The organism is Butyrivibrio sp. FC2001, assembly GCF_000424125.1.
GTDB lineage: Bacteria > Bacillota > Clostridia > Lachnospirales > Lachnospiraceae > Butyrivibrio.
This window is the reverse complement of sequence record NZ_AUJH01000004.1, coordinates 173,015-288,357: the sequence shown is the minus strand read 5'-3', so window position 1 is coordinate 288,357 and position 115,343 is coordinate 173,015. Positions and strand designations below refer to the sequence as shown.

Genomic DNA, 115,343 nt, shown 5'->3' with positions numbered 1-115,343 from the left:
TGGTAATTACTGGTCAACTCAACCGTCAAAATGGTTGATGCAACCGCAGTGTGTGCATTCTGCATGGGACTGGCTGATATCTACATTTATATTCTTGTGGCAGCTCTGACAGGAAATTTCCATCATCTGAGCATGATCGGGGTCTGTTTCTCCATTACTGGTGAAACTGTTACCGGAAATAAGAAGTGCTGTCATCACCATTACTGATGCTATTTTAATCATGTTTCCCATACATCGTTCCTCGCTTTCGAGAATCAAATATCTTTCTATACTTTTATTGTAAATACCCCTGTCCAACAAATGTCTAACAAATCTTTTAGGCATACGATATTTTTATCAAAGAAATAATGAAAACACATGTGGGGAATAGTAATGGAAGATACTTCACAATATTTACACAAAGCGGATACTTTCTTTTACGATTTGGGAGTTATGATAATACTCAATTAAGAGAGTTACCTCTCTTACTCCCTCATAAGAATAAAAACTTTTCTTCAAACACATAGGCTGGCAACTCCCGTGACAAGGTGCCAGCCTTCCCTCATTAATCCGAATAAATGCATCACATAGAATATAAGAATTCACGCAGTTTTACTGAAACCTTCTTGCAATTAAAAAATCCCTTAACTGTCCTTTAAGTGAATCAGTTAAGGAATATATTCTTTCTTATGCTGGCGGAAGCTGCTTTCCAAACTCATCATTTAGAGTTTTTGCAATCTCCTGGCATGTGCCTGAACCAAGGCCTGCTTTGGCAAGTTCCATTCTTATATTCATCTCGAATGTTATCTGATTGGAATTCTTACACACTTCAAGTAAGGTCTTAGCATAACCGCTGTTTGCAGCTCCCAGCACTTTTTTTATCTGTGCAAGCGTCGGGATCTTTACGGCTGATTTCTTTGTTGCTGGAGCTTTAGGTGTTTTTTTCTCCTTCTTTTCAGGTGTGCTTTCCTGCTTTGGCGCAAAGTCTGTCATCTTATTTGTGATCATGGGTCTTTTCTTTGTTGGTGCTGACTTTGTTTCTTTCTCACCTGTTTCAGCCTTTGCTTCCTTATCCGAGGCTTTTACTGTCTGTTTCTCAGAAGCTGCTTTTTTCTTTTCTATCTGCTTCTTTGGAGCCTTCTCCCCAGCAGGTTCAGACTTCTTCTCTTTTACTTCAACTTCTATGCTCACTTTTTTGCGTGGCTGCTTTTTAGAAGAAGCTTTTGCTCCTGAAGAAGGAGCGAGTCCTTTCTTTAGAACATCATCATCTGTATATAATTCATATTCCTTCTCGGCTGCTGTGAGCTGACCTATGAGCATAGCCTGGGCAATGCGCAGAATATTCTTTCCTTCTGCAGAAGTATCCTTTATTTCAGGAAGGAGCTTAACCTCCATATTCCTTAACATCGCATTCTGATATGCAGACACCGGTATGGAATCGTTTGCTGAAGCTATTACAATTACCCTGTCCTTTGCAGTATCCTTTGTGCTTAATTTTTCAGGGAAATACCCCTTGCTGAGAACTATGATATGTAACATTTGTGCCTCCTAATATTGTTATATGTTGTGCTATTCAAAATAGAACAATTGATAAAATATGAAATAGATATTCTTAAGTAAATAGAATGTGTATGTAAATACAATAGCATATTTTCTCTATGTACTAAATCATAACACATGATATTTCATGGTGAGTCTACACCATAAATAATCAACAATATTTCTGAATATACTCACCGAAAAATGGCAATGTAATCTCCGCTACGCCATAAGACTCTGAGCTATCCAGAAGTAACCCCATTTTTTTCAGCGCAGTACTGTTTACCTGATAGCTCCCCTTACCATCCAGCTCCTCTAGAACTTCTTTTCTCTTTTTGGGACCTGAAGAAACTATTCTGAGAATTTCCCGTTCTCCTTCAGGGAGTTCTCTCCATATCTTCTCATAGCATTGAGCGAACAGCTCACTCTTTGCCTGCTTTAGCACATATTCTTCGCCCTTGTCTTTGTGTTCGAAGTATGCACTTCCAAACACCTGATAAGCATAGGCAAAGCCTTTAGTCATCTTGGCAAAAGAAATAGCTTTGTCTTCATCCATCTGTGCCATATCTTCATACTTGATTGCCATTGCAGGCATAGGAAATGGCTCTGTTCTCAGTTCGGCCGCCCTCTTAAAGAAAGTAAGATTTGGAACTTCGCCCAACTCATAGAAATTCTGATAAACCCCAGAGCAAATAAGATAAACAGGCCATGGCGCTGCTATTTCATCCTCCAAAGTATTTCTTATCAGCTTCGCATATACTGAGCAGAATTCAGTCATTGCGTCGGTCTTTGCTATATCATCGATACCAATCATAATCTTCTTTTTCGCCTTGACTAAAATGCCAATAAGTTTCTCAAGACGCACTTCATCATCATAATCCGTTTTTGTATCAACACCAGCATTTATTCCAATAAAAGGTATTGAAATGCTCAAATTAGTTTTTTCTGCCAGCAGCGCTTTTTTAACTTCCGGCTCAAGCAATAGATAAGATATCAATGTGCTTATCTGATTTCTTGCAGATGAGACATCGTAAACCAGCCATCCTTCAGCTTTCATGTCCACAGTTTTATAATGTCTAAGGATATTTCCAAAGATAACGGTTTTCCCTGATCCTCGTATTCCAGTTATCTTGTATACACTCTCAGATGGCTGTGGATACAAGAAGTTTTCATAGACTTTTTCTTCCAAAGTGGTGGTAATATTCGCATCACCAACTCTTCCAGGTGTATGTGTAAATGGATTTTTCATAATATCCTCCAATACAACTATTTACATGTTTGATACAATATTACACCTATTTACACCTCTATACAAGTATTTACAACGCAGATATAGAATTACAACTATTTACAGATTTTATATGAGTAGCTACAGCTGTACCGCCCATTTTAGCTGGTATGTATGTATACTTAACAAAAAGATGAATCTGTTACATATCATGTAGAGCAAAAAGTAATCTTATATTTTTCCTTCTGGGAGAAATATGGTTTTTAATATCCCATCAGCATCAGATCATTAGCAACACCAACGTAAAACTCCGTTATATCAGACACTCCTTCACCCTGCTTTCTTGTAAGCCTTATACGGCGCATGTCTACTTCGTCGCAGTGAGAAATTCCGCGCCTTGAATTACTTCGGACAATTCCCTTAAAGTTAGTCCACTTCACAGACTCAGGTGTAAGGAGTCCATCGTTTACTCCTTCAACGAGCCATACGACCAGACTTGGGAACCATAGAAAAATATCACTGAATGGACTTTTCATGGCAAATGCGTAGCTCTGGTAATAGGTTTCTGGAGCATCGGGATACTCAGCATTAAACTTTGCTGCCCCATCTGTAGTGAACGATTTGAATACGCTGTAGGAATCAGGCTGTTTGTCACCAAGAACTCTGAAAACAATATCCGTGCACTTTCCGGCTATACGGACAAGAAAATCCGGGAGCTTTAAAAGCTTATCAACCGTGACGGATCCGTTGTGCGGAGTACTCATGGTGGTTACTGATGCAACCTTATCTCCCAGTCCATACTTTGCTATTGCGCATCTGATATCAAGGCCTCCTTTAGAATGGGCTATGACGTTAACTTTATCAGCCCCGGTCTTTTCAAGAATTTCAAATATTTTGTCACGAAGTACCAGCGCATTTGTCTCAATAGAAGCGTTGCTGTCCTGATTTCCATAGAATATCTGACAGCCTGCTGATTCAAGGGCAGCTGGTATTCTGCCCCAGTAGTTTAGATATTTACGGTCCCTAAATCCCATCCCGTGAACCATGAGAATAGGATATTTTAATTGTTTCTCCATAATAATTCCCCCAAATGCTTTTGTTTCTACCACAATACACCTATCTCCATCCCATGACCATTCCCATTTATTGCAAATAGAAAAGAGTATTTTACAAAAAAAGAACCATAGATAATTCTGCCGCCGGTACTAATCAGGAGTTTTTCCTGCATTAGGAGTTTCCACCTACATTATCAAAACTTATAACCTCTGCACCTTCAAGCTCTGTAAAGAGCTCCTCGTAGCGGCTTTTCGCAGTCTGTGCGTCATAATCTTCGAACTGGCTGTTGCAGGTCTTGTAATAGTATATTTCGTTACCGTTCTCATCATATTCTTCATATGCTTCCTCAGTCTCGATAAGACAACCGCTGTCTATCAGGTATTTGAATATGAAGTGGTGTCCGGCAACATAAAGATTTCCATCCTTTATTTTCAGTGGATCTGCTGTGCCACTTGATGATACTGTAGCAAGATATGTAGGGACTCCGTCTTTATAAAAGAAAATCTCAGAATCTATTGCTGCATAAACTCCGGATTCCCATTCGTATGTTCCGCTTGATACCAGAAGTACATCGGAATCTCCGATGGTGGCATTTGCATAGCCCATGCCATCTTCAAGCTTATCAACAATCTGTGTGAATGTATCACATCCGGAAATATCTATGGAAGACTTCTCAGCTGTTGCCACATATATATCTGCAGGGTTAAAGTCCGCAGGAGCATATGAACCCTCTGCGCCGTCCTCTGAATCAGATTCACCATCTACTCCGGGCTCGTTCTCTTGGCTATACATCTGCTCAGCAACTGCCTGGATGTCAAATCCGTCAAGGTCAGAAGCTTCGACAGACAGGGAATACGCTATTCCAATTTCAATATCGTACCAGGTACAAAGATCGACCATGCCATCATCACCGACATAGCGGCTGACCTTGCCCTCCATATGCCCTTCACCCCAGTTAGCTAGGGTTACATCATCTGTAGCAGTCCATTCATAGTACATGCCGGAAATATCTGCATATTCATCGGCTCCATACTGGGCTCTTGCAGTAAAATCCATATCATCCATACTAAAATCCAGCTGTATCAGTGGACCCTGGGCTCCGGGATCATCGCTCTTTTCCCCCATCATGCTCCAGCCTGTTACCTTACTGCCCTCGGGCGCTTTAAACAGGCGTGGACAGGATGATTTTGCTTCATCCTCTGTGCAGTCTCTCCAAGGATTTGCCATGCCTGTATTTTCTTCATTAGTTGCTGATTCTTCACTGCTTTCAGAAGCTGTTTCGCTGCTCTCATCCTCTTTTTGCTCAGATTCAGTCTTGGAGAGGTCGCTTCCAGTATTAGTACTTACCTCTCCTTTGGTATTTGAACCGCACGCAACAAGCTGTGCTGCCATAAAGGATGCAATTATTAGGCTTACCAATCTCTTTTTCATCACATGTCTCCTCATGCTGTAAACTGACTATTATTACTATAAAATTCTACCATATTACGTCAACAAATATGGATAAAATTGCACAAATACAGTTGTTAATGTCTACTGCCCGTGGTACTTTAAAAGTGGTTGTTGAAAGCTGTATCAGCGCATTCATAACAAGGGGGATGATATGAAAAAAAGTGTGAGGGTTTGTTTCTTGAGCATTCTTTTAGCTATGGTCATGGTATTTTCCTTTAGCTGTGCTTCTATTGAGGCAAATGCATATACTTCCAAATGCATGAGTAAGACCGCGAAAAAGAACATCAATAAGTATGTTTTGCCAAGGTACTTCTTGTCATTTATGTCATCGAGATAGTATTTATGGTTATCGTAGCAGTCATTGCGATAATAGCATGTGCTACTATCCTGTCATCATGTTTTGGCGGATATAAAGGCTGTTTTAATATAGGGTGATAACTATGTACCGGATAATGATTCTTACATCCTTTATTATTGGAATAACAATGTCAGCATATCTTCTCAGAAGGAAAAAGGTTCCTTCCAGGATAATCGTGATGTCGCTTGCTTTGGAGCTTTTGCTCTGCGTTTATCTCTCTATTATTGCGACTTATCTTCTCTCCGGTATGGGCGGATATGGACTAAATAGTACGGGAGGAGCTGTGGGAATGCTCCTGGGGGCATTCATATTTTCGTTTATAACGCCGCAGTATAAGGAAGCTTTTTGGGATGCCTATACGCTGGTACTTCCCCTTATGTACGGACTTGGAAAAGTTGGCTGCGCATTTGCCGGATGCTGCGGGGGAATTTCATATAACGGAATATGCCATATACACACGCAGGAAGGCGACGTTTTTCCTGTCCAGATCTTAGAAGCATCTGTTTTCCTTCTTATATTTGTCATGTCAGCTTTTGTGTATTTTAGGAACCGTTTTGACCCGTTAAAGGCTGCCATCATATACAGCCTGGTTAAGATAATGCTTGATTTTTTGAGAGCTTCACATGCAGATAAGATTGTAAGTGAAAACCAGATCATGTGCGCGGTAGTTATAGTGCTGCTTCTGGTGGTAAGGTTTAGGGGAAACTATGGGATTAATAAAGAAACTGTTTAAAACAACCATAACCTTTACTTTCTCAAGGGCTTCTTTTGCAGCATTTTTAAAGACAAGATTGCTTCTATACGGGGGTGTGACATGACTTATGATTCTCCACCCACAGTCTGAAAACTAATCACATCAGCGCTTTCAAGTTCTGTAAAGAGCTCTTCGTAGCGGCTTTGTGCGGTTGCCTCATCCTAAAAGATTTCATAGTATGGTCCTAAAAGAAAACTTCTAATCTATTTACCGGAAGGTCTTCTTAACGATCTTGCTTTTTCTTTCACAGATGCTGTCCTTTACACGCCCTTCGGATTCGGCCCCCATTGGTTCTCGCCCGGCTGTGAATCCTTGAGGAACCACCAGAATTCACTTCTTCTTGCTCTTCCCTTGAAGTCTTTGAAATTTGTAAGAACTGATTTGATTGATTCGGTAAAAGACATATTGTTCCTCCTTGTCGCATATGATAATCGGTTTATGCCAATTATCGTATATAAACACTCAAAATTGTGGTTTTTCGACTATTGGGTATTTTTGAGCAAAATGCAGTCAGTGGGACTGTTTATACCTACCGGATACAGATAACGACTTCACTGTGAATCTGCTGATTAAGCCTTATTGGTTGGCTGGCAAGAGCGCTCCCTCAGTTCTGCCAGCCTGCCAGATTTGAAGGCCAGGGCAAAAGATACCAAGGCCAGTAATAATCCTATTATCAGCAATGATACTGCTCCTTCAATTCCAAAGGTAGTATCGTAAAAGAGCTTGCCAGAAGTATTTACAGCATCCAGCCCGAATACTGACACCACGGAAACAACACCGCTGTTTGGCAGGCCAAAGAAGAAGTTCTGCATAAAATTCCAACCGGTGTGAATACCAAATACCAGCCAGATGCTTCTGCTCTGCCATTTTGCCATGGCAAATGCCAATCCGATGACCATGATGTTGATAACTGCCAAAATGGAGACTCCATTATTAAACATATGTCCAAAACCAAAAATCAGACCGCTCATAATGATAGCAAGCCAGAGCGGATAGTTTGCATGGATGCGTTCATAAAGAAATCCGCGATACCACATTTCCTCTGATGCACTCTGAATAAACACACATACCAGCGCAAAAAGAATAATTGGAAGCTGTGATAAGGTAAATCCAAAGGACAGTTTTATATCACCATGAATTACCGCTGCAAGAACACATACTCCATTCATAAAAAATCCGATCAGCAATCCTAAAAACAGCGCCTTAAAACCATTATTTTCATAATTCATCGCAAATGAGTTGTAAATAAACCTGTTGCCTTTTACAAGTCCGGTAAAGAGGATTATCCCAATAAAAGGTATTATACGAACCAGATAGTTTTCTATTATAAAAATCAAAGCTTCACTGACGCCACCGCTAACAAGAAGGGGATCAATAAGCATAACCACAAGTTTTACCAGACTAGAACACACTCCAACATACAGGAGTATCATGATCACGATAATGAAAAAAATGCTGTCAGTGAATTTGACCTTTTTCCTGGTAGCTTTACGATTTTCTGCTTTCATTTCACTCATGGCATATTCCTCCTTCACAAAACGCCGGTTTATATCTGACTTAGTACGACCTCTTGCGGATACCGTAAGCTCCCAAAGTACGTGCGCTAACGGTAATCTTACCGCCATACAGCTCGTCAATTATCTTAGGATATCTTATTTACAGAAAAACTTTCACACACTCGCTTACTATGGTGCAAATGCCCTTCTGCTAACGTAGCTTAATCATTAATCGAGCATATCCAGAATTTCTTCTTTTTGATATTCACCATATATCTCTATATAAGAATATGAATTCAGCTCATCGATTCTATCTTTAAGCTCTTCGTCGGATAAAGCTTCATCAGTATAATTGATATATTTTGTCTCCGTAGATTCGTAGAAGCCTATCTCGTCATATAAAGTAGTAAGCATATTGTCTTTTACCGAATATATTGTATTGCCATACTCTTCCATACCGTGTCCGAAAGAGCGGAGTGTGCTCTTATATGGCGCATATTCATAATATACGCATCCTCCTACTCCATAAGCACAATCGATAAGCGGATGAGTTACTTTTCCATCAGAGAAACTGTAAATATTTAAATATCCGGCATCTTCAACCAGTTCCGGAATATCGTCATCGTCCAGATAGATCAGATTATATGTGTAATCCGTTTTACCAAGCTCATGTAGACGGATCAAAGCCTTATAAGCCTCAGCATAAGAACTGATCTTTCCTGTTTCAAGCCCTCCGGTAAGGAAGTTTTCAATCTTGTCTGCACTATACTCATCGCCTATTTCGTCCCGGACAGAGTCCCTGGTCTCATTATCAGCACTAAACAAAAAGCTACCCCTATCAGATTCAGGAGCCCTTCCTTCGTAAAGCCAAAAGGTCTCATTATTTCTACGGCCCTTCCCAACTATGATCAGATCAATAATTCCGTCAAATGTATAATCACAAGCCGTAACTTCCTTAATTGTGAGTGGCAAGGTATCATTGATAGTGCAAATGAGTTCTCCGTCCTTTCGGTATTCCATTTTGGCATCTTCTGAAATCTTAGGTACATACAGTTCATGCTTCCCATCTTCATAAGGGTAATCCAATTTTATTAAAACATCAGATTTTTCATAGGTGCTCCAAATGTATTCAGCCGGTAAAAATTTCTCTTTTTGAGGTTCTTCTTCAGCTATTTCATCTGTCTTTTCAGCTGGTGTTTCTACCGGGGCTTCTTCTTGTTTACTGCATCCTGCAATTATAAAAGTCATGAATAAAGTCAAGGTTATAATTCTTCTTTTCAATTCTCTAAACCCCTTTTTACTGGTTGTCATGCTTTTTTCTTTATGTGGTCATAATAGTAATACACCTTTTTAGCACCGCGGCGCTTCGCCTTGATAGCAAGATCCTTGGAAGCATCACTTAATGTGGATTGGATAGTCACCTTTTTGACATTTTTGAATGCATTTGCCTGAACATCTACGGGAGGTAATGTGTTTGAAATGTTATTCCAAACAATGGTGTGTAATTTCTTACAGTTTTTAAAGCAGTTTTTTCCTATAAAAACAGGCGTTGTATTCAGATCGATCTGAATCAGTTTCTTACATCCCTTAAAAGCATTTTTCCCTATACGAGTTTCAGATGAGGATGTCAGGTTTGTTCCCAATGTAACTTTAGTTAACCCCGTACATCCTGCAAAGCAGTTATTCGGGATATCTAACAGATATTTATCCTTTGAACCATAGCTAATGCGATCCGTTGAAAATGCAGGCACATCCACTGAAACAATTTTCTTGCAATTTTTAAATGCACCGGAGGTGAATCCTGTAATATGGAACTGCTCTCTTGTTCTATCGCAAGTTACATCTAAGGTGATACCTGCTTTATCCGTGCCAACAAGGAACGAGGATGATGACATCGCTATTTTCTTTGCCTTTTTATAAAATGTCGGATTAAAACCTGCGATCAAAACCTGTCCAAAATCACCGCTAGCAGTTTCGGGCTCTATGGTACATGCCTTCGTCACTACATACTTATACTTTTCAGAATAAAATGTAGCACCCTCCGGAAGATGCTCTGATGCACATACACTTATTTTTGCAACTGAAATTACGCACAAAGCGATTGCCAGCGCGTAGAGAGACTTAAAAACTTTTTTCATAATGATTCCCTTCTCCTTTTGATTTTTGTTGATTGAAAACAATTAGCTCCCCCATTAGTATTCTAATATTTCAATCTGCATAATTCCATCATATTTTCTATATTTATTTTTTTAATAGACTGTCCCACCTGGCAGCCAACACCTGTGTCAATCAAAAAACAAATACCAGCTAATGAATGCCAACCCATACGTGTGATAATTGTGTGATATTCCCTCTTATATGATTCATACATAAGTTTTGATGAAAAAAAGCTTTTCGAAGTAAATGAGACACGAGACGGTGCATACTTTGTATATACAGGTGACTGTGCAGGGACCTGCTATGTAGGCTTTAACGTAATTGATGGAAAATCTCCCACTGAAGTTCTTGGCAAAAAGTCAGAGAACTGGAACCCTGATGATACGATAAGAAGTGAAGGGTTTTTCTATGGAGATAACTGGTCATATATCAGACGTCTTAATCCCACAGAAGGAAAAGTACCTGTATATGAGATGTATGAAGCAGCAGAATATAATGGAAAGGTTTTCCTTGTTGAGATTTATCAGACCATGGGAAATAATGACCGTATGAATTCCCAAATCAGTTACAACTTATCAATGGTGTACGATACTCTGGACTTTGATCACTTCGCTCCCCAGACAGAGTTTTCCAACTATCTCGGAGCCTACCAACACGTGTATGACGAAGCAGTAGATGGGCAGGTTCAGTTAGTTACTGATACAATCACACTTAATCCTGATCACACAGGAAAATGGAAATGCAGGATGAAGTTGATTTCTATTGGGGCAGTTCCCAGTTTTTCATGGATTCCACCTGGAACAACCGCAGGGAATTCACAATTGAAGGTGACTACATTTATGTAAATATGGACGATAACAATTGGGTAGAATTCATCAGAGTTGAAGAGGAAGACTTAGAGTAAGAGGCTTTGAAACATTATATCCCGAAATTATTTCCATCTATAACTCTTTTGGGAAACATTCCCGGAAGGTCGATATTACTTGAAAAATTCTTACTTTCGACTATTTTCGCGTAGGATTTAGCAGCAATATTGTCTTTTCTACTTGTCCCAGCCTGGGTTTTAGTATTTATCAAGTAGTTTCTGCCTTAGTATTAACTCTTTCCTACGAGTCTTATCTATTCCTAAGCAATTTTCACGTAGTCGATTGCTTTTAGGTGGCCATTTCCTACGCGAGAAATCCCTGCTTAACCATTTTTCACGTAGTTATTGCCCGAATGGCAATTTAGGCTACTTGACCTTATTTGCTTTGTGGCGTTCGACGTGTAGTTACACTTTTCATCCCCACTAATTCATTAAACAGCAAGATAATGTCAGTTTGTATTATTAAGTATAACCCCCCTTAGTGGGGCTAAGCTGCAGATCGGTGGTGCTAAATAAAAAACAATAGTGCTGAACAAAGATCAGCAACGAACACAAAGTTCTGAAGACCACCAACATTAAGCTAAATATTGTAACAGATCATAACAGATAATTATTTTGGGTATAATTGTTTTTTATTCTAAAACTTCAAGATCAGACTCACTGTAGTAATACGGTGTGGGATTTTCGTGGTCTCCATCTATATCAACACCAATATTATGGTCCTCTCTATTGCGCAGAATACTTTCAACTACTCCTGTATAACCCGCATTAACCTCACAAGTCTCCTTAATCCTTACTTTCATTCCAAGTTCGATTTTCATATCAAAGCCTCCTTCTTTCTGCTATATTACTGCCATAATTATACTACTTCTCCACAACTAAACTACTGAATGCCGCAAACAACTCTGGTTGTTCCTGCTTCATTCTTATAGGTCGTCCTTCATGATTTAGAAATGCATGAGAAGATGTACCCTTGCATACCGTATTTTAATCCTCTTCTTTATATTTTTTAAGCGCATCTGTCATTTCATCTGCTTCTCCCTTTGACAGCATATACGAAATCACAGCTGAAATGATATAAACACCGGCCACGCTTAAGGTTACGGCAAGGCCGCCCTGCAACGTGAGCTCAAACCAGTTAAATCGTGTGCCAAGAGTCATTATGATCACGCACAGGATCAGGTAATGTGCGATGGTAAGTAATATTCTGACAGGCACGCTGATCGGCTTTCTGGGATTATATGAAAAATAAGCAGCCGTTACCAGTGATGTCAAAAAGCTTGCCCCGAAAATCTGCGGAATAATAGCTGTCCAGATAGTATCGTATTTAAAAATATTGATCCAGACTATGACCATTATGCCTGTATTTATGATCAAAAACCATTTTAAAAATTCAGATAAAAATGCTCTCATAATATATTAGTAGTCCTCCGTTTTATTTCCCGATACCGAGCTTTTTCTTAAGCTCGGGGACATAGCCCCTTGAAATGATGATATCTTCGCCGTTTTTTAAGCTGGCGATGAATCTTCCGTTAAATTCAGGGCTTAGATGATCGATGGATTTTATGTTAACGATGGCATTTTTGGATATTCTCAAAAATGAAGAATTTGCAAGAAGCTCTTCTATTTCAAAGAGCTTCTTCCTGGTTTCAAAGCAGTTATCCCTGGTGTAAGCAAATACGCGATTATCTGTTGCATCGAAATACAGGATATCCCTGATGGGAACCATAAGAATGCTCTCGTTTGCATAAACAGCCATAGTGTCCTTGCTTACGCCGTCCTTGAGACGACGGATTACTTTAAGAACCTCGTCGTCCAATTCTGCCATCTTTATGATGATTTCATCTTCTTCACCGGGTAACGGTGACTCAATAGTAATTTTCATTATCTGTCTTTCTTCTTGCTTATTGTTAGGAAAATAGTGGAAATGATGATAAAGACTACCCCTACAGCAATAAGTATACCCACTTTTCCCGGCTCAGACAATTGATTGTTGTTAATGAAAATGTCCATGCCCATAGTGCGGTCAACCTCCGTGCGTACTACTTCGGGCATTCCATCGAAGAAGGTGTTTTCAAGAGGAGCCATCATTACCTTTCTGAAAAGTGAAGTTCCGTAAATGAAGGGAAAAAGCTTAACAACATGCTGCATTGTGCTGCTCATGGACCCAATGGGGAAATAAATTCCGCCAAGGAAGCCTGAAAGTGTACCAAGAATAATTCCGATTCCGCTCCATGCACTCTGGCTCTTGATGATTGATGCAAGAAGGAACATTACAGCTGAATATACAAAGTTATTAAGCATTATCAAAAGAAGAAGCTTAACGTGTACCTCAAAAGGAAGAACTTCCATCCCCTTTACTACGCCTATAGCCTCTGTAAAAGCAAAGGTTATTATGCTCATGATGACACCGCTGATCCAGGCACCTGAAATATATCCAAGTACGAATACAGGTCTTTTAACAGGCATTACAAGCAGTGAATTCAAGCGGTTTCCTGTTCTGTCCTTAATCATATTTGAGAAAAATGCGTGAGTAACTGTTGATGCATTTATTGTCAGTATTCCTGCGCAGGTCCAGAGAAAACTGAACTGCTCTATTGTCTTGACATCGCTGTCTGTGCCTCTTCCCGGAACCAGCTTTATTGCATCAAGAAGCTCGCCGTTGTTGATATCTCCAAGAAAAAACACCATCAGAACTATAATGATTATCATTGAAAGAAGTGAAAAAAATACAGCTGAGTAATCTCTAAAATATAAACTTATGTTTCTCTTATTTATCGCAAAAAAGCTTCTCATTATACTGCCCTCCCATATTCATTAGTGACATTCAAAAATACGTCGTCCATCTTGCCCTGTATTATTTCAAATCCATCAACGATTCCCTTCAATTTGCCTGCTGTTTCCGCTGCAGCAAAGGGATTTTTCGATTCAACACATCCGCCATAGGATGTTGTGATAAGCCTGTCTTTTCCTATAATATCCAGGACCTTGTCTCTGTTATTCTCGCTGAAATACAGCTTTAAACTGTCTTTTGCAAATCTCTCCTTTAATTCAAAGGGAGTTCCTTCCGCTAGCTCTTTTCCCTTACTGATGATTATGATCTTGTCTGCTGACTGCGCTTCTTCCATGTAGTGAGTCGTCAGGAAAACTGTCATATCAGTATTGGCCCTAAGCTTCTCAACTGCGTCCCAGACATCAACACGGGTCGCAGGATCAAGGCCGGTTGTGGGTTCATCCAGGAAAAGAATCTTAGGCGAATGCATGAGAGCAAAAGCAATTTCACATCGCCTCTTTTGTCCTCCCGAGAGAACTCTGTATCGCTTATTCATAATATCTGAGAGTTTCAGGATATCTGAAAGATCTGAAAGACGCTTGTTTATTGTACTGTCGTCCAACCCAATCATTTTTGAGCGTGTGACAATGTTTTCTTTAACAGTAAACAAGTCATCTAAGACATTTGATTGATAGACAACTCCGATTGACTGGCGGATTTCCATATCTTCCTTGCCAAGCTTGTAGCCACAAAGATATGCATCTCCGCCATCCGGAGTAAGTATGGTTGAAAGCATGTTAACCGTCGTGGATTTTCCTGCTCCGTTTACGCCCAGAAATCCAACGAAATCGCCCTGCTTTATTTCAAAACTGAGATTATCAACCGCAAAGAATTTTCCGTATCTTTTTGTAAGATTTTTTATCTCTATTGAATTCATTTGTGCCTCCCCGATTTATCTGTGGTTATCTGTTAATCGGATAATACGGCACAAACTGAAATTGGAAAACGGATTATGAAGTAAGTTGTATTTTTTAAGGGGTAAGTTGCAAATTTGATAGTATCATCTCAATCACAGATCAGCATTTATAAGGTCCCTATAATACTCATTATCCTTACTTTTCCTGATTCTGTAGAATTTCCCCTCTGGACAGTCCTCTATAATATCAGCTCCGTCCTGATCAATTTCGATATTACATTTTTCACATGTTATCCCATGAATTTCAGCATCTATAAAATTAGCACAAACAAACACTGTAAAAGCATCCCAGGATGGCGTTCCATTTTCAGCGCCTCTGTTCTTCAATGCCCATGCAAGGTAGTCGGTTTCAGCCATGTCCTGAAGATTGCCGCCGCACATAAGCGGGCCGCCAAGGTCGTATGTATATATGAAAAGCGGCACAGCGCTGTCCCAGTTTTCAAATACATATCCGGCACTAACAGGTGCAAATGGCACATAGGCATAATTAAAATCCACGCCCGCGGGGTAAACACCGCCGGTCACGTGTAATTCCTTTACCTTTTCTCTTATAAGTTCCATCCCGCTAAGAGGGCTGTACTCATCTCCTTGTGAGATCATAAGCTCATAAATATTTGTAAGATAGCCTGTGGTGACAATAGATACCGGTGCTTCGGCTTCGGCAAGTGTCCTTCTTAGTAGCTTAACAGCATCTATCTTCTCATTACTTGATGCGGTTTCAGAAAGCTTATCCCAATATGCCGGGTGACTGGTATCGTTCGGGTACGGACTAACTCCTACAGGAACATCTCCAAAGCCTTCTTTTGTAAGCATCCCGGCGATTGCATCTTCATTACCCATTACATTACTTGTAACGGCTAGAAGCTTCACTTTATTCCGGGCATCATATACTTCAGCAAGGCGGATAGCCATAATATCATCCGCATCCTCGCACATATCCACATCAAGTATCATAAGTGTGGCATTATCGTCAGCTTTTGCATCAATACTAAAAAAACTGAGTCCTATCACGAATGACAGCAATAACGCCAGTCTGGTAACAACATACTTCAAACTCTATTCCTCCGGAATACTTCCGTAAGCAGCAACAGCCTCATCCACTGTCATCTCGCCATTTCCAACAGCATAAATAGCAGCTCTGAATTGTCTGACCGCAGGATCCAAAAGACCGGTTTCCTTGTCGCTAAAGCTCCTGTCAGCAGGTATATCAGCCAGGGCAGAATAGATTTCATCAGACGAAAAATCGTCAACAGGTGGAATCAGTCTCTTTAAGCCTGCCATGTTGCCAAGCTCCTTCTTGCTGATAAGAAAGCGCATAAATTCATTGGCCATGTCTATATTTCTGCTGTTTTTATTAACGGAAAAACAAATACTGATTGAGTTGATAAAATAACCGCCGTCGTCACCTGCAGGTGCGGTAAAGAATTTATATTTAAAGGGATTCGCGGTAAAGGCATCAGACTTGCTCTCTCTCTTGGCTGTGCCCGAAACCACATCGCCTGTAGCAAACATCATCGGAACGTCACCCTCGAAAAATCTCATGATTACCGAGTCGTATTCGTCCACGATCTCCTCCTGGCATTTTGCAACATCAATGCAGTCAGAGTTCACAAATTCGTTAAGCCTCTCCAGAGCAGGACGCATCAGCTCTCCCGATGACGGCTCGAAGTTATTGAGGGCGTCGATTTTATCGCTGTTCTTTGTGACATTATATGCAAACATCGGATAAACGAAGCAGTTAAACAGACCGGATCCGCTGAACCTGTCCGCACCCATCATAGGAGATTCATAGCCTGCATTTTTTAGCTTTGTGCAGACCTCCATAAGCTCTTTGAAATTTGTCGGAACCTTTAAGCCTTCTTTTTCAAAGATATCCATGTTCACAAGCATTCCATATGAGGTTGTAAAAATCGGAAGCATTACAACATCTCCTGAATCCGTAGTCCTTATCAGTGACTCCCTGATGCAGGAATAATCGATACCGGAAGAAGAATCGGACAAAACCTCGCAGGCATCAAACATAGCATCATACATTTCATTGCCGACCATCCAGCTGCTAGTCGTAAAGATATCCGGCGGCTCGTTATTTACAAGGGCGCTTGAGATGACGTTATTGTAATCATCCATGGTTACATACTCTAAATTGGCATTGGGATAATACTCATAAAAGCGCTCAAACTCTGCTTCAAGCGATTCAAAGTTACCGTAACTGCCCGCAACAGTTAAAGAAAACTCCGTATCCTTGTCATACTTTGGAACAAAGGCAGCTTCCTCTTTTTTTCCATTGCCACAGCCCGGCAAAAGAAGCATAGTAGCCATACCTAAAGACAATAGCGTTTTAAAGGATTTCCTCATAAGAATTACCTCCAGTCATTATCTGCTAAGACTATCCTATTTATCCGATTCCTCCAGGTCCTTTAGTGGTTCAAGATCCTTCGCAAGCTGTCTGTACCTGGAAATTAGTTCGCCAAGTTCTTTTTCCAGTATTTCCTGATCACCGCTGTTTCCGGCCTTCTCAAGCCTTGCGGCGAATTCTCCCAGCTCCAGTGCGCCTATCGATCGTGAAGTGCTCTTAAGCGCATGTACCTTTATTGTTGTATTTTTTATATCTCTTTCGGCCCAGTATTTCTCGATTTCTTCCGCCTTCTTCTCCGCACTGCCAAGGTATGTCTCAAGAGCCATCAAATAATCCTCGCAGTCGCCGCAATAATCCAGCCCTGAGTCTATATCAAGCTCCTTAATATCACGCAGAAAATCCGGAAGCACATACTCGTCAGTGTCATTGTTATCGGATGTGGTGTCCTCCTTATCGGATACAATAGTCACCTTATCCTCAGGAAGATACTGTAATAACATCATCTCAAGACGTTCTGCATCGATCGGCTTGGTGAGATAGTCATCAAATCCGGCTTTCGTATACATCTCACGCATACCCGATATCGCATTGGCGGTAAGACAGATTACCGGTGTCTCTTTATTCGGAGTATCCGTTATGTCCTTCATCTCATTAAGGGTCTCTATACCATCTTTATCCGGCATCATGTGATCCAGGAAAATGGCATCATAACTTTTCTTGGCAAAAAGCGATATGCATTCATCACCACTTTCCGCCGTATCGATCTGTAGTCCTGTTCTCTTAAGCAGATTTACAAACACCGTGAGATTAACAGGAGTATCATCAACCACAAGCACCCTTGCCTCAGGAGCTGTGAACTTCTCATGGTAGTTTGCCCTCTCACTTGTTGAACGTCTGAAGGCCTCCTCGAAATCTCCAATGGGATCCCATTTAACGACCTTCTGCTCAAGTTCAAAGGAAAATACCGAGCCCTTGCCATATTCGCTCTGGACCTCAAGATGACTGCCCATCATGTCAAGAAATCTCTGGACAATAGTCATACCAAGACCTGTGCCCTCGATGTTCCTGTTTCTTTTTTCCTCAATTCGCTCAAAGGCAACGAACAGCTTATCAAGATCCTCAGGTTTTATTCCTATCCCGGTGTCTGCAACACTTACTTTAAGCCTGACCCTATCCGGCTTATCCTGCATCTTATCTGCATGTATGGAAAAGGTTATGCCCCCCTGTTTGGTATATTTAACGGCGTTCGAGAGGATATTAATGATTACCTGCTTAATCCTGATCTCATCTCCGTTAAGGACCATGGGAATATTTTTGTCTATATTCAGGTTAAAAGAAAGCCCCTTATCCTCCGCTTTCTTTTGCACCATATTTACAAGATCATTGAGGAGGGAAGCAAAACTGTAATCAACGTTTATTATTTCCATTTTTCCGGCTTCTATCTTGGAGAAATCCAGAATATCGTTGATGATGCCAAGGAGCGTGCTTCCCGCCGTTTTTATGCTCTCCGAGTGCATTCTGATATTATCGTCCCTGGTCTCACGAAGTATCATCTCGTTCAAGCCCAGTATCGCGTTCATAGGCGTGCGGATATCATGGGACATGGTGGACAGAAAGCTGGATTTGGCCTCATTGGCCTGATTTGCCTGCTTCGCAGCCTCTGACAGCTCGCGATTGTAATTCATCATTACAATCGAATTAAATATCAGAAGAATCAAAAAGCCAACTGTAGCTATTCCAAGAAGCTGCCAGTCTATGGACCTGCTTGCCACCAGATCATTCACAGGTATATAGGCAAGCAGAAACCATGTCGTCATAGTCTCAAGAGGCGTGTAGGATAAAATACAGTCCTCTTTCTTGAAGTTTTTGATCGTCATGGTACCGGTCCCACCGGCTATCTCCTTGATCACGCGCTCATATTCCTCAGACGTAGCCGCATTATAGGACTTGTAGTACTCAAAAAAATTACTGTTCTTAAAGGACTTACCGTGGACAACGTAATTACCTTCCTTGTCCACGAGACTTATCTCGACATTCTCGTATTCACCTTTGAGGAAAACCAGCTTTTGCTCAAGACGGCTCAAAGGAACAACACGCATCAGAAGGCCCTTCTTTTGCTCACCACTTTCTTTGTCAAGCACAGTCACATTGTTTAAGAACGCAATGGACTGCACACCATTCATAGGATTTGTGTAGGCTCTGGTGAGATTAACGACATCGGACGTATCGCTTACACTAATATTGTCAAAAATTTTTAGATTCTTGTAAGAAACCGTATAAACACTGGGGTCAGACACCCTGGCTGTCGTGGAAATGCCTTCCCTGTCAGGACTGTCAAGAAAGATCAGATGTCCCTCAATCTCTGATGAAATCTTGGCCTTTCTGATAAAGGATACAGCGTCCTCTGCCGTCATCGGGGCGCCATCCTCCGCTGAACGATTGATATAGTTCGCCCAAATATCACAGAGATGCTGCTCATCCTCAAGGTAATTGCCGATGATCTGATTTGTAGTCATGGTCATCTTTTCAAAGGCGATGATCTCATTTTTATTGCTCTCTTCCGCCTTAGTATTCGCATACCTGATGATAAAGAACAGGATAACTCCCATTATTAAGAGATTTATTGTTATTATCAGCCCTCTTTTCACCCTCTGGCCTCCGGCTTCCGGTCAATGTTTCTTTAAATCGATAAAAGCGCATAGATGTTTCCCGCTCTTTTTGATTATTTTCTCCTTATATAGTTATTGCATTCAGTGATGAATGCCTGCATATCCTTATACATCTGATCTATGGTTTCCGGATTTCCACTACCCAGATATGAATCATCTTCAATAAGACTATTGTAAAATTCTACATTTCGACCGTTGAAGTAATAATCCTTGAGAGTGAAATAAGCCATATAGATGTAAGGGAAATTATTATTTAAATTGTTCCCTATGTCTGTTCCGAAATAAAACTCATATTTCCGGCCAATTGATTCTCCCTGCTCTTTTAAGCTGTCCGGCATATGATTTTTAATAGAGTCCTTCACCCAGTTTCCAAGCCTGCGTGCTTCCTCCTGGACGCCATTACCCTCTCTGTAGGGGTTGGATGCGCGGAACCTTTTAAGAATATCACCTCTCACAAGGCCTTTAAGAGGATCATTGTTCGGAATTTTATCGTCGTCAGAGTCTTTAGCCTGATCACTGTCCTGGTTATTAATATCAGGATTTTCACAGTGACTGATAATTACCTTATTACCTGTTTTTTCATCAAGACGGATAAACGACGTTTCCACTCTTTTATACGCATATCGTAGACCGTCATCATCCTTCTGAGCCCTGCGCTCTTTGTTTTGGATAACATAGATATAACCATCAACGGCTTCAACAGTCTCAACCGACAATCTGGTATCCTTCTCACCGGTTAACTCTGTTTCATATCCGGAAGCTACCTTTACAAATTCGGCATCATCATTATAAAAGCCAATGTTCCCATGAGGATCAAGTGATGCAGTATTGGGCCTTCCTTCAACATAAAGAAGCTTGCCATCCTTTACCATGACAGTACGGGAATATCGCTCTTCTCCATCTTTTTTCTTCGTTTCTTCAGGAATGATTTCTTCAAGGCTGCCTGCTTTACCCACTTTTACTTTTACACAATTTGAACCTTTATAGATATAGCTTGAGCCCTCGTAAAAGACAAGCTGTAAATAAACATATCCGTCTTCTTCCATACATCTGCTTACACTGCCGGGCGTTTTTTTAGTTCCCTGCAGCTCCGGAAGCTCCCCGTAAACTGTTTCTTCACCTGTTTCTAAGTCAAATCCTGAAAGACTACCGTAGCCTTCTTTTTCCTTTGTAATACAAAAAAGCTGTGTCTTACCTATTCCTGCATAATCATATAACTTACTTGATGTAACAGGTTCCTTGTAGCCACCATCCTCATCACAGATATATAAATGCAATTTATGGTCTTTTGAATTAAAGCCACCTGTAACAAAGTATTTTCCTGAAGGCTGTGTGCCATATATATTTGTTCCCGGAAGCTCCTTTGTATCAGATCCATCCAATGAAACTGAGCGAACGTTATTCTGCCCGGCAGGGCGGTTAGAGCTTAGTATTAAGCGACCACCGGATATAACAATACGCCCCTGCGACATATCCTCGAAAAGCGGCTCTGTTTCTAAGGTTTTGCAATCCATAGCAACAATCGTGCCTTTACTGTTTGGAATATCCGCATAATTACCCCAGATTGCAGATTTTTTCATGTCATCTTCACTTGGAATTCTGAAATAAACGTGTCCGTTATATTGGACAAAGTGTCTCCCATTACCCGGGATTGCATCTGCTTCACTTGTTGCTTTAGCTGAAACTGTCTTACCGGCAGATACTTTTTCCGAGAAGCCTGTAAGAATTGCTGCCGTGAGCATAAATACCCCGATGCTTCTGATAAATTTCTGATTCCTTTTATACATAGTACTCCCTCAACTTTTTTATTATATTATCTTTTTTATTATACTATATGTTAATATGTGCTTCTGTACGACTCTGCTCACCCTTAAAATTGGTGACATTTCATTTCTTGCTTTACAGCTCTATCCTGATCCGGTTCCTGTCGCCCTCTCTTTGACAACTTATGCTCTTAGCCATCTTTTTAAGAATTGTTACTCCAAGTCCATCATCCTCCTGCCCGAAGGGATCAAACTCTTTTCCTCCGGAGGTAATGGCCAGCTCCGTTGTACAATTTGCTTCCGAATACGAAATATCTATATTTATATCCACTTCATCGCTTTTCTCATAGCAGCCACCCAGCATTTCGTATATGAGCTCCTCTGAGCAAATCTGAAGTCTGTAAATCTGCTTCTGACTAAGACCGTATTTTTCTCCAAATGACTGTATTCCGCCCTGAAGTGCCATCAGATCAAACCCACGCTCTTTTATCTCATAGTTGAAATACTTGATCTTCTGGATGAATGCTATGGTCTTTTCACGCTTCGGGCTATCAAATATCTCTGTGGGCGTCCCCTGCTCATAAATACCACCATCCGCAAGGAACAGCACCCTGTTCGCAACCTCTCTGGCAAAATTCATTTCGTGGGTTACAATAAGCATGCTCATATCGCGCTTTGCAAGCATTCGTATAACCGCAAGAACCTCGCCCACCATCGGCGGATCAAGGGCACTTGTCGGTTCGTCGAATAACAGAACCTTGGGCTCCATCATCAGGCAACGGCATATCGCTATTCTCTGCTGCTGACCACCTGACAGCACCTCAGGCCATCTGTGTGCTCGAGAAGCTAAGCCCACCTGAGAAAGCAGCTCCATTGCCTTTTCTTCAGCATCCTTTCTGGACATGCCCTTTAGCTTCACAGGAGCAAGACAGAGGTTATCCATCACATCCATCTCTGAAAAAAGGTGGAATTTCTGGAATACCATTCCCATGCTCTGCCTGATTTCATCCACATTTGCCCCTTGTTCAGTGATCTCGCGGCCATCTATGAAAATCTGCCCGGCGCTTGGCTTTTCCAGCAGTGTCAGTGACCTTAGGAGCACGCTTTTTCCACATCCGGAGCCACCGATTATGGCGATTCTGTCACCACGTTCAACTGTCAGATCTATTCCCTTTAAAACCTCATTGGGGCCAAAGGATTTTCTTAATCCCTTAACTTCTATAAGACTCATACGGCAGGCCCCCTTTTCTTTTCACTTATCTTATCTGTCAGTGTGAAAAAGCCAAACACGACGTAAGAAAAGGCAAGGTATATCAGCATACCGATGGAAATCGTAAGAAGCGGCTGCATCGTTCTGGCCGCAGTATTGTTAATAACCCTTGTAAGATCAGTGATCGTAACGTATCCAACAACGCTGGTCCACTGAATGAGGTTAACTATCGTGGACTGATAGACGGGCTTTGCAATACGGAGAACCTGTGGAAGTGTCACAAGGCGGAAGGTCGCCCACGCTGAAAATCCCAATGTTCTCGCTGCCTCTGCCTGTCCCTTGTCAGCTGCAAGAAGCGCTGAGCGCAGGAGCTCTGCCACATGTGCCGACACATTAAGTGCAAAGGTGATGATAGCTACTGTGAGAGGCTTTAGCCCTGCTTTTGCAAAAACTCCATAATACAAAAGCAGCAAAAGCATCAGCACCGGCGTTCCTCTCAGGATTGCAATATATCCGGAGGCAATCCCTCTGATTATGGGATTTTTACGCGTTCTAAAAAGACATACCACAGCTCCCAGCACGGTTCCCAAAACCAGCGCAGCAAACGATATCTGCACAGTTACCAAAAGTCCGGCCAGTATGGTCTTCCACGAATCTCCCGCAATTAAAATTTTGTCTAATTTTTCATAAAGAGTCATTGTACAAGACCTCCACCTGTTTGGTGATGATCTCGCCATATATTTCCAGTATACTGTCCACAAAATGTCTGTCGCTAAAGCGTGCTGACATTTCCCTGGCATTTTCTCCCATTTCCAGGCGCATATCCTCATTTTCAAGAAGCTGCATTACATGTCTGCCAAACTCATCACCATTTTCGAAGGAATATCCATTTACTCCGTTTTCAAGGATGCCCTTAAGGCACGGATCAGTTCGGCAGATAATAGGAAGTCCGCAGGCCATGGCCTCAATATATGAGAGGCTGTTCACCTCGAAATCCGATGCCGAAACAAAGAGCGTCCCGATATTATAAAATCGATAAACCCGTTCAGGAGAAACTCTTCCCGTGAAGGTTACCGCATCCTTTATTTTTAATTTTTCAGCCTGTTTCTCCAGCTTTTGCCTATATAAACCATCGCCTACAATAACAAGCTGAATATCCGGATCCTTTTCCAGAAGCTTTTTCGTCCATTCCAGAATGTCTGTTATTTTCTTTTCCTTAGCAAGTCTTGCTACTACAAGAAGAATCTTCTTATTGTCCCGGATACCGTATTTTCTCATTAATTCCCTGCGCTCACCTGGCGGAACGCTCTTTTGAAGCTTATGCAAATTTATTCCATTATTTAAAACTGTAGCTTTGTCCTTTATGAATTTATGCTGATCGAATGTCAGCGCTTTTTCAGACGGCAGTATGACACGACTTGCGTGCTTATATGCAAAATATCCCCATACTATCGGGGCTATGGTTAATGGAAATGTATTATGAAATCTGCCAAAAACATATTTTGCATAATCTGTGTGAGATGTCATGACTAAGGGCGCACCACAAGCATCCGAGATCATATTTGCAATGATCCCGGTGGAGCCCTCTGTATGAGCATGAATAATATCAGGCTTCCATGCGACTATTTCATCGATAAATGCATGCTTTCGAACAAAGCTCTTTTTCCATTCCGGCCAAAAAGCTGATCTGTACGATTGCAGATAATAGTCATCGCCATTTTTATAGTTGAACTTCTTATCCGATAAAGTAAGGACCCTGACGTCGATTCTGCGTCTTCTCATCTCATCAGCACAGATGGCTGCGATCTGGGCAACGCCGTTTATCTCATCTCTGTACCCATCGGAAGTAATTAAGACCTTTAGACGGTTCATATGCAATCCCCCTCGAATTTCATTCCCATCTAAGATTGGTATTAAATAAGCTTCTTAACGTTTTTTGCGAAAATATCCCCTCATACTTAATGATACAACATTTCGTTATTCGATAATCTTAAATATGTATAAACAGAGCTAATATCCGTAAATGAACGGCAGTTGACAATTATCTCCGTTTATGCTACAAGTGTACTAGTTCATCTAGTACACGTAACACGCAATTAAGGAGATAGTTATGAAAAAAGAGAATTTGTTCAGAGTAATAGCCATATTCATGTGTTCCGCGGTCTTTTTATGTGCATGTGGAAAAAAGAATGACGCATCGGTTATCAGTACCAGTCCGGCAACTGCAGAAGCTGATAAAGAGCATATCTATAACCTTGAGAATATCGAGCTTCCTATCACCGGGAAATACAGCATAAACTACATGGACAGAGGAAAGGATTACCTCTTCCTTGTTGCCAACATGTATGAGACAGAGAACGTGGACAGACAGCTATTCAAGGTGTCACTGTCAACCGGAGAGGTCTCCGAGATTCCTTTTGTTCTTGGAGAAAATGAGGACATAGACAATTTAGCCGGTGATCAGAATGACAATGTCTATATTTTTAAAGTTGAAAATAGCGAAGAATCCGATGGTAAAAAGAAAGGTTCAATCGTAAAGCTTTCCTCTGAAGGGGAACCGATCTGGGAAGCTCCGCTGACAGAGGAGGACCTAAATAATTACGTCCAGTCAGTAGCTTACCTTAAGGATAAAGGAATAATGACCTGCGCCGAGGGTAACATTTCCCTCTATGACGAGAATACAGGTGAAGGCCGTGTTGTTATTAAGAAGGATAACGGCGAAGAATATTATTACGGATCACTTTTGGCCTCCAAGACTGGCGATGTATATCTGTCAGAGGATGATTCCAGTGACGATAATAGATATCGTGTTAAAAAATACAATCCGGAAAAAATGGAGTTTGATGAGGAGTTTTTGCTTCCTAATGGTGTTTATGGCAGCAATATATATCCCGGAGAATCCTACGATTTTTACTACGAGGACTATGCCAAAATCGTAGCCTTCAACTTGGGGGATGAGGAAACAACCCTTGTATGTGACTACACATCCTCTGATATCCTCTCCTGCTACATGAATTATATCTGTGAAGCGCCTGATGGAACCTTTTATATAGTTAATCGTGATGACAACGGCGACTCAGCCCTTGGATGCATGACCAAGGTTAACGCGTCTGATGTAAAGGACAAGGAAACACTGACTCTGGGCGTAGTCTATGTACCTGATTCTGTCAGAAGTCAGGTCGTGAAGTTCAATAAAAAGAGCGATAAATACAAGATTCAGATAATCGATTATGGTGAATCCTTAACTGAGGATACTGTAGCAGCATATGATGAGGTTTTAAAGCGCATAGGTCTCGATCTCACCCAGGGCTGCGGTCCGGACATGCTTGTCGTTGATTTCGATATGCCCCTCGAGAGCTATGTGGAAAAAGGTGCTATCGAGCCATTGGATTCATATTTTGATAACGATCCAGAGCTCAATACCCAGGACTTTTTACAGAATATACTGGACTCCACAAGGATTGATGGCAAGATGTACTCTATCCTTCCACTTTATGGAATCGACACCTGTGTTGTATCAAAGGATGTCGTAGGCGATCAGACAGTAACCCTCTCAAATTATGAGAACATTTGTAAGAGCAATGGCATGGATCCCCAGCTGGGAATGGGCTCTCAGACCAGAGAGATGGCTGTATCCCTGTACTCCACCATCGGCAATACCTTTGTCGATTACGCACAGGGCACCTGCAACTTCGATTCCGATGACTTCATAAGCTTTTTGCAGTTTGTAAAGCAGTTCCCTGCTACTTCCGAGGAAACAGGCTTTGAGTATGAAGATTTTGAAACCTTTTACAGAGAAAAGAAGTCGTTACTATATGAGTACTTCCTCACTTCCTTTGAAGATTATCAGGTCCTGAAAAAGGGATACTTTGGAACAGATGTGGAATTCAACGGCTTCCCCACTGCAGATGGCGGAAAGTCCTTCATCAGACCCTTTGTCAGACTGGCGATGAATCACGATTCCAAGAACAAAGAGGCTGCCTGGGAGTTCATGAGATCCTTTATACTGGATGATTATCAGAATAATGTTGAATGGGGCTTACCCATAAGACGAAGCGCGCTTGATGCACTTGCTGCCAAGGCTCAGGAAAAACCCTACTATATCGATGAAGATGGCAAAAAGGTAGAAGGTGGTAGTGTTTGGGGTATAGGTGATATTGAAGTTGAGATAACCGAGCTCTCCAAGGAAGAAACTCAGCAGGTTGTAGATTTTATTGAATCGGTTACAGATATCGAGAGCTATGAGTTGAAGGTAAACGACATTATTTCCGAAGAAGCCGGCGCCTTTTATGAAGACCAGAAATCAGCCCAGGAAGTTGCGGATGTAATCCAAAGCAGAGTTTCTTTATATCTTAGTGAGAATTTTTAAACAGAATATCCATTGCTTTTCCCATAATAACCAAATAGGACTGTGGCAATCATGCCACAGTCCTATATTTTTGCTCTCTATTTTACTTTGCCCAGTCCGCGTCAGATATTCTGCACATATCGGTATTAATAACCTTTTCGGTTTTTCCCGTTTGGGTATCATAGACATAAACCCATGAATTCTTCAGCATTTGTCTTAAGTAATACATAATATATCTGCCATCCTCTGAAACCTTCACATTATAATTTCCCTGGCCCCATAACTTATCAGGATTTGCCTCAGTTAAAAGCGCAGTATACCTTTTGGTTTCAAGATCATATTTCATGATTTTTCCATCTCCGATAAAGATGATGGACTTTTCATCAGGCGACAGCGCCAGATCATAAAACTTATTTATTGTTACATCGATGACTGTAGCCCTTCCCAAAGGAATATTAAACCAGTACAGATTTCTCCTTATTTTTCCATCATGATAACCCGTACCGAAAAAATAGGCATTCCTCTCATCAGCTGTAAAAACCATTTTGCTTAACAGTAAATCATTTGAACCCTCAGCATTTCCGACTTTTTTATAGGTGTCTTCATCGGGAATGTACTTATATATATTTCCTCCATTTGAATAATAGATAGCCGTTTTATCCGGGTTATAACAATACCTGGATACATGTATTTCTTCGCCGGTATCGGTATCAATGAACTTATAGGATTCATCCTGCGCATCCTCTTCACTGACTTCACTGATCTTCTCATAGGTATTACTGCTACTGTCCCAGCGACCGTTCACCACTTTGGTTTCTTTATTATTTACAGTCTTTGTTCCTGTGAAAACTATATCCGGATATCGTCCCAGAGCTTTCTGACGAGCGCTTTCCTTAAAATGATATATCCCAACAGAAGCCGCTATCACAAGCGCAATTCCCAGGAGAGTCCATTTCAAATATTTCCCCTTGAACCATTTGCTTCTTGCCAGCAAAATGATAATCCATGTAAGGATGGCAATACCGCCGGAAATCAACATTGCCGGAAGTAAAATCTGAAAGAAAAACGCTACAATATGGAAATCAATTAACATCATGACCCCGTTCCCCCTAACTTTTTTCTTGGATATTATATATAGTAACACCCCAGACCACGCTTTTAAAAGTGCAGGCTGGGGTGTTTAACAGTCAGTATTTTGTCTTATTTACTGAAACTTCGCAGTTACCTGAGAATTACAATGCTGCATGAGTGAAAGCAGCTTACTAGACTGTCGCATGCTTATATCTCCCGTAATATTTTTCAGTCTTTTTAATTCTTGTTAACGCTCTTCTTATTATACGCGATAACGTGGTAAAAATAGAAAACAAAAAATGCAAAGGCAGTAACTACTCCCGTATTATAACCAATAGCTGCGCTTAATCCGAGCCCCTCATCTGCCATAAATATGTAGGTTACGCTTACCGCTGTCATGAAGGTAGCAGGAAGCGCGGTAAGAAGGCTGGCTAATTTATTTTTGTTTTCTCTAAGCAGATATGCTGTTGCGACCCAGAGTGATATCATCGCCAGAGTCTGATTACTCCATGAAAAATATCTCCAGAGAACATTGAAATCAAGCTGGGTCAGGAAGCCTCCAAGTCCCAGCAAGGGTAAGGTGATGTCGAGACGGCATCTTATCTTCTTTTGATCCAGTTTGGTTATCTCAGCAAGAATAAGTCTGGCAGAGCGGAACGCAGTATCACCTGATGTAATAGGACATGCTACAACTCCTACAATCGCCAGTACTCCTCCAACCTTTCCAAGTAATCCGGTCGCAATATCATAAACCACTCCGGACTGCCCCATCTCTGAAATAGCAGCCTGAAGCCCACCGGTTGTTCCATAAAAGGCCACGCCGCCTGCAGCCCAGATAAGGGCAATTACAGCTTCTGAGAGCATGGCTCCATAGAACACTTTTCGTCCGTGCTTTTCAGAGGTTATGCACTTAGCCACCAGTGGCGACTGCGTTGAATGAAAGCCCGAAATAGCGCCACAGGCAACCGTTACAAACATAAACGGCCAGACCGGAAGCCCCTCCGGGTGCAGATTCTGAAATGTTATTTCCGGAATTTTATACCCACCTACGATAATTCCGCCCATGATGCCTACTGCCATGATAATGAGCATTACTCCAAAGACCGGATAGATTTTACCGATTATTTTATCAATAGGGAACATGGTCGCAAGAACATAATAACCAAGGATCACAATATACCAGAACGGATTGCCAAACATAGGCGGTGTCAGCTTTGTAAGGAGAGCCGCCGGGGAAGTGACAAATACCGTTCCTGTAAGAACAAGCAGAACAATAGAGAAAATACGCATACTCCACTTTGCGAAGGTTCCCAGATAAATACCGCTCAGATTAGCGATCGACGCACCATTATTTCTCTCGGAGATCATTCCGCTCATGTAATCATGAACTCCACCACCAAGAACTGATCCGAATATTATCCATAGGAAAACCACCGGCCCAAAGCACGCTCCCATAAGCGCACCGAAAATCGGCCCCGTGCCGGCAATATTAAGAAGCTGCACCAGAAATACCTTCCAGGTGGGCATCGGAATGAAATCCACACCATCCTTCTTCGCGTAAGCCGGTGTTTCCCTGTCATCAGGCTTAAATACTTTTTCTACTATATGTCCGTACACAAAATATCCAATAATGAGCACCACAAAAGACAAAAGTAAAGAAATCATATATCCCTCCTACAGGTGGGTGTCCCTGTTTTGCTGTTGCCTGCCTTTTCATGTGCATTGCGCACATCCTTTAGGTATTGCAGTATAGTATTATTTTATCATTTTGCGTTTATTTCTTTTGTAAAAAAAGTATAAAGACTATGCTGTGGGGAGAAGGATTTTGGAGACTAAATATTGTTTGGGGGCAAATTTTGATCAAATTATGTCTGGGGATTCCTGAATTCCTGCAGTGATGGTCTTTGGGCTTTGGGCTTTGGGCTTTACTAGATATTTTTATCAAATTATGAAAAGTCAAGTAGCCAAAAATGTCCTTCTGGTAGAATTTCCGCGACATTACTATCATCCATAGATTTTTCACGTAGAAAATGTCCCTACGGAGGCATCGATTAAGCGACTTTTGCTCAGATATAGAAAAGACACGTAGTGAAGGGCTTAAAATGAGCCAAAAACTACGTGTCATATATTGAAATTCAAAGCTGGGTCAAGTAGATACCAGCTTATACTGTCTCATCGGGATAACTCCAAAACTTACCCTTATAGAAGTTCTCGTTACCCAAAGGTTTAGCTGTCAGTTTGAACATTACGCAGCCATCGGGGCAGACTACAGTTTTGCTATACTTGCCGTCGCCACCCACATTTTCGAGGTCTCCCCCACTTCTAACAGCTTCCATCAGCGGAAAGAGCATCATCATGGTCTTGGAGCAGATGCCATAACCATCCTTATTAACGGGACAACCATAGGTGCATTTGTAAACATCACCGATTTCTTCACCGTTTCGGCAATAATGCTCAGTAGTGTCACCATGTAGGAATCCTGTCACTTCAACTGTGAATTCATATTCTTCGTCATACCACTTTTTCATATTCCTTATAACCTCCTTCATCAGGTTTTTTCTTTGAAAACCATCCGCGGAATATACCGCCCTTTATGATGGAAACAACTGTGAAAAACATATCTGCTCCAAGGATGAACAAGAATGAAGGAAGCATTATTCTTGTATAATGCTTTCCATATTCCTTTCTGCGATTGATGCAGGTTGCAATCCAAATATCAAACGTTATGATTCCACAACCAAAGAACAGGGCCTCTGCCACGTCTTTAAGCAGATTTGTAAGAATACCGTTGTCTAGAAAGTTCCCTGTTCTGATGCCTGTAAGCAGAAGATTCAATATCGCGAGTGCGAAAATCACAACAATCATGATACGCATCACGTTCATCATGACTCCACCGCCTATTCCCAGGCCGCCGCACCACTTTATTCCGCACCTTATGCAAAAGTTCTCCATGATCTGCATAAGCGGCTCATTTTGTCTGCCTTCAATGAAGCCGTTATTTGCGATAACATATACATTGATTTCAGGATTGAGATTTTTACACCAGGTCTCCATCTTTTTCAGAAAAGGAAGTACATGTGAAGGGACACCGTCTACGTATAACGGCATTGTAAATACTACTGCATCCGCGTCCTCAAGCTCCTTTAAAATATTGTCGTAGTCCGCTTTTGTGCGAAGCTTCATCATCTTTTTGCTTCCAAAAACGAAAAGACCTGTCATGGCAGCTACAAAACCTGATGCTGAAAGTCTTTTCTTAGGACTGCAATCTATAAAAACCGTCTTCATATCTTAGATACCTCCAGAGCAGTGATATCAGGCACAAATTCTAGCTCGGCAGACTGATATCCATGATTTAAACGGTTTCTCTCGACCATCAATTTCCACGTACTTTTCTCATTATCATTGATATCGCCGTAGACTATTACCTTAAAAACGCCCTTTTTGCCATACCTGAGAGCATGATGCATCTCCCATCCGCGATAGGTGCTCATAGGTGTCGAAGCTCCAATAGCCCTGTCCAGTATGTTCTTAACTGCTGTGCTGTAGCCGCCGTAATAATTCTCAGTTATCAGCACCAGATCATCTGTCTGTCCGATAACCCTGCATATCTGGTGCAGGGAGTCCTTCATACCGCAGGTCGCAGGATGTCTGGTCCAACAATCAAAGCATCCCTGACAGGGTGCATATTTCCCATCAGCCCATATAACATCTGAAAATCGAGCACTAACCCTATTATGGAAGTTCTCATCAAGATCGTGGATTACTATTTTCATGCTTCTCCTCTTTCCTCACCATTTTCCAAACAATTTTTGCCTTTATAATTCATTTTTCTATATTTATAGTATCACACAAAGAAAGCAGTTCCTTCTGTTTTCACAGATAATGAACTGCTTTACACTGAATTGGCCTCAGAACCAGTCGTATAAAAAACCTGTTTTCAATTTTTTAATTCCACACCTCTTCCGCTATTTCTTTTACCAGTCTGAGCTTCGCCCACTGCTCTTCTTCAGTAAGCTTATTGCCAATCTCACAGGATGCGAAGCCGCATTGCGGGCTTAAGCACAGTCTCTCAAGCGGAATATACTGCGCAGCCTCCCTGATTCTGGCAATGACGGCCTCTTTATCCTCAAGTTCCGGTGTCTTAGTTGTGATAAGTCCAAGCACAACCTTCTTATCCTCTGAAACCTTTCCAAGTGGAAGAAATCCCCCGGAGCGCTCGTCATCATATTCAAGGAAAAGGGCATCCACGTTCTCTTGCGCGAAAACATAGTCTGCCACCGTATCGTATGCTCCACTCGTAAAATACGCAGAGTTATAATTTCCCCTGCAGATATGGGATGTGATTATCATATCATCAGGTTTTGCTTCCAAAGCGAGATTATTTACCTTCAAAAGCTGCGCCTTAACTTCCTCAAGATCAATTCCCAATGCCTTATATCTCTGCTTTGCAGCATCTCCAACTATCGCACCCCATGTGCAGTCATCCAGCTGAAGATTCCTGCAGCCTGCATCATAGAACTGCTTTATGACATCCTGATATGCTTTACCTATATCCTCAATGAGCTCCTCATTTGTAGGATAGAATTTCCTTGTGGTTTCATAATTAGCAGGTATGATCATCTGCTGGAATGTCTGAGCAGGAGCCGGTATAGTGTATTTTGCAACCGTATTTTCATCCTCGAACTGTTTTAGGAATTTAAAATACTCAACAAAAGGATGCTTCTTTGCTTTAATCTTACCGACTAAATATGTATCATCAAGCACCGCAAGAACTCCGTTGAACTGCACTCCCTTGCCTGTGTGCTCATGCTCCACTCCTTCAAATCCCCACATAAAATCAAGATGCCAGAAGGTTCTCCTGAACTCTCCGTCTGTGATTACATGAAAACCAAGCTCCTTCTGCTTCGCTACGACTTTTGTGATTTCCTCATCGATAACCCTGTCCAGTTCTTCCTTGGTTATCTTTCCTGCCTGGAATGCCTCTTTGGCGTCCTTAAGTGCCTGCGGTCTTAAAAAGCTGCCCACAAAATCGTATCTATACGGTGTAATTATTCTGCTCATAAAAATATCCTCCATTCGTCTCTCATGAAGGGTATTCTATCAATCATTATTTATACCAGCTAATACTTTTAATGCTGGTTTCTCCATAGTTTCAACCTATGGAGAGATGCTTTTTAAGTGCTGCAATATATGAATCTGCGTATCTGCTTAGTATGGCATTCTTCTTTTTCAATATACCAATATGCATATCCCTATCGATATCAAGTGGTTGGGCTATGATACTACTGCCATTAAGCTTCCGATCGATAATTCCGCTGCTTACGGTAAAGCCATTTAAACCAATAACAAGGTTGAAAAGTGTTGCCCTGTCTCGAACCTGGATGATTTTCGGGAAATCCAGAACGCTGACAAACTCCTCTGCAAAATAGAAAGAATTACGATTCCCCTGCTCATATACAAGATAGGGATACGACTTAAGGTCATCCATTTTTATCATATTTTTCTTTGCCAGGGGATGGTCTTTACATATGAAAACATGCGGCCCGGAGACGAGTAGTTCTTCATATACAAGGTTATTCTTTTTTATGAGCTTGCTGAGAATCTCTTCGTTGTGCTGCGAAAGATAGATTACTCCAAGCTCGCTCTTCCCGCTTGCCACATCGTCTATGATCTCGCCGGTCTGAGTCTCCCTGATTATGAAGCTGTATTGATCTGCATCGTATGCCTTGATCAAATCCACAAATGCCTTTACTGCAAAGGAATAGTGCTGACAGGAAACAGAAAACTTAGGGCTCATTCCTCCGCCGGCTCCGAAATGCTCCTTCATATTGTCTGCCTGTTCCAGGAGCTGTCTTGCAAACGAAAGCAGCTCCTCACCCTCCCTTGTTGCAACAACGCCCTTATTAGAGCGCACAAAGGCTGTGATGCCCATCTCTTTTTCAAGATTGTGTATTGCTGTGCTAAGGCTGGGCTGTGAAATGAACAGTCTTTCAGCTGCCTCCGTAATATTCCCACATTCTGCCACCGTAGTAAGATATGTCAGTTGTTGTAATGTCATCAGTCTGTTCCTTTTCTATGCATTTTTTGTAGCATATATCAGTCTCAATGCCTGCTCCGCTGTATCTGCGATATTTTTCATCGCATTATCCTTATCCATTGCTTCCTCCAGTGAGCAAACTCTCCGAAGTGCCGGGAAAAACGCATCAATTCCCTGCTGGTTACACCTTCCTGCATCAGCTGTCACTGCACCGGCAATTGCTATGACCGGTTTTCCATACTTTTTGGCAAGCTTTGCGACACCAGCAGGAGCTTTGCCCATAGAGGTCTGGGCATCCAGCATGCCTTCACCGGTGACAACAAGGTCTGCATCTTTTATGTAATCCTCAAGGGCGGTTTCCCTGAGTATGATATCGATTCCGCTTTCGAGATTGGCTCCAAGAAATGTCCTAAGTGCAAATCCCATCCCGCCTGCAGCTCCGCTACCCGGTATGTCAGAATCAGCATCAGGAATTACCTCCTTCGCCAAGGCCGCATAGTTACCAAGCCACTTATCCATATCTTCTATCATCCTGCTGTCCGCACCCTTCTGTGGACCGAAAACTGCACTGCAGCCGTTATCGCCGCAAAGAGGATTGGTCACATCACAGGCTACCTGAAAATCGCACTCTGCAAGCGTGGGACATGCATTATCGCAGGAAATAGTCTTTAAATCCTTAAGTCCCGCTGCACCGTGGGCGATCCTTTTTCCCTCAGAATCAAGAAAATCAAAGCCAAGAGCGGTCAGCATCCCGACTCCTCCATCATTAGTAGCGCTACCGCCTATACCTATTATGAATTTCCTGCAGCCCTTATTTATCGCATCAAGAATGACTTCACCAACGCCATAGGTTGTTGTATTTAGCGGATTTCTCTGCTCATTAGAAACAAGTGTTATTCCTGCAGCGCCGCTCATCTCTATTACTGCGACATTCCCGGGGATAATCCCGTATCTGCAGCATACTTTTTCCATCAGTGGACCTGTGACAGATACATCTTCAAAATCCCCTCCTGTACCTGTAACAAGGGCATATACGGTACCCTCGCCCCCATCCGCCAGCGGACGAACTATGGTTTCGACGTCTCCGCTCACTCTCGAAAAGCCTTCTTTGGCTGCATTTCCAGCCTCAATTGAAGAAACACTCCCTTTAAAAGAATCAAAAGCCGTTACAATTTTCATAACTCCCCAACACCCTTCTTCTCACGTCAATATTAAGCTTAATATTATAAGTCCAACTCTTCTTTACTCCACTATCTGTCCGCAGAACAAAACTTCCGTATCGCCCTCTCCACCGCAAATATAGAACTTGAAAGGATGATCTGCTACAAATTCCTTAGGTTCCTTTTCTATCGGGCTGCATCCATCAACCATCATAATGGCTGTTGCAGCTGCAGCTTCAAGGCCGTCCTCATCAACCTTTATCTTTGTTTTCTGAATGATATCTGAAATCATCCACTGAGTGTCGGGACACATTACTGAAAAATCAGCATCCACATCAAATGCGAGCTTCACGCCTCTTCCCTTAAGGAAATCTATAAACTCATTCTGACTAAAGGAGCTTTCCGTCTCGAATTTAGGAAGCTTTACGATAACGTCCTCGTAAGAGGCCTTTTTCATAGCTTCCTGAACATTACCTACGTCTCCGAGTACGAACACTGCTTCCACGCCGCCATTTAGAGGAAGAACAACAAGCTTTCCCTTTGTATCCTCATAGAATCTGAATCTCTCCTGCTGATTCATGAATTCCTTTTCTACTTTTTCACCCTTTACAGTTGTAAATGTGTCGGAGCTGGTTGAATACTTATCAAAACTGCTCACCCATGAGCTCTTAAGGTAAAGAGTATTTATCAGTACCGCATTTACATTTGACAGATCATTGGAAATTGAAGGTATAAGTCCATTCGTTCCATCATTTACCCACTGATTTACCTTCTCTGTTATCTTTTTGGAGTTTACATCATAAGCCTTAGCACCATAGTTCTTCTCTACATACTTTACATACTCCTTACCGAACTTTCCGTTGCGGTCAGTATTGTGCCAGATGGAATTCAGCATAACGAGTGATCCTTCAGGCTTTTTCGCATCCTCAGGGAACCATTCCTGGTTCTGCTTGAATTCCTTAACGTCTGCAGCGATATCTGCATCAAAATCATCAATTATCTGTGAAACAGACGCATACCATGCATTTACTTCATCCATGTCGATAAAGCCCATCGCATGTATCAGTTCGTCCTTGGTTTTTGTGTCCGCGCCTGCTACAGCGAGCGCCAGAGCTGCCCTGAAGGACGTAGGCGAAACCATGTAGTTTTCTTCTGCAAAGCCTGCTGATTCAACAAATTCCATAAGAGCCTTGTCAAAGTCAGCTGTTGCCTCAGTGTTTACCATAACAGATGTATTCTTTTTATTTTCAGTATCATTCCCAGCTTCAGAAAGAGGTGTATCCTCTTCCTGAATGGAAACCTTCTGCACCATCTCATCTCCCGTATGCGCCAATAAGCTGGAATTACTCATAGCCGCACAACCTGTGAGCATTGAAGCTGTTAGTACAGAGCATATTGTCATGTTTTTTATGCTTATCATCTTTTTCATAATGTTCATCTCCCTTTATCACTAAAAGTGCCTTATACCTTATATACAGATGAACCTTGGATAATGTTGCAAAAATTTTAAACTTTTATCTCTGATTTCCTAAAAGCTCTCGTTCTTCATCCCCCGGCGTATACTCGCACCAGATATCATCCTTGAAGTGGAAGCTGTAAATTGAGAATTCATTCAAAGTAGAACCCTTGATAACATATGAAGCTTTGTCCTTTTTTAAATAATCCAGGTGTGCGGCAAGACTTGCATTTGTCACATCGGGATAGGACAGATATACGTAAATAATCTCGTTGTCAGCATCGTCAATAAGGGCGTATTCATAGACATTTTTATAACCGTCCGAAGTCACATACGCCGGAAAATTGTAACTGTCCGCATCGTATTTTACCTCACCGATATGGTAATCGCTGTCCTCAAAATCTGTATCAAAAACCGTGCAGGTTATCTCTGACAGTCGCTTTACTTCACTGTCAAAATCCTCATCTGAATAAATAGCTGTAAGAAAAATGCTTCCGTCCGTATCAAAAAGTCCTGTTTTCATGGAAGATTCGAACTCTGTAGTAAGAGCATTTTCCGTATCATCCGGAAAAACAAAAAGTCCGCTATCCAGGTCTCCGCTGTAGGTTTCAAGGAAATAGTTTTTATCATAGTTTTCTATTCCGGTTTTCTTATCAAAAGGCTTTGAGGAATCGTAAATACCAATCACCACAATAAGCGCACTCATGATCATATATCGCACGCTTATAATAATGAGGACAAGAACTACCACTTTTATAACAAAGCCTTTTTTCTTCACGAGATTACTTAATATACCGTTTGCATAGAGCGTCGTTATGGCTAGTGCCACAAGACCCAAAAATGTCAGTGCAATGGCAAAGCTTCTTGTTAGATTTGGCTCATAATTTATGCACTGAAGTACTATGGCTATAGTCAGCAGGATTGTTCCAATTAAACTGATCGCTCTTACCCATTTAAAAAGCTTGCCCTTTTCGGTGCCGGCATAATCCGCCATCTTTTCGGCAACCTCTTTTACTTCTTCATTCATCATCTCGCTTTTTCTCTCTCCTTCAATGAGTTCTCTAACATCTACATCATAGAAATCCGCAATCTCAACCAGAAGAGAAATATCCGGTAGATTGGTTCCGTTTTCCCATCTGGATATAGTTCTTGTGCTTACATTAAAAACGTTAGCAAGCTGTTCTTGTGTCATTTGTTTTTCGTGTCTTAATTGCTTAAAAAATAAGCCAGCTTTTTTCTGATCCAATCTTTAGTTTTTCCTCCTCTCTCAGGATAGTCAGAGTATAAAAAATCTGTCCTCTAAGTACCACGACACAAAGCGAGAAATGCCGTATTTACCTACCGGACACAATATGTCAGGTTCCATTTTTATATCCCCAACCTCCAAATAAAAGATTAAACAAAAATATCCCTAAGAACAATACTACCAAAAAATGAAATATGACATATCAAATATTGAGTAGGAATAGTCTCATATGACTGCTAAGATTTATTTATCATTCTTTTACATAAAACATGAATTATCTTAAGGAGGTACTTGATGGCTTATACAAGACTATCTGATGCAAATGAAATCACTGAAAGATACATGGATTCCATACTTATTGAAGAGAGGCTGATCGATTCAGTTAAAGCTGATATCAGCACAACTCTGTTTGGCGAGAGCTTTTCAATGCCCGTACTTACACCGGCATTTTCCCATCTGAAAAGCTTTAATGGCAGAGAATTAAGCGGTCTTGAGGAGTATTCCTTAGCAGCAAAAGAAAGTAACATCCTGAATTTCTGTGGAATGATGGAAAACGATATGTTCCAGAAAATAATAGATACCGGTGCAAAAACCGTAAGAATAGTAAAGCCCTATGCAGATAACGGAAAAGTTCGCGATCAGTTCCAGTTCGCAGAGGAAGCGGGCGCTTTCGGAATCGGCATGGATATCGACCATATCTTTGGTCCTGATGGTTATGATGTTGTTGTCGGCGAAGAAATGGCGCCTCAGACATCTGATATGCTGCGCTCTTATGTCGAATCTACAAAGCTTCCTTTCATCGTCAAAGGAGTGTTAAGCGTACAGGACGCCCTCAAATGCGCAGAAATCGGTGCAAAGGGTATTATCGTGAGTCACCATCACGGTCGTCTTCCCTATGCAGTTCCGCCGATGATGATTCTTCCTGACATCAAAGAAGCTTTGAAGGATAAAGATATCACCATAATTGTAGACTGCGGTATCGCAAGTGGCGCAGATGTATATAAAGCACTCGCTCTTGGCGCAGATGCTGCAGCTGTAGGCAGATCCATGATGCCATCCCTTGAAAAGGATGGTACTCCCGGCGTCGTAAAATTCCTTGAAGGAATCGGTAGTGAGCTCCGGTATATCATGAGTAACACAGGCTTTTCAAAGCTATCTGACATCGACGATTCTGCTTTATACGAATACTGATCAGTATACTATCGGGAATTCAAATTTATCTCCTGCTGCAACAATGCTGGTAGCGTCAGCCTCAGTAACTTCAAAGGTTGCACCGGCGTTGCTGCAGGTGATGATTCCTGTTACCAGACCATCTTCCGAGGTGAACTTGAGAGTTCCATCAGATTCTTCTGTTACGGGTCCTTTAAGATCTCCAAGTCTATACAGAGTTATAGCTGCCTCGCAGTCTGATTCCCATCCGCTTCGAACGGCAAGAATGCTGTATACTTCACCTGTTCCCTCATCATCAATATAGGAACCAAGGAATTCCTTCTCAGGATAGCTATATGATGAACCTGAGGCTTCTGCAAGAATAGATGCCAGATAATAGCATCTTCTCTTAGTAGCATCTTCCATATAACCATTGTAAAGAATAGGATAAATACTTCCGCCCTCTTCACTTGGCCCGTTAAACTGGGTAGCCGCGTCACCAAGCATAGCATCCCAGTTTTTCTGTTCAGTCTCTAAGCGGGTTTTGGTGTCCTCATCGACAGCATCACAGGTTCGAACCAGCAAATTAGCCAGTTCTGCCTGCCAAACCTGATAGTACCATTTTGATGCCACATTCATCTCATACTGTGTCTGGTCAGGATCTCTACGCTTCGTAATCACTTCATGGATATCGTCCATAGCTGCGAACTCTTCTTCAAGAGAACCTGCCTGGCGAACTGCATTATCTACAGCTGCTGCAATCTCTGCATAGTAGTCTTTATCATAGTCAAACTGTGTATCTTCATCGCAGATGCTAACAACACCGTCGGTACTGACTTCAGCCTCATCTGCCTTATCAACCTCTTCACCGGCTTCAGCTTCCTGAACTACTTCTTCTTTTACCTCTTCCTTTACTTCTTCAATCTCCTTATTCCAATTCTCAGTAGCTTCCGGAAGCTCTTCTACTATCTCCTCAGATTCAGGCACATTCTTCTGTGAAGAGCAGCCTGCAGCCGCCATCGTCATGATAAGCATCGCCCCAACAAATAAGTTCCCTTTTTTCATGTTTTTCAAGTATCCCATCCCGTTAATTCCTCTCCTTCTAAAGTAAGTATTATAGTTTGTCCCTCTTTTATTTCCTTCCACCATGACTCCTGAATATCATAAGTCACGGTTTTTTCCTTATCTTTCCCAAATGACCGGTAATGCAATACGCCACTCATTGTGTACTTAGTAGAGCGACCTGATTCCCTTTCCTTCTCACTCAGCTCCGGTTCTGGCCAGTATGGATTTTTATCCTTCCCGGAAGTGGTCTCTGACCGTTCATATTCCCATCTGTCTATATCGTAATAATATCGGGTGTCATATATCGGTTCCTGCCTGTAAACCGGCTCATCCTCCGTGTAATACTCAGTAGTATAATCCGGTACATAATTTTCATGCTCTGTAAATGTTCCATCTCCATTATCTGAGTAGCTGGTCTCATAATGGCCGCCCGACTCAACCTGCCTGGACTTTGTCACACTTTCATAATGATCCAGGACCGATTCATAGCTCCGGATCTCTGTAGCAGTATATGCCAGCCGGGCTCCATTCGGAAGATACCAGTCCGATTCCCGGAAGGTCTTGTATTCATCAATATCAATTGTGTTTTCCCAGGCCATCTCCTGGACATCAAAAGTGTATTCCCTCGGCTTATTGACATAAGATGAAATTAGATTCGAAATGATTATAGTAAGTACGATTCCTGCCGCAATCCATATCCATAAGGGAAGATGCCTTTTTTTATCCGAAAATGACTGGTTTTCAGCCTTATTCGTTTGTGCGCTTTGCCCTGTATTTACTGCAGGCTTTGGCTTAGGCTCTTTAAGAGAAAAATAATCATCCTTGCTTTCCGCTTTGGGCGCGCCACAGTTTTCGCAGCTTGTTCTACCTGCTGAGTTCAGCGCTCCGCAGTATTCGCAGTACCAGTCAGCTCCTACTACCTTGTGTCCGTGAACATACTTAACTTCTCCGGATTTCATATAGAATTTCGTTTCCTTACCACGCTGTCTTCCGCAGTTTGGACAATCGTATGTCGTTCCGGGAATGCCGGTACTCCCACAGGAAGGGCAGTCCCAATACCCCATTACTATCTTGTCTGCCATCAATATTTCTCCACAACTTTTACTTTTTCGAAACCTCCTCAAGAGCCTTCAGCGCCGCCCTCAGGGGATGATCCTCACCAAGCGGTTTTCCTGCATCCTCCTCAGCCTTGTCTATGAGCTTCTGCTTCCCATTTACCATATCCTTTATAATCGCAAGCTGAGCACTGGAAAATCCATTGTCTATATCAGACAGAATTATGTTTTCTATAAGCTCCAGCGGCTTTTCATCAATGCCAAAAGAGATAAGGACGCAACCATCGCCCTTACCTTAGATTTTGTAAAAAACGTAGACATGATTTGTTTTCCCCCTCAAAAAACGTCTTTGTTAATTATAATTCAATTTCTTCTTTAAATAAAACAGACATCCGAAGCACATGATTATCTGCATTACCGTTGAACAAGGCGTCGCAAGTCCTATGTAGAAAAGCGAAACCGGATCCTGCTTACTCATAATGTATGAAACCGGAATCCTCACAAGGAAAGCTCCGATTATACCCTGAACCATAACAAACTTCGTATATTCCATGCCATTGAAAAAGCCAATGAAGCAGAACAGGAAGCATGTAAACAGGCAGTCGATAGCATAGGCCTTCAGATAATCCCAGGAGGCTGCAATTACGTCCGTGTCGTTAGCAAAAATGCCTGACAACAGATCTCCATGGAAAAATCCCGCGTAGAACATAACTATTGCAACGATAAATGAAACACCTATGGCATATCTTAGGCCCTTGAAGGCTCTGTCGAATTTGCCCGCACCACGATTCTGTGATACGAATGCCGACATGGACTGCGCAAACGCTGACGGTATGAGCATTATGAAGCCGCATACCTTCTGGGCAACTCCCACTCCCGCTGACGCCACAAGTCCAAGTGAATTAACAATTGCCAGTATTACAAGGAAGGATATTCCAACCAGGAAATCCTGCAGCGCAATGGGTGTACCGATAAAGAGGATTTTAGCGATATGCTCCTTACGAAGCACAAAGCACTTCCTGCTTATGGTAAACGGAAGAGTTTTCCTTTTTATCATAACTAATGAAATCGCAACACTGATAAACTGCGCAGCTACTGTTGCTATCGCTGCACCCTTCGTGCCCATACCAAAACCGGCAACCAGAGCAAGGTCTCCCACAATATTGAAAATGCAGGCAATAAGCACGGTTATAAGCGGTGTCATGGAATCACCAAGTCCCCTGAAAATACTACCGATAAGGTTGTATGAGATGATTACGATGATGCCAAGTCCGCATATTCTGATGTATGAAACAGTAAGATCAAAGGCCTCTGCAGGCGCATTCATAAGGGATGCAAGCCCCGGCGCAAACACGGGAATAAGCAACGTTAATGCGATTCCTATGGTGAAAAACAGCATAATACCGTTAGCAACTATTTCGCCGCCCTCTTCTGCTTTTTTCTCACCTATCTTCTGGCCCAGGAATACTGTCATACCCATGGAAAGTGCACTCACAAAATTAGTGAGTGTCATCATGATCTGTGAACCCGTTGAAACACCGGAAACATCTGCAGCGGCAGCGAATTTTCCTACTATCATAAGGTCAACTGCACCGTACAGAGACTGCAGAAACAGTGCAAAAAGCACAGGTATGGCAAATTTTAAAAGCGGTCCAAGTATAGGACCTTCAGTGAAATTGTTTTGTTTACTCATTTTTCCCCATATTTCAGCTCCCCTATTATTTCCCCCATTTTTCTATAATACCACAACATTCAATAGGTATAGTTCTGTTATAATTATTTTCTCTATATATCTATATGAACTACCTTGCTATCATAACAATTGTAAAAGCGCTTTGACACGTAACAGAAACTTATTACTGGCAAAAAAGGGGTACATTATGAACAGGGATATTTTTATAAAGAATCTTACTAAGGATAAAATAAATTTAAGTCCTAAGGGACGTAATGCCAACGAACTGACACCGGAGGAGTTTGAAGGCTGCTATGAGAACTTTTTTGATATGATCTTCGAGATCGCCGGAACAGATATTTCTTCCGAAACTGGATATGGCGAGTTTAACGAGGACAACAACGCTCCTTTCGACACCATAGAGGCGTTCATCAAGGCAGAGCTGATTGAAGAGCCTACAGAGGGCTATTGGAAAAATTGGAAGCAGATGTTTGGCACAACCTTCCTTGAAGAGGATTATTACTATAAAATAGCAGAAAAAGCATTAAAGTATGCTCCATTCTGCGAGAGCAAACGTTTTCTTGTTAATAACAATACATTTTTCCGCAACATGATAGTAGATGAATCCGGAAAAACCTATTGTGCAGACTGGGGAAGAGCCGGAATCATGGATTTTATGATGGATTTTGCAATACTTGATCTGAACAAGCCATATCTTCTGGTGCCGGAAAAGCTTTACGAGTATGCTAAAAAGAGAAACATCCAGATAGAGAACTTCAAGGAGAGGTTCCTTTGCATGGCATATACAAAGGGAATCGCAACACTGAGATGGCATGCATCGATTGATGATCTGGAGTCCTGCAATTCAATCGTGAAGTCCATAAATGAACTGGAAGATCGCATGTCAAAACTAACATCGGAGACAGCTTAATGAAATATGAAAATGCAAAGGATATCCTGCCTGCAGCGCTATTGGCAGAGGTCCAGAAATATGCAGAAGGAAAACTGATATATATTCCCAAAAGTGAAAAGCCCAAGGGCTGGGGTGAAGCTTCGGGATACCGGAGCAGGCTCAGCAAGCGTAACACTCTGATTTGTAGCAGGTATTCTGCAGGAAAATCGATTATGGAGATAGCTGAAGAATTCTATTTGTCGCCAGAGACGATAAAAAAGCTTGTTTATGGTAAAAAAGTTAATCTGCCCATGTTTTCTCCCTCTGTTCAATCTGCTGAGGCTTATTCCTCCGCAGGTATGGGGGAGGAATGGGTTCGCATCTTCCTAAGCTCGCAGGACGAAGATATGCCTGATATTTCAGACTATTTTATGTCAGAGCTTGTGAAGATTCCTCTCAGATTTATCGAGGATGGAAATGAAGAAGAGGCTATTTCAGAAAAAAACACTTTTGATGTTCCGCTGATTGTTCTTTACGATAACAGGACGTTTTCAGCGCCCTATCAGCAGGATCAGTTAAGTTATCTTAAGCGGGAGAAAAGAAATTCTAATTACGCATTCATTTTCGCAAAAAATGATGAATATAACTATTTCTGGAATAATTATGGAAAGCATTTTCAAAGATAAAAAAGGCCAACGAGGATTTGTCATTCGTACATTTCCCGTTGGTCATTTTTATATATTGTTAGTTATTCAATTATTCATGCTGCTGCAAGTAACTGCGCATTTGAGCAGATTGTTCTGCTGTAATTAGTACCATCTGCTCTGTTTGCAGCTGCTGCGCTTCTCTCTCCCTGGTGCCAGCAATCAAGTGCAATATACATATTTCCATATTTTGCCATCCAGCCTGAAAGCATATATGCACAGATTCTTACATTCTGATATGCATCATTAGGATCTGCTCCAAGTGTAGCTATTGCTGCACCAAAATTACTGGGATTAAGCTGTGTAAGACCGATGTAACATCTATTCTTTGCTGCTGCATTACCTTTACTCTCTGTATATACAAGCGCCTTAAGAATATTACTGTCTATACCAAATTCTGCAGCGGCCTGCTCGCAATATGTGTGTACTTCTGCAGGAAGAGCGATGGGACAATTCTGTGCAGGTGCAGAAGCTTCTGCCTGTGCGGGTGCCTGAGCTTCCTCTGCAGGTGCCGGAGTCTCCTCCTCAGCTTCAGGTGCAGGCTCTTCTGCTTCTTCAGTTTCCTCTGCCTCTTCAGCAATTACCTCTTCACTTGATTCAACCGTTGTTTCAACAGCCTCCTCTGCCTGTACTGTCACCTCGTTGGTAAACATAATACCAACCACAATAGTTACCATGCATAACAATTTTTTAAACAAAATACATACTCCTTAATACTGTTACAATTGGCAAATAGCCAATTGTAGCTCTGATGTTTTGCGCATCTGAGTATGTATTTTATTACACGAAGTAACCTTTTGTCAACTTTTGTAATATTTATGTAATATTTTCAGATTGCCAGCTCGTAAATATAGCTGTCAAACTCAATATCCATATGATATTTCTTATAGGTTGTCTCGCTTTTTACCTTGAATCCGAGCTTGTCTAAAAGCCCGCAGGAGGGAATATTCTCCTTTGCCACCTCTGCTGTTACGGTTTTGATGGACTGCTCTTTTGCCCACTCTATAAGCTTTTGGATCGCTTCTGAAGCATAACCCTTACGCCAGTATTCTTTATTGATGCAATAGCCTATATCAATGTTGCTTCTGTCTTCATTTGGAAAAGCGCAGCAGGTTCCTATGCTTTTTCCTTCAGATTTATTCTCGATCACCAGATAATAGCCATCATCACTGTCTTCCATACTATCAATAGCGTTCTGATATACCTCATCAACATAATCCTTTGTAGGATCACTTAAATACTTTCCATTTTCTTCATCAAACCACATGCCGGTACAAAATTCCTGATCGGCTGTCTTGTAGTTCCTAATGGTAATTCTCTCGCAAGTCAAATTCTTTTCTAGTCTCATTCTTCCTCCCTGGAAATTTCATTTCCATCTTTGTCTATTACAATTCTGATTACATTACCCTTTACACTTCCTCTACAAATATTCCTGTGAGCTTTGGAACCTCGAATCTGCTTGTAAACAGTTCGCACTTACACAGGAAGGAATAAAAAATATGTCTGCCTTGTTTGCACAGGGATTCATAATTGCCCTGACCCTTAGCAAGGATTACATCTGAATTATCCAGAATGTCCTTTGCCTCGTCAGAAAGCATGCCATAAACAGTACCAGCGACCGGATTGCCATTGGAAATAACTCTGCCAAGCTTATCCATTCCTACATATTCTGCATCATGCATCGTTGCGTCATTTAGCACCTCGCCGCCTCTAACCAGGATATTTACATCAAGGTGTGAAAATCGCTTCTTAAGCTGCTCGATGAAAAGCTTATCAAGAACAATTTCACCGCAATTATCTGTAATAAGAAGAAATGTCTTAGCTTCTCCCAGCTGCTTTACAAAAGAATCGATAGTTTTTCTGTCTCTGTCGTGAACCTCGACATCCTCAATAAGTGAAAGGAAAGTACCCTCATCGACACTGTTCATCGCGCCAAAATCGATGTAATTTCCGACTCTTGCATACGCCAGTGCTGTTTCCAGCGGATTCTCCGACTCCTCGATTTTTCTTCTTATCTCATCCTCCAGAGAAAGCACCAGATCATTGTACTTTTTCTTTACATCCTTATAGGATGCCCTTTTTCCAAAGAACTTCTCATGCACCTGTCCAAAAAGATAGACAAGATAAGGCGACGTATCATCCTCACCCCTGTTATCAATCAGGTTCTTGATTTCTTTTAAATATTCCTCATTATCTGTCAGGTGCTTTTGTTTATCGTACAGGCACTCTGCACAGCTCTCAATTATTCTCATACTCCACCTACAATCTTTCCTTTTTCATAGTTTCATCCCTCAAACCCTTCTATAATAGCTTTTTTACGCATATTTTTCCACTTTTCCATACTAATAGCTTTTTAACATACTCAGTAAAAAGATTGCACAAAACGTAAAAAAGTGATAGAAAGGAATACTGTGCCCTAACATTGGATGCATTTTAAGGATGGTTTTAGAAATATCATGACAAAAGGCTCTATTACAAAGAATTTAATAATGTTTGCTGTTCCGCTGTTTCTCGGACAGCTTCTTCAGCAGTTATATAGTATCGTCGACTCCGTGGTTGTCGGAAACGTCCTCGGCAAGGAAGCTTTGGCTGCCGTCAGCACCACGGGAAGCCTTATCTTTTTGATGGTAGGCTTTATCAACGGTCTGTTCATGGGCAATAGCGTTATTATCGGCAAAAGCTATGGCGCCCAGGATAACAAGGAAGTCTCAAAGGCAACCCACACAGGAATTGCTTTTGCAATCCTCATGGGTATTGCAATGACTGTATTTGGCTACTTTTTCACACCCATTCTTCTTAGGTGGATGGGGACGCCGTCTGATGTAATGGACAATTCCGTGTTGTACTTCAAGATATATTTCCTTGGAGGCCTCGGCAATATTCTGTACAGCGCCTGCTGCGGCGTCTTTCAGGCCGTGGGTGACTCCAAAAGGCCCCTTTATTACCTTGTTGTCAGCACAGTGATAAACACAGTTCTTGATATTGCATTTGTAAAATACCTTGGTTTTGGAATCGGAGGCGCTGCACTTGCTACGATAATAGCGCAATTTATCAGTGCTCTTCTGGCCTTCGTGAAGCTGATGAAGGTTGACGGCCCCCACAGGATTTACTTAAACAAGCTCAGAATGGATATGAATCTTCTGGGAAAAGAGCTCAAGATAGGTATTCCGACCGGCATACAAAATAGTGTCATCGCAATAGGTAATGTCGTAGTTCAGTCCAACATAAATGCTTTTGGCTCAGAGGCCATGGCTGGCTGCGGAAGCTATTCCAAGCTTGAAGGCTTCGTTTTTCTGCCTATCACCTGCATCTGCATGGCTTTGACAACCTTTGTCAGTCAGAATCTTGGCGCCGGTGAAATAAAGAGAGTCAGAAAAGGCGCCGTTATCGGCAGTGCCATCGGTGTTGGAAGTGCTGAGCTTATTGGCGTAGCTGTTTTTGCCTATGCCCCGGTTTTCCTGAGGATGTTCTCAAGTGAACCTGCTGTCCTTGCAATCGGTACAACGCAGGCCAGAACTGAGAGTCTGTTCTTCTTCCTTCTGGCACTTAGCCACTGTCTCGCAGGAATATTCAGAGGCGCAGGAAAGACGACAGTTCCCATGATTGTCATGCTCTCCAGCTGGTGTCTCCTCAGAATAACCTACATAACAATAATTGTAAGACTCATCCCCGTAGTTAACGTGATTTTCTGGGCCTACCCTTTGACCTGGTCGGTCAGCGCGATCATTTTTGTGATTTACTACTTCAAGGGGAAATGGATCAGAGCCCTCTGATTTGATATGTATCATAAATAAGATAAATGTCCTCTTTACTGCACAGACCAGTAAAGAGGTTTTTTATTTATTCGATTACGTGTCCTTCATAGGTTTTTTGCCTTTTGTTCGGTAGCTCTTTCTCTTAGAAAGTCCCGAGCTACGGGACTTTCTAAAGATTTTCGTCTTGGGTCAAGTAGTTTTACCCTTTAAAAGGTCCCGGTCTACGGGACATGCAAAGATTTTTCAGTTTTTTCAAGTAATTGCACCTCTTGGATTGTCCAAAACTACGCGACATTGTAAAGATTCCGGCTCTTTTTCAAGTAGTGGCGCTTTTCATCTCCTCCCAGGCTACACGTCAAATTAGCATTTTGGCCCTAAAGCAAGTAATCCCCAGCTTCCAGTATGATTAAATTTGTTCGCGCCACCCAGTACATCAAACAGAAATGTACCTCCCGCGAGCAAAAAGCCAGTGCTCCTGCGATTTCCATGCCTGCCTATATCCCTCACTCTACCGTCCACTCTGTCCATTCTATGTGGTTGTACTGCATGACATCATCAGCGAACTTCATGCCCAGTTTCTTGTAAAAAGGCACTGCATTTTCATTCGCTATAAGGTACACCGCTATGTCCTTCTCACCACCTGCTATCTCATGAGCAGTCTTCATAAGCCTGCTTGCTATGCCCTGTCTCTCGTAGTCTCTGTCTACCCCCAGATCAGTGATATATAGCCAGTAACAAAAATCCGTGAGTCCAAAGAGCACTCCTACAACCAGCCCCTGCTCATTCCTTGCAACTAAGCTTATTGATACATTTTTTACAAGCCTTGCAATCCTTTCGGCAAACCGCTCCTTAGGGTACTGGGAACCAAGGTCGGTTCTTTTCAAAAACTCTATGTATTCCTCTGCTGATATACGCTCTTCAACAATTCTTATATTATCTTCCATACTTATCCTCGCACTTTCTATCTAAGATTTTCTATTTAAACAATAACTCCATGAAAAAGGCTGAAGCATTTTACACGCATTCAGCCTCTATTTTCACTGTATTCCATGAATAACATGGGATGGGCAGTACAAAAAGGTGTCTCTTTCATATACATCCCAAGGGTTTCATCGTTATCATCTATACATACAACGGATTTAGGAGAAATATCCGGAAAAAGCCTGCTAACCACGCCCTTCACTATCTGCGGCTTTTCGGAAGCATCCAAAGTATAGTAGCAATGATCTGCAGGAATCCCATAGAGCCTCTCTACCATCTCTGATTTCCAGTCCTCATGCCCGTGGGGCTCTCTTGAAATGCAGAATATCCTGTCCATATCATGCCCCTTTATGAAGTTATAGATTGGTTCAAGCCTTCTGCAGTCAGCATAAATGTTGACTTCCCTGAATTCCGGTGTGAAATCCAACTCATGATGGGCATGGTATTCTCCGTAATTGTAGCTGGTCAGAGTTCCGTCGATATCAAAAAATATTACCGTGTCGTTCTTATGAATTAATTCCCAGATTTTATTTATCATTCTATATTACCGTCCACTATATTCTTCACCTGTATATTTTACTAAGGAATCACGCAGAATTACAGTACAATGTTCAAACACAAAGAAAACCACAGCACTTTGGCTGTGGGATTCAACATCATCAAATAATTTATTCCTTAATATGTTGTGTAAGCTGAATTGAGAAGCCAGACGGAGCAATCATCAGGCAGGATTTTGCTGTAGCAGATTCAACCGTACTGTCCGCTCCTCTGACATTTTTAAAACCATGATTCTTCAAAAACTCATAAGCTTCATCAAAATCGCTGACATTCATGCGCATCGTAGTCATATCCTTCTCCATGTGTGTCTGCGCAACATCAACGTGGAAGCCATTGGCATCTGTCATACGAACGCTGGTGATGCCCTTGTTATCAATATTGTCAACCTGATGGCGCTTCTCAAAGCCCAAATCTTCAAAAATCTTGATAACATCGTCTGCGTTCCCGGATAGAATCATAGGGTTAAAGGTTGTAATCTTCATCGCGATATCCTCCTACTTTTGTAGTGAAACATTTGCAAATATCAATAACAAAACCAAAATAATTCTACCATTGCACAATTTACTTTATATAAATTACTTATAAATTTCTCCTAAAATATGACCACGGAATTTACTATTTATCCTCCGAAAGCTGTCCATCTACGATATGCACGATCCTTGATGCCTGCTGAGCAACACCCAGATCATGGGTTATCATCACTATGGTATGCCCCATCTCATTCAAATCCCTGAAAAGCTTAAGAACATCCTGGCCACTGGCCCTATCCAGCGCTCCTGTAGGCTCATCTGCCAGCAGTATCGCGGGTTCTCCCACCAATGCTCTGGCAATGGATACTCTCTGCTTCTGACCACCGGATAGTTCATTGGGCTTGTGCCTGAGTCTGTGATCCAATCCCAGAAGCTTGATGATATCTATGCACTTTTCCTCTGCTTCAGGCGTGCTCATGCCTCTTACTATCAGTGGCATTATGATATTCTGCATTATGTTATAGGTGGGGATTAGCTGGTAATTCTGAAAAATGAACCCTATCTCCTTATTCCTGATATTACCAAGATCCTGCTCCTCCATGCTGTGTATCGCCTGTCCGTCCAGGAAGTACTCACCGGTATCAGTCACATCCATGCATCCGATGATATTCATCAGGGTGGTTTTTCCGGAGCCCGAAGGCCCCAGAATTGCCACAAATTCCCCCTTTTCCACATTGAAATTCACATTTTTCAATACCTGAACCTTGTCCTCGCCCAGCGAGAATCCCTTACAGATATTGACCATTTTTATCATACTCATGTTTTATCCTGTCTATTCTACAACCCAGATTTTGTCGATTATATTTTTTCCGCTTTCCACTGCGATAGCTATAGTGTCGCCTGTTGAAAGTGATGAAAAGGTCACTGTTGTTCCAAGCTTGGTTATGACCTCTGTTCCCACCGGAATCTCAAACTCTGCAGTCTCACCTGTCTCCTCAAACTGCTTTACACTTCTCTCAGGCCTCTTAGAGTCTGAACCATCTCCGGATGGCTTCTCCCCTGAAGAAAAACCTCCTGAAGGCATCTCGCCTGGCTGAAAATCACCTGATGGTTTCTCCGGTCTTTCACCAGAGGACTTATCTCCAAAGGGGAATCCCTTTCCTTCAGCTTCCTTCAAAATGCTAACTTCCATATCATTCCCGGCGATGGAGGTGATCTTCGCATAAACCAGCTCCTGTCCCTCTCCAACGGTTATCTCATTTGCCGCCGCAGCGGACACCTTGTTTTTCTGATATATCTTCACCCCTACGACAGCAGTGACCACCAGAACTACAGCTATTAGCACCGCAAAGAAAGCAACCTTCTTATTTTTCTTTTTCCCTGTATCCTTTACTTCCGCATTTTTCTCCATACCAAACCCCTTTCTATTCCTGATTAAGCGCAACTACAGGTACCAGCGTCGACGCCTTGTAAGCCGGATAGAAACCGAACACTGTTCCTGTAAACACACCAAATACCATCGATAAAATCGCACCTCCGACAGATAAGGACACCGTCATATTGAAGCTTTCTATAATGGGTGTTATTCCAACCGTGCATATCACACCGATAATTGAACCAAGAAGTGATATAGTGCTGGCTTCAAGAAGGAATTCCAGAAGAATATCCCTCTGACTGCAGCCGATAGCCTTAAGTATTCCAATCTCGTTGGTCCTCTCTTTTACAGATACGAAAAGCACGTTCATAATGCCGATACCGCCTACAACAAACACGATTGCAGCCATGGCATACAGTAAAAGCGTCAGAGTCCTGTTTGACTGGTTTGCAGCCTCCATCTTGGAGCCGGCGTCTGATATTGCAAAGCTTGCATTGGTGTAATTTTCAGATAAAACCGTCTCAATATTGGACTTTATGGTGCTAACCTCTCCGGTATCGTCCGCAATCACAGTTATTGTCGGGCTGATGTCATTTCCCGTAAGGTACTTTATCCCGGTCTCATAGGGCACGAAAATCGCTGTATCAGGGCTAATTCCCGACGCCACAGTTCCTACCTCGGATATGACGCCTTTTACGGTATAGGACCTGTCATCTATGTAAACCGTCTCATCATAGGCATCGTAGGCACTTCCGAAAACCTCCTTTGCCACGTCATTCCCAAGAACACAGTACTTATTTTTGTAGGTATCATCCGCTATTCCGCTTTTAGCTACAATCTCTCTTTTGGTTGAACCTGCTGTAGCAGCTGCTTCATCGTATGCCACCCGGGCTTCTGAGAGCTGTGCCTTAAGTTTTTCCAGATTTGCCTTTTCTTTATCAAGATTTGTCTCAGCTTTACGCTTGGCATCCTCGTAGTTTTCCAGAGCAGTATCATACTCCTCCTGCTCCTCCTGTACCTCTTTGTCAAAATCCTGATAAAGTGTGTATTTATCATTCTGCGAGCCTTGGGTATTTTGAGATGAATTCTTAGATAATTCTTCGATTCCCCATTCGTCATAGAGCTGCATCAGCAGCGTGAAATTTTCATAGAGCTCTTCCTTGAGTTCATCTATTTTATAATAAGAATAGTAATAGTCTTCATTCTGAGAAGCGGTGTATTCATCGACTATCTCCTGGGCCTCGGCAACCTGCTCCTCAAGCTCTGTTACCTTCTTGGCCTTTTCCTGTATTTCGCTCTGATAGTCGTTATCAGCATAATTAGAGTTCACGGCTGCCTCGTCGTATGTGCTCTTAGCTGTGATCAGGGCTTCCTCATGATCAACCACTCCAAGACGATAGGCATATTCTGCGGCTTTTGCGGCCTGCTCCAGTTCGGTTCTTGCCTCTTCAAGGCTCTCCTCAGATATTTTCAGTATCTTCGTGCCCTGTTCAACCTCATCTCCGCTGTTAAGGTATACATCCTCTATCTTTAGCGAAGTCTCGAGGCTGTCCACATCGAACCTTTCCTCTGTCATTCCGACTGTTGTGGTTCCGGTTGCCGTCACGACGCCTGAAGCATTCATTCCCTCCGGACCTTTTCCCATGCCTTCAGGTTCAGTATTTTTCCTAATCACAAAAAAATAGGCCCCATAAGCACCACCTGCAAGGAGACCGATTGCCGTAAAAATCGCACCTACCCTCACAGGGATGCTCATCTGCCTACTTTTCTCGTTTACTTCTTTTTGTTTCATGAAAGCTCCTCAACTTTTTTCATTTTTTTCCTCTCAATTACTTTGCCAAAATAACCTTAAGCAAAACTAATAAAGTTGAAGGATTTTAAATATTTTTTAAGGGATAAATTTTATAAAAAATTTATTATATTAACCCCCTTTAGGGGTATTTTGTTGCAAAACACGTGCGCTATAATTATGACGGTGTGAAGTCATATTCATTTTCTTGGAGGGGAATATGGTTAAAAAACATTTTTTCATGAAAGTTACGAGCGTAACGCTTGCTGCGGCTATGTTGTGTGGCTGCGGTGGGAAAACTGACAGCTCTGTGGATACCGCTAATAGCGGCAAAACTACAGAAGAAACAGAGGAGGTGCAGGAAACCGTTAAGGTTAGCGATACTGCAAATGCTGATAAAGCGCCGGATGAAGGTGCCAGCGGGGTAGCCGATCAGGCGAAGGATGATACTAAGTCCGAAGATGAGCCAGTATCCGATGATTTTAACTATGAAAGCTTCTATAAGCCTGTGCTTGATGAGATTTTAAATACTATGATAGCAGGTGTAGATTCAGATCATCCCACATCTTATGTTCCTTCAGGTTTGTTGGAAAGGATCATGTATGACCCTGACAACAATGTCCTTCAAACTGTAGGCTACCGTATAGATGATGTAAGTGGCGATGGCTTTGCTGAGCTTCTGATCGTTGATAATGGAGATGATGACGATACATCTTCTAACAGCCTGATTTATGGTATTTATACGAGAAAAGATGGTGACATCAACATGACCATAGATGGATGGGCTCGCAGCTCCCATTCCTGGATCGGAGATAACAGATTCGGTTATTTGGGATCAGGCGGCACAGATGCTACATATTTTGGAATCTATCACCTTAGTAAGGATGGTACCCAAAGTGAGTGGGAGGATTTCTACTTTACCGACGGAGATAGTGGAGATATCAAATACTACACCAATAAAGAAGGGGCTGCAGAAATAGACCTTTCAGAAGAGGCTGACCCTGATACCGCTAATAAGTTTTGGGCCTATCTTGACGCTCAGAAGGCTCCGCAGCTTGAAATCACTCTTTTTGATAATTACAACAATTACGATATTGATGAGGAATATATACCTTCTAAGATTTCGGACCAAATTACGTATTTTACACTCTCAGGAGATCCTTCCGGAGAGCTAAATGCCGATCTTGACGGCAATGGCGATCCTAAGCACATCGAGGTGAAGTGCACCCAGGACGATGCCTACTACTTTAATACCCTTACTCTCAGCTTTGATGGCAAGGATTATGATCTTCCCAAAATCGATGAAGCGTATGCATTCATTATGGATGGCTTCAAATGCTTCTGGTTTCGACCAGGTGGTGACAAGCAGTATCTGTATGCTCAGTACCTGACAGATAGCGATTACAGAGCTATGGTTGTTTATTCCTTTGATGGAAATAAGTTTGAATTAGTTGATTATCTGGATGGGGCAATACTTTTCACAAAGTATAATGACAATGGCGATCCTGAAACTATCTATCCTACAGATCTGGATGAGTTCCTTGTATGTAAGACGGATTATATACTGGGTACTCAGGGCTATACACAGAAATGCAAGCTGGGTAACAAAGGACTCCCTGAGCCACTCGAGGAATATAGATACTATCTGGGATCAAGAGAGCCATATATTGCAGCAACTAAGGATATCGCCTGCTATTATTTCGAGGATGATGACGCTGCGAAGGGTGAGCCGGATACTATAAAAAAAGGCGACATGGTTACCCCTTACAGAAGTGACGGTTCTACCTACCTTGATCTGAAGGAAGAGGGCGCCTCCGGAATCTATCGAATAATGATTAAGGAAGGCGAGGCCGGTAGGATGGAGCTTAATTCTAGTGAAGGAACGGAGGATTCACTTTTACTCGATGATTGCTTCACTGGGCAGGTATATGCAGGATAATTAATATATAGAATAAATTGGAGCGGGTTCCTTGGAACCCGCTCCACACGTTTCAAATCCAAATTTTCAGTTCAAAATCCAGTCATTTACGCTGACTGATATCTGTTTTCCACAGACTCTGTCTCAATCTTATATCCCAGCTTATTCCAGCGATACAGGTTTCCGGCCAGGACAGTTGCTGAAATAATGCCGTTTGGCATATCGCACTTGTCAACGTAAACCTCATAGACAACGTCTCTTGCATCTACATGACCGTTAACACCTTCGTATGCCGGCATGTGAACTATCACGTTGTCCTTTATCTGTCCCAGAAGATCAAACTGAAGAATTCCTATCTGATCCTTTGGTAATTTGCTGTTATAGAATCTGTCGATAAAACTCTTTTGCCAAATATTCATGAAAAACCCTCACTTTGTCTAATATTTGAAGTAATTTATCTAGATTCTAAAACCGCAGACCCCCATTTACAAGGAACTCAAACGGAAAAAACTGTGAAAAAAACATAAAATCCCACGTATTACCTCTCAAACAGCTTTATGAGCAGTTTTTTAAGTCTTCCGTCATAGGGATGCTCTCTAAGTGGCAGATTAAATCTGCTAGAACCAATTAAAACCGAGGTCGGATGCGTAAATTCTGCAAATCCCCACTTGCCATGATAAGCGCCTATTCCGGAGTGGCCTACACCATTGAAGGGAACGCCCTTTACCATCATGTGCAGGCATACTTCGTTTATACAGCCGCCGCCAAACTGCATGCGCTGCATCACACCCTCTGCCCACTTCACGTCCTCAGTGAATATATAAAGAGCAAGCCCCGCTTCCCTCTCGGAAATAGTGCGAAGAACCGCATCAATCTCACTATCTTTATAGGTAACAACCGGTAAAAGCGGGCAAAACAGCTCCCTCTGCACGATATCTTCATCTATATCCACCGGATATATGACTGTCGGCGCAAACTTAAGGCTTTCTCTGTTGCCGGTTCCTCCAAACACGATCCTATCTTTGTACTTCTCAGCAATATCCCTGCATTTATCGTAAGCACCGCTGTTTATGAGCTTTGGATACTCGGAATTATTTACCGGATCATCTCCTATCTGCTTTTTGAAAGCAGCTTTAAGCTCCTTTATAAACGCCTCACTCACTTCCTCCGCAACGGCTATCTGATTGATATTTATGCATATCTGCCCCGCATTAAGCATCTTGAAAAATGCAATTTTCCGGGCTGCATCCTTAAGATCGGCGTCTTTCCTTATAATGCACCAGTTACCGGTCTCTCCGCCAAGCTCCAGCGCGGTGGAGGTGAGATTCTTAGCCGCTTCCTGCAGCACGTGTACTCCAACCTTAGGTGAACCTGTATAGAAAATCTTGTCAAACCGCTGTGCCAGGCACATATCAGCGACATCATGCCCACCATCAATCACTGTCACATATTTTGGAGGAAAAATTTCCCTTATAAGTCCCTTTAATAGCTCTGTACAGGCAGGCGATTTGGAGCTTGCCTTTATAACAGCGGTATTTCCCCCTGCTATGCTTGCAGTCAGTACTCCCAGCGACAGCAGAATTGGGAAATTGAAGGGACTTATTATAAGTGATACTCCATAGGGCATCTTATAGACCTTAGTGATCATGCTGGGAAAGCAGTGAAGTCCGCTAAAATGCGTCTCCTGTCTCGCCCACCTTCTGATACCCTTTATAGTCTCATCTATCTCAAGGATAAGGCTTCCAATATCGCAAAAATACGCCTCAAGCGGAGCTCTGCCAAGGTCCATATTAAGCGCCTTTTCTATATCCTCCTGATGCCTTAAAACTGCTTTCTTAAGCCTCTGGAGCTGCCTTATTCTAAATTCAATATCAAGTGTTTTTCCTGTTCTGAAAAAGGCTCTCTGCTGATTAACTATCTCATTTATATCAGATTCGTTATACATAGTTTTCCTCCTGAAGGATTACCGAAGCTACCACTATTTTACCACATCGCGTTTCCCTAAGTCGCAGTAAGTGGTACTATTTATATATCAGCTATTAAGCTTACGTTTTTCAAAAACATCCCCATATCAAGGAGGAACCACATAAATGAGCAGGAATCACGAGGTTACAACCCACCACCCGCTTCTTGGAAGTGAGGGCGAGCTCACAGAGCCCGGCTGGTCCAGAAGTCTTGTTCAGGACTATAACAGGTCCATGATCAGGGCTCCAAAATGGCGAATAAAGGAATGGGACTACTATCTTGTACTTTCAGATTCCTTCGCAGGGGCTTTTACCATATCAGATGACGGATATATCGGGCTTCAGTCAGTATCTCTCCTTACCTTTGGGGATTCTCCCTGGGAGCACACAGAAACTGTACTGAATGCATTTCCTCTGGGAAAGCTCCATCTCCCCTCTTCTTCAGCTGGCGGAACAACTGAATATGCGGACAACCGCCTGCAGATGAAGTTTGAAGTCACCGATGGAAAACGGCATATAACCTGCCATTTTGAGAATTTTAATGCGGGAAAGCCCTTCGACTGCGATATTACTTTACAGCAGCCCTCCATGGATACCATGGTAATCGCCACTCCCTGGGACCAAAAGCACGCATTTTATTACAATCAGAAAATCAACACCATGCGCGCTTCGGGATACATGGAATACGATGGAAAAAGATATGAGTTCAATCCCGCTACAGACTTTGGAACCCTTGACTGGGGCCGCGGCGTATGGACTTACGATAACACCTGGTATTGGGGTTCAGGTAACACAGACATAGATGGAAATTCCTTTGGATTCAACATCGGCTACGGCTTTGGAAACACCAGCGCTGCAACTGAAAACGTGATTTTTTATAACGGAAAAGTCCATAAACTTGACGATATAGAGTTCCATATTCCTGATAGCAGCTACATGAATCCATGGACCTTCACATCCTCTGACGGAAGATTTGAGATGGATTTTGTGCCCGTTCTGGACCGTGCTGCCTGCCTTGACTACAAGATAATCGTCTCCGACCAGCATCAGGTATTTGGAAGAATGAGCGGAAAAGCGATACTTGATGACGAAACAGTCATAGAGGTTAAGGATATGATGTGCTTTGCTGAAAAGGTCCACAACAAATATTAATGAACTAATCCGCAATTTATGAGCGTAAAAGGGTCTCTTTCTGAATAGAATATGCCAATCTTCATCGTTATAATGTAATTATTCGCGTTCAGACACGTTTTGGGAGAATAGATTAATGAAAAAAGTTTTAGTTGCTACCCTGTCCCTGGCTATTTTACTTGGCTCAGCGGGCTGTGGTGCAAAGGAGGAGACTACAATGAGTATAGCTACTGAAAATAGCACTGTTACAAATGATGAGATAACTGCAGAGGACAAGAGTTCCTTTGCATCAGGTATAGCAACCGAGGAAGAAACACCTGAAAATGACGTTGCAGCCGAGAACAGCACTGATAATGAGGAGTACGTCCTTAATGATGAAATTGAGGAGCGTTGCCCCGCAGCCTTCACCATGACTCGTTCCGACGTAAAATATGGGGAATTCACCCATAATACCTACTATTCAGAGACCTGCGGCCTTGAAAGAGGCTACAGTATCCTTCTTCCTGCAGATTATAGCGAGGACAAGAAGTATCCAGTTCTTTACCTGCTTCATGGAATTTTTGGAGATGAGTACTCTTTTTCCAATGATCCTGCAAATAAGCTAAAGGAAATCGTAGGTAATTTCGCAGCAGATGGCCTTATTGATGAGACCATCATCGTCTGCCCCAACATGTATGCATCCTCTGATCCGGACCAGAAGCCTGCTTTTGATGCAGAAGCATGCCTGCCCTACGATAATTTCATCAATGATCTGGTAAACGACCTGATGCCTCATATAGAGAGCGAATATTCCGTCCTTACAGGCAGAGAAAACACCTATCTCGCAGGCTTTTCAATGGGTGGTCGTGAGACAATTTTCATCACCCTGCAGAGACCTGAGCTATTTGGATATGTTTGCGCTATATCTTCCGCTCCAGGTATCGTGCCTTCACATGATAATTTCATGACTCATCCCGGCCAGATACAGGAAAGCGAAATGAAATTTGCAAACGGCGCAATAACACCTGATATCTTTATAATCTGCTGTGGTACAAAGGATTCCGTGGTTGGAACCTTCCCTAAATCATACCATGACCTCCTTGAAGCCAATGGTGCTGACCACATCTGGTATGAGATAAATGGTGCCGATCATGATAACAATGCCATAAAAAGTGGTATCTACAACCTTTTCAAACAGATTGCATACAGTAAAAAACATAATTAAAACATTCTAAATTGTTTACAGAAACTTTCTTTGTGTCTCCCCACCTCTGATTATAAAATTTATATAGGGTTTTATATGAGGTGGGCGATATGACAAGTTCTGTACTTTTCAAAAAAATGCGCATTTTCATGCCGGTTCTGCTGGCTTTATTTCTTATGCTTAGCGGCTGTGGCAGCAAAAATGAAGAAAATACGCAGTATTACACCTCTCTTTCCGAGCTTGAGCATAAGCGGATAGGTGCACTAACAGGAAGCATTGAAGCTATCCATGTCAGAGACCGCCTTCCGGAGGCTGAGCTTGTTCTATATGATTCCACCAGTGACATTCGTGAAGCTCTAATCACAGGTAAAATAGATGCTTATGCAGATACTGATGTTATTGCCTGGACTATAGCGGCTGAAAACCCTGAGATTATTGCCCTTGATGAACCTATATCCAATGTTATGAAAGGAGGTTCTGTTTTCCCCAAAACAGCTGACGGGAAAACTCTCTGCGATAAATACAGTGATTACATACGAGAACAGAAAGCTAATGGAACCTACGATGAGATTGTAAGCACATGGATGGGTACAAACACTGCAAAAAAGCAATTACAGGATCTTTCCACACTCGAGGCCTCTAATGGTACTCTTTTGGTAGCTGTAGAACCAACATCAGTCCCTTTTTCTTATATTCAGGATGGTAAGCTTGTCGGAATCGATGTTGATTTCCTGATTCGCTTCGCCAAGGAAAAAGGCTATGGTCTCGATTTTAAACAGATGAACTTCAACTCTATCCTCCCAGCCATATCCACAGGAAAATGTGATCTGGCATGTGGTGGTATTGCCTATACTGAAGAACGCGCTGAAAGTGTATATTTCGCTGAACCCACTTATGAGGGCACCTCTGTCGTCGTTGTGCTCAGAAACCCTGCAGATGGCGCAAATTCAGAGGATTCAGTGGATATTTTCACAGCCATAAAGGAAAGCTTTATAAAGAACTTTATACGTGAGGACCGGTGGAAGCTCCTTCTTTCTGGTCTTTTAGTCACGCTGGAGCTTTCTGCTTTAAGTGGATTATTCGGAACCATACTTGGAGCTCTGGTCTGCTATCTTCGCATGTGCAATAAATCCATTACGAATGTTATAGCTGATACCTACATCCGCATATTTAGGGGAACTCCCATTGTTGTACTTCTTCTTGTTCTTAACTATCTTATCTTCACAAGCAAGAATTTCCCTGCATTCTGGGTATGTGTCATAGGCTTTTCTCTGGATTTTTCTGCTTATACTTCGGAAATATTCAGAAAAGGCATCGATGCTGTGCCTGAAGGCCAGGCAAAAGCAGCCACCGCAATCGGTTTTGGCCCTGCCCACGGCTTTATGAAGGTCATTCTTCCTCAGGCAATGATAAACATTTTACCTGTCTATACAGGGCAATTTATAGCTCTCGTAAAGCTGACTTCTGTAGCAGGATACATATCCCTTATGGATCTTACAAGAGCATCTGATATTATTCGAAGCCGCACCTATGAAGCATTTTTCCCGCTGATATTGACGGCGATTATCTATTTCTTATTGTCAGTGATCCTTATTGCGCTTCTGGGTAAGCTTGAAAAGCTGGTACAACCTAAAACCAGAAACATTAAGAAAATACAAAAGCTCCTTGATGACAGGGCTGCCGGTAGGCTTAAGGCCCCGTCCTTTGGCCTGCCTGTTTCCAATGAAGAGGATAAACCCGTTCTCTACCATATAAGCCACCTTGAGAAAAACTTCGGAACCTCAACCCCGATCAAGGATATCAGTTGTAATATACGGAAAGGCGATGTTATCTCCATAATTGGCCCTTCCGGCACAGGAAAGAGCACCTTTTTGAATATGCTGAATCACCTCATCCCTGCCACAAATGGAGAAATCCTTTTTGAAGGAGAAAGTATCCTTGCTTCCGGTTACGACCTTAATAAGCTGCGAAGAAAGGTCGGAATGGTATTCCAGTCATTTTACCTGTTTTCACATCTGACTATCGTAGAAAATATCATGCTGGCGCAGGTTGAGCTGCTACACAGATCTACAGAGGACGCCTTCATGTACAGCATGGAGATACTTGAGAAGGTAGGCCTTGCTGAAAAGGCTCTGCGCTATCCCGCCATGCTCTCAGGTGGCCAACAGCAGCGAATCGCCATCGCCAGACAGCTCGCCATGGATCCTGAAATGATTCTGTTCGACGAGCCCACATCAGCTCTGGATCCAACCACAATAGGCGAGGTTTTGTCCGTAATCCGCAAGCTTGCCCAGAGCGGCATGACCATGATGATCGTCACTCATGAGATGAAATTTGCCAAGGATGTAGCAAATCGCGTATTTTACCTGGATCAGGGAGTAATTTGCGAAGAGGGAACTCCGGAGCAGATATTCCTTAATCCCCAGAAGGACAGCACCCGCAGATTTATCGGTCATTTGAAGGTGTTGACTATTATAGTCAATGGAACAAGCTTCGATTATCCCGGTGCTCTTACGCAGATAGAGACCTTCGGACATAAACACGTCCTGGATAATTCTATAATTCATAAGATGATAACTGTTATCGAGGAGCTTGGCGTATCCATTCTCATGGAGCATTTCCATGGGGAAACGGACGTACAGTTCGATTTTGAATATCTTGAAGCAGAAGGAAAAATGCACCTGAAGGCCACCTACACCGGCAGCGATTTTGATGCCCTTACGCAGGGTGACCCCATTAGCATTTCTCTTATTAAGAATGCGATTCCCGGTGTTTCCTGCACTTTCGCTGAAAATACAGGAATCATCGAGGGAGATTTGTCATTTAATAGCAGGAACTGATCTGCTTATTCTTTAGCCTATTATCATTTGCACTTTAAACTGATTATCCTCAGCAATGAAGCGGATCACGCTGTTTGTCTTCTGAACAAAGTCGAGAACGCTTCTGGTTCCGATACCGTGTCCTACCTCGGTTGTGACAGGGTATCCTTCTTCATTGAGCTCTGTTTTTCCATCACAGGAATTAACTATCTCCAGCAGAAGCTGCTCTTTGTACTTGGCTGTAAGCTCAAGAAATCGCTCATTTTCCGGCAATTTTTCGCAGGCGTGAATAGCGTTCTCCAATAGGTTACAGATTGCGATAGCAAGCTGCATCTCATCAACTCCGGGATTATAAGGAATATTCGTAGCCACCTTCACCCTTATATTTTTTCGCTCCGCCACTGTTACATAGTGCATAATTGCTGCATTAACGGTCGCATTCTCACAATATCGCTGGCTGGAACGCGGCTCCTGGGACAAACGCTCCTCAAGGCATTTTCTCGCTTCATCCACCTTACCATCCTGAATCAGGGACAGAATAAGCGCTTCAAAATGCCTCCTGTCGTGTCGCATAGTCCTGTCCTGACTTAAAATCTCTTCAGTAGCGCTAAGGCGCTCTCTCATTCCATTTGCTGCCATTTCAAGAATAGCGGCATCAGCCTTCAGCTTATACTCCCTTTGCTTAAGAACCGTTGTGTCTACCAGAGCATACAGCTTACCAATGACTTCACCTTCCGCAAACAGCTCCTTTTCCTCAGGTGCGAAAAATCTGTCGCCAATAATTATGGTTTCTCCCTTTACAATGGCTTCCTTCAGCTTGTCCACAACGCCTGCAGGGTCCTTGTTGATCTCCGGATAAAGCTCCTTGGCATGCTCGTTGTAATACTGCAGCCCTCCCTCGGAATCTACAGCTATAACACCTTCAGAGAGCCTGTCCACGATATATTCCCTTGCCATATCTATAATTCCCAGCAGATTATATCTGAAAATAGCTATGAACATGGAAATTGTTACTGCGACATTTCCGAATACTGAGATATCAAAGAAATAGGTAACAAAGAATACATGCATGATCTGGCATATAAACAGCGCCGACTCAATTAGGAAGCCGGCAATTATGATCATTGTACGATTTTTGGCAATTTTTCCTTTATTATTCCGCAGCCCCTTAAACAGCCAGAAAAAGACGACGATGATAACCACCACCTGAAACTGGATATACACCTGATGTATAATGCCGTCCCTATGCAAAAGAACAGGGAAAAGCCCATCCTTATCAAACCATTTCTTGGAATAATACAGATTATGGTCCTCCAGCGTAAACACCGATGCGTAAACCAGGACATTAAAAAGAATGTATCCCCTCACAAATAGCTTCGGAACATTTATATGACAAAACTCCGCTGAAAACATGAACAGAGAGAAAAGGATCCACACTCTGCCGGCATAAGAGAATTTCAGCGCAGCGATATACTCATCCTCTGTTTTAGATAACAGCTGTAATAAATACCCAGTATTATTTACCAGCATCACTATACAGTTAAGAAAAAGGTATGCATGCAGTTTATTCTTGAGATTTCTGAAAACAATGAATCCCTCAAAAAACATGCCAAATATACTTATAATGATTGCTGCCAAAAGCAAGTCATGCATTTGTCTGTCTCCTTTTATTACAATTATTATATAAGCCAGGCTATATCTGCAACACCCCTTTTTCATAAACTTTTCCCAGACAGTTTATAAATATTTTATATATGTGGTGTATACTCTCATAAAAGGACACTAGATGTTGTATGTATTATTCATTTAATGTTTTTTGTGGGAGGAAAAGCCATGCGCTATAATAGTTCTGTGAAAAAAGCTTTTATAGGGAAAGCTGTACCCAAAACTGTAGACACCATTAAATTTAACAACCGATATTTTGATATAGAAACAGTAAAAGAGAAAGCCACGGGGATAATATCTGTAGTGATATTATCCTGTATTGCAGCCTTCTCTTTTTTCTTTTTTATATGATATAAGTGACCTTGGTATTACTGCTTATTCCACTTTTTGCTCCAAAGGGCCATAACCTCATCCCATACGGACTTACGAAGCAGAAAACATACCACGAGCATCTCCAGTACAAAAAGTATCAGATTGGCTATGACATCCGTCTTTGTCACACCATTAACCATAATACCGGTCTCACTTACAGCCTCTGCATTCATCAGGGCATATACATCGTATAGGAAATGGAGCATCATTGCGGTAATAATTGTGCCACTTCTAAGATATATAGCACAGAATAAAGCTCCCATTCCCAGGGTTGTAACCAGCTGAACAAGCGTAGCTGATGGTGATGCTCCTGCAAACAGATTGGTAGCATGCATAAGTGAAAACAGTACTGATGTAATAAGCATTACAACCGGAATCTTTTTACCTTCGTTTATCTGTCTCATACCGTATGATCCGGGAACGCCTCTAAAAGCTACCTCTTCGCTAGTACCTGCCACTAAAGAAGTGCAAACAGACGTTAATGTAGGCGCTGCAAATGGTTTTCCGTTTACCACCATAGCAATAGCATCCGGAACAACGATCAGCAAAAGGATTCCTAAGGTTATCAATAGCCATCTTCCGAGATTATTGCTGGTTTTCAGGTTCCCTTCGAACTCCGGATAGAACCATCTCTTGTGAAGCGCCAGCATAAGAAATGCAGCTACAACAGTGATAATTGTCATCAGCGTATTCATAGAAATCACTTTGGTATAATCTACAAATACAGTCAAAAATCCAAATATGGATCCTATCACCCCTCCGAATATCTGCATCAGTATAAACGCCAATACCGTGAGCAATACTATCCCAAAACCATAATTATGGTCTAATATTCGATGCTTAATAATTTTCTTGTCTTTCATTCCAGTCTTCCTCCTAAGCTTTTTTCATACGCTATCCAATATACCATTTTTTTCGTCCCAAACAAAAGCCATTTTGTAACCTTTTCATTAGTAAAGCCGGGTAATACTTAGTAAATCCTTACTAGTACTACCCGGCTTAATGCCGTTTTTATTGAATTTTCGCGCTTTTTAGGCTACTCCTATCAGCCCGCTGCATCCTCCTCTGCTTCCTCTTCGCCATATGGCACTGCCTCAACGCCGTCGCCATATATCGTTCCGAAGTCATCCTTCATGGAAATAGGCATAAATCCACGCTCAAGGCATGTCTTCTTCATGCTGTCTGCCTTATCCATGTTTCCATGCTCACGCTCAAGGTCATCACACAGAACCATAAATGCTCTGCTCTCGTACATGTCGTTATTCACAACATACTGTGCCATTGAAACGTCACCTGAGCTGTTTCCGAATGAAAGAACCGGAACCTTGCCTATTTCCTGCTCAATAGCGCTAACCTTGTTCATTTTTATGGTCTTGATGATAAGCTCTCCGCCAAGGATCACATCATCATCCTCAGAATAAACATATTCAAGTCCGTCAGTATCGCCCTGGCCTGATGCAACCATGGTGTAGCTCATGCCGATAACCCTGTTTTCAGGAATCGGAAGCGTATCCTTGATAATAGCTCTGCAGACTGTTCTGTCTGAACCACTTACGATGTAGCACTGGAAATCATGTTCATCCAGATACTCAACAAGTGATACCATCGGCTTATAGAAAGCCTCTCCCCTTGTCAGGTTGGTGAAGCCATCAGCCTCAGATTTCATAAACTCCTTGGCATAATCCTTAAGCTCCTGCGGAGTCATTCCGGCGTAAGCAGCACCTGCGAAATTCGCATGCTTAAGCTCATTGCCCTCAGGAAGCTTACCATCGTATATGCCCTTTTCAAGCGCCTGTGCGAACTCCTTCATATCAGCGGGAGCCTTATAATTCTCATCGTAGAGCGCTCTGTGAATGAACAGCATGTACTCAAAATATGAAGGATATAATTCACCGATTAATGTACCATCCATATCGAAAACAGCGATTCTATCCTCAACAGGGATATAATTAGCAGAATCCTCATCTGTAACGTCCTTAACGTACTCAACGATCGCTGCAGCTACAGGTGAATCCTCAGCCCAGTACTGAAGCTCAGATTCGGCTGATTCTTCCTTATCTTCTTCGCCCTCTTCTTCTGCGGCTTCTGCCTCTTCCTTATCTTCTTCCTCGGACTCTTCTGCTTTCTCGTCCTTTTCTTCTTTATCGTCCTTGGCTTCCTCAGCCTTTTCGTCCTTCTTCTCTTCCTTGGACTCCTCTACCTTCTCGTCCTTTTCTTCTTTATCGTCCTTGGCTTCCTCAGCCTTTTCGTCCTTCTTCTCTTCCTCGGACTCCTCTACCTTCTCGTCCTTGGCTTCTTCAGTCTTTTCGACCTTTTCAGTCTTCTCTTCCGCAGCATCCTCTTTAACTTCGGCATCTTCGCTATCTGCTGAAAGCTTTAATTCCATGCCTTCTCTTATCATGCTGGGATTCTTTATCTGATCTTTGTTAAGCTCGTAGATCTCTTTCCATCTCTTGCTGTCACCAAGCTGCTCCTTGGCGATTTTCTCAAGATAATCTCCCTTTTTTACTATATAGGTGGACCCTGAATTTTCAGAAATAACATTTTCAGATACAGCACTTTCTGTATCATCCACTTCAGCCTTTGTAACCATCCTGGTAGGTACAGCTAAAGTCGCAGTAAGAACCAGCGCCATGCAAAAAGACAATAGTTTTCTGTTCATTTTGACCTCCTTCATTTGAACTTTTCTTTTAAGTCCTTCTGCTAATAATGATACGTTAATTCACACATACCAATTATTAAAAAACGCTGAATTTAAAATAAAAAATCGTTAATTATTCCTCCTGCTCTCTGAAGTAAATTGTTCCGTCATCCTCCATTCCATCTACTATTGCAAGTGAAGTTACATCATAGCCCATCTGCCTGAGATCGGCACCGCCCTTCTGGAAGCCCTTTTCAATGCAGATTCCGATACCTGCAATCCCTGCTCCCGCCTGATCACATATCTCAATAAGTCCCTTCATGGCATTGCCAATCGCCATAAAATCATCTACCAGAAGAACAATATCCTCCTTCGTAAGATAATTCCTTGAAACCGTCACATCATAGTCTCTGTCATGAGTAAAGGAGCTAACCCTGGTTACATAGACATCATTTCCGATATTCAGGCTCTGGGTCTTCTTGGCAAAGACCACCGGAACCTCCAGGAACCTCGCCGTTGCGCAGGCTATCGCAATTCCCGATGCCTCTATAGTCAGCACCTTGGTAATATTCTTATTCTTGTATTTTTCATAAAAAACCTCACCCAATCTATCGATGAGTTCAACATCAATCTGGTGATTTAGGAAGCTATCAACTTTAAGAACATTACCGGGGAATACTTTGCCTTCTTTTAGAATCTTATCTTCGAGAATTTTCATGAATTTCACCTCCAATAGATAACGTCGCTACTGGTTTACGTGGATATCTTCATTTTCTCCTCTTAATCATACGGTGTCAATGTCTCTTTGTTGACTTGGATAATTATACAACCAGAATGAGGACATGTGCGTTGGGGACGGGTTCAACCTGTTGGAGAAAAATAGTATAAATCGACGTAGTGCCCAGATATAAAAGTTGACGCAATTTCGTTTGTGTTACGCCAATAAACAAATATAGAAGAATTCCGGATGAAAAAAGCAAGCATAAAAGAATTTAAATATCTTCCTTTATACTTTTATCCCTGAAAAAGTTCATTCAGTTTTATGCTTAGAAAGCATTCTGGTGCAAAGGGAATGAAAATTGTAGTCTGTAATTCGTGAAAGGTTACGTCTATTTGACTTAAAATGTGGCCCATGGTTGAAAGGGCTCGCATTTTTGTAACATTTCACCTATGAATCTCATCTATATTTTTTGCAATGTAATATGGGTATACAAAAGTCCCTGGACAAAGCCATCTTCTTGGTGGACGCTTTTGGTTTTATGTGGTAAATTCTTCTTTTTAAAAGAAAAAAGTTTATAGGAGGAATCATTTTGGAAAAAAGATTTGCACTATCAATTATTGCAGCAGCGATGTTGCTAGGGGGATGTTCTAACGAGGCTGCCGTTCCGGCAAGCGACAATACACTATTTGAGAAAATTGATACAAACGAGCAGACAGCTTCTGCAACCGAAGAGGGATCGGAAGGCGAAGCAACAACTCCAGAAGATTTGGCAGATGAAGCATCCAAGAAAGATGCACCAGCACAAGATACAGCAAATGCTGGAACAGCCGAGGCGGATGGAACAGACGAAGCTTCCAGCACAGAATTAGCCGAGGATTACTCAGCTCAGATCAAAAGCGAAATAGAGGGTGCTGTTTCAGATTCACTTTCAGATGAGCTGGCAAGCGTAAACGAGATATACAATAAGTATGACGAGCTTAGAATGAATGCGCCTGACCAGGCCGCCATGAACTGGCTTAGTCAATGGGGTACATTGGTATGGAAGGAAGAATCATTAAGCCTGCTTTCAAGACTGCAGGAGAAGGATCCTGATAACTACCCCAGTATTTTCACGGAATATCAGAATTGGGAGAAGTATGTCCCCTCCATGGCTGAAAAGATGAGCTATTTATATGTAGATGGCTCAATCTATTCTTCAGTCTATGCCTACAATGAAGCTATGCGTTACAAGGAAAATGCCTATAGTCTTGCAAGTACCCTTGCTGACATCATAGGTGATGTTACCTTCTCTTTCCCGGATAACACACCCTGTGGCTACTACGGTGATTATGCAGGAGACAGCTATCTCATCATTACAGAAGGCATGGAAGGCGGCTCCTATGACGTTCTGGTTCACATTGATGATTCTAAGGAGCTCCGTGGCTATGGAACAATTGAGGATGGCTCCGACAGTGATAATATACTTTTTACAAGCGAAGACGGTACAGTAAAGGGTTCTATCAGCCACTTCTCACTTGATGCAACTTTGTCTGTTACAGAGTCAGATGGCTCAGTTGTTAATACAGGAGAATCCTACAGCTTCACATTTAAATACTAATGGAAATCAAATAAAATTATTTTGATAGATAAAGGTGATCACATATTGGTGTGGTCACCTTTTTTATTTAATAGAGAAGTTGAAGTCGTTTAAAAATCGATCAGTACGCAATGACAGTCTGATTCGTAATCAAAATAAGAATGGGCTTCCTTCTCTCATTCTCATATAACAATATACCACTCGTATTCATCAAGAGTTTTCTGGCCATCCAAGAAATCTTTCACATATTACAGGCAGCCATCAGGATATCCTTCACATCTCATGGCAGCCATCCAAAAACTCCTTCACATCTTTTGCAAATTCCTCCGGATCTGCACAATGTGCATCGTGTCCGAATCCTTCCAGTTTATACATTTTCTTCATGGGAGCGCTGATAGCCTTAAGGTACTGCTCTGCTTTTTGTACAGGGCACACCCAGTCCTCTGAGCCGGATATCAGGCAGACCGGCATAGAAAAATCCATAGATTCCTTGCATGCATCAAAGGAGAGCACAAAGTCAAAGAGTTGCTTGTTCTTGTCTACATATTTATTAATATCTCCCATTTGGAATAAAAACCACCGCAAGTCATCTATACCTGCGTAGGGAGAAAATAGTGCCAATCCAAACTGATCTGCATGTTTTTCCACAGGATGATAGATTGAAGTTTGATTTCGAAGTGAGAGCAAATTGGGAATCCCAGGATTCTGGCAATATTCTTCATAGGCTTTTTCCATAGCGGAAGTATCATCTCCGGCAGCCATCGCTTTTTCCATGGCATCATCGTAACTGTACATATCAGCATCTGCCAGGGATACCAGCTGTCCAATTCCTATATATGCCTGTACCTTGTCTGCATGTGCCTTTGCATAGACACTTCCCAAAACTGTCCCATAAGAATGTCCCATAATAATGACTTTTTCCTGTCCAAATCTGTCGCAGGCGTAAGAAACAAGCACGTCCAAATCCTCCAAAGCCTGTTCAAAGGTGGCTGTCTGATTATCAGGATCAGTCTTTTCATTTTTAAAATAAGTTCTTCCGCATCCTCTCTGATCCCAGGCAATAACTGTATATTCATCGGTGAGGTAATCTGAAAAACAATAGCTTATAAATGTATCCGGAGAAGAAGGTCCTCCATGAAGATAGATAATCACCGGATTCGATGTGTTCTCTCCCATCATCGATACATATTGCTGCTGTCCATTAATATCCAAATATGTAGTTTCATTTACACCACCTTTGTACATCATCTTATGGTGCATATAATTGGCAGTTCTAAAAAAAAGTATAATCAGAATGCCTGCTAATATAAGAATCATTAAAGCAATAAGTATAAATTTAGTGATTTTTCTTAAATTGTTACTATTTGCTGTTTTCATTTTTTCTGTATCCCCTTTAGCACTACTTAGTTGTTATCCTTTTCCTATAGTACTCCTCTACTCTTATCATATTATCTTCCGGTCTCTCCATTTTCCGCTTCTGAAGCGCCATATATCCAGCGCAGCCTTTATGCACCAATCAAGTACCATAGCAAGAGCTATTCCTATGACACCCATTCCCATCCACAAAGCAAGGATAAATGACAGAGCCGTCCTGCATACAACCGTAGCAAATATAGACGCCCACATCGTAAATTTCACGTCCCCTGCAGCTCGAAGACCGGATGAAAGAGGTCCGGAAAAGGGCTGAACCAGCGCGGAAAACAGGTTGTGTATTGCAACTATTATCAGTATCAGGCGCTTTGTCTCATCGGAGAGATTATATAAAGTAAGCAAAATCGGAGTCAGCGCCATTACTATAACATTCCAGATGAGCGCTAGTAAGAGCGACAGCCTCGTGAGCTTTTTTATATTCCATTTTGCAGCTTCATAGTCACCTGCTCCTACGCACTGTCCGACTACTGTGATGAACACCGTTCCCATTGACATGCCCATGCATGCAGCCAGTGACCAAAATGTCTGTCCTGTGGTATTTGCTGCTATCTGCGAGGTTCCAAAGGTTGCTGTAAGCATACCAAGAACAACCTTGGCAGCCTGAAAAAGGGTGTTTTCTATTGAGTTCGGAATAGCCACACCTAATATGCGACCTGCCATGGGAGTATCAAGGCGAAGTGAATCCCGAATCTTTATACTGATTCTGGGATTACTCATTGCTTTTATTTTTTTCAAAAGATCATCAGAAGCCTTTGTCTCTATGCACAGGGATGTCATAATAACTGCAGCCACATACCATGAAATCGTAGTAGGCCATGCAACTCCGGCAGCACCGGCTTTAAGTACAAAGATTCCTATCGCATTTCCCACAACATTAACAAGGTTTGCTACAAACGAAACCCACATGGTTACTCTGGTCTGTCCCATTGCACGAAAAACTGCAGCCCCGGCATTATAAACAGCATTCGCAGGAAAAGACCAGGCCACAATCCACATGTATATCTTGCATGCTTCCAGGGTATCTGCCTCTGCCTTAGGATACATTGTCTGAAGAAGAGATGATCCGAAAAAAAGCATCATCACCATACATAGCAAAGAAAGTGCCCCACCTATAAAAAATATCTGAGAAGCGGATAAATCTGCATTATCCTTTTCCTTACTTCCTATGTATTGGGATACAACTACCGATCCTCCTGCGGAGATAGCTGTAAACAGATATATGAAAATGGTGTATACCATGGTATCAAGCCCTACACCGGCAACCACAGCTTCACCTGCATAACTGACCATCATGGTATCTGCAAGTCCTACCACCATCTGCAGAAGCTGCTCTATAAGGAGCGGTATGATCATCGCCTTTAAAGCAGCATTATTAAAGCGTTTACGGTCATCCGGTAAATATTCTCTTGGTTCTATTATCCTCTCAAGCATAGTAATGTTTTCATATGAACCACATAAGTCACTTGTAAAAGTTAATTCCTCTTTACAATGCTTATGAATGACACAAATCCATTGTAAAAAGTTAATTCCACTTTGTAATGCTTATGTATCACATATGAAAAACCTCCATTTCCTTTGTCTTCTATACCATGAATATGATATCATTTTTTCGAAAAGAATCGCCCGTGAGAATAGTTATGAAATAATCGAAGTTAATTACAAATTCCCTCATAAAGCACGTGAGATTATGAACGATACGATCAGGATGCAGGAGGCTTTTGAAACAGCCGCCGCTCATATCATTTACGCTCAGTTATGCCTTCCTGTTGCTTTACTCATTATGAAAAGCATAGCTATAAGAACTATCGGGAAAATAAGCCCTACTCCCATGCCGGCTCTGATATCATCCCCGGCATACTGTGTAACCTTTCCCACAATAGCAGGTCCTATACTGCCTCCAAGGTCGCCAGCCATAGCAAGGAGTGCAAACATCGCTGTTCCCCCTGTGGGAAATTTCTTAGATGAGATGCTTATTGTTCCCGGCCACATTATTCCAACAGAAAAACCGCATAAAGTACATCCAATAAGACCTATGATCGGATTCGCTGAAAGAGATGCCATAAGATAGCAGGCAACGCAAAGAACACCTGAAGCAACCATGAATTTCATCAGATCAAGCTTCTCTCCATACTTTCCATAAATGATACGGCTTATTCCCATAGTAACTGCAAACATACATGGCCCCATAAGATCACCCAGAGCTTTAGACAGCCCAAGGGCAGCTTCAGCATAAGCAGATGCCCACTGTGCCATGGAAAGCTCTGATGCCCCTGCGCAGACCATAAGACATATCGATACCCAGAAGAGCGGTCTTTTTCCCAACTGCCTTATGCCCATCCCTTTACCGTCCTCTACTATCGGGACTATCGGACATGTGGCAAAATTGTAAATATTATATGCCGGTATCAATGCCCAGAGAATTGCCAGCCATCTCCAGCTGTCCATCCCAAATAACGCAAAGAAGGCAGTTGATATCACTATAGTTCCCACAGCTCCCCAGCAGTAAAAGGAATGCAAAAGGCTCATCGTCGCTTCTTTATTTTCAAAAGGACAGGCCTCAATAATTGGACTGACCAACACCTCGATAAGCCCGCATCCCATGGCATATACTGTTACACTGATAAGTATTCCTGCAAATGCATTTGGTAACATATCCGGCAAAAAGGCAAGTCCTATAAGCCCGGCAGCTGAACAAACTTCCGATATTACTATAGAAACCCTGTATCCTATCCGGTCAACGAACTTTGCACAGAAAAGGTCTATAAGAAGCTGTGTAAAGAAATAAACGGTTGATATAAGAGCAATATTTCCAAGGGATATCCCATAATCTTTGTGAAACTTCAAAAATAAAAGCGGTGCGAAATTTGCTGCTATTGCCTGTGTTATAAAACCAAGATAGCAGGCAAGTTTTGTTTTTCTGTAATCAGACATTTCGATTCCTCTCTATTAGACTATTTTTCTTACTATTGGATTATATGGTATAATTATAGGAAATACACTAGAATAAATCGTATTGTTTTTGAACTATATCGTAAGAGAGGTTCTCGCATTGTTTTTCAGCAATTCCTATCCACACATAATCACAGATGACAACCTGATGGAAACAGCCAGCCATGGCAGCATTGATTATCCATTTCAGTTCTATTATGAAAACATGGAGCAGTTTGATTTTAACTGTGTTGACTGGCACTGGCACACTGAACTTGAATTTGTCCTGGTTGAAAGCGACTATGTGACCATGTGGATAGGCGATCAGGAATTAACTCTATCGGAAGGCGACGCAATATTTATAAACACAAAAATGCTGCACAAGTTTCATTCGTCCTGTGCAGCATCCATACCCAATTTCCTTTGCATGCCATCTTTTATTGCTCCCGAAGGAAGCCTGATCTACAAAAAATATGTGTTTCCCATAATAAACTCAAATATCCAGTATCTTGTTTTTAATAAGGCAGACCCGGCAAGCACTCCCATCATTTCTGACTTTCAGAAGATTATCAGCATCCATAAAAATGAGAAAGATAATGAACTTCTCGTCTCTTCTCTCATGCAACATTTATGGCTGAACATACATAAAAGTATTGACTTTGACTGTCTGGACGAGAAGCAGAGTTCATCCGCTGCTTCCCTGTCGAGGCTTCAGATAATGATGCAGTTCATCCATGAACATTATACCAAAGAAATCACTCTTGAAGACATCGCTGCCAAGGCCAGTATAAGCAAGAGCACTGCGCTGAATCTATTCAACAAATATCTTCATATTACGCCTGTAAACTATCTTATATCTTACCGGCTTAAAGTTGCTGCTGCAAAACTATCTGATACCGAAAAGAAAATTAATACCATTTCTACGGAATGTGGATTCAACAGTATTGACTATTTTTGCAGAGTCTTTAAGAAACAATATCATATTTCCCCTGGCAAATACCGCAAGAACAAACTCGGAAGATAGAATCCGGAGTATTTATCTTGCGATATAATATACCATCATATCTCCAGTCTCATCTGAAGATCTATCCAGCTTTTTTGCTCCGCCTCATGGATCACATCCCCAGGCAGATTGTTTCCGATCAGAAATGGCGACTTTGGATCGTGCTTCGTCATATTCTCTCTCACAAGTGCTGCATTCATATTGGCATAACAGTACCTGCAAAGATGTCCACAGGTATCATATGCTCCAATATCTGCACCCAAAAGGCAGGCGCATTCATTGTTCCTCTGATTCTTGTTTCGTTTAGGAACATCGAGTCTTGCATGGAGAGCAGTCTCAAAAGTCTTTACCGTCATACAGCCGGAACAATCTGCACCATATGATGCAAGATCATCCCCCTCAGCACACGGTCTGATGATCATATCATGCTGTTTTGCGATCTCAATAAAAGCTTTGCCGATCGTCAGTCTGTCCTTCTTAAAAACCACTCTTGCATCCGGGAAGTTCCGCTCCACCTTCTTATAGATATCGATGAAGCTGATCACACAGGTCTTCGTGTATCCGGACAGTGTTGCGGTCATCTGCTCGAATTGATCTATATGCCAATCCACAGAATGCTTATCATCCACAAAGATCGGATCATATCGCCAACCAACGCTGTCTACACTGACGATATCAGAAAGCTTCTTAAAGTCTTCCATCACTTTCTGCATGTCCAGCACATTAGGCTCGATATCCTTCCCATACGGCGTAATGGTAACGAACCAGTATTGTCCGTTCGCATCCCCGTATTTATGATCATGAAATCACTTCCTCAATTCGTCTATTACCGTACCGATATCCCCATCGATACAGATGGCCTGCTCTCTGATATCCTCCGGGCAGACTGCTTCCCCGTAATTGACACAGACATATGTTGCATCCGGATTATCTGCAGTCATCTGCCAGAAAGGATACTTGATGATTCCCGGAGTATTATATCCCACGCCCAGTTCCAGATACAGGATCTTGCCGTCATGACTGTGCAGAAAATCGCGATACCTCGCAGCCGCTTCATGCCAGCCTTCATCTTCTACAAACTTATCGTCAGATCTTAAGTTCATCGTAAGAGGCTTACCGCACTTCGGACACTTAGGGATCAGATCTGTCGGGATCTTCATATCCTTTTGCTGCTCCACCATGTTTCTAACCATCTCTTCATTTTCATAGGTCACATCCGAGCACGGTTCACTGCATTGGAAAAGGCCGTAATCACCCTGGGTATAAAACAGCCTCTTCTTATCAAATCCGGCCTTTTGGAAGCAATGGTCCACATTTGTTGTGATGACGAAATAATCCTTATCCCTTACCAAAGAAAGCAGATGCTCATACACAGGCTTCGGTGCGTCCATATATCTGTTGACGAAGATGAACTTTGACCAGTAAGCCCACATCTTTTCCGGAGTCTCATAATGATAGAAGCCACCGGAGTACATATCCTTAAAACCATACTTCTTCCCGAATTCCGAGAAATGCTTCTCAAAGCGCTCGCCGTTATAGATGAATCCCGCCGAAGTTGAAAGCCCCGCTCCTGCTCCGATCACAATAGCATCAGCTTCTTCTACCGCCTTCTTTAATCTCTTTATCTCATCCGAGTAATTCGCGGTAGATTTCATAATCTTTGTCCTTCCAAACATTAAATATCACCTCAATTCCGTTACCATATTCCTTCCTGTATTCCTTTACAATATGAACTGCGATCTCTGCCGCACGTTCATTCGGGAACATGAACACTCCCGTGGATATACAGCAAAACGCTATACTCTTCACGCCATTCTTTTCTGCCAGTTCCAAACACGATCTGTAGCATGATGCCAAAAGTTCTTCATGCTCCTTTGTGAGCTGACCTTGCACGATCGGTCCGACTGTATGCAAAACATATTTACAAGGCAGATTGTATCCCGGTGTGATCTTTGCCTGTCCGGTCGGTTCCTCATATCCCTGCATCTCCATGATATCAGCGCAGGCATTTCGTAGCTGAATCCCAGCATAGGTATGGATACAGTTATCGATACAGTTATGACAAGGCTGGTAGCAACCGGTCATCCCGCTGTTAGCAGCATTTACGATCGCATCACAGCGAAGTGTCGTGATGTCTCCCTGCCAGAGATAGATTCGATCTTGTATAGGCTGCAGATCATTAAGATCCGTAATACCTTTTTCTTTCGTAGCCTCCTGCAGGTATTCATCCTGAACTTTAAGAAAATCCTCACTGATTTTTCTGGGCACGCGTACATTGAACAGGCTGCGGAGAAGTCGTTTCTGTTCCCCGGTTTCTTCAGGAATTTCCATGTCTTTATATCCTGGCTGCTCAGCCAGGAGTGTTTTTATCAGATATTTTCTCTTCTCTCCCTGTTCCATACCAACACCTTCTCACTCTATGATCTGAACTCTGCCGGGTTTTCTCGGCTTGCTGACCGGCTGTTCTCCGTCGATATATCCGAGAACCACAAAGCCTTGACATATATAATTATCAGGTACGCCCCATTCTTTCATAAGTGCCCAGCCCTCTTCACTGTCAAAAGTCTCTTCGCCCCTGGAGATGATGCAGGATGCGATGCCAAGCTCTGTAGCCTGCAGCACAATGTTTTCTGCCATGCAGAAAGCGTCCGCAGTCTTAAACAGGAAATTTCCCTGTGAAAAGATTGCTATAACTGTCGGTGCTCCGTAGAAGCCATCCTTCATTGTCGGATCATCAATGACACTGGGCTGCTCCTTCGACACATAAGAACCAACAAGGTTTCCCCTGTTAAACTTCGCAAGGTTCATGATACCAAGCTTTCTTGTCAGCTCCTTATTGTGAAGAGCCACCATCATGCTGCGCTGCCCTCCGCCTGCATTCGGCGCATAGTTTCCTGCTTCGAGAATCTTCTCAAGATCCTCACGACTGATCTGTTCATCCGTATACTTCCTGATCGAATGTCTGCTCTTAATGATATCCATCAACATGATAACACCTCCCCTGTGATCTCGTTCTTTATTTTCCAGCACTGCGGATCCGCAGCGTAAAAATCTCCGTTTGTTCCTTTTGCGACTGCAGGACATCCCCTGCACCAGGGCTTTAGTTCGCACTTGGAGCATTTGCTGAATTTTTCATACTCTCTGTACCTTTCCATCTGACAAACCCAAACATCCGCAAGTCTTTCTTCAAATACGTTTCCCACTTTACTCTCTGCTACTCTTCGGCATGCATAGATATCGCCATTAGGAAGGATCGTGATATGGCAGTTTCCGCAGTTACATCCGCCATATATCATTCCCTCTTTTGCGCTCTTGGGAATCTTAAACTCACCGGTCTCATATTCATAAAGCGTCCAAAGGTGTTCCTTCTTGTTAAAGTATGTCTCACAGCCTTCCGCTTCATATTCCTTAAATTTCTTATCACATACGGCAAGCAGTTCTCTGTATTCCTGCGCAGTCATGGATGCATCCAGGTCTCCGCCGCTCGGTACATACCGTGAAAAAGCGAATACGTTAGCACCTGCCTTTACCACTTCATCAATGATCCCCGGAACTTCCATGCGGTTTGTTTTTGAAACCGTAGTCATGATAACGCTTCGGATCCCTGCCTTATTGATGCATGCGATCTTTTCAAGCGTACAGTCAAAGGAGCCCGGCTTTCTGAACCAGTCATGTGTCTCACGGAGCCCGTCAAGGGAAAGCTGGTACTTCTCGCATCCATAACCTTTCAGCTCCATGCAGACCTGATCGTTTAGGTGGAAAGGGTTTCCAAGAACCGTAAACTTGATCTCATGTTCTTTCAGGAGTCCAAGCAGTCTCCAGAAATCCGGATGCAGGATTGGATCTCCGCCCGTGATGTAGAAATACGGTGTACGGCCATACATTTCACAAAAATCAAGGCAGTTGTAAAAGGTATCCTCCATCTGTTTCCAGTTCATGGACTGCAGGCAGGTGTGATTCCCTGCTGAATAGATGTAACAATGCTTGCATCTTTGGTCGCATTCATCTGTTATATGCCATTGAAAAGAAAAGTATGGCTTCATATCTGTATCCCTCCATATCGTAAACAGCACGTAAGCTGATGATCTTCTAAAATGATCCCCCGGCTTTTGACTGCCTGGGGGATCAACATGGTATGTCTTTCTTATTTGTCCCCTGCTCCGCAAGCTGCAGGTTTCTCTTCTGGCTTATCTGCCGCCCCACATGCTGCAGGTGTTTCAGCGGGCTTATCTCCTGTACCACAAGCTGCGGGCTTCTCAGATGCACCACATGCTGCCGGTTTGTCGGATGCGCCGCAAGCACTCCCTGCCGTGTTTTCGTTCCATCCTGCAATGTTTGATAATGCCATGATATTTACCTCCGTTAAGTTGATTTCAGTAGGCCCTATTGCCTTCCTGTTATCATGATTATCGCAGAGGCCGGAAACCATTGTAAGTACGCACTTTTTTATTAGATAGTTACCTTTTTGTAACCTATTGACTGTCAGACGCCATAACAGTAAAATTTATATGTAACATTCAAATTTGAAGTTTTGATAAAAATGAGGTGTTATCAATGAAAACAAAAGATGAATTACCTGATTGCCCGGTAGCTACAACGGTCAGCCTGATCGGCAGCAAATGGAAACTGCTTATCATGAGAAATCTCCTTGTCCGCCCCTGGCGTTTTAACGAATTACAGAAATCCCTGGATGGAATCAGTCAGAAGGTGCTTACAGACAGTTTGCGCTCCATGGAGGCAGACGGCATCATTACCCGTACCGTATATCCCGAAGTTCCGCCCCGTGTAGAATACGCATTAAGCGAGCTTGGTGAGTCCATGCGTCCGATTATAAAGTCCATGGAAGCTTGGGGAAATAACTACAAACAGGGACTTGAAGAATAAACGCAAAATGACGGTCATGAGTTTCTCATTTCCGCCATTTGTTATTTTATCTTCCGATAAAATTCCGATATTATTTCCATCTATAACTCTTCTGTGAAACATTCCCGGAAGGTCGATATTACTTGAAAAATTCTTACTTTCAGCTTTTTTCGTGTAGGATTTAGCAGCAATATTGTCTTTTCTACTTGTCCCAGCCTCGGTTTTAGTATTTATCAAGTAATTTCTGCCTTAGTATTAGCTCTTTCCTACGAGTCTTATCTATTCTTAAGCAATTTACACGTAGTCGATAGCTTTTAGGTGGTCATTTCCTACGCGAGAAATCCCTGCTTGACCATTTATCGCGTAGTTATTGCCCGAATGGCAATTAGGCTACTTGACCTTATTTGCTTTGTGTCATTCGACGTGTAGTTCCGCTTTTCATCCCCACTAATTCATTAAATCCTTTCGCAAACAAACGGTGTGAAAGGATATAATATTCAATCAGAATGCTGCCCCCATAATAAACTTATAAACAGGTATCACTTCTATAGTAAGTCCATCTTTTGTAATCGTACGTTCTTCCTCATTAGTAACTATAATAAGGCGACGTATTCCCTTTGTTTTCTCTGCCAAAGATACAAGGCTCTTAGTCTCTCTGTCTTCTGCCGTTTCTAAGCTGTAGGCAACCTGAATTGCGCAGTCTTCTCCCGGAATAAAGAAATCAATATCTATTCCCGTCTGCGTGGATTTGAAGTAATATACTTCTTCGCCAAACCTACGCTTTAAATATATTGCAACTGCATTCTCCAAAAGCGCTGATGGTTTATCTACAAGGAACAATGACAAAATGCCATTATCATAAAAATAAAACCTTGGAGTGCTCTCTTTTTCTGCAAACTTCGAAACATAATTCCTGTTTCTGAACAGGAGATATGCGTTTTCAGCGTACGAAACGTAGTCAATCATCGAATCTGTTGATGTCTTAATTCCTGTTGCTTTTACATTCCCTGCCAGCGTATTGAAAGAAATTTCATGCATTACCGTTTCAGCTATTTTCTTTATCATAAGCCTGAGGGCCATCTTATTATTCACTTTTTCACGCTCTATAACGTCTCCAAGGAGAACCTTCTCATAGACACTCTTAATATATTCTCTTTTGTTGGATAAAAGCTGCGCTTCAGGAAAGCCACCACTCAAAATATATTCCTGGCATCCTCTGCGAACCTTTGCCACTTTGGACGTTGTCAGAAGTGCCTTTTCGTCATGAGCTATCTCCTTGTAATCCAGTGACTCACTAAGAGAAAAAGGCATGATCATTTTGGACAAATATCTGCCTCCAAGAGCCTTTTCCATTTCAGAGCTAAGCATCTTAGCATTGCTTCCCGTAATGTATACGTGCTTTTTCTGATCAGCCATTCTTCTGGCAAAATGTTCCCAGCCATCAATGATCTGAATCTCATCAAAGAAATAGTATATCTCTTTGGCATCTGTGAGCTCATAAGCAGTCTCTACGATGTCATTAAAGTCATCCTTTGAAAACCCCAAAAGTCTGTCATCCTCGAAATTGACATAAATTATCTGAGACCAGTCGCATCCCGCTTCAACAAGTTCTCTGGCTATTTTATATAAAAGTGTCGATTTTCCCGCTCGTCTAAGCCCGACAAGAATATAATTGACATTCGTTTCGAAGTCATAGTCACGTTCTATGATTTCAGCACTTTGAATTATCTCAATCTGATCTAAAATGACCCGTTTCAATATATTATGATTCATGTTCGCCTCCAGTTATCATATTGATACGATGATCTATGTTAATTTTATCGTGTGCGCACGACATAATCAAGTATTTTTATCTTGTCAATAAGACGAACATGTAATCCCACAGAACTCATATCCTTGTGACTGTGCTTTAAACTGCAAAACTTCATTGAAGATTGTTATTTGGGTTCAAATAATTCTCTAAATTCATTTCTGCCCGGAACCCATTATTATTTCTTGCAACACCCTCGTCATGACAAAGTACAAAATCTAAATTTTTTATAAATTCTCATATGTGCATAGTAATATTTTTTCTTCATACTTTATAAATGTTTTATCCTACTGCCCAACTTTGTACATATTTTTGGGATAAGATTTTCAAAACCAAAAGTCTGAGTGCAAATACCTCGGATATTTTAGTATGGGAGGAAATTACATGGAGAATAAGAAACCCTTTGACACAAAAAGTCCAAAGATCATAGATACGATAGAATGCAATGGCAAATATAAAAATGTTTCTACAATACAGGGAAAGATCATCGCAGCCGGTTCTGTTCTCATAGGAATAGCTGCTTTTATTGGCGTGCAGATTTTCTGCCTTTAAGCTGCAAGAGGAACTTATCATGAAGAAACAGGTCGTGTACAACATCTCGAAGGAGCAGATTTATTACATCGAGGAGTATACCTTTACCATTGTCTATGGTAATACCCTGTACTGGCTATACTCCGAGCGGATGCCTATGCTACTGCCCTTTCTTTCGCAGAAGAAAAAGGATAATGTCTCTCTTGAAGAAATGCTTGAGTACTGTAAGAACCAGCAAATCCAGATTTATCCCATGACCTTCAGAAAGCGAAAGCTGATGACGAGCATTGCATCCTATTTTGAACTCCTAGACATGAGAAGGCGCGGACTCCTTATTCGGAGCGGATTTCTGGCAAAACTCATAATAGAATATTCCAAATACTGCATTGCAAGATATCCGATGCATATAAGATGAACGCATGCTCATATTTAATAGACTTTTTAGATATTCAGATAATCGCTGTCATCAAAATGAAAAAACACATGAAAAAATGCAGCAACCAAAACAGCGAGAATGATATGATGTTTGTAGAAAACCATATGTTCTGTTTTGTACGAGGTATACTGGAGAAATTGGGGAGGATGTAACGTATGGGTGAAATGGACGATCTTGTAAAGGCTGATTTTTGGGTATCTAAGGCGTTTAATCCAGATCTTCCAGATGAAGAACTGAGACACTGGTTTAAAGAGTTTTCACTTAGAGCTGACAAAATGTTGCTTGATAAGTGGAAGCATCATAATGATGGCAGAATGGCTGAAGTTAAGCAGATACTGTGGGATGTGATTTATGAAAAGGAGCATCCACCAGTTAAAAAGATGACAACAATAGATGTCGAAAGAGATAGCGTTTGCATGCAGGATGATTGCTTGGCGCCTCATTGTAAGAAACTTGAATGTGAAGAAGGTCTTATGCTTTCTAGTTTTATGTATGAACTTCTGGGTTATGTTCCATCTGCAGGTAGTAATACTGTTTGGGATATTTATGCTAACGCAACTTGTACAAATCATAAAGATGCAACAAAGCTTGCAACTATCTATCTTAAGAACGGCTCATTTAACTATGAACTACACGTGCAAGATCTACCGATAAAAGATTTATCCCTAAGTAGTATCTATTGTGCATTAATGAGAAAGATCTAGCATATATCTACATTTGTCCATAACAGTATTTTTTTGTATCCGTGGAGCAGATAGAGGATTCCGGTAAGGAGCATGACCGTGACCGCCATGGTGGAACAACCGTTTAAGATGGCTTCTGGCCTGTCTTTGCCTGCAGTGAAAAGATCGAAGCCGCCTAAGAACATAACAGTGGAAAACCCGCTACTTAACATCAAGCCAATCATCAGGATCAAGTGGACTATTCTCAATGGACCGAACTTTTTCATAGATGTATACCTCTTTGTTTTATGTGCGTTGTAATCTTGCTCCAAGTGGGTTATTTATTGCATTATACAACAAAAACATGAACTATTGCAGGCATTTGCAACACTTGGACAATCCTACATGTTACTTTCATATAAGAGCACACCGGCTTGTTACTATTCACGGTTTATTTTCTGAATAATGAGAGCATTTGCTATAAAGTTTATTATGCTTATTGTCGATAATAGAGATAGCAATGGATGTGCGTGTCTTTTCAATGGATTGAATTCCAATGAGAAGGCACGTTTTTTGTTATGAAGGAGGCGTTTATCTATATGGGAATAGGTGCATTGGCCGTTAACTATTACAATAATCAAAATGTTCACTATGGGTTAAGCGGCACATCAGAAAGAATGGAGACGTCCTTTGGAGATGAAATATCTGGTATGGCGACGTCTTTATCTGAGTCTTCAGATAAAGGTAAAAGAATTGGGATAACTACAGTAGGTGATAGGGGATATATTGCGATGTATGCAGATTCTTCTACTGAAGAGGATCCTGTTGTAAAAGTGGGAAAATATGAAGTTCGAATAAATGACGTTAATCCCAAAAACGCGACAAGTTTGGAGATGTTCGCATTACTGTCCTATATGGATGATAAAGGACTGACAGATAACCATGGAATGAGCTCTTATAGCAAAATGAAAGCGTATTCAAGTCAGGCTGAATATAACGGATTTGTTAGCGGACTAGAAGATAAAAATCTTGTGTGGAGTGAAAAAAGGGATTGGATTTCGATTCTTAATAATGCAAAAGAGACTTTTTTAAATATACCGGAAACATATAGACAGGCATTAAATATCGACAAAATGGTGTTTTCGCTTTTAGAAAAACGTGTTAAATAAGGTAAGGCATCATTATTGGGCGGAGTTATGCTCCGCCTAATAGCTCTGCTACAGTATATGGCTCTCCGGAGGTCAGTCTTATAAGGGCAGCAAATTCACCGACACCATTTCTTGCACAGGTCTCAAGATAAGTCCTGATATCTGCAAAATATGATGCGTATTCGATGCTCTGGAACTGACCGGAGACCTTGTCTTTAGTCTTTACAAATCTAAGCGACCTTTCGCTGAGATTGTTTGTCGTTGGGATGGAGAAATCCTTAACCCAGTCAAAGTAATTGCTCTTGTATTCTCTGATTCTGTTGAGAAGAGCGTTCTCATCACTCTCATAATAATGTCCCAGATCAGTAATGTACTCTTTATACCGGCTTTACTCCAGGCATTTTTATTGGACATATAAAAAATTAAAATACTCTTATGGATTTATGGTTTGAGTAGTATCTTGACACCATATATGACACCAAATATAATATTTATAGGAGTACATTAAATGTCAAAATGGGATAAGCTGTTAGCCAAAATACTCTCATTATCAAAAGATCTTCGTTTTGAAGAACTTCGCAAAGTATTAGAGAGCTACGGATACGAAATGTATGCTCCCAAAAGCGGGAGCAGCCATTACACATTCAGGAAGACCGGCTGTCAACCAATTACGATACCTAAGCACGAGCCGATAAAGAAGATATATGTTGAAATGGTTCGGCAGGTTGTAGAAAGCGAGGCAGAAAATGAAGAAAACATTGAATGATTATTTAAAAATGAATTATAGAATGGAAATCATTACAGATAATGAAGAAGGTGGCTATGTCGCTTCATTCCCTGATCTTCCAGGCTGCATTACGACCGGTGAAACAGTCGAGCAGACAGTAGCTAATGCCATAGATGCCAAAAAAGCATGGCTGGAAGCTGCTATAGAGAGCGGAATAGAAATACATGAGCCGGATAGCCTTGATGACTATTCCGGACAGTTTAAGCTAAGAATGCCCCGTAGTTTGCATCGTTCACTTGCTGAGCACTCAAAAAAGGAAGGCATCAGCATGAACCAATATTGTGTTTATCTTCTATCCAAGAACGATGCAATTTATGGAAAATAGCTTTATATATTTCGCTATTATCATCATTTATCACATTCATGCAAAGGATTATCCTATACTTACAGGAGGAATATAAACAATGATTTGTCCAAAATGTGGTAAAGAGATGGAAAATGGTCTGATTGGAGTGAGTGCCTATAACAGAGGCATGCCAGCTATATTCTGGGCGCCAAAGCAGGTTTTCAATAGGCTGATTCCCAATATGCTGACGGTGAAGCAGGCTGTTAAAGAAGGCGGGGTACACATCCCGATCAGGAATGGTTTTACAAGTTCAAGAAATAACGGATATGTCTGCAAAGACTGTCATTGTGTACTGATAGATTTTTAAAAGACTTCAACTTCTTTATTATTTCCGCTAAAATGTCAAATTAAGCAAGCCAGATTTCTGGCTTGCTTTTTTCCTTAAACTTGAGCTGTAGTCCTTCAACGTCTTAGTGTATATTGTTTGTCTGTATTTTGTACACTCTGTAGCTGCATCAGTTTTTCTTTTTATATCCACAGTCACAATACGGTCCTCCGGATGCAAGCGTATATTCTCTAACAAAGATTGTAGCACCTCCAAACTCGCTCATGGTGTAGTCCAGATGGCACATAGCTTGAACAAGCTCAAACATACCATATTCCTTCATTAGAGTACAGATGCCACACTTTGAGAACCTCGCCTCGTATCCGCTTCCGTCCTCATAGGGCAGATATTCCATATTCCAGGAATAAGGATTTCTGTCAGCTGCATTTAGAGCAGCCGTCTGTTTCATTCCTTCAATATCTTTATCTGTGAACTTCTGCTTTCCTCCCATTTTGCAGAATGCTTTGGTCACAAAGTTCGTCATGGCGTGCTCATAGTATCTGGTCGCCTCGGTAACCGTTGGTTTCCTATTAATGCCAAGAAATACCGATATCAGAATGGCACAATTAATGATATTTGCCTTGAATCTGTCGCCTTTTTCAAATTCAGGAAGCTTACCAATAATTTCCCTATATTTCGGCTTAGCTTTTGCCATGATCTGTTTTGCTTCTTCGTGGCTTTTCTTAAGATCATTTACAAGTGCCATTTGAAAAGATTTTCTGTATAAGAACCACATGACCACTGGCATTCCACTATACTTCATTTCACTGATTCCTCCTTAAAGGCTACCCTAATGATCTGCATGTTCACATACCTGTCACAGAACAAGATCATCATCCAACACGTTGCATATACGCTCAGCTTCCTCGTCCTTGAAAAGCTCAGGGAAATGCTCTGAACATACCTTCCTTCCGTAAAGCGGAATAATCAGTGTCTCCTGAACTGTATTTTTCTCAATGTGGTATTTTTTTGATACGACTTGCTCCATACCATTTTCCTCACTTTTATTTTGACTTGAATTTTCTTTTCATTTCGATTCCCTTTTACAGAGCATTCTAATCCCTTTTACAAGCTTTTCGGGATAAAACGGTGCAAGTCCTCCGTGTCCAACTCCATTAAATCTTACAAAGCGTGTACCAGGAAATACCTTCTTGATATATACAATGTCCCATTTCCTGTGCACCTAGCCAACTCTCCAGCTCCTTAGCTATCTCTTCAACACTCGTAAAGTTGCTTGTTATTTCAGGATCATATCCCGGAAGTGCCGGAATGATAAGATGATAGTCTTTTCCCAATAGCGGAATCACATATTTGAAGTAATCCCACATCACCACTGCGGGGTGGATTAACATTATTACTTTTTCATTTTCTTTTCCGAATTCATGGTAGGTTATAGATTATTCCTTTTTGTACCCGGTAATAATTGCTAATATCATGCATATTACTGCCGCCCATGCAAAAAACTTATGATAATTCATAAAGACCTCCTTTATTTTTGAGACATTTTTCAACACCAATCAGTGATGAATAATCGTATACAACAATATGTTAGCATTTGCTAACCCTAAAGCAAAGACATAATTGCAATTTTTATGCATATCCATGTCACCACATTGTTGATAAAAATTCTCACTCGTTAGCTGCCTCTACACTCCCTATGTTGTTTTATAATTATTGCAATAAGGCCTAAAGGCCATAAACTTAGGAGGACTATTTATGATTAATTGGAGCACAATAGGAAAAGTGGCATGTGGTTTCGCACTTGGTACAGCAGGAGTTAAGCTTCTCTCCAGCAAGGATGCTAAGAAATGCTACACACATATAACTGCTGCAGCATACAGATGCAAGGATACATGCCTTGAGACCTACACTAACATCAAGGAAAACTGTCAGGACATCAGTGCTGATGCAAAAGAAATCAACGAGAAAAGATATGCTGATGAGAGAGCCAAAGAAATAGAGGATGCAAAAGCTGTTCTCGCTAATGCCGAGGCAGAAGCTGCTAATGCATAACATATAAGTAAGCTCGGATGAAAGGCATACTATGAATTGTAAAATATTGCACGAAAATGGGGGACGTATGCGCGTACACATAACTGTACGCCATATGTCTTCTTTTGAAGCTGATAAAATCCAGTATTACCTGTCTTCGCTTACCTTTGTAAAAAAAGCTGAAGTTAATGAACGTACTTCAAATGCCATAGTTTTCTATGACTCTTCCTGCAGGAATGACCTGATACAGGCATTTTCTGAATATAGTGAGAGAACAGAGATTACTGTGCCCGAACATACAGGCAGAGAACTCCGTATCGAATACGAAGACAGGATGTTCTTCCATATTGCAGGCAAGCTTGTCCGCAGATTCATCATCCCATTGCAGATAAGAAGGGTGATCATATACCTAAAGGCAATTCCTTACATTATTAAGGGACTTAAGTGCCTACTCTCCGGAAAGCTTGAGGTAAGTGTTCTTGATGCAACCAGCATTGCGGTATCATTGCTTAGAGGCGATCATGCAACAGCAAGCAATGTAATGTTCCTCCTTGAAATGGGTGAGATGATGGAGGACTGGACTCACAAAAAGTCCGTAGATGACCTGGCAAGGGCTATGTCCCTGAATGTAGACAAGATATGGATGCTTACTTCTGACGGCCAGGAGGTCCTTTCAAATATCTCTGACATAAAAGAGAATGACAGGATAGTTGTCAGAACCGGCACCATGATCCCACTTGACGGTATTGTACTAAGCGGTGATGCTTCCGTAAATCAGGCAGCCATGACTGGTGAATCCGAGCCTGTGCACAAAACAGAAGGTTCTCTTGTATACGCCGGTACTGTTATTGACGAAGGTGAGCTTGTCATAACCGTACAGAAGGCACAGGGTCAGGGACGATATGACAGGATCGTAGCCATGATAGAGGATTCCGAAAAGCTCAAATCCGAATCAGAAGCAAAGGCTGCTCACCTGGCTGACAGACTTGTTCCCTATACTTTTGGTGCCACACTCCTCACCTGGCTATTTACCAGAAATGCTACCAAGGCCACTTCAATCCTTATGGTGGACTTTTGCTGCGCATTAAAGCTTGCCATGCCTATTTCAGTGCTCTCAGCAATGAGAGAAGCAGGCGATCACAAGATATCCGTAAAAGGCGGCAAATTCATGGAGGCTGTGGCTGAAGCAAAAACAATAGTCTTCGACAAAACAGGAACTCTGACTCATGCTACTCCTAAAGTCGCCAAGGTTGTTACTTTTGGTGATAACGACGAAGATGAGATGCTTCGCCTGGCTGCATGCCTTGAGGAGCACTACCCTCACTCCATTGCCAATGCCGTAGTAAAGGCCGCAGAAGTCAAAGGACTTACTCATGAAGAGAAGCACACCAGAGCAGCCTATATCGTTGCACATGGAATTTCCAGTACGATTGATGGAAAGAAGGTATGTATAGGCAGTCATCACTACATTTTTGAGGACGAAAAGTGTATTGTTCCAAGTGGATTCACTGACAGGTTCGATTCTCTTCCACCTGAGTATTCGCACCTGTATATGGCTATCGGTGAAGAGCTCGCTGCAGTAATACTTATTGAGGATCCACTTAGAGATGAGGCTCCTTCAGTAATAAGAAAATTGAAAGAGGTTGGTTTCGAAAATGTAGTTATGATGACCGGAGACAGTGACAGGACTGCCAAGTCAGTTGCAGAAAAGACCGGCGTAACCAGATATTTCTCTGAAGTTCTTCCTGAAGACAAGGCTGAATTCATAAGAAAAGAACATGAAGCCGGCAGAAAAGTAATCATGATCGGTGATGGCATAAATGACTCACCTGCTCTCTCCGAAGCCGATGCCGGAATCGCGGTAAGCACCGGCGCTTCTATAGCAAGAGAGATTGCAGATATAACCATCTCCTCTGATGATCTCGGAGCTCTTTTAACGCTTAGAAGTCTCAGCACAGAGCTTATGCGAAGGATCAACCTGAACTACAATTCCATTATCGGGTTTAATTCCTTCCTTATAATCATGGGTATGTTGGGTATCTTCACCCCCACTACTACAGCATTCCTTCACAACGCATCTACCATAGCTCTCAGCATGAAGAGCATGACAAATCTATTGGATGAATAATTGACAAGACCGGAACAGCAATGTACTATTGCTATTCCGGTCCATTGTTTTTCATGCACTTTCCCTCCATCAGGAATCTTCACGTAGTTTAATGAATTAGTGGGGATGAAAAGTGTAACTACACGTCGAATGCCACAAAGCAAATAAGGTCAAGTAGCCTAAATTGCCATTCGGGCAATAACTACGCGAAAAATGGTCAAACAGGGATTTCTCGCGTAGTAAATGAACACCTAAAAGCAATCGACTACGTGAAAATAGCTTAGGAATAGATAAGACTCGTAGGAAAAAGCTAATACTAAGGCAGAAACTACTTGATAAATACTAAAACCCAGGCTGGGACAAGTAGAAAAGACAATATTGCTGCTAAATCCTACGCGAAAAAAGCTGAAAGTAAGAATTTTTCAAGTAATAACGACCTTCCGGGAATGTTTCCCAGAAGAGTTATAGATGGAAATAATCTCTATATCAGATAATTAAAGGCAGGAGAGATAGGTTTCTCTTGCCTTTTTTTAGGTATAATATTGGCACGCAAGGCGTGGCTTGTTTCTGTTTAATAATCCGATTCAGCCTTCCCCACTACATTTTGCAGGACGCCTATTCTTTCAATCTCACAGCGTACTATATCCCCCGGTTTCAGAAAACATGGCGGATTCATACCCATGGCAACTCCACCTGGCGTACCAGTCGCTATTATTGTTCCTGCTTTCAATGTCATCCCCTGAGAAAGTTCGGATATCGCATCATGTATGCTGGTTATCATCAGGGACGTATTACTGCTCTGTCTCTTTTCATCATTTACAAAGCATTCTATTTTAAGACTCTGTGGATCTCCGATTTCATCTGCCGTAACTATACATGGCCCCATGGGAGTGTATCCATCAAGGCTCTTCCCCAGATACCACTGCTGATGTTTAAGCTGAACATTCCTTGCACTTACATCGTTGATGATCGTATAGCCCAGGATATATTCATCAGCTTATTCAGGTAAAATGCGAAATGCATCCTTCTTTAGTCTCTACTGCAACATATTCTTTTCCATCATTCTCTATAGTGTAAAGCCTCATCTTCCTCTCCTGTCATACCGGCATTTCCATGAATTCATCAATAACTTTCAAAACCGGAAGTGTGTATTTCTCCTCTCCCAAAAGCCATTGTTCATGCTGCATGTCAAACTCCCTTATATCAGGATCCCTGAAGTATTTCTTATATCTCTTAAGGTACTTTTCTCCCATTTTATTTGCATAGATAAAATGGGCCCTTGTATGCTCGACATGAATATCCTCATTAAGATATGTCAGCAGATCTGTATAATACTCATTTTTTATGGATTGTGGGCTGAACTTTGCAAAGCACTCCATGAACTTATCTGCGACTTCATCACTCATCAAAAATGTATTCTTAAGCAGGTCTCTGGTCTTTTTTCGTTTTTTCTCATTCTTCGTAAAGCTTGTTAAAAGAGGAACTACAAGCTTGGACTGAAGCCATGCGGCCAGTCTCCCACTCTGATCAAGGTCAGGGCTTCCGAATATCCCATGATCAAGATGTACTCGCTCTCTCTGAATAAGCTGACCAACAAAGCTCGATCCAAGAGAAGAACCGATAGCACCATCAATTCTGCCATGATGTTTATCAATGATATATTTCTCAATCTTTTCTGTTACTGTGATCATATCAGGAAAAATATCCTCGCCTCCATCAAATCCATCGTAGTTGACACAGATAAGATGATATTTTTCTGAAAGCCTTTCTATCACGCTTCCGAAATTTGTCTGCCAGTCACAGCATGTCCCAGGAAGAAGCATAAGCGTCTTACCATCCATATTCCCCATCTCTTCATAAGTCATAGGCCATTCCTCACATTCTAGTTAGTTCCAGCTAACACAATAATATCACAATTAGCGCAAAATGAAAGAGCCTGCCAAGTAGTAATATACTTAGCAAGCCCTTCTGTTAACTTGCGATTCAACTTGTCTTTTTCCAAAAATAGAATCGCACCGCCAACAATTAGTCCATTGTCCGTGAGCTTATACAAGTGATTTGTTCTGGCCATCTTTGTGTGATAAGAAACAGACATATAACCAGGTGGCCCACCAGCTGAAGGTGCTCCAACCTGAACATCGCTATCAAAGGCTCTTTTAGATATTCCATTAAGTGTCAAAGAATCAGAAGTGCTTGCTTTTACAAATTGTAGGCTCATATCTTTACCCTCTTCTTTTCATCATCAGATAGCAGTTAATCCCATTTTTATAAAAATCAGTTAGTTCTCCAACACACTTATATCCCAGATTTTCATATAATTTCTTTGCTCTCGGGTTAAAATCATCTACAGTCAAAAAGTATTTTGCTGAAGGAGAATCAGAAGAATTATCTTCAAAATACTTCATCAGCTGTCTACCGATACCATAACTCCTGTATTCTTCCTTTACTGCAACAATATGAAGATAAGGGCAGCTTCCAAAAACGCCATTTGTCATGTAGTAAATAAATCCTAAACATTTCTCATTTTCATCCAGTGCTACATATACGTTTTTTTGTCCCACTGCATATGTAAGCATATTAGTTGCCTTTTCATGATCGCTAAAATACGCCTTTCCCAAATCAGATTTTTGCAAAATATCTATGCAGCTATCAATATTTTTCATATCTGCAAGTTGAATATGAATATCCATTTTTCTCTTACGCTCTTCACACATGAAACTTTACCTCCGGCACCTTCGTCAAAATCGAAAACTATCTATAATATAAAATCTCGCATTCGCCTTCATCGGTAAAAGTTTCAATCTCATATGTAAGAACCCCATCGGCGTAGATTTCCTGATAGATCATATCTAATTCTGCTGTTTTTCCTTTTACGGCAATCCATCCTGAATTCGGCAAAACCACAGAACAGTTTGCATTATCTATGTCGCCGGATTTAAGCCCGATGACATATTCAATCGTATCAGTTGTCCAGTTATAGCCTAAACCCCTAAGCTTTTCTCTTCCATATTTTTTGGAAAATTCATCCCAAAAAGCACCGATCGTTTCATATTGCCGATCGTCTTTTGTTGAAAACACCTTACTGATTCCATTAAAAACCATACGACCCTCTCCAACTTTTGATTTGCTCCTTAGCGCGATATACCAATATAATCCAATATGGGGTCTAGATATGCCCTGTCCGTCCAATCACATTTCTGCCCTACCGCACACATTAAAGCTTTCTCCCAGGGTTCATATTCCTCCGGATTCTTTTTTGCCACCGCCTTCTGTAACATTCTGCAAAGCGTCCGGTCCTTGAAAGTCATCTCATTTTCATTCCAAGCTCCACGACAGTAGAAACAGGGAATGCCTTCCAGCGCACCTTTCATGTTATGAGCTACCACAGCCTCATACGCTTCCTGGTCAAAAGGGGATGCCCCACAGCAGAAAACTATCAATTTCTTACCTTTCAGTTTTTCTATGTTCTTCTTCAAAAAAGAAAGTCCCGCAATCCCGGAAGCATAGATTCCACCACCGAGAATGATCACATCATATCCCGATATCACCCCGATATCTGATTTATCAGTTTCAATGTATGAAAACCCGGTTCTTTCCGAAAGCCACTCCGCATACTTTCTGGTCGCCCCGTATTTTGATTTGTATAAGATAATCCCACTCATTCGAAATATTCCTTCCGTTGCGCCAAATAAAATCGATATAATTCTTCGTTCGCATCGTTGATATCTTTGTACATTTTTTTCTCTGTAAATGAAAAGCCTACACTTTCTATCGTTTTCCAAGACGGGACATTATCCTCACGTATAGTGGCAATTATCTCATTTTCATCATAATGCTCGAAGAAATAAGAAATATACGCCTTTATTGCTTCTGAAGCGTATCCATTATTTCGAAAATCTGCTCCGATAAAATAAGTAATGCCCACTTTCTGCAAATCCTCATAATATGAACATCCGACAGATCCGATAGTCGAGCCTGTTCTTTTATCTTCAATCACATAAGCAAGATAAGATTTTCGAGGATTGTCCTCTCGCGCCAGATTTTGCGCTTCTATAATCCAGTCATCCATCCAGGAACTAGAATCTTTGTCAAAGCCTACATCATTAAGGCTCCCATCAGAAGCCATATGAATGAACGTCTCTCCGTCCGTCAGTGCTATATCTCTGATTATCAATCTATCAGTTTCTATTAACATATCACTCTCCTACAACTCCCCTTTCTGAAACAAAAGAAGCGCTTAAATCATAATCCGAGATTTCGGAAATGGGTACGGGCATTTTAAGACCGATTTTGGAATCCATGTAATTAATATGTTTTGAATAAGCATCGTTGCCACTTCTGTCCACAGCATAAAGCTGTATCGTATCATTTTTCAATGAAATAAAAGCATGCCCAAAACCTGCAGGAATCAGTACTGCCAGTGCATTTTCTTCTGACAGTTCAAATGACTCCCATTGAAGATAGGTTGAGGAGTCTTTTCTCAAATCAATAACGTAATCCATACCTCTGCCTTTTATGACTGTCACAAACTTCGTCATTGGGCTACTCTCTTCTCTGTAGTGAATTCCAAAAAAAGTTCCTTCTTTGGGCATGCTATAGATTCTTGTCTCCCGAGCATTGAAACAGGCAGTGTTTTCATCAAAAACATATTCCAGAGATCCACGGTTATCAACACGCGAATGGAGCCTATATATTTTTACTTTTCCAAATATTTCTTTTATCATCATATCCGCCTCAATATAAATCTGTATACTTTAACACTTCCATCCATTTCTTCAGACTGGATATCAAAGCCGCATCTTTCTGTATAGAATTTTACATTTTGACTTTTGTCCACAGGAGTTACTAGTGTAAATGTCTTCCAATCAGAATAATGTGTTATTGCAAATCGCATTGCAGTCGTTCCTATTCCTCTTCCCTGAAACTCAGGAATTACACATAAACATCCGACTTCATAATTACCCGCTTCCAGCTCCCTGCATGAAATGACGCCAACCGGTTTACTTTCATTAAGAATTATGAATTTGGGATAATCAATTATTGACTGCTCCATCTCTTCTTTTGTCCTTCCATACGCCGGACATTCGCCATATTTTACGTAGTCATCATTAAAAGCAGCGTCATATATATCCCTCACCAACTCTGCATCAGCCACCTCAGCATTTCTGAACTCAATCATTTTTTATTACCCTTCTTATTTCTATACCCATCCATCCCGGATATCATCACATTCAGTGATATCTCAAAGCTCTCTTTCTGTAATGATGTACAGCAGGTCATATCGTTTTCACCTGCAAAGAAATATATGGGTATGTCTATATTTTGAATCTCTTCAAAAGCATTGAATAGCCGCGATTCATTAGAAACCGCATATTTTCCGGAAACTATCTTTCCCCGCCAGATGTTGATTCGCTCACCTAGTGTGTAAGCCTTTATCCGAAGGCTCGGAAAGAATAAATCCGTTATTACATTATCCATATCGGATGTTGTTCCGACTCCGAGAGAGTGCATGGCCTCGTCGCGGAGGCTGGAATTAGTATATTTTCGGTAATCCTCTTCTGAGTCCTTTTCATCACTCACATTTCTTAATATAATAAATGAATTCATTATCCCGACTCACTTCCACATATCCCAGCTTGGTATAAAAGGCGTTTGTTCTGACATTCCAAATGGGCGTATCTAATACAAATTCCTTTACATCTGAAAACATTGTCTCAATTTCCTGCATCATGTAGACTCCATAGCCTTTGCGATAATGCTCCGGGCTTACAAAGATCCTTCCGATGTTCAACTTGTCTTTTTCCAAAAATAGAATCGCACCGCCAACAATTAGTCCATTGTCCGTGAGCTTATACAAGTGATTTGTTCTGGCCATCTTTGTGTGATAAGAAACAGACATATATCCAGGTGGCCCACCAGCTGAAGGTGCTCCAACCTGAACATCGCTATCAAAGGCTCTTTTAGATATTCCATTAAGTGTCAAAGCATCAGAAGTGCTTGCTTTTACAAATTGTAGGCTCATATCTTTACCCTCTTTTTTCTATACCCATCCATGCCGGATATCATCACATTCATAGTGTTATGTGCTCAAAACTAATTGAATCGTCGTTTGCGTTTATCAAAAGGTAAGAAGCTCCTTCCAAGCCGGTAGCAGAAACAGAAACCACATTCCCTTTTACGAAGTTCTGATGACAATGGCCAAGCACAAAGAGATCATATTTTTTGACATCATCTCTTTCGCAGGCTTTATCAAATTCGCCATTTTTTAAGCTTGATAATGGCAAAAAAGGATATGCCTCATCATGATCCAAAAATAAGAAGTGGGAAAAGCAGATTTTATGACCATTACATTCTTTTTCGTAGAGCAATGGCATCTGCCTGATAAACTGCATTTGGTCATCTGTGAGTTTTTCCCTTATTCCGTCATAATAGGGTCTCAAATATTCCACATCAGGATCAATATCCACTCCATGCTCAGCATAGAGCTCACAGTTTCCTTTTATACAAAGTATTTCGTTGTCTTTTAGTAGTTCCAGGCATTCTATTTCTTCGTTCCCACGCTGAAAAATATCTCCCAGGAATACTGTCAGGTCTGCATTTTGTTCTTTTATTTGTTCAAGTACTTCTTTTAAAGCATTAAGGTTCCCATGTACATCTGAGAATACTACTATTTTCACATCTAGATCCTCCCTTTTCTCTTATCTTCCCCCTACAAACTTGAATTTATTCACAATACATACAAATAGTTCCTTGTGACAGTTTAAAACCATTATTTTCATAGAATTTGGAAGCAGGGGCATATTCACTAGTATAAAGGACAACCCCAGCACATCCTGTTTCCTTACTATAATCTAATAGCGTCTTCAGTAATTGCCTACCAATACCTTGGCCCTGTCTTTCAGGTAAAACTGCCATTTCGTTAATATATATTTCTTTTTTACTTCCTGATATCTTACATAATGCAAATAAACATCCAATTACCACGTCATCTTCTTCATACACATATCCTACAAATCTTTTCTGCTCGTAATAATCCAACAAATATTCTTTAGCATTATCAGGGTTCCAATCAATCCCCCAATATTCTATAGGAAACGCCTTAGCATATATCACTCCACACTGTTGCAAATCTTCCTCTTTCATTTTTCTTATCATAAAAATCACCCCGTGTGTTTCAAAAAACTAGAATTGTGTTATTTTTAAATTAAATGCAAATTTGTATTAGTGTTTAAAGATAAGTTTCTATAGTTTTCATTTTTTCAGCGAAACCAGCTCTTTCATAGAACTCCATGCCTCGCGTATTTTGTGGGAAAACCTGAGTCCTCATGAAATCTGCGCCTTTATCTTTTCCATAATTCTTACATGCATCAATAAGTTTTGATCCTATCCCCTTACTGCGCATTTCTTCTGCGACATCAATATCTTGCAAATAAAGAACTCTTTCATCTTTCAAACAAGGAACCTTTTTTTGTTCAAGAATCATAACATGGGCAAATCCAATAATACTTCTGTCTTCTTCCGCAACAATAATGTCTTGATGCTCACTGTCGAAAATAGTATTAAAGAATTCTTCATCACGATTTCCAATAACAAATATTTCCCTCTTTTCTCGGACTTCCAGCTAAAATAATAATCTTACTCATAATAAAGACCCCCTTATGTCCAGGATTCTCCTTCTTGTAATGCCTTCATTATTACTTCAAAATCAGTCAAATGAATATAATGTCCACTATTATCTGCTCTTAACAAGATCGATTTTTCTGAAAAAGTAAGGTATTCCTGCATCAAAGACTGCCACAGCTCTTCAACTTTTTCTGCAAATTCTTTTGTGGTTTGTCCAAATTCCATGATTTCTTTTATTTCAAATTCACTTCCATGGGTTATAAGTACGATAGGAATCTGCGGAAAGTTTCCTCTTTCTTTTAATTGACAGATCTCCTTTTCCTCATGTGCCAGGCGATATTCCTCTAAGGCGGCATCATGAAGTTCTACCTTTGTTAATTCATCTAAAATGTATTTCTTTGATTCCGGTGTAAATTGATCATAGTAATAAAATGGAGGTGCTTTTCTCATAATGAGTTTAATTACAGATCCCAAATGCCAGGAAGCCATTTTCCGCATGATTACAAAGTTTTCTGATTTATTAAATCCACTCTTTTTCTGCTCATCAGCTGTTGTAAATACTGATTTATATGTATTGTCATTTGCAGATAAAGGATCCACAAACACTATGCCACGAATCATGTTGGGATACAATCTGGCAAATTGCTGCGCATACAGACCCCCCTGTGAATGTGCCAAAATAATAAACTTACTTTTACAGGGTAGTTCCATTAACAAAGTATGTAATTCTTCGGCTATATTTTTCGGTGAGCGCGCCTTTGTAATACTTCTTCCACGCTCATACAAAAGAACGGTAAACTGTTTTGACAGCTGCTCTGCAATGTGCCACCACTCACCGGCAACTGCACCAAGTCCCATTTCAATAACCAAATCAATATCTCCCTTGCCAAATATGCAATAGGATATATTCTGACTCTCTATCATTTTGCTATCCAGAGATAAAGGCTTTTTCATTTAGAATCTCCTTTATTATTATTTTCCCAGCAATCTACTCATCCCAGGATTTTCTTATACCACACGCTCCTTTTCACTTAACTCTTTGGAACATCCTAGAACAAAAATATCACAAAACAAAAAACAGGTCTTATCTTACACTGATAAAGACCTGTATTTCACTTAATTATCTTCCGTTATTATTTCTATCTATAACTCTTTTGGGAAACATTCCCGGAAGGTCGTTATTACTTGAAAAATTCTTACTTTAAGCTTTTTTCGCGTAGGATTTAGCAGCAATATTGTCTTTTCTACTTGTCCCAACCTGAGTTTTAGTATTTATCAAGTAGTTTCTGCCTTAGTATTAGCTCTTTCCTACGAGTCTTATCTATTCCTAAGCAATTTTCAAGTAATCGATTGCCTTTAGGTGGTCATTTCCTACGCGAGAAATCCCTGTTTGACCATTTTTCGCGTAGTTATTGCCCAAATGTCAATTAGGCTACTTGACCTTATTTGCTTTGTGGCATTCGACGTGTAGTTACACTTTTCATCCCCACTAATACATTCCGCTTGCCAACAATCAGATCTCCGATATGCACCTCGTTGTAGTATGCTCTACCAGTGATAACTCCTGCAATTTTGCCATCATCTTTCACCTACATTCTTTTAGTCAGTTATACTTTCTTTCGCACTGTTGATAAGACCGAGAAGGCCCGTCTCCTTAATAAGAGCTATACCCTGGAATTCATCTCCGAGGACAATCAGATTGTCGCCTGTTTTAATATCGAAGATCTTTCTTGCTTTGGCAGGAATGACGATCTGACCCTTATCTCCCACTTTGACCATTCCAAAGATATGTTTTCCTTTCGGCGGTATAGCATATCCCAGGTTGTCCGAATCATTCTTTTCATATGAGATAAGGTCGTCCATGGATACACCAAAGAGGTCAGCCAGCATCTTACATCTCTTTATGTCCGGCAGCGACTCTCCGGTCTCATATTTTGAAAGCGTCTGTCTGGATACGCCTATCTTCTCAGCAATTTCCTCCTGTGACAGGTTATTAAGCTTTCTTAATTCCATAAGATTGTCTGCAAAACTCATTCTTTCTTCTCCTTTTTTATTCCCAGAACACACCACCTTATGAAAGGTATACGGCTCATGATTTCATACAGAAGGTAGGAGCCTGCGAATGCTGCTATTGCAACCAACAGGTATACGATGACAGGGGCAAGGAACGGACATAATATATGCAGATACCATCCGCTGACCGCTATCATCAGATAATGGAATACGTAGAGGCCCCATGATTTTCGGCACATCCACTTTGAGAAAGCATTCGTGAAATTTCCCCATTTTTTCATGAAGGCAAGTATACCGAGAGTTCCAAACCATGCGTATACATTGCACATGATTGTGTCCAGAACTACGTGATCCGGATAAGGCTGACCTTTATATAAAATCACAAAGGCTATGCAGGATGCGAAGGCAAGGATGCTTAATAACAGCCAGTTTTTACCAAGTAGATCCATCACTTCGTCATGGGACAATACAAAGTAGCCGATCATAAAGCCCAGTCCGTAGATACCGAATCTGTATACCACAATTATCGGTGTGTTAAGTATCTGCGCCGCTCCATATACGGGTATAACAAGAAGTATAAATGTCAAAAGATTTGCTTTACCACAGATATTATAGAATCTGTCTTTTTCAATCCTTCTGATCAGTACCAGTATCATGCTGAAGAGCCAAAGCATCTGAACGTACCACAGAGGGCCTGAGCCGCTGACTGCCATTATCAGGAAAAGGATGGGCCCCGGTACGTTGTTCATGGAATTAAATGCACCAGACATCAGCATGTTGTAATAGCCAAGAATCCAGCCGAAAACCAGAAGGCCGATTGTTGATGGTACAAGATACTTTCTCGTCCTTACGCTGATAAATTCCTTTTCTGTTCGTTTAATTAGTTCATAGCGGGCTGACATGCCGGATACCACAAACAGAAGTAACATGAACCAAGGATATACAATGTACTGATATGTATCCTGGGGCTGATGTTTACTGAAAGGTCCGATGATGCCATGTTGTGTTACACCGTTGAATATGTAGATTACATGATAGATGACAACCAGCACTACTGTTATCCAGCGAATATTATCCAAGAATACCTTCCTCATATTTCTACCACCTTTGCCAAATATTTTAACATTTTTCTTAATCATAAAAAAGTAAGCTCCACCTGTCTACCAAGCGAAGCTTACATATTTTGCTATTTTTTGTTAAATTTGGCTGCGAGCGCATAGTTTTATAAAAGCGCTCATTGGTGCCGTCAATAATCCTGTGTAGATAATGTTTTAACCATCCCTAGTAATGCTACTGTAAATTCCGAGTTACCTTCCTACCAACTTCAAGAACTTCTTATCATTCATTTGCTCGTTCGTAACATACTCACCATCACAGAACAGAGCATAAGTGGTAATCGGTGTGGGAGCATTCTGTGCATCATTCTTGCTTTCGATTTTCACTGCTCTGAATGGAATGCCATTGTTCGTGGCTGTCTCTTCAAGCACAGGTACATACTTCGCATTGAACGGGCACTGGTTCGTATAGTAGAGAACATATCCTTTCTCATCTATGTGCGGATGCCGTGCGCATCCTTTGAACGTTGGCTTCTCCGCACTCTTCTCAAAAGGAAGATACCATAACTGAATTCCATTATCTGCTTCATCACACACTTCAAATCCCTTGTATTTCAGGAATTTCGGATCGGCCAGGAATGGCTTCTTCTTCGCCGCAGCCAGAATACATAATCCCTTTTTCCCTTTTTCTTTGCTATCATTGATGCATTCTGAAAGAAGGTCGCTTGAATATCCGTGTCCCTTAAGTGATCCTGAAACCCAAAGACAATCTATATAAATATACCCGGGAGCATCTATTGGATTCCACGCATACTCCGCAGGAATATATTCTATAAAGCACTTTCCCCGTTCCACGCTTTTAAGGAACACAAGCCCCTCATCAAAACGGTCTGAAAGCCATGCCTTTTTCGATGAGACCTGCACGTCTTTATTGTTTGATATGGCACAACAGATATGCTCCTCTTCAAGATTCTCTTTTGTCACCTTGATATATTCCATAAGAAACCTCCTGTCAAAGATCGCCGGGAAGATATAAAACTCCCCGGCACCGGATATTCATTACTCCACAGGAAAGCAAGCTTCTGTAACATACTCCTCCGGATCCTGCGTCTGTGCAGGGCTCACATGATATATATTAAACATAGGTCCGTTCATCTGATATCCGTTTGCCTTGATCCATGAAGCCACCGTTGCATAAGCCTCTCCCATCTGATCGTAACTGCCTTTGATGATACAGCTTGCCACTTTAACTGCCGGAAGTGTTTTAAACTTCACATGCTCCGTATCCTGATATTTGCCTTTGACCGCCATGGATACAACGATCTCAACATTTTCTTCTTTGAACTCATCGTCAAGGAACTCTGCAATGGCATAACAGGGATCAGCAGGAATGAGCGGTTCTTTGCACTCGCCCATCATATTCCATGCCATTCCTTCGTCCTCATAGTGCGGAACGACCATATGTACAGTCGCTGCATATCTCTCGGGTATTGTCTTTATGGTTACATCAAAACTCATTTTTTGCTCCTTTCTCAGCCTCTTTCGGGCTGTATCCAGAAGCATCAGTTTATACTCCATTTCCTTTGCCTGCTGAGCCAATTCCTTTTGTCTGGCAACCAGAAAGCCATCAAGCTTTTCTTTGTCATCATATATTTCAAGAATACGTACTATTTCAGCCAAGGGAAATCCCATGTCTTTTAAAGCAGTAATTCTTGCAACGATGAATAACTGGTCCTCGCGATAATAACGATATCCGGTGAAATCATCTATCTCTGCCGGCTTAAGTAAACCGATATCATCGTAGTGGCGTAGCATCCTGATGCTTACTCTGGATAATTTTGAAAAATCTCCTATTTTAAGCATTATTTCTACCTCCATGGATGTTTATTTCTTGAGCTCACCACTACTTTAATCCCTGCCATAATGTGAGAGTCAATATGGTTTTTATAATTATCTATTGTGCATAATACCGCAATATTATTTTTCAACCCACTTCAAAAGCACTTCGTAAAGCTCATCGAAAGAGGATGCACAATAATTGATATCGTAGGCTTTCTGCGCTTCTTCGATATTACCGGAAGGCATGAACCACACAGATGCCAGCGAAGCATTCTTAGCGCCCTGCATATCAGAAGAAAGTGAGTCTCCTATCACGATACATGTCTCCTTCGGCTCATTCACTCCTTCAAGCACCATATCAAAAAACTCTTTGTCGGGCTTTGTTACGCCCATCCATTCACTGACATAAACCTTCTCGAGATACTTATCGAGACCTGTTGACTTTATCCTTCCCTCAGCATTGATAGTCGCGCCGTTAGATACGATATAGCACCTGGAATCTTGGATGGTATCTTTAAGCTTGCTCATGAACTCGAGCGCACCCTCAATAAGCACGCCGTTCTGGGACATCGTATAGATGAATTTGTTATTTACAGTAAGCGGATCTAGCTCGGAATGGTCTCCCTCACAGAACTCGAACAGGTCTGTAAACCTTCTTATAAACAACTCGGTCCTTGTGATGGTCCCCTTCTCAAGCTCAAGCCAGAGAGCCTTATTGTACGCTTTAAAATGGTCATAGCATTCTTCTGTGAACTTCAGCCCGCATTCTGTAATTACTATCTCTAGCGCTTTTCGCTCAGAAGCATGGAAGTCGAGCAGCGTCATATCAAGGTCAAACAAGAAATTATGATGCATATAGATGGTGATACTCCTTTTGAATATTTTTACCGCAATATAAAGATGGATCATACGGGACTTGAACCCTGAATTCCCGTAGCACCACTGGGCCATTTAATAAGCGAGATAAATGATTCTACTTCATAGCCAGAGATATCATGTTCTTCATCAGCTGTGTGCAGATACCCTTTCCACGGTATTCATTCTCTGTATATACACTGAGCACTTCTCCATCAAGTCCATTGGGTAAAAACGGGTTCGCCGGCTTCTCAATGATCAGCAGATATGCCGCTGCCACCAACCGGCCTTCTGCCCTTGCAATAAATGCGATCAGTTCTTTTCCAAGTCTTCTGTCAAAATATCCCGGAAGTTGTTCCTCCATACATTGCCGCTCATATTCACTGATAGTTCCAAAATCGTCTATCATATATGCAATTCTCAAACGAACCAACTCAGATATGTCATCTTTACCGGCCATGTCAAAAATAACATTGCTCATTAGTCATACTCCTCACAGTAGTACATAATATTAAAAGTTATTTCTTAACCACAAAATTTAACACGCTATTCATCACTTTTCACTCTTATACCACGGATGTATCCCGACGATTTCAAACCCAACTGAGCAGGCCAGCCTCATGGAAGCTTCATTTCTTATGTCGCACCCCCACATCGGAGTCTTTCCTCTTGATAGAATTTCTTTTACCATTTCAGCGGCAACAATCCGTCCGTACCCTTTTCCGCGACATTCCTCTGCTGTCTCTACGCCGATATCCACATACTCTTTTGAAACGCCTGACGCAAATGCGCAAGCCAACATCTGTCCTTCCTCAACCAAACAATATCCGAAGCCATTCTTAATAAACCCTTCTTGATTGGACCATGAGAAAGAAGGGATGATCCTTCCCTTCATCAATTCATAATTATCGTGTGATATTTCCTTGAGCTTAGCATCCAGCGTGTGCGGAATAATGTCTTTTTTTCCTTCAAACTCAAAAATATACCTCTCGTGTTTAGCAACCGTTGGAGTTCTCAGTATCATCTCCTCTAAGCGAGAGTCGTTCTCGGTTTGAAGTGCCATACGTCCCGAATGACCTTCCAGAGAATCCTGCATCAACTTCATAGTTTCTGCAATAAAGTTCTCGTCATAACTCCCCAGGATATTGGCGAATCCGCAATAATGCCACACTAATGCTGCTGTTGGTGCCTCGTCATCATCGACAAATATCTCGCCCGTTTGAATCCCCTCTAAAATGGACAGTGGGTATACTTTCTCTATTCTGATCCGATCAACCAAATGGTTGATTTTTCTGTAATCTGTAAGTTTTATCATTATTCCTTATTTCTTCACTTGCAGTTCAGCAATTGATATGTAGTGTTTTACCATAAAGTTTTCAGAAGCCTCTTTTTGTAGCATCTCCATGTGATCTTTATTCCATGCATCCAGCTGCTTTGGTGACATTGATGCCCCTACGCCTCTGCAGGCCCGCATTCTTCCATGCCATCCCTCTTTTGTGAACGGAATGTCAACTCTGAATTGCTCTTGCGATAATAAATCAAAATACCTCAAGTACTGCTCCGGCACCCAGACAGGATGAACTGTATCACCATAAGCTGTCCAGTTTGGATTATGCTTTAAAATGATTTCTTCACTTTTACCTGCTATCGGATCTTCATATGGAAGCCACCCCATGTAAAGAATCAGAAATTTGCCTTTCGATTTAAGCATTCTTGCAAAGCTTGGCGCCGTAATATCATGGTCAAAGTACCATATGCACTGGCAAGCCGTTATCACATCAAATGTATTATCAGGAAAAGAAACTTCTTCTGCCCTGGATGTAAAGAAATCGATCTTCATCCCGGCTTCCTCAGAAAGATCTTTTGCCTTCCTGATCTGATTATCGGCAATATCAGTTCCCGTCCACTTCGCGCCATACTTATACATGTTCCTCGGAAGTACACCTGTGCCGGTTCCTATATCAAGTATCCTCTGTCCGTCCTTACACAAACCCAGCTGCAAAATGTACTCATAAAACTCCTGCGGATAAATGTCCCTGTACTTGGCATAATCTTCTGATGTTTTGCCCCAGTCAAAGGGCCTTCCTTTATCAATATCCTGAATTATCATCAGCCTTCTCCAGCATCATCACATCACACATGTGATTACGTTCACATCACAATCAAAATCATTTCTTGCCCATCCCATAACATCAACAAGAACACTGGCTTCCATAGTTTCAAAGCCTTTTGCAAGGAATAAAAGAATATTCAAATACCGCATCCTCCTCGATTGACAGTCCTTTAAGCCATGGCTTATGTAAATATATACTATCGTACAACCAAAGACAGACCTGATCCGCACACAGATAAAGGTCTGTTTTTCACTGCTTTTGCATTATGCACATTAATACTTTAGAACGTAATATAAAAAGTTATAAATCCAATCCAGCTTTATGCGCCTGGATATGCTGTAGCTTTCTTGGGATGTTATAAAGCTTCCCATCCTTAATCAGTTTTGCTCCTGTCTGGTGATAATAAAATGAGATTCCGTTCTCTTTACACTGTAACCATACCTTCTCTACCCATTTATAATCGCAGACCCTTGCATTTGCTCCTGACTCGCCACCTGCGGAAACCTCCTTGATGAGCGATCGCCCATCGGAAGTCCTGTATTTTTCGATATATGGACTCAAATCCACCTCAGTCAGCATAGGTTCTATCATCACGGCATGATGGAACAATGGAAGATCCAGATAAACCGGAAGTCTCTTATCCAGCATATCCTGATTCTCACAGGTAACGGCTATCGTAACATGCTCCCATCCGTTCCCCCATCCTGCAGGGAGATGATCTGCAATACGCTCAGGTCTTTTAGTAATCATAAAGAATGTACAATCTGAACGCTCATGCATCATTTCCCAGGCATCTTTTCTCCATCCATCTGCATCGGGATGAAAGAAATCTGAAGAAAAACATGTATAAATATGTGACCCGCATGGAACCTTATACATGCCCTTATACTGTCCTGACCTTAGTTTTCGTATTGGGAGATTAAAGTTATCTGTCTTATGAAGGACTGTAGGGTCCTTTCCTATGGACTCATCTCTCCGGTAAACATAACAATGTAGGCACCCTGTACTTGCTCTGGTGCATCCATGCCACAGATTCCAGTTAAGTGCCAGCGGAGGCCGTGGATCATTGTGTTTTTCCTCAAAAAACGATAATTGCTCCATCATGAAAACCATCCAGTTAGATATGAATCACTCCCCACTATCCCAAAGTCCCCATCAAAAATTGCTTTATCTTCCACATGAATTTCTGCCTCACTTCTTTTTCTTGGGCTCAGGAAGCTCATCATAGATTCCGCCAACAATCTTGCCGCGATAATAGATGATGTATTCGCCCATCATAGCTTTATATGTTATTTCATCCAGCTCAGAGAGCTGTTCTAATATGAAATCCAGGTACTCTTTAGTTGATGTCATAGGTTCGTTCTTTTCCTTTTTTGAAATCAATTCTTAATAAAGCTTTTCCGTTAGGAAGAGACTCTGTCTCCTCCAGTATCTTCTGATATCCTGCGCCTTCCATCACAGAAACAAGCTCGTCCTGTTCCATCTGGCTATGCACCTCATCAAGCCTGTCAAATACATGGATGTATGGCGAATCTGAAACCCAGTTCTTTTCATCTGTATTAATCTGAATTACGCAAGACACGTAATCAGGATCAACCCGATGTACAGCAACTACAAATGCCTGATACCCAATGTATTCTATTAGCAGATTTGCAATTAGTAGCTGTGCATTAGGCAGCTTTGATGTATCTTTTATAAGATCAACCTGAAGGCACTGCAATACGCCTGACAAGTCTGTATAGCGTCCAGAGACAGCTTCAAGGTACTCTTTATTTATATCTACGCCATAAACAATCTGATACTTTTCTTTGCTGACATGTTCTAATCCATTGCCACCGGCTATGCCAAAAATCATTGCCGTGTTTACTTGATAAGCATCAAACTGCTCTTTCATCATTTTGTTCATGGTCTGCAGCTGCTTTACAAAGTCCAGGCTCATATGCTTTTCATAATCATCAAGTTTTATCTCTTCCCAGGGATTGTTCATTTCTCTTTTACCAAAACCATGCATTCTTCCGAGTCTTCAAAGCCACATTTTTTATAAAGGGGTCTCCCCGCCTCTGTTGCATCAAGGCTGATCTCTGTTGCTCCTTTGCTCCAGGCATCATCTATTTGCAAATCTCTTAAACAGAATATCCCAAATTAATATCAAACGGTGCTATCAACAGTTTCTGCAATTCTTTATTGTAGTTTTCAAAAAAGAATTTTATAGCCTTCCCATAGTTTTCTTTTGTGTCAAATTCCCAGTATGAGTAAGCTTTTTGGCAATTTCTTTATGCGACTTTCCTTTGTCCGTCATGTCCATCGCCTTAGAAATGATTTTGTCTATATCCTTTGGAAGCTTTGAGTCCTGACTGGCATTGTCTATAACTCTTTTCCTAAATTCAAACTCACCCGGGCCTGAGATTTCAAGAATGGCAAAAGACACTTCCTGCTCCGGTTTCCTTTTTCCACAGCAGCCAGGATTAAACCATATCTGTCCGTCTTTCTCTACAAGACGGTATTTATGGCTGTGACCATAGATGATAATTGATATTCCAGCAAGATCTTCACGGATCTTACCTTTGTTGTGAATAACATAGATCTTATTGCCAAGGAGCTCCAAGGTCGCTGTCTCTGGAAGATATTCAGCCCACTCTTTATCTGCATTTCCTCTCACAACCGTTACCGGAGCAATCTCTTTAAGACGATTGATGACTGCTTTATTATCTATGTCTCCAGCGTGAATGATATGATCCACACCTTTAAAGCCATCAATCACTTCCTGCCTCAATAGTCCATGTGTATCTGAAAGGATTCCTATAAGCATGGTTCATTCCCTCTACTTAATCATTGCACGCTCTGTGCTTAACTCAAAGTCTCATCCTTCATCAATCTTTCTTAATGTATTACAATAGTTTATCCAGCTCACAAAGAAGTTTTGCTTTCATCTCTTCTAGTTCTTCACTGTTCTGTCAACTACTTACATCCCCACCAAAACTCCGCTGTAAAATTGTTCCTGAAATGCAATCTGCGCATATATCTCGTCTTTATGACGTGTGTGATAACTTCCCATAGGACGGTCTATTTTCCCCTTTACGATCTGACCGATAATGTCCTTATAGCCATCCTGTGGTACTGGATTTAATTCAAATCCATAAAGGTCTCCCATATTGAGGCAGCACTCACCGCGTTCATACATCTCTTTCCTCCGGAATATCTTTGATTGCAACAGAAACGCTCGTAGTCTTGCATCCAAGTGTCTCAGCGATTACTTCCGCAACTTTTTCACTGTAATTGTTGCCACCATTATATTTGCAGTTCTGTCCCAGCAAACATGCGCTGACCATTATCTTCATAGTTAGCTCCAGGCTTCATATTGTCTGACTTCATCTTGAAATCAGCTCTTTTTTCAAAATACTTATCTTCTACTATATCTGTTTTTATAAAAGAAAAAAAGCCACCTGAGGGTATTTTTCTACACTCAAGTGGCATGTGTCTCTTTGATTTATACCATTACTCTGTCTCGCACGACATAGCCCCAATCATTTATCCTGTAACCCATTGGATTAACAAGATGATTTATTTTTTCTAAAGTATTTTACAAATTAATGAACTTAATCAAGTTCATCACTGTCAATTACCAGAGTCTTAATGGAATGAGCAGGTAATTTTATATCAGCACTATAACCCTGAATTCCTAATGTAAATTCCTTCTCTTCATCTCTGCGGTTTAAAAGTACTACAGCAATACTGTTATCGGGATTTTTAAAGCATACAGTCTCAATATCAGGATCGAAGGAACTGCTAAGAACCCTTACTGCGCCGGGGCGTATGAATCTGCTAAAATGCCCTATGTAGTAATAGGATAGCTTCACATCGATGGTCTGTGTCTTTTCATCAAACATAACAGGCGCATCGCAGAAGTTTCCTACATGGTTAGGGCCACCCTCTTTATTGAGATACAGATTCCAGTCGGTATAACCATTGCAGCCTGCTCTGAGATTACCCATAAGCTCTTCTGCGTACATCTCCGCAAACTGAAGGCTACGGTCTTCTTTATATCTTGAATATTCTACACACCCTTCCGTAAAAATAAGTTCCTTGTCGGGGTACTTTTCACGGATTCTTGCAAGTGCTTCAAAATGAGTTCCGGTGTACCAGTGGAAAGCAATACCGTCTATACTCTCCTCTGCTTCCTCCACGCTAAAGCTTTCATTTACACGGTCAATAATAATGTCTTTATTATGATCCCACATAAGAACCTTCACATGGGAATATCCGTTATGTAAAAGCGCAGGTTTTAGATAATGAATAGCAAAATATGCCTCTTCTTCGCCGCTGTATATGCATGAATCCCAGGTCTGAGTCGCTGCAGGTTCATTCTGCACGGTTAGTCTCTGAATTTTTATGCCCTGCTTCTCATACTCTTTCAGATACCTGACGATCATGCTGGCCCACATAGCCCTGAAATCTTCCTTGAGCTTTCCGCCGTGATTCATTTCATTATTAGTCTTCATGAAGGCAGGGGGGCTCCAGGGAGAAGCAAGCAATGAAAGCCTGCTTTCCCTTTTGATAGCCTCATGAAGGAGGGGTAGAATATACTTTTTATCTCTGTCGATTGAAAATTTTTCCAACAAACGATCCTGGGGATCATCATCATAGGCGTAATTGCCAAGGGCAAAATCACAGCTTTGAATATGGAGTCTTCCCATAGTGTAGCGGTTTCCGTCTTCGCCAAAATAAAGGTCAAGGAGCTTTTTCTTATTTTCCTCATTGGCACTGTCGTAAACTGTTCCGGCAGCCTCCGTAAAAGCGCCGCCAAATCCGATGATAGTCTGATATTCTTCATCCGGATATATCTTAACCACACGGAATTCTCCGGGATTTTTCTTTTCAAGAGTCACTTGGCCAGCGGTCATTCTCTTTTGGTTATCTGAAAGATACGTAATCATTTTTGTAAAAACCTTTCTAGGATCAGTTGCCGAGCTTTTCAGCGTTTGCCTTAATCTTCTCTGTCATAGCTGTTTCGATATCATCCCAGCCATTCTCATCCAAAAACTGCTTATAAGCTTCAAGTGTCTGGTCGAATTCTTCATCACTTCCGCTTCTGATAAGAGAAACAAGAGTTGTTGACCAGAAGGTCTTTATTGCAGCATAGTTTCTTGCTTCCGGTGTGCCCGCATCAGGTACGGCATTCTCAAGAACGAAGTGGGGATAAAGCTTACCCTTGCCCCATTCCTGCATCTGCTTGATTGAATCCGGGAAGGAATCTCTTGAAAGAGCCTTGTACTTGTCATGTCCAAAAGGAATGAACTCGCCGATTCTGATCTCTTTTTTGAAGCGATCGTTATCAGCTGACTGAAAGTCCTTCATCTCCTGCGTAAGAGAAAAGCTGCCATCCTCGTTAACAACATAGGTCTCACCTTCGATACCAAAGTTTGTGAGAATCTCGCCCTCTTCATCAAGAAGGTATGTATAAAGCTGGATTGCCTTTGCAGGATCCTTACAGGTCTTTGATACGTATGTAACCATCCAGCCGCTGATTCCTGCCTGATTGAGCTTGGGGGTATTTCCTGTTGTGCTCTTAGGTCCGTCGATTGCGATATAAGCGTGGCCTGTGTCACCTGTAAACTGTGTAAGGAAGCCGGACTGCTGAGCTGTTCCGTCTACCATGATGCAGGCATATTTTCCGATGGTAAGCTTTTCCTGCCATGCAGTGTTATCATCTGTGAAGCTGTCATCATTGATGTAGCCTGCTCTATAGGCCTCTGAAAGTGTATGAACCCATGAAAGATAGTCTTCATCAAGGTTTCTGTTATAGTGACTGTTATCGTCATTTACGATCTTAACGCCAAGATAATCCTGAAGTGTATCCCCAAGAGAGCTGGTTCCGTCTGTCTCAAAGTTGTTAAAGCCAAGGGGTACAAGATCAGGGAACTGTTCCTTTATCATGCCAAGAGCTGCAAGAAAATCCTCCTGGCTCTCCATAGAGGGCTTTCCGATTGCCTCATAAACATCATCTCTTATTGCAAAGGCTGTTTTTGCAGGAAGAAGATCACTGTCATAATCTGCCTGTGTATTTGAATAATCCGCATAACCATAGGTGTTTCCGTCTGCAAGCTTAAACCAGTTAAGGGTATCTTCTGCTGCAACCTTATAAAAATAGGGATCATAGTTATCAGCAAGCTCCTGCAGTGAATAAGCCCATGTATCCGCCTTCTGTGCAACCTGGCTGGAAGCATCAAAGATTGTGATCATATCAGGCATATCCTCGCCTGCGAAAAATGTGTTGAGCTTTGTGTCATCACCCACAAGGAAGTTGATGTTTACCTTCAGGTCTTCCTTCATTTTCCTGGTAACAACGTCCTCACCCCAGCTTGTGTTCCACCAGTCAGCGTTTACATACCAGGTAAGCTCTGAATCCTCCTTTGTGTCCAGCTTCCATGCAGGAGTCTCAGGATCAAGCGTATATCTTCCGCTCTCCACTACTCCGTCATCGCCTGTTGCCACCATAGCATCTGCTTTGGCAGCCTCTGTGCCGCACCCTGTCAGAGCGATTGCAGCAAACAGTGCACCGGCCATAATACCGGTTCCCTTTTCCATAATATTCATGTGTAAATTCCTCCTTATTTATTTTCACATGTTTTTTATTCTTTAACCGCGCCAAGCATCATTCCCGATACAAAATGCTTCTGAAGCATTGGATAGATGATTAGAATCGGTACGGTTGTAACTACTATCGTTGCCAGCTGTATTCCCTTCGAGGTGGTCTGAAGTGCCACATTTCCTATGGTGTTCATGCTGGCTGCCTGCTGCTGAACGATGATCTCATAAAGCTTCATCTGAACGGGATACAGGCTTTCCTTTGTCATATAGAGCTTGGCTGTCATGAAGTCATTCCACTGATAGACACCGTTAAAAAGTGCTATTGTGGCAAGGGCCGGTTTTGACAACGGAAGAATGATCTGAAGAAAAATCCTCCACACTCCGGCTCCGTCCATGGATGCCGATTCCTCCAAAGATGAAGGCACCTGACGGAAAAAGTTCATCAAAATTACCACGTCGTAGTAGCTAAAAAGCTGTGGCAGAATGTAGACCATGAAGTTATTTAAAAGTCCAAGTTTTTTCATAAGCAGGTAGGTAGGGATCATACCGCCTGAAAAGAACAGTGTGATGACACCCATGACTGTATACAGATTTCTGAACTTCAGATCTCTTTTACTTAGTCCAAAGGCCACCATGGAGCAGAAGAAAACATGTGTCACTACTCCGATCACTGTTTTTAAAACAGATATCAAATATGCATGCCATATGGTCGCATCCTTAAAAACAGCTATGTAGTTATCAAGGGTCAGCTCTTTTGGGAAAAAGATGAAGTTTCCCTCCGCAAGAACTCTGTTACTTGCAAATGATGATGCGAAGATATTTAAAACAGGGGCCAGTATCACCACGGATATAAGACACACCAGCGTTGAATCTATCGCAATAAAAGGATTTATACGTTTGATTTTCATTGCCTCTCCTTACAAAACCGATTCTTCGTTGAATCTCTTACTTATTGAATTTGCAATTACCAGAAGGATCACCGAAACAATTGATACTCCAAGACCTACGGCAGTCGCATATGAAAAATCGCCCTGAGCAAGCCCCATTCTGTATACATAGGAGTCAATAACCTCAGCTCTTATCTGATTCTGAGAATTCATAAGTACCAGCGTCTGATCCAGATTCGACTTAAGCAGTGAGCTTATGGTCAAAATAAGATTAAGACTTATGATCATGCGAAGATGGGGAAGCGTGATGCTTATTATCTGTCTTACTCTGCCCGCACCATCAATCTGCGCCGCCTCGTAGTAAGTAGGGTCAATTCCGGCCATGGTGGCAAGATAGAGGATTGTGCCCCATCCTGCTTCCTTCCAGGTATCTGCAATTACCGCTATCCACCAGTACTTGTCAGCATCAAGAAGGAAGTTTACCGGCTTATCAAGAATGCCTACGCCCACAAGTATCTGATTAAGCATTCCCGAGGTTGATAGCCAGTTGATCACCATTCCTCCAAGGATGATCCATGATAAAAAGTGGGGAAGGTAGGATATCGTCTGACTTATTCTCTTAAAGGGGCCATCCTTTAACTCATAAATCATGATTGCCAGGATTATCGGTGTGGTAAATCCGATAAGAAGCTTTAACAGGCTGATGCCCAGTGTGTTCGTTACGGACTGCCAAAAATACTTATCGCCCATAACAATTTTGAAGTTATCAAGTCCTACCCATTTTGCTGTTGATAAGGTGTCGATTACGGTGTAGTTTTTGAACGCAATTGTCAGTCCGTAAATCGGGTAATAGCTAAAAATGAGCATAAAAATAATACCCGGCAGAACCATAAGCTGCAGCGGCAACTGCCGTCTTAAAGCACGTTTTGTAGTTTTCATATCTTTTTTCCTCATGTCTTTCATGAATGTTATTCTACTTATCCGGCATGGGTTAAAAAAGCGCCTATTCTGTTTTATAATAGGTCGATTCCGTCTTTTTACTATTGGACGCATTTTAATTTTTATGCAATAATATTGGAACTTGCTGATTTACATGGATTTTTAGATTGGAAAATATTTTTATGGGTAAAAAAGATCTTCGTCATGAAAATGACAGAATTACAGATGGTTTTGATATATTCTTCTGGATATTTAATGACTCCAGCAGCTATGTACCAACCCACTGGCACACTGCTCTTGAAATAAACTACATTCTTGAGGGAAGCGTGGACGTTGCTATCGCAAATGATATAGCACATCTTTTACCAGGGGACATAAACATAGTAGATTCGAATGTACTTCACTCCACAAAGTCGGTAAACGGAAACAAGGCGATTTTGATTCAGCTTCCCCTGCAGCTCCTTGAGCGCTATATACCTAATTATTCGGAGCTTTGCTTTTCCTTTGACCCCCACTGCGATGATCTGGAGAGCAAGCGTAACAGGTCAAGACTTATCCTGACCATCGAGGAAATGCGCAAGGTCTTTGAAGAGAAAAAAGATGGCGGAATCCTAAAATTCAACAGCCTTCTTTTTGATCTTATGTATCAGCTATATCACAATTTTTCTTATCCTAAGGAGAACGACAATGTATCTCTTGGGCAAAAGAACTTTGATCATATAAGGGCTATAATCAAATACTCCGGGCAGCACTACATGAATCCCATCTCCATAGGAGAGATAGCCTCTGTGGTGGCTTTTAGTGAAGATTATTTCAGTCACTTCTTTAAGAGAAATATGGGTGTGTCATACCTTCAGTACCTGAACGAGCTTCGCATGTCCCACGTTTATAAGGATCTGATATACACAGATATTCCGCTAAAGGACATTCTGGAGCAGCACGGCTTTACCAACTACAAGCTTTTCCGCCGCATGTTCCAGGAGGAATTCCACACCACTCCGGGAGAGTACCGAAAGAAATACAGCATGAAGAATGCAACTGTTTGATTTGTAATTATTTGTGAACAAACTAAAATACCGGATATGAACCTGTTATCAGGCCCATATCCGGTATTTTTACATAGGTATCGTAACCGTTATCCATTACATACTTAACAAGAGGATGGTTAGCATTGAGGATAAGGGTCTTTTCTCCATTTTCTTTTTTGTATCTTGGTGCGTTATATTCAAAGAATATAACGCACTAACACTTCAGCCATTCCACTGATGTCTTGAGTGCTTCTATTGTCTTCGTTTCCAAATAAGCCTCCGTTACTAAAGGGTTAAAATCTGCAAGATTAAGGTTCTCGTCCAAATGGATTGTATAATAAATCTCTGCATCCTCTGCAATTCTGATCAGATCATCAATCTGTTCCAACTTATCCACCTGGTATTCAGGGAAATTCATATTTAGTTCGATGAATTGCAGATTAAGCCTCTTACAGAGATTTACATTATCCTGTAATGTACGGTTTTCAATTAGAGTTGGCATTCCAAATTGCATTTTTATTTCATACTCTCCTTACTGCTTTTTACCCTGAACGATCATAGAAAGCGGGAATCCTGTGCAGTCTATATCTGAAAATCCTCCGCTGATATCATAGTCAAACTCCTGTAGT

The 115,343-nt window shown here is 41.6% G+C and carries 118 protein-coding genes and 7 pseudogenes (1 of these 125 cut by a window edge); 26 read left to right on the top strand and 99 right to left on the bottom strand.

The window, feature by feature from the left end; all coding sequences use genetic code 11:
• Positions 1-18: 18 nt before the first annotated feature.
• The 5 genes from G601_RS0103350 to G601_RS0103325 form a co-directional block, all read right to left on the bottom strand.
• A complete protein-coding gene (locus G601_RS0103350) occupies positions 19-231 on the bottom strand; it encodes a hypothetical protein (RefSeq protein WP_026664477.1) in 213 nt (70 codons plus the stop codon).
• A gap of 435 nt (positions 232-666) precedes the next feature.
• Entirely contained in the window at positions 667-1,518 is an 852-nt protein-coding gene (locus G601_RS0103345; protein WP_026664476.1) for a hypothetical protein, read from the bottom strand.
• Positions 1,519-1,690: 172 nt separating this feature from the next.
• A complete protein-coding gene (locus G601_RS0103340) occupies positions 1,691-2,767 on the bottom strand; it encodes a hypothetical protein (RefSeq protein ID WP_026664475.1) in 1,077 nt (358 codons plus the stop codon).
• A gap of 242 nt (positions 2,768-3,009) precedes the next feature.
• Positions 3,010-3,822 (bottom strand): esterase/lipase family protein, encoded by an 813-nt coding sequence (locus G601_RS21750; protein WP_035790232.1) that lies wholly within the window; start codon positions 3,820-3,822, stop codon positions 3,010-3,012.
• Positions 3,823-3,973: 151 nt separating this feature from the next.
• Positions 3,974-5,233 (bottom strand): hypothetical protein, encoded by a 1,260-nt coding sequence (locus G601_RS0103325; protein WP_026664474.1) that lies wholly within the window; start codon positions 5,231-5,233, stop codon positions 3,974-3,976.
• Between the two features lie 461 nt (positions 5,234-5,694).
• On the opposite strand from G601_RS0103325, the gene G601_RS0103320 reads away from it, so the two are divergent.
• Positions 5,695-6,345 carry a prolipoprotein diacylglyceryl transferase family protein gene (locus tag G601_RS0103320; protein WP_026664473.1) on the top strand — a complete coding sequence of 217 codons (651 nt, stop codon included), beginning with the start codon at positions 5,695-5,697 and terminating at the stop codon, positions 6,343-6,345.
• Between the two features lie 281 nt (positions 6,346-6,626).
• Here the strand turns inward: G601_RS0103320 and G601_RS26385 are convergent, their stop codons facing one another.
• The 4 genes from G601_RS26385 to G601_RS0103300 form a co-directional block, all read right to left on the bottom strand.
• A complete protein-coding gene (locus tag G601_RS26385) occupies positions 6,627-6,770 on the bottom strand; it encodes a hypothetical protein (protein WP_196808798.1) in 144 nt (47 codons plus the stop codon).
• Between the two features lie 165 nt (positions 6,771-6,935).
• Positions 6,936-7,883 (bottom strand): CPBP family intramembrane glutamic endopeptidase, encoded by a 948-nt coding sequence (locus G601_RS21745; protein WP_051205538.1) that lies wholly within the window; start codon positions 7,881-7,883, stop codon positions 6,936-6,938.
• Between the two features lie 207 nt (positions 7,884-8,090).
• Positions 8,091-9,173, bottom strand: a complete 1,083-nt coding sequence (locus G601_RS0103305; RefSeq protein ID WP_026664472.1) for a hypothetical protein — start codon at positions 9,171-9,173, stop codon at positions 8,091-8,093.
• Positions 9,170-10,000, bottom strand: coding sequence for a leucine-rich repeat domain-containing protein (locus tag G601_RS0103300; protein WP_155834443.1), 831 nt, complete (start codon positions 9,998-10,000; stop codon positions 9,170-9,172). The genes G601_RS0103305 and G601_RS0103300 overlap by 4 nt, the downstream gene beginning before the upstream one ends.
• A gap of 492 nt (positions 10,001-10,492) precedes the next feature.
• Between G601_RS0103300 and G601_RS0103295 the strand changes: the two genes are divergently transcribed.
• On the top strand, positions 10,493-10,864 hold the full coding sequence (locus tag G601_RS0103295) for a hypothetical protein (RefSeq protein WP_026664470.1): 372 nt from the start codon (positions 10,493-10,495) through the stop codon (positions 10,862-10,864).
• Between the two features lie 652 nt (positions 10,865-11,516).
• Here G601_RS0103295 and G601_RS0103290 read toward each other — a convergent pair.
• The 12 genes and pseudogenes from G601_RS0103290 to G601_RS0103235 form a co-directional block, all read right to left on the bottom strand.
• On the bottom strand, positions 11,517-11,705 hold the full coding sequence (locus G601_RS0103290) for a hypothetical protein (protein WP_026664469.1): 189 nt from the start codon (positions 11,703-11,705) through the stop codon (positions 11,517-11,519).
• A 166-nt stretch (positions 11,706-11,871) separates the two neighbouring features.
• On the bottom strand, positions 11,872-12,297 hold the full coding sequence (locus G601_RS0103285; protein WP_026491851.1) for a DUF3021 family protein: 426 nt from the start codon (positions 12,295-12,297) through the stop codon (positions 11,872-11,874).
• Between the two features lie 22 nt (positions 12,298-12,319).
• Positions 12,320-12,769, bottom strand: coding sequence for a LytTR family DNA-binding domain-containing protein (locus tag G601_RS0103280; protein WP_026491850.1), 450 nt, complete (start codon positions 12,767-12,769; stop codon positions 12,320-12,322).
• Positions 12,769-13,680, bottom strand: coding sequence for an ABC transporter permease (locus tag G601_RS0103275; protein ID WP_026664468.1), 912 nt, complete (start codon positions 13,678-13,680; stop codon positions 12,769-12,771). The genes G601_RS0103280 and G601_RS0103275 overlap by 1 nt, the downstream gene beginning before the upstream one ends.
• Positions 13,680-14,594 (bottom strand): ABC transporter ATP-binding protein, encoded by a 915-nt coding sequence (locus G601_RS0103270; protein WP_026664467.1) that lies wholly within the window; start codon positions 14,592-14,594, stop codon positions 13,680-13,682. The genes G601_RS0103275 and G601_RS0103270 overlap by 1 nt, the downstream gene beginning before the upstream one ends.
• Positions 14,595-14,726: 132 nt before the next feature.
• On the bottom strand, positions 14,727-15,686 hold the full coding sequence (locus G601_RS0103265; RefSeq protein WP_026664466.1) for a nucleoside hydrolase: 960 nt from the start codon (positions 15,684-15,686) through the stop codon (positions 14,727-14,729).
• A gap of 3 nt (positions 15,687-15,689) precedes the next feature.
• Positions 15,690-16,952 (bottom strand): ABC transporter substrate-binding protein, encoded by a 1,263-nt coding sequence (locus G601_RS0103260; RefSeq protein ID WP_026491846.1) that lies wholly within the window; start codon positions 16,950-16,952, stop codon positions 15,690-15,692.
• Between the two features lie 72 nt (positions 16,953-17,024).
• Positions 17,025-19,637 (bottom strand): ATP-binding protein, encoded by a 2,613-nt coding sequence (locus G601_RS24645; RefSeq protein WP_196808797.1) that lies wholly within the window; start codon positions 19,635-19,637, stop codon positions 17,025-17,027.
• A 74-nt stretch (positions 19,638-19,711) separates the two neighbouring features.
• The gene (locus G601_RS0103250) at positions 19,712-21,445 is read right to left on the bottom strand and encodes a hypothetical protein (RefSeq protein WP_026664465.1); all 1,734 of its coding nucleotides are present in this window, start codon (positions 21,443-21,445) and stop codon (positions 19,712-19,714) included.
• Positions 21,446-21,929: 484 nt separating this feature from the next.
• Positions 21,930-22,652, bottom strand: a pseudogene (locus G601_RS0103245) (amino acid ABC transporter ATP-binding protein); the annotation flags it as partial.
• Complete coding sequence (locus G601_RS21735; RefSeq protein WP_051200903.1) at positions 22,649-23,329, bottom strand: amino acid ABC transporter permease; 681 nt, start codon at positions 23,327-23,329, stop codon at positions 22,649-22,651. The pseudogene G601_RS0103245 and the gene G601_RS21735, both read right to left, overlap by 4 nt.
• Positions 23,316-24,503: a glycosyltransferase gene (locus G601_RS0103235; protein WP_026664463.1), complete on the bottom strand. Its 1,188-nt coding sequence runs from the start codon at positions 24,501-24,503 to the stop codon at positions 23,316-23,318. The genes G601_RS21735 and G601_RS0103235 overlap by 14 nt, the downstream gene beginning before the upstream one ends.
• A 238-nt stretch (positions 24,504-24,741) precedes the next feature.
• Here G601_RS0103235 and G601_RS0103230 point away from each other — a divergent pair, with 238 nt between their 5' ends.
• Entirely contained in the window at positions 24,742-27,000 is a 2,259-nt protein-coding gene (locus G601_RS0103230; protein ID WP_026664462.1) for an ABC transporter substrate-binding protein, read from the top strand.
• A gap of 82 nt (positions 27,001-27,082) precedes the next feature.
• On the opposite strand, the gene G601_RS0103225 is transcribed toward G601_RS0103230, so the two are convergent.
• From G601_RS0103225 to G601_RS24635, 10 genes are all read right to left on the bottom strand, one after another.
• Positions 27,083-28,075, bottom strand: a complete 993-nt coding sequence (locus tag G601_RS0103225) for a hypothetical protein (RefSeq protein WP_026491841.1) — start codon at positions 28,073-28,075, stop codon at positions 27,083-27,085.
• A gap of 212 nt (positions 28,076-28,287) precedes the next feature.
• Positions 28,288-29,715, bottom strand: a complete 1,428-nt coding sequence (locus G601_RS21730; protein WP_051205535.1) for a carbon starvation CstA family protein — start codon at positions 29,713-29,715, stop codon at positions 28,288-28,290.
• Between the two features lie 497 nt (positions 29,716-30,212).
• A complete protein-coding gene (locus G601_RS0103215; protein WP_026491840.1) occupies positions 30,213-30,578 on the bottom strand; it encodes a TIGR04076 family protein in 366 nt (121 codons plus the stop codon).
• Positions 30,562-31,335: a hypothetical protein gene (locus G601_RS24640; RefSeq protein WP_051200901.1), complete on the bottom strand. Its 774-nt coding sequence runs from the start codon at positions 31,333-31,335 to the stop codon at positions 30,562-30,564. Before G601_RS24640 ends, G601_RS0103215 begins: the two co-directional genes overlap by 17 nt.
• On the bottom strand, positions 31,332-31,823 hold the full coding sequence (locus G601_RS0103205) for an NAD(P)H-dependent oxidoreductase (RefSeq protein ID WP_026664461.1): 492 nt from the start codon (positions 31,821-31,823) through the stop codon (positions 31,332-31,334). Before G601_RS0103205 ends, G601_RS24640 begins: the two co-directional genes overlap by 4 nt.
• Before the next feature lie 172 nt (positions 31,824-31,995).
• Positions 31,996-33,111 carry a 5-methyltetrahydropteroyltriglutamate--homocysteine S-methyltransferase gene (locus G601_RS0103200; protein ID WP_026664460.1) on the bottom strand — a complete coding sequence of 372 codons (1,116 nt, stop codon included), beginning with the start codon at positions 33,109-33,111 and terminating at the stop codon, positions 31,996-31,998.
• A 91-nt stretch (positions 33,112-33,202) separates the two neighbouring features.
• A complete protein-coding gene (locus G601_RS0103195) occupies positions 33,203-34,108 on the bottom strand; it encodes a LysR family transcriptional regulator (RefSeq protein WP_026664459.1) in 906 nt (301 codons plus the stop codon).
• Positions 34,109-34,123: 15 nt separating this feature from the next.
• Positions 34,124-35,266 (bottom strand): glycerate kinase family protein, encoded by a 1,143-nt coding sequence (locus tag G601_RS0103190; RefSeq protein ID WP_026664458.1) that lies wholly within the window; start codon positions 35,264-35,266, stop codon positions 34,124-34,126.
• 63 nt (positions 35,267-35,329) lie between these two features.
• Entirely contained in the window at positions 35,330-36,676 is a 1,347-nt protein-coding gene (locus tag G601_RS0103185) for a serpin family protein (RefSeq protein ID WP_026664457.1), read from the bottom strand.
• 85 nt (positions 36,677-36,761) lie between these two features.
• A complete protein-coding gene (locus tag G601_RS24635) occupies positions 36,762-37,895 on the bottom strand; it encodes a helix-turn-helix transcriptional regulator (protein WP_081673375.1) in 1,134 nt (377 codons plus the stop codon).
• 348 nt (positions 37,896-38,243) lie between these two features.
• Here G601_RS24635 and G601_RS0103175 point away from each other — a divergent pair, with 348 nt between their 5' ends.
• Positions 38,244-39,140: an alpha-hydroxy-acid oxidizing protein gene (locus G601_RS0103175; RefSeq protein ID WP_035790231.1), complete on the top strand. Its 897-nt coding sequence runs from the start codon at positions 38,244-38,246 to the stop codon at positions 39,138-39,140.
• Here G601_RS0103175 and G601_RS21715 read toward each other — a convergent pair whose 3' ends face one another.
• The 3 genes from G601_RS21715 to G601_RS0103155 form a co-directional block, all read right to left on the bottom strand.
• Positions 39,141-40,163, bottom strand: coding sequence for a lysozyme inhibitor LprI family protein (locus tag G601_RS21715; protein WP_207638010.1), 1,023 nt, complete (start codon positions 40,161-40,163; stop codon positions 39,141-39,143).
• A gap of 5 nt (positions 40,164-40,168) precedes the next feature.
• Positions 40,169-41,245 (bottom strand): zinc finger Ran-binding domain-containing protein, encoded by a 1,077-nt coding sequence (locus tag G601_RS0103165; RefSeq protein ID WP_026664455.1) that lies wholly within the window; start codon positions 41,243-41,245, stop codon positions 40,169-40,171.
• A 325-nt stretch (positions 41,246-41,570) separates the two neighbouring features.
• Positions 41,571-42,911, bottom strand: coding sequence for an MATE family efflux transporter (locus G601_RS0103155; protein ID WP_026491832.1), 1,341 nt, complete (start codon positions 42,909-42,911; stop codon positions 41,571-41,573).
• 187 nt (positions 42,912-43,098) lie between these two features.
• On the opposite strand from G601_RS0103155, the gene G601_RS0103150 reads away from it, so the two are divergent.
• Together G601_RS0103150 and G601_RS26380 are read left to right on the top strand one after the other, a co-directional pair.
• Positions 43,099-43,821, top strand: coding sequence for a hypothetical protein (locus G601_RS0103150; RefSeq protein WP_026664454.1), 723 nt, complete (start codon positions 43,099-43,101; stop codon positions 43,819-43,821).
• A complete protein-coding gene (locus G601_RS26380) occupies positions 43,821-44,468 on the top strand; it encodes a CD3324 family protein (RefSeq protein WP_196808795.1) in 648 nt (215 codons plus the stop codon). The genes G601_RS0103150 and G601_RS26380 overlap by 1 nt, the downstream gene beginning before the upstream one ends.
• Before the next feature lie 74 nt (positions 44,469-44,542).
• Here G601_RS26380 and G601_RS0103140 read toward each other — a convergent pair whose 3' ends face one another.
• The 3 genes from G601_RS0103140 to G601_RS0103130 all read right to left on the bottom strand — a co-directional run bounded on the left by G601_RS0103140 (position 44,543) and on the right by G601_RS0103130 (position 46,738).
• Positions 44,543-45,184 (bottom strand): transglycosylase SLT domain-containing protein, encoded by a 642-nt coding sequence (locus G601_RS0103140; RefSeq protein WP_155834442.1) that lies wholly within the window; start codon positions 45,182-45,184, stop codon positions 44,543-44,545.
• Between the two features lie 131 nt (positions 45,185-45,315).
• Complete coding sequence (locus G601_RS0103135; protein WP_026664452.1) at positions 45,316-45,834, bottom strand: GNAT family N-acetyltransferase; 519 nt, start codon at positions 45,832-45,834, stop codon at positions 45,316-45,318.
• 61 nt (positions 45,835-45,895) lie between these two features.
• Positions 45,896-46,738: a damage-control phosphatase ARMT1 family protein gene (locus G601_RS0103130; protein ID WP_026491828.1), complete on the bottom strand. Its 843-nt coding sequence runs from the start codon at positions 46,736-46,738 to the stop codon at positions 45,896-45,898.
• Between the two features lie 174 nt (positions 46,739-46,912).
• Between G601_RS0103130 and G601_RS0103125 the strand changes: the two genes are divergently transcribed.
• On the top strand, positions 46,913-48,259 hold the full coding sequence (locus G601_RS0103125; RefSeq protein ID WP_026664451.1) for an MATE family efflux transporter: 1,347 nt from the start codon (positions 46,913-46,915) through the stop codon (positions 48,257-48,259).
• Between the two features lie 485 nt (positions 48,260-48,744).
• Here the strand turns inward: G601_RS0103125 and G601_RS0103120 are convergent, their stop codons facing one another.
• The 6 genes from G601_RS0103120 to G601_RS26720 form a co-directional block, all read right to left on the bottom strand.
• Positions 48,745-49,185 carry a GNAT family N-acetyltransferase gene (locus tag G601_RS0103120; protein ID WP_026664450.1) on the bottom strand — a complete coding sequence of 147 codons (441 nt, stop codon included), beginning with the start codon at positions 49,183-49,185 and terminating at the stop codon, positions 48,745-48,747.
• Between the two features lie 80 nt (positions 49,186-49,265).
• On the bottom strand, positions 49,266-49,760 hold the full coding sequence (locus tag G601_RS0103115) for a hypothetical protein (RefSeq protein WP_026664449.1): 495 nt from the start codon (positions 49,758-49,760) through the stop codon (positions 49,266-49,268).
• 130 nt (positions 49,761-49,890) lie between these two features.
• Positions 49,891-50,262, bottom strand: coding sequence for a hypothetical protein (locus G601_RS0103110; protein ID WP_026664448.1), 372 nt, complete (start codon positions 50,260-50,262; stop codon positions 49,891-49,893).
• 133 nt (positions 50,263-50,395) lie between these two features.
• Positions 50,396-51,070: an ABC transporter ATP-binding protein gene (locus tag G601_RS0103105; RefSeq protein ID WP_026491824.1), complete on the bottom strand. Its 675-nt coding sequence runs from the start codon at positions 51,068-51,070 to the stop codon at positions 50,396-50,398.
• Positions 51,071-51,082: 12 nt separating this feature from the next.
• Positions 51,083-51,661: a hypothetical protein gene (locus G601_RS0103100; RefSeq protein WP_026664447.1), complete on the bottom strand. Its 579-nt coding sequence runs from the start codon at positions 51,659-51,661 to the stop codon at positions 51,083-51,085.
• Between the two features lie 13 nt (positions 51,662-51,674).
• Complete coding sequence (locus G601_RS26720; RefSeq protein WP_051205528.1) at positions 51,675-53,417, bottom strand: ABC transporter permease; 1,743 nt, start codon at positions 53,415-53,417, stop codon at positions 51,675-51,677.
• 217 nt (positions 53,418-53,634) lie between these two features.
• Between G601_RS26720 and G601_RS0103090 the strand changes: the two genes are divergently transcribed.
• Positions 53,635-55,353: a hypothetical protein gene (locus G601_RS0103090; RefSeq protein WP_026664446.1), complete on the top strand. Its 1,719-nt coding sequence runs from the start codon at positions 53,635-53,637 to the stop codon at positions 55,351-55,353.
• Positions 55,354-55,439: 86 nt separating this feature from the next.
• Here G601_RS0103090 and G601_RS0103085 read toward each other — a convergent pair whose 3' ends face one another.
• On the bottom strand, positions 55,440-55,751 hold the full coding sequence (locus G601_RS0103085) for a hypothetical protein (RefSeq protein WP_026664445.1): 312 nt from the start codon (positions 55,749-55,751) through the stop codon (positions 55,440-55,442).
• Positions 55,752-55,870: 119 nt separating this feature from the next.
• On the bottom strand, positions 55,871-57,277 hold the full coding sequence (locus G601_RS0103080) for an aldehyde dehydrogenase family protein (RefSeq protein WP_026664444.1): 1,407 nt from the start codon (positions 57,275-57,277) through the stop codon (positions 55,871-55,873).
• Between the two features lie 145 nt (positions 57,278-57,422).
• Here G601_RS0103080 and G601_RS0103075 point away from each other — a divergent pair, with 145 nt between their 5' ends.
• The 4 genes and pseudogenes from G601_RS0103075 to G601_RS27405 all read left to right on the top strand — a co-directional run.
• Positions 57,423-58,448: a DUF2804 domain-containing protein gene (locus G601_RS0103075; RefSeq protein WP_026664443.1), complete on the top strand. Its 1,026-nt coding sequence runs from the start codon at positions 57,423-57,425 to the stop codon at positions 58,446-58,448.
• A gap of 115 nt (positions 58,449-58,563) precedes the next feature.
• On the top strand, positions 58,564-59,631 hold the full coding sequence (locus G601_RS21700) for an alpha/beta hydrolase-fold protein (RefSeq protein WP_051205526.1): 1,068 nt from the start codon (positions 58,564-58,566) through the stop codon (positions 59,629-59,631).
• Between the two features lie 89 nt (positions 59,632-59,720).
• Positions 59,721-61,220 (top strand): annotated as a pseudogene (locus G601_RS27410) (ABC transporter permease subunit); the annotation flags it as partial.
• 99 nt (positions 61,221-61,319) lie between these two features.
• A pseudogene (locus G601_RS27405) lies at positions 61,320-62,060 on the top strand (amino acid ABC transporter ATP-binding protein); the annotation flags it as partial.
• A 402-nt stretch (positions 62,061-62,462) separates the two neighbouring features.
• Here the strand turns inward: G601_RS27405 and G601_RS0103060 are convergent.
• The 4 genes from G601_RS0103060 to G601_RS0103035 form a co-directional block, all read right to left on the bottom strand.
• Positions 62,463-64,082, bottom strand: a complete 1,620-nt coding sequence (locus G601_RS0103060; protein WP_026491818.1) for an ATP-binding protein — start codon at positions 64,080-64,082, stop codon at positions 62,463-62,465.
• A gap of 380 nt (positions 64,083-64,462) precedes the next feature.
• Entirely contained in the window at positions 64,463-65,329 is an 867-nt protein-coding gene (locus G601_RS0103050) for a CPBP family intramembrane glutamic endopeptidase (RefSeq protein ID WP_026664441.1), read from the bottom strand.
• A gap of 182 nt (positions 65,330-65,511) precedes the next feature.
• The gene (locus G601_RS24620; protein ID WP_196808793.1) at positions 65,512-67,128 is read right to left on the bottom strand and encodes a haloacid dehalogenase-like hydrolase; all 1,617 of its coding nucleotides are present in this window, start codon (positions 67,126-67,128) and stop codon (positions 65,512-65,514) included.
• A 112-nt stretch (positions 67,129-67,240) separates the two neighbouring features.
• The gene (locus G601_RS0103035) at positions 67,241-67,825 is read right to left on the bottom strand and encodes a xanthine phosphoribosyltransferase (protein ID WP_026664440.1); all 585 of its coding nucleotides are present in this window, start codon (positions 67,823-67,825) and stop codon (positions 67,241-67,243) included.
• Between the two features lie 592 nt (positions 67,826-68,417).
• On the opposite strand from G601_RS0103035, the gene G601_RS0103030 reads away from it, so the two are divergent.
• A complete protein-coding gene (locus tag G601_RS0103030) occupies positions 68,418-69,425 on the top strand; it encodes a hypothetical protein (protein ID WP_026664439.1) in 1,008 nt (335 codons plus the stop codon).
• A gap of 252 nt (positions 69,426-69,677) precedes the next feature.
• On the opposite strand, the gene G601_RS0103025 is transcribed toward G601_RS0103030, so the two are convergent.
• The 3 genes from G601_RS0103025 to G601_RS0103015 form a co-directional block, all read right to left on the bottom strand.
• Positions 69,678-70,664, bottom strand: coding sequence for an alpha/beta fold hydrolase (locus tag G601_RS0103025; protein ID WP_207638009.1), 987 nt, complete (start codon positions 70,662-70,664; stop codon positions 69,678-69,680).
• Positions 70,665-70,847: 183 nt separating this feature from the next.
• Positions 70,848-72,266, bottom strand: a complete 1,419-nt coding sequence (locus G601_RS0103020) for an MATE family efflux transporter (protein ID WP_035790229.1) — start codon at positions 72,264-72,266, stop codon at positions 70,848-70,850.
• Between the two features lie 318 nt (positions 72,267-72,584).
• Complete coding sequence (locus G601_RS0103015) at positions 72,585-73,766, bottom strand: MFS transporter (protein ID WP_026664436.1); 1,182 nt, start codon at positions 73,764-73,766, stop codon at positions 72,585-72,587.
• Positions 73,767-73,989: 223 nt separating this feature from the next.
• Between G601_RS0103015 and G601_RS0103010 the strand changes: the two genes are divergently transcribed.
• Positions 73,990-74,787, top strand: a complete 798-nt coding sequence (locus G601_RS0103010; RefSeq protein ID WP_242834370.1) for an AraC family transcriptional regulator — start codon at positions 73,990-73,992, stop codon at positions 74,785-74,787.
• Between the two features lie 35 nt (positions 74,788-74,822).
• Here G601_RS0103010 and G601_RS21680 read toward each other — a convergent pair.
• The 6 genes and pseudogenes from G601_RS21680 to acgA form a co-directional block, all read right to left on the bottom strand.
• Positions 74,823-75,530, bottom strand: a pseudogene (locus G601_RS21680) (DUF1848 family protein); the annotation flags it as partial.
• 42 nt (positions 75,531-75,572) lie between these two features.
• Positions 75,573-76,442 carry a Sir2 silent information regulator family NAD-dependent deacetylase gene (locus G601_RS0103000; RefSeq protein ID WP_081673354.1) on the bottom strand — a complete coding sequence of 290 codons (870 nt, stop codon included), beginning with the start codon at positions 76,440-76,442 and terminating at the stop codon, positions 75,573-75,575.
• Complete coding sequence (locus G601_RS0102995; protein ID WP_026664433.1) at positions 76,393-77,166, bottom strand: protein-ADP-ribose hydrolase; 774 nt, start codon at positions 77,164-77,166, stop codon at positions 76,393-76,395. The genes G601_RS0103000 and G601_RS0102995 overlap by 50 nt, the downstream gene beginning before the upstream one ends.
• Positions 77,167-77,178: 12 nt before the next feature.
• On the bottom strand, positions 77,179-77,754 hold the full coding sequence (locus G601_RS0102990; protein ID WP_035790228.1) for a nitroreductase family protein: 576 nt from the start codon (positions 77,752-77,754) through the stop codon (positions 77,179-77,181).
• Complete coding sequence (gene acgM, locus G601_RS0102985; RefSeq protein ID WP_026664431.1) at positions 77,748-78,809, bottom strand: radical SAM/SPASM domain protein, ACGX system; 1,062 nt, start codon at positions 78,807-78,809, stop codon at positions 77,748-77,750. Before acgM ends, G601_RS0102990 begins: the two co-directional genes overlap by 7 nt.
• A gap of 101 nt (positions 78,810-78,910) precedes the next feature.
• Positions 78,911-79,114 carry an ACGX-repeat peptide gene (gene acgA / locus G601_RS0102980; RefSeq protein ID WP_026491804.1) on the bottom strand — a complete coding sequence of 68 codons (204 nt, stop codon included), beginning with the start codon at positions 79,112-79,114 and terminating at the stop codon, positions 78,911-78,913.
• 206 nt (positions 79,115-79,320) lie between these two features.
• On the opposite strand from acgA, the gene G601_RS0102975 reads away from it, so the two are divergent.
• A complete protein-coding gene (locus G601_RS0102975) occupies positions 79,321-79,650 on the top strand; it encodes a winged helix-turn-helix transcriptional regulator (RefSeq protein WP_026491803.1) in 330 nt (109 codons plus the stop codon).
• 480 nt (positions 79,651-80,130) lie between these two features.
• Here G601_RS0102975 and G601_RS0102970 read toward each other — a convergent pair whose 3' ends face one another.
• Positions 80,131-81,402, bottom strand: coding sequence for an ATP-binding protein (locus tag G601_RS0102970; protein ID WP_026664430.1), 1,272 nt, complete (start codon positions 81,400-81,402; stop codon positions 80,131-80,133).
• 421 nt (positions 81,403-81,823) lie between these two features.
• Here G601_RS0102970 and G601_RS25980 point away from each other — a divergent pair, with 421 nt between their 5' ends.
• From G601_RS25980 to G601_RS0102950, 3 genes are all read left to right on the top strand, one after another.
• Positions 81,824-81,991 carry a hypothetical protein gene (locus G601_RS25980; protein WP_155829454.1) on the top strand — a complete coding sequence of 56 codons (168 nt, stop codon included), beginning with the start codon at positions 81,824-81,826 and terminating at the stop codon, positions 81,989-81,991.
• Positions 81,992-82,010: 19 nt separating this feature from the next.
• Positions 82,011-82,385: a hypothetical protein gene (locus tag G601_RS0102960; protein ID WP_026491801.1), complete on the top strand. Its 375-nt coding sequence runs from the start codon at positions 82,011-82,013 to the stop codon at positions 82,383-82,385.
• A 176-nt stretch (positions 82,386-82,561) separates the two neighbouring features.
• The gene (locus G601_RS0102950; RefSeq protein ID WP_026664429.1) at positions 82,562-83,110 is read left to right on the top strand and encodes a hypothetical protein; all 549 of its coding nucleotides are present in this window, start codon (positions 82,562-82,564) and stop codon (positions 83,108-83,110) included.
• Here G601_RS0102950 and G601_RS0102945 read toward each other — a convergent pair.
• Entirely contained in the window at positions 83,107-83,355 is a 249-nt protein-coding gene (locus G601_RS0102945; protein WP_026664428.1) for a hypothetical protein, read from the bottom strand. The two genes, G601_RS0102950 and G601_RS0102945, sit on opposite strands and share 4 nt — an antisense overlap.
• Before the next feature lie 312 nt (positions 83,356-83,667).
• On the opposite strand from G601_RS0102945, the gene G601_RS0102940 reads away from it, so the two are divergent.
• The 4 genes from G601_RS0102940 (at position 83,668) to G601_RS0102925 (ending at position 85,656) form a co-directional block, all read left to right on the top strand.
• Complete coding sequence (locus G601_RS0102940) at positions 83,668-84,237, top strand: hypothetical protein (RefSeq protein WP_026664427.1); 570 nt, start codon at positions 83,668-83,670, stop codon at positions 84,235-84,237.
• Positions 84,238-84,724: 487 nt separating this feature from the next.
• Positions 84,725-84,982, top strand: coding sequence for a type II toxin-antitoxin system HicA family toxin (locus tag G601_RS0102935; protein WP_026664426.1), 258 nt, complete (start codon positions 84,725-84,727; stop codon positions 84,980-84,982).
• The gene (locus G601_RS0102930) at positions 84,963-85,328 is read left to right on the top strand and encodes a type II toxin-antitoxin system HicB family antitoxin (RefSeq protein ID WP_026664425.1); all 366 of its coding nucleotides are present in this window, start codon (positions 84,963-84,965) and stop codon (positions 85,326-85,328) included. Before G601_RS0102935 ends, G601_RS0102930 begins: the two co-directional genes overlap by 20 nt.
• Positions 85,329-85,407: 79 nt before the next feature.
• Positions 85,408-85,656 (top strand): PF20097 family protein, encoded by a 249-nt coding sequence (locus G601_RS0102925; RefSeq protein WP_026664424.1) that lies wholly within the window; start codon positions 85,408-85,410, stop codon positions 85,654-85,656.
• A gap of 148 nt (positions 85,657-85,804) precedes the next feature.
• On the opposite strand, the gene G601_RS0102920 is transcribed toward G601_RS0102925, so the two are convergent.
• The 3 genes from G601_RS0102920 to G601_RS25965 form a co-directional block, all read right to left on the bottom strand.
• Positions 85,805-86,437, bottom strand: a complete 633-nt coding sequence (locus G601_RS0102920; RefSeq protein ID WP_026664423.1) for an L-2-amino-thiazoline-4-carboxylic acid hydrolase — start codon at positions 86,435-86,437, stop codon at positions 85,805-85,807.
• A gap of 54 nt (positions 86,438-86,491) precedes the next feature.
• Positions 86,492-86,662, bottom strand: a complete 171-nt coding sequence (locus G601_RS25970; RefSeq protein WP_155834440.1) for a hypothetical protein — start codon at positions 86,660-86,662, stop codon at positions 86,492-86,494.
• A gap of 127 nt (positions 86,663-86,789) precedes the next feature.
• Positions 86,790-87,026: a hypothetical protein gene (locus tag G601_RS25965; RefSeq protein ID WP_035790227.1), complete on the bottom strand. Its 237-nt coding sequence runs from the start codon at positions 87,024-87,026 to the stop codon at positions 86,790-86,792.
• Between the two features lie 364 nt (positions 87,027-87,390).
• On the opposite strand from G601_RS25965, the gene G601_RS0102900 reads away from it, so the two are divergent.
• The 3 genes from G601_RS0102900 (at position 87,391) to G601_RS25960 (ending at position 90,267) form a co-directional block, all read left to right on the top strand.
• Positions 87,391-87,687 carry a DUF6110 family protein gene (locus tag G601_RS0102900; protein ID WP_026519436.1) on the top strand — a complete coding sequence of 99 codons (297 nt, stop codon included), beginning with the start codon at positions 87,391-87,393 and terminating at the stop codon, positions 87,685-87,687.
• Positions 87,688-87,718: 31 nt separating this feature from the next.
• A complete protein-coding gene (locus tag G601_RS0102895; protein WP_026664422.1) occupies positions 87,719-89,794 on the top strand; it encodes a heavy metal translocating P-type ATPase in 2,076 nt (691 codons plus the stop codon).
• Between the two features lie 311 nt (positions 89,795-90,105).
• Positions 90,106-90,267 (top strand): hypothetical protein, encoded by a 162-nt coding sequence (locus tag G601_RS25960; protein ID WP_155834439.1) that lies wholly within the window; start codon positions 90,106-90,108, stop codon positions 90,265-90,267.
• A gap of 77 nt (positions 90,268-90,344) precedes the next feature.
• Here the strand turns inward: G601_RS25960 and G601_RS21670 are convergent.
• The 34 genes and pseudogenes from G601_RS21670 to G601_RS0102705 all read right to left on the bottom strand — a co-directional run.
• A pseudogene (locus tag G601_RS21670) lies at positions 90,345-90,764 on the bottom strand (fumarylacetoacetate hydrolase family protein); the annotation flags it as partial.
• Between the two features lie 106 nt (positions 90,765-90,870).
• Complete coding sequence (locus tag G601_RS0102875) at positions 90,871-91,638, bottom strand: 2-hydroxy-6-oxo-6-phenylhexa-2,4-dienoate hydrolase (RefSeq protein ID WP_026664420.1); 768 nt, start codon at positions 91,636-91,638, stop codon at positions 90,871-90,873.
• Positions 91,639-91,655: 17 nt separating this feature from the next.
• Positions 91,656-91,991 carry a hypothetical protein gene (locus G601_RS21665; RefSeq protein ID WP_242834368.1) on the bottom strand — a complete coding sequence of 112 codons (336 nt, stop codon included), beginning with the start codon at positions 91,989-91,991 and terminating at the stop codon, positions 91,656-91,658.
• A 4-nt stretch (positions 91,992-91,995) separates the two neighbouring features.
• Positions 91,996-92,463 carry a GNAT family N-acetyltransferase gene (locus G601_RS0102865; protein ID WP_026664419.1) on the bottom strand — a complete coding sequence of 156 codons (468 nt, stop codon included), beginning with the start codon at positions 92,461-92,463 and terminating at the stop codon, positions 91,996-91,998.
• A 61-nt stretch (positions 92,464-92,524) separates the two neighbouring features.
• Positions 92,525-92,875 (bottom strand): hypothetical protein, encoded by a 351-nt coding sequence (locus tag G601_RS0102860; protein WP_026664418.1) that lies wholly within the window; start codon positions 92,873-92,875, stop codon positions 92,525-92,527.
• A 29-nt stretch (positions 92,876-92,904) separates the two neighbouring features.
• Entirely contained in the window at positions 92,905-93,435 is a 531-nt protein-coding gene (locus G601_RS0102855; protein ID WP_026664417.1) for a flavodoxin domain-containing protein, read from the bottom strand.
• Positions 93,432-93,968 (bottom strand): GNAT family N-acetyltransferase, encoded by a 537-nt coding sequence (locus G601_RS0102850; RefSeq protein WP_026664416.1) that lies wholly within the window; start codon positions 93,966-93,968, stop codon positions 93,432-93,434. Before G601_RS0102850 ends, G601_RS0102855 begins: the two co-directional genes overlap by 4 nt.
• A gap of 1 nt (position 93,969) precedes the next feature.
• On the bottom strand, positions 93,970-94,500 hold the full coding sequence (locus tag G601_RS21660; protein ID WP_051205519.1) for a dTDP-4-dehydrorhamnose 3,5-epimerase family protein: 531 nt from the start codon (positions 94,498-94,500) through the stop codon (positions 93,970-93,972).
• Positions 94,497-94,952, bottom strand: coding sequence for a GNAT family N-acetyltransferase (locus G601_RS0102840; RefSeq protein WP_026664415.1), 456 nt, complete (start codon positions 94,950-94,952; stop codon positions 94,497-94,499). The genes G601_RS21660 and G601_RS0102840 overlap by 4 nt, the downstream gene beginning before the upstream one ends.
• The gene (locus G601_RS0102835; RefSeq protein WP_207638008.1) at positions 94,949-95,353 is read right to left on the bottom strand and encodes a hypothetical protein; all 405 of its coding nucleotides are present in this window, start codon (positions 95,351-95,353) and stop codon (positions 94,949-94,951) included. Before G601_RS0102835 ends, G601_RS0102840 begins: the two co-directional genes overlap by 4 nt.
• Positions 95,346-95,795, bottom strand: a complete 450-nt coding sequence (locus G601_RS0102830; protein ID WP_026664413.1) for a GNAT family N-acetyltransferase — start codon at positions 95,793-95,795, stop codon at positions 95,346-95,348. The genes G601_RS0102835 and G601_RS0102830 overlap by 8 nt, the downstream gene beginning before the upstream one ends.
• Positions 95,796-95,844: 49 nt before the next feature.
• Positions 95,845-96,450: a metallophosphoesterase family protein gene (locus tag G601_RS0102825; protein ID WP_026664412.1), complete on the bottom strand. Its 606-nt coding sequence runs from the start codon at positions 96,448-96,450 to the stop codon at positions 95,845-95,847.
• Positions 96,451-96,496: 46 nt separating this feature from the next.
• On the bottom strand, positions 96,497-96,928 hold the full coding sequence (locus tag G601_RS24615) for a GNAT family N-acetyltransferase (protein WP_051205517.1): 432 nt from the start codon (positions 96,926-96,928) through the stop codon (positions 96,497-96,499).
• Positions 96,929-97,001: 73 nt separating this feature from the next.
• Positions 97,002-97,361, bottom strand: a complete 360-nt coding sequence (locus G601_RS25620) for a GNAT family N-acetyltransferase (protein WP_255346152.1) — start codon at positions 97,359-97,361, stop codon at positions 97,002-97,004.
• A gap of 68 nt (positions 97,362-97,429) precedes the next feature.
• The gene (locus G601_RS0102810; RefSeq protein ID WP_026664411.1) at positions 97,430-98,350 is read right to left on the bottom strand and encodes an alpha/beta fold hydrolase; all 921 of its coding nucleotides are present in this window, start codon (positions 98,348-98,350) and stop codon (positions 97,430-97,432) included.
• A gap of 645 nt (positions 98,351-98,995) precedes the next feature.
• Entirely contained in the window at positions 98,996-99,430 is a 435-nt protein-coding gene (locus tag G601_RS0102805) for a helix-turn-helix domain-containing protein (RefSeq protein ID WP_022774247.1), read from the bottom strand.
• Positions 99,427-100,548 carry an acyltransferase family protein gene (locus G601_RS0102800; RefSeq protein WP_196808791.1) on the bottom strand — a complete coding sequence of 374 codons (1,122 nt, stop codon included), beginning with the start codon at positions 100,546-100,548 and terminating at the stop codon, positions 99,427-99,429. Before G601_RS0102800 ends, G601_RS0102805 begins: the two co-directional genes overlap by 4 nt.
• Before the next feature lie 168 nt (positions 100,549-100,716).
• Positions 100,717-101,463, bottom strand: coding sequence for an N-acetyltransferase (locus G601_RS0102795; RefSeq protein WP_026664409.1), 747 nt, complete (start codon positions 101,461-101,463; stop codon positions 100,717-100,719).
• 60 nt (positions 101,464-101,523) lie between these two features.
• Positions 101,524-102,327 (bottom strand): MerR family transcriptional regulator, encoded by an 804-nt coding sequence (locus tag G601_RS0102790; RefSeq protein WP_026664408.1) that lies wholly within the window; start codon positions 102,325-102,327, stop codon positions 101,524-101,526.
• 114 nt (positions 102,328-102,441) lie between these two features.
• Positions 102,442-103,158: a YjjG family noncanonical pyrimidine nucleotidase gene (locus G601_RS0102785; RefSeq protein WP_026664407.1), complete on the bottom strand. Its 717-nt coding sequence runs from the start codon at positions 103,156-103,158 to the stop codon at positions 102,442-102,444.
• 118 nt (positions 103,159-103,276) lie between these two features.
• Positions 103,277-103,639: a GNAT family N-acetyltransferase gene (locus G601_RS0102780; protein ID WP_026664406.1), complete on the bottom strand. Its 363-nt coding sequence runs from the start codon at positions 103,637-103,639 to the stop codon at positions 103,277-103,279.
• A 72-nt stretch (positions 103,640-103,711) separates the two neighbouring features.
• Entirely contained in the window at positions 103,712-104,473 is a 762-nt protein-coding gene (locus tag G601_RS0102775; RefSeq protein ID WP_026664405.1) for a GNAT family N-acetyltransferase, read from the bottom strand.
• A 6-nt stretch (positions 104,474-104,479) separates the two neighbouring features.
• A complete protein-coding gene (locus G601_RS0102770) occupies positions 104,480-105,268 on the bottom strand; it encodes a class I SAM-dependent methyltransferase (protein WP_026664404.1) in 789 nt (262 codons plus the stop codon).
• An 18-nt stretch (positions 105,269-105,286) separates the two neighbouring features.
• Positions 105,287-105,412, bottom strand: a complete 126-nt coding sequence (locus tag G601_RS0102765; RefSeq protein ID WP_026664403.1) for a protease — start codon at positions 105,410-105,412, stop codon at positions 105,287-105,289.
• Between the two features lie 160 nt (positions 105,413-105,572).
• Entirely contained in the window at positions 105,573-106,376 is an 804-nt protein-coding gene (locus G601_RS0102760) for a DUF5131 family protein (protein WP_242834367.1), read from the bottom strand.
• A gap of 114 nt (positions 106,377-106,490) precedes the next feature.
• Positions 106,491-106,625 (bottom strand): annotated as a pseudogene (locus G601_RS21645) (TfoX/Sxy family protein); the annotation flags it as partial.
• Positions 106,612-107,283 (bottom strand): methyltransferase type 11, encoded by a 672-nt coding sequence (locus tag G601_RS0102750; protein WP_242834366.1) that lies wholly within the window; start codon positions 107,281-107,283, stop codon positions 106,612-106,614. The gene G601_RS0102750 and the pseudogene G601_RS21645, both read right to left, overlap by 14 nt.
• Positions 107,284-107,478: 195 nt before the next feature.
• Positions 107,479-108,081: a metallophosphoesterase family protein gene (locus tag G601_RS21640; RefSeq protein WP_051205514.1), complete on the bottom strand. Its 603-nt coding sequence runs from the start codon at positions 108,079-108,081 to the stop codon at positions 107,479-107,481.
• 153 nt (positions 108,082-108,234) lie between these two features.
• Positions 108,235-108,453: a hypothetical protein gene (locus tag G601_RS0102735; RefSeq protein WP_026664400.1), complete on the bottom strand. Its 219-nt coding sequence runs from the start codon at positions 108,451-108,453 to the stop codon at positions 108,235-108,237.
• A gap of 73 nt (positions 108,454-108,526) precedes the next feature.
• Positions 108,527-108,610 (bottom strand): annotated as a pseudogene (locus G601_RS27290) (DUF523 domain-containing protein); the annotation flags it as partial.
• Positions 108,611-108,868: 258 nt separating this feature from the next.
• A complete protein-coding gene (locus G601_RS21635; protein ID WP_207638007.1) occupies positions 108,869-110,173 on the bottom strand; it encodes a glycoside hydrolase family 30 protein in 1,305 nt (434 codons plus the stop codon).
• A 55-nt stretch (positions 110,174-110,228) separates the two neighbouring features.
• Entirely contained in the window at positions 110,229-111,866 is a 1,638-nt protein-coding gene (locus G601_RS0102715) for a sugar ABC transporter substrate-binding protein (protein WP_155834438.1), read from the bottom strand.
• 35 nt (positions 111,867-111,901) lie between these two features.
• Positions 111,902-112,768: a carbohydrate ABC transporter permease gene (locus tag G601_RS0102710; RefSeq protein WP_035790226.1), complete on the bottom strand. Its 867-nt coding sequence runs from the start codon at positions 112,766-112,768 to the stop codon at positions 111,902-111,904.
• 9 nt (positions 112,769-112,777) lie between these two features.
• Positions 112,778-113,686, bottom strand: a complete 909-nt coding sequence (locus G601_RS0102705; RefSeq protein ID WP_242834365.1) for an ABC transporter permease — start codon at positions 113,684-113,686, stop codon at positions 112,778-112,780.
• 182 nt (positions 113,687-113,868) lie between these two features.
• Between G601_RS0102705 and G601_RS21630 the strand changes: the two genes are divergently transcribed.
• Positions 113,869-114,732 (top strand): AraC family transcriptional regulator, encoded by an 864-nt coding sequence (locus G601_RS21630; protein WP_035786119.1) that lies wholly within the window; start codon positions 113,869-113,871, stop codon positions 114,730-114,732.
• Positions 114,733-114,928: 196 nt separating this feature from the next.
• Here the strand turns inward: G601_RS21630 and G601_RS21625 are convergent, their stop codons facing one another.
• Positions 114,929-115,228 carry a hypothetical protein gene (locus G601_RS21625; protein WP_051205510.1) on the bottom strand — a complete coding sequence of 100 codons (300 nt, stop codon included), beginning with the start codon at positions 115,226-115,228 and terminating at the stop codon, positions 114,929-114,931.
• Between the two features lie 18 nt (positions 115,229-115,246).
• Positions 115,247-115,343: the 3' portion of a class I SAM-dependent methyltransferase gene (locus G601_RS0102690; RefSeq protein WP_026664394.1), read on the bottom strand. Its footprint extends 701 nt past the window's final position; only the last 97 of its 798 coding nucleotides appear in the window; the start codon falls outside the window, past its right edge; the stop codon is at positions 115,247-115,249.

Bases quoted from the DNA above. Each gene is read 5' to 3' on its own strand.
- G601_RS0103350 (WP_026664477.1), bottom strand. From the start codon at position 231: ATGGGAAACATGATTAAAATAGCATCAGTAATGGTGATGACAGCACTT.
- G601_RS0103345 (WP_026664476.1), bottom strand. From the start codon at position 1,518: ATGTTACATATCATAGTTCTCAGCAAGGGGTATTTCCCTGAAAAATTA.
- G601_RS0103340 (WP_026664475.1), bottom strand. From the start codon at position 2,767: ATGAAAAATCCATTTACACATACACCTGGAAGAGTTGGTGATGCGAAT.
- G601_RS21750 (WP_035790232.1), bottom strand. From the start codon at position 3,822: ATGGAGAAACAATTAAAATATCCTATTCTCATGGTTCACGGGATGGGA.
- G601_RS0103325 (WP_026664474.1), bottom strand. From the start codon at position 5,233: ATGAAAAAGAGATTGGTAAGCCTAATAATTGCATCCTTTATGGCAGCA.
- G601_RS0103320 (WP_026664473.1), top strand. From the start codon at position 5,695: ATGTACCGGATAATGATTCTTACATCCTTTATTATTGGAATAACAATG.
- G601_RS26385 (WP_196808798.1), bottom strand. From the start codon at position 6,770: ATGTCTTTTACCGAATCAATCAAATCAGTTCTTACAAATTTCAAAGAC.
- G601_RS21745 (WP_051205538.1), bottom strand. From the start codon at position 7,883: ATGAGTGAAATGAAAGCAGAAAATCGTAAAGCTACCAGGAAAAAGGTC.
- G601_RS0103305 (WP_026664472.1), bottom strand. From the start codon at position 9,173: ATGACAACCAGTAAAAAGGGGTTTAGAGAATTGAAAAGAAGAATTATA.
- G601_RS0103300 (WP_155834443.1), bottom strand. From the start codon at position 10,000: ATGAAAAAAGTTTTTAAGTCTCTCTACGCGCTGGCAATCGCTTTGTGC.
- G601_RS0103295 (WP_026664470.1), top strand. From the start codon at position 10,493: ATGTATGAAGCAGCAGAATATAATGGAAAGGTTTTCCTTGTTGAGATT.
- G601_RS0103290 (WP_026664469.1), bottom strand. From the start codon at position 11,705: ATGAAAATCGAACTTGGAATGAAAGTAAGGATTAAGGAGACTTGTGAG.
- G601_RS0103285 (WP_026491851.1), bottom strand. From the start codon at position 12,297: ATGAGAGCATTTTTATCTGAATTTTTAAAATGGTTTTTGATCATAAAT.
- G601_RS0103280 (WP_026491850.1), bottom strand. From the start codon at position 12,769: ATGAAAATTACTATTGAGTCACCGTTACCCGGTGAAGAAGATGAAATC.
- G601_RS0103275 (WP_026664468.1), bottom strand. From the start codon at position 13,680: ATGAGAAGCTTTTTTGCGATAAATAAGAGAAACATAAGTTTATATTTT.
- G601_RS0103270 (WP_026664467.1), bottom strand. From the start codon at position 14,594: ATGAATTCAATAGAGATAAAAAATCTTACAAAAAGATACGGAAAATTC.
- G601_RS0103260 (WP_026491846.1), bottom strand. From the start codon at position 16,952: ATGGCTACTATGCTTCTTTTGCCGGGCTGTGGCAATGGAAAAAAAGAG.
- G601_RS0103250 (WP_026664465.1), bottom strand. From the start codon at position 21,445: ATGTATAAAAGGAATCAGAAATTTATCAGAAGCATCGGGGTATTTATG.
- G601_RS21735 (WP_051200903.1), bottom strand. From the start codon at position 23,329: ATGACTCTTTATGAAAAATTAGACAAAATTTTAATTGCGGGAGATTCG.
- G601_RS0103235 (WP_026664463.1), bottom strand. From the start codon at position 24,503: ATGAACCGTCTAAAGGTCTTAATTACTTCCGATGGGTACAGAGATGAG.
- G601_RS0103230 (WP_026664462.1), top strand. From the start codon at position 24,742: ATGAAAAAAGAGAATTTGTTCAGAGTAATAGCCATATTCATGTGTTCC.
- G601_RS0103225 (WP_026491841.1), bottom strand. From the start codon at position 28,075: ATGATGTTAATTGATTTCCATATTGTAGCGTTTTTCTTTCAGATTTTA.
- G601_RS21730 (WP_051205535.1), bottom strand. From the start codon at position 29,715: ATGATTTCTTTACTTTTGTCTTTTGTGGTGCTCATTATTGGATATTTT.
- G601_RS0103215 (WP_026491840.1), bottom strand. From the start codon at position 30,578: ATGAAAAAGTGGTATGACGAAGAATATGAATTCACAGTTGAAGTGACA.
- G601_RS24640 (WP_051200901.1), bottom strand. From the start codon at position 31,335: ATGAAGACGGTTTTTATAGATTGCAGTCCTAAGAAAAGACTTTCAGCA.
- G601_RS0103205 (WP_026664461.1), bottom strand. From the start codon at position 31,823: ATGAAAATAGTAATCCACGATCTTGATGAGAACTTCCATAATAGGGTT.
- G601_RS0103200 (WP_026664460.1), bottom strand. From the start codon at position 33,111: ATGAGCAGAATAATTACACCGTATAGATACGATTTTGTGGGCAGCTTT.
- G601_RS0103195 (WP_026664459.1), bottom strand. From the start codon at position 34,108: ATGACATTACAACAACTGACATATCTTACTACGGTGGCAGAATGTGGG.
- G601_RS0103190 (WP_026664458.1), bottom strand. From the start codon at position 35,266: ATGAAAATTGTAACGGCTTTTGATTCTTTTAAAGGGAGTGTTTCTTCA.
- G601_RS0103185 (WP_026664457.1), bottom strand. From the start codon at position 36,676: ATGAAAAAGATGATAAGCATAAAAAACATGACAATATGCTCTGTACTA.
- G601_RS24635 (WP_081673375.1), bottom strand. From the start codon at position 37,895: ATGACACAAGAACAGCTTGCTAACGTTTTTAATGTAAGCACAAGAACT.
- G601_RS0103175 (WP_035790231.1), top strand. From the start codon at position 38,244: ATGGCTTATACAAGACTATCTGATGCAAATGAAATCACTGAAAGATAC.
- G601_RS21715 (WP_207638010.1), bottom strand. From the start codon at position 40,163: ATGAAAAAAGGGAACTTATTTGTTGGGGCGATGCTTATCATGACGATG.
- G601_RS0103165 (WP_026664455.1), bottom strand. From the start codon at position 41,245: ATGGCAGACAAGATAGTAATGGGGTATTGGGACTGCCCTTCCTGTGGG.
- G601_RS0103155 (WP_026491832.1), bottom strand. From the start codon at position 42,911: ATGAGTAAACAAAACAATTTCACTGAAGGTCCTATACTTGGACCGCTT.
- G601_RS0103150 (WP_026664454.1), top strand. From the start codon at position 43,099: ATGAACAGGGATATTTTTATAAAGAATCTTACTAAGGATAAAATAAAT.
- G601_RS26380 (WP_196808795.1), top strand. From the start codon at position 43,821: ATGAAATATGAAAATGCAAAGGATATCCTGCCTGCAGCGCTATTGGCA.
- G601_RS0103135 (WP_026664452.1), bottom strand. From the start codon at position 45,834: ATGAGACTAGAAAAGAATTTGACTTGCGAGAGAATTACCATTAGGAAC.
- G601_RS0103130 (WP_026491828.1), bottom strand. From the start codon at position 46,738: ATGAGAATAATTGAGAGCTGTGCAGAGTGCCTGTACGATAAACAAAAG.
- G601_RS0103125 (WP_026664451.1), top strand. From the start codon at position 46,913: ATGCATTTTAAGGATGGTTTTAGAAATATCATGACAAAAGGCTCTATT.
- G601_RS0103120 (WP_026664450.1), bottom strand. From the start codon at position 49,185: ATGGAAGATAATATAAGAATTGTTGAAGAGCGTATATCAGCAGAGGAA.
- G601_RS0103115 (WP_026664449.1), bottom strand. From the start codon at position 49,760: ATGATAAATAAAATCTGGGAATTAATTCATAAGAACGACACGGTAATA.
- G601_RS0103110 (WP_026664448.1), bottom strand. From the start codon at position 50,262: ATGAAGATTACAACCTTTAACCCTATGATTCTATCCGGGAACGCAGAC.
- G601_RS0103105 (WP_026491824.1), bottom strand. From the start codon at position 51,070: ATGAGTATGATAAAAATGGTCAATATCTGTAAGGGATTCTCGCTGGGC.
- G601_RS0103100 (WP_026664447.1), bottom strand. From the start codon at position 51,661: ATGGAGAAAAATGCGGAAGTAAAGGATACAGGGAAAAAGAAAAATAAG.
- G601_RS26720 (WP_051205528.1), bottom strand. From the start codon at position 53,417: ATGAAACAAAAAGAAGTAAACGAGAAAAGTAGGCAGATGAGCATCCCT.
- G601_RS0103090 (WP_026664446.1), top strand. From the start codon at position 53,635: ATGGTTAAAAAACATTTTTTCATGAAAGTTACGAGCGTAACGCTTGCT.
- G601_RS0103085 (WP_026664445.1), bottom strand. From the start codon at position 55,751: ATGAATATTTGGCAAAAGAGTTTTATCGACAGATTCTATAACAGCAAA.
- G601_RS0103080 (WP_026664444.1), bottom strand. From the start codon at position 57,277: ATGTATAACGAATCTGATATAAATGAGATAGTTAATCAGCAGAGAGCC.
- G601_RS0103075 (WP_026664443.1), top strand. From the start codon at position 57,423: ATGAGCAGGAATCACGAGGTTACAACCCACCACCCGCTTCTTGGAAGT.
- G601_RS21700 (WP_051205526.1), top strand. From the start codon at position 58,564: ATGAAAAAAGTTTTAGTTGCTACCCTGTCCCTGGCTATTTTACTTGGC.
- G601_RS0103060 (WP_026491818.1), bottom strand. From the start codon at position 64,082: ATGCATGACTTGCTTTTGGCAGCAATCATTATAAGTATATTTGGCATG.
- G601_RS0103050 (WP_026664441.1), bottom strand. From the start codon at position 65,329: ATGAAAGACAAGAAAATTATTAAGCATCGAATATTAGACCATAATTAT.
- G601_RS24620 (WP_196808793.1), bottom strand. From the start codon at position 67,128: ATGAACAGAAAACTATTGTCTTTTTGCATGGCGCTGGTTCTTACTGCG.
- G601_RS0103035 (WP_026664440.1), bottom strand. From the start codon at position 67,825: ATGAAAATTCTCGAAGATAAGATTCTAAAAGAAGGCAAAGTATTCCCC.
- G601_RS0103025 (WP_207638009.1), bottom strand. From the start codon at position 70,664: ATGCACCATAAGATGATGTACAAAGGTGGTGTAAATGAAACTACATAT.
- G601_RS0103020 (WP_035790229.1), bottom strand. From the start codon at position 72,266: ATGCTTGAGAGGATAATAGAACCAAGAGAATATTTACCGGATGACCGT.
- G601_RS0103015 (WP_026664436.1), bottom strand. From the start codon at position 73,766: ATGTCTGATTACAGAAAAACAAAACTTGCCTGCTATCTTGGTTTTATA.
- G601_RS0103010 (WP_242834370.1), top strand. From the start codon at position 73,990: ATGGAGCAGTTTGATTTTAACTGTGTTGACTGGCACTGGCACACTGAA.
- G601_RS0103000 (WP_081673354.1), bottom strand. From the start codon at position 76,442: ATGTTTGGAAGGACAAAGATTATGAAATCTACCGCGAATTACTCGGAT.
- G601_RS0102995 (WP_026664433.1), bottom strand. From the start codon at position 77,166: ATGGAACAGGGAGAGAAGAGAAAATATCTGATAAAAACACTCCTGGCT.
- G601_RS0102990 (WP_035790228.1), bottom strand. From the start codon at position 77,754: ATGTTGATGGATATCATTAAGAGCAGACATTCGATCAGGAAGTATACG.
- acgM (WP_026664431.1), bottom strand. From the start codon at position 78,809: ATGAAGCCATACTTTTCTTTTCAATGGCATATAACAGATGAATGCGAC.
- acgA (WP_026491804.1), bottom strand. From the start codon at position 79,114: ATGGCATTATCAAACATTGCAGGATGGAACGAAAACACGGCAGGGAGT.
- G601_RS0102975 (WP_026491803.1), top strand. From the start codon at position 79,321: ATGAAAACAAAAGATGAATTACCTGATTGCCCGGTAGCTACAACGGTC.
- G601_RS0102970 (WP_026664430.1), bottom strand. From the start codon at position 81,402: ATGAATCATAATATATTGAAACGGGTCATTTTAGATCAGATTGAGATA.
- G601_RS25980 (WP_155829454.1), top strand. From the start codon at position 81,824: ATGGAGAATAAGAAACCCTTTGACACAAAAAGTCCAAAGATCATAGAT.
- G601_RS0102960 (WP_026491801.1), top strand. From the start codon at position 82,011: ATGAAGAAACAGGTCGTGTACAACATCTCGAAGGAGCAGATTTATTAC.
- G601_RS0102950 (WP_026664429.1), top strand. From the start codon at position 82,562: ATGGGTGAAATGGACGATCTTGTAAAGGCTGATTTTTGGGTATCTAAG.
- G601_RS0102945 (WP_026664428.1), bottom strand. From the start codon at position 83,355: ATGAAAAAGTTCGGTCCATTGAGAATAGTCCACTTGATCCTGATGATT.
- G601_RS0102940 (WP_026664427.1), top strand. From the start codon at position 83,668: ATGGGAATAGGTGCATTGGCCGTTAACTATTACAATAATCAAAATGTT.
- G601_RS0102935 (WP_026664426.1), top strand. From the start codon at position 84,725: ATGTCAAAATGGGATAAGCTGTTAGCCAAAATACTCTCATTATCAAAA.
- G601_RS0102930 (WP_026664425.1), top strand. From the start codon at position 84,963: ATGAAGAAAACATTGAATGATTATTTAAAAATGAATTATAGAATGGAA.
- G601_RS0102925 (WP_026664424.1), top strand. From the start codon at position 85,408: ATGATTTGTCCAAAATGTGGTAAAGAGATGGAAAATGGTCTGATTGGA.
- G601_RS0102920 (WP_026664423.1), bottom strand. From the start codon at position 86,437: ATGAAGTATAGTGGAATGCCAGTGGTCATGTGGTTCTTATACAGAAAA.
- G601_RS25970 (WP_155834440.1), bottom strand. From the start codon at position 86,662: ATGGAGCAAGTCGTATCAAAAAAATACCACATTGAGAAAAATACAGTT.
- G601_RS25965 (WP_035790227.1), bottom strand. From the start codon at position 87,026: ATGTTAATCCACCCCGCAGTGGTGATGTGGGATTACTTCAAATATGTG.
- G601_RS0102900 (WP_026519436.1), top strand. From the start codon at position 87,391: ATGATTAATTGGAGCACAATAGGAAAAGTGGCATGTGGTTTCGCACTT.
- G601_RS0102895 (WP_026664422.1), top strand. From the start codon at position 87,719: ATGAATTGTAAAATATTGCACGAAAATGGGGGACGTATGCGCGTACAC.
- G601_RS0102875 (WP_026664420.1), bottom strand. From the start codon at position 91,638: ATGACTTATGAAGAGATGGGGAATATGGATGGTAAGACGCTTATGCTT.
- G601_RS21665 (WP_242834368.1), bottom strand. From the start codon at position 91,991: ATGAGCCTACAATTTGTAAAAGCAAGCACTTCTGATTCTTTGACACTT.
- G601_RS0102865 (WP_026664419.1), bottom strand. From the start codon at position 92,463: ATGGATATTCATATTCAACTTGCAGATATGAAAAATATTGATAGCTGC.
- G601_RS0102860 (WP_026664418.1), bottom strand. From the start codon at position 92,875: ATGGTTTTTAATGGAATCAGTAAGGTGTTTTCAACAAAAGACGATCGG.
- G601_RS0102855 (WP_026664417.1), bottom strand. From the start codon at position 93,435: ATGAGTGGGATTATCTTATACAAATCAAAATACGGGGCGACCAGAAAG.
- G601_RS0102850 (WP_026664416.1), bottom strand. From the start codon at position 93,968: ATGTTAATAGAAACTGATAGATTGATAATCAGAGATATAGCACTGACG.
- G601_RS21660 (WP_051205519.1), bottom strand. From the start codon at position 94,500: ATGATGATAAAAGAAATATTTGGAAAAGTAAAAATATATAGGCTCCAT.
- G601_RS0102840 (WP_026664415.1), bottom strand. From the start codon at position 94,952: ATGATTGAGTTCAGAAATGCTGAGGTGGCTGATGCAGAGTTGGTGAGG.
- G601_RS0102830 (WP_026664413.1), bottom strand. From the start codon at position 95,795: ATGAGCCTACAATTTGTAAAAGCAAGCACTTCTGATGCTTTGACACTT.
- G601_RS24615 (WP_051205517.1), bottom strand. From the start codon at position 96,928: ATGATAAGAAAAATGAAAGAGGAAGATTTGCAACAGTGTGGAGTGATA.
- G601_RS0102810 (WP_026664411.1), bottom strand. From the start codon at position 98,350: ATGAAAAAGCCTTTATCTCTGGATAGCAAAATGATAGAGAGTCAGAAT.
- G601_RS0102805 (WP_022774247.1), bottom strand. From the start codon at position 99,430: ATGAGTTTTGCAGACAATCTTATGGAATTAAGAAAGCTTAATAACCTG.
- G601_RS0102800 (WP_196808791.1), bottom strand. From the start codon at position 100,548: ATGATTAAGAAAAATGTTAAAATATTTGGCAAAGGTGGTAGAAATATG.
- G601_RS0102795 (WP_026664409.1), bottom strand. From the start codon at position 101,463: ATGGAATATATCAAGGTGACAAAAGAGAATCTTGAAGAGGAGCATATC.
- G601_RS0102790 (WP_026664408.1), bottom strand. From the start codon at position 102,327: ATGCTTAAAATAGGAGATTTTTCAAAATTATCCAGAGTAAGCATCAGG.
- G601_RS0102785 (WP_026664407.1), bottom strand. From the start codon at position 103,158: ATGCATCATAATTTCTTGTTTGACCTTGATATGACGCTGCTCGACTTC.
- G601_RS0102780 (WP_026664406.1), bottom strand. From the start codon at position 103,639: ATGAGCAATGTTATTTTTGACATGGCCGGTAAAGATGACATATCTGAG.
- G601_RS0102775 (WP_026664405.1), bottom strand. From the start codon at position 104,473: ATGATAAAACTTACAGATTACAGAAAAATCAACCATTTGGTTGATCGG.
- G601_RS0102770 (WP_026664404.1), bottom strand. From the start codon at position 105,268: ATGATAATTCAGGATATTGATAAAGGAAGGCCCTTTGACTGGGGCAAA.
- G601_RS0102760 (WP_242834367.1), bottom strand. From the start codon at position 106,376: ATGATGGAGCAATTATCGTTTTTTGAGGAAAAACACAATGATCCACGG.
- G601_RS0102750 (WP_242834366.1), bottom strand. From the start codon at position 107,283: ATGCATGGTTTTGGTAAAAGAGAAATGAACAATCCCTGGGAAGAGATA.
- G601_RS21640 (WP_051205514.1), bottom strand. From the start codon at position 108,081: ATGCTTATAGGAATCCTTTCAGATACACATGGACTATTGAGGCAGGAA.
- G601_RS0102735 (WP_026664400.1), bottom strand. From the start codon at position 108,453: ATGTATGAACGCGGTGAGTGCTGCCTCAATATGGGAGACCTTTATGGA.
- G601_RS21635 (WP_207638007.1), bottom strand. From the start codon at position 110,173: ATGACCGCTGGCCAAGTGACTCTTGAAAAGAAAAATCCCGGAGAATTC.
- G601_RS0102715 (WP_155834438.1), bottom strand. From the start codon at position 111,866: ATGAATATTATGGAAAAGGGAACCGGTATTATGGCCGGTGCACTGTTT.
- G601_RS0102710 (WP_035790226.1), bottom strand. From the start codon at position 112,768: ATGAAAATCAAACGTATAAATCCTTTTATTGCGATAGATTCAACGCTG.
- G601_RS0102705 (WP_242834365.1), bottom strand. From the start codon at position 113,686: ATGAAAACTACAAAACGTGCTTTAAGACGGCAGTTGCCGCTGCAGCTT.
- G601_RS21630 (WP_035786119.1), top strand. From the start codon at position 113,869: ATGGGTAAAAAAGATCTTCGTCATGAAAATGACAGAATTACAGATGGT.
- G601_RS21625 (WP_051205510.1), bottom strand. From the start codon at position 115,228: ATGCAATTTGGAATGCCAACTCTAATTGAAAACCGTACATTACAGGAT.